The 115,343-nt window shown below is 46.1% G+C and carries 99 protein-coding genes (2 of these 99 cut by a window edge); 75 read left to right on the top strand and 24 right to left on the bottom strand.

Going from position 1 to position 115,343, the window contains the following annotated elements:
- Positions 1-482, top strand: the 3' portion of a protein-coding gene (locus KSP24_RS17560; protein WP_302054368.1) for an arsenic transporter. It extends 808 nt beyond the left edge of the window; 482 of the gene's 1,290 nt are visible here — the last part of the coding sequence; the start codon falls outside the window, past its left edge; its stop codon occupies positions 480-482.
- A 166-nt stretch (positions 483-648) separates the two neighbouring features.
- A complete protein-coding gene (locus KSP24_RS17565) occupies positions 649-1,824 on the top strand; it encodes an alanyl-tRNA editing protein (RefSeq protein WP_216976053.1) in 1,176 nt (391 codons plus the stop codon).
- 12 nt (positions 1,825-1,836) lie between these two features.
- Here KSP24_RS17565 and KSP24_RS17570 read toward each other — a convergent pair whose 3' ends face one another.
- The gene (locus KSP24_RS17570) at positions 1,837-2,538 is read right to left on the bottom strand and encodes a YoaK family protein (protein ID WP_064963612.1); all 702 of its coding nucleotides are present in this window, start codon (positions 2,536-2,538) and stop codon (positions 1,837-1,839) included.
- A 192-nt stretch (positions 2,539-2,730) separates the two neighbouring features.
- Positions 2,731-3,249, bottom strand: coding sequence for a DJ-1/PfpI family protein (locus KSP24_RS17575; RefSeq protein ID WP_064963611.1), 519 nt, complete (start codon positions 3,247-3,249; stop codon positions 2,731-2,733).
- Positions 3,250-3,398: 149 nt separating this feature from the next.
- Here KSP24_RS17575 and KSP24_RS17580 point away from each other — a divergent pair, with 149 nt between their 5' ends.
- Entirely contained in the window at positions 3,399-3,791 is a 393-nt protein-coding gene (locus tag KSP24_RS17580; RefSeq protein WP_013373187.1) for a winged helix-turn-helix transcriptional regulator, read from the top strand.
- Between the two features lie 168 nt (positions 3,792-3,959).
- Here the strand turns inward: KSP24_RS17580 and KSP24_RS17585 are convergent, their stop codons facing one another.
- Complete coding sequence (locus tag KSP24_RS17585; protein ID WP_013312049.1) at positions 3,960-4,295, bottom strand: winged helix-turn-helix transcriptional regulator; 336 nt, start codon at positions 4,293-4,295, stop codon at positions 3,960-3,962.
- A gap of 256 nt (positions 4,296-4,551) precedes the next feature.
- Here KSP24_RS17585 and KSP24_RS17590 point away from each other — a divergent pair, with 256 nt between their 5' ends.
- The 6 genes from KSP24_RS17590 to KSP24_RS17615 all read left to right on the top strand — a co-directional run bounded on the left by KSP24_RS17590 (position 4,552) and on the right by KSP24_RS17615 (position 13,674).
- Positions 4,552-5,649 (top strand): FAD-dependent monooxygenase, encoded by a 1,098-nt coding sequence (locus KSP24_RS17590; protein WP_216976055.1) that lies wholly within the window; start codon positions 4,552-4,554, stop codon positions 5,647-5,649.
- Between the two features lie 83 nt (positions 5,650-5,732).
- On the top strand, positions 5,733-6,497 hold the full coding sequence (locus KSP24_RS17595) for a GTP cyclohydrolase II (protein ID WP_040102821.1): 765 nt from the start codon (positions 5,733-5,735) through the stop codon (positions 6,495-6,497).
- Positions 6,494-7,594, top strand: a complete 1,101-nt coding sequence (gene ribD / locus KSP24_RS17600; RefSeq protein WP_216976057.1) for a bifunctional diaminohydroxyphosphoribosylaminopyrimidine deaminase/5-amino-6-(5-phosphoribosylamino)uracil reductase RibD — start codon at positions 6,494-6,496, stop codon at positions 7,592-7,594. Before KSP24_RS17595 ends, ribD begins: the two co-directional genes overlap by 4 nt.
- A 563-nt stretch (positions 7,595-8,157) precedes the next feature.
- On the top strand, positions 8,158-11,082 hold the full coding sequence (locus KSP24_RS17605; protein ID WP_216976059.1) for a glycosyl hydrolase: 2,925 nt from the start codon (positions 8,158-8,160) through the stop codon (positions 11,080-11,082).
- A gap of 40 nt (positions 11,083-11,122) precedes the next feature.
- Positions 11,123-11,752: a class I SAM-dependent methyltransferase gene (locus KSP24_RS17610; RefSeq protein WP_216976061.1), complete on the top strand. Its 630-nt coding sequence runs from the start codon at positions 11,123-11,125 to the stop codon at positions 11,750-11,752.
- Positions 11,753-12,555: 803 nt separating this feature from the next.
- The gene (locus KSP24_RS17615) at positions 12,556-13,674 is read left to right on the top strand and encodes a slipin family protein (RefSeq protein ID WP_216976063.1); all 1,119 of its coding nucleotides are present in this window, start codon (positions 12,556-12,558) and stop codon (positions 13,672-13,674) included.
- Between the two features lie 60 nt (positions 13,675-13,734).
- On the opposite strand, the gene KSP24_RS17620 is transcribed toward KSP24_RS17615, so the two are convergent.
- On the bottom strand, positions 13,735-14,148 hold the full coding sequence (locus tag KSP24_RS17620) for a chemotaxis protein CheW (RefSeq protein WP_216976065.1): 414 nt from the start codon (positions 14,146-14,148) through the stop codon (positions 13,735-13,737).
- Positions 14,149-14,423: 275 nt separating this feature from the next.
- Here KSP24_RS17620 and KSP24_RS17625 point away from each other — a divergent pair, with 275 nt between their 5' ends.
- From KSP24_RS17625 to KSP24_RS17690, 14 genes are all read left to right on the top strand, one after another.
- A complete protein-coding gene (locus tag KSP24_RS17625; protein ID WP_216976067.1) occupies positions 14,424-15,359 on the top strand; it encodes a DNA-binding transcriptional repressor DeoR in 936 nt (311 codons plus the stop codon).
- Positions 15,360-15,568: 209 nt separating this feature from the next.
- On the top strand, positions 15,569-16,231 hold the full coding sequence (deoC, locus tag KSP24_RS17630; RefSeq protein WP_216976069.1) for a deoxyribose-phosphate aldolase: 663 nt from the start codon (positions 15,569-15,571) through the stop codon (positions 16,229-16,231).
- A 30-nt stretch (positions 16,232-16,261) separates the two neighbouring features.
- Positions 16,262-16,657: a cytidine deaminase gene (locus KSP24_RS17635; protein WP_216976071.1), complete on the top strand. Its 396-nt coding sequence runs from the start codon at positions 16,262-16,264 to the stop codon at positions 16,655-16,657.
- Positions 16,658-16,732: 75 nt separating this feature from the next.
- A complete protein-coding gene (locus KSP24_RS17640; RefSeq protein WP_058831037.1) occupies positions 16,733-17,911 on the top strand; it encodes a NupC/NupG family nucleoside CNT transporter in 1,179 nt (392 codons plus the stop codon).
- 32 nt (positions 17,912-17,943) lie between these two features.
- Positions 17,944-19,125, top strand: coding sequence for a phosphopentomutase (gene deoB / locus KSP24_RS17645; RefSeq protein WP_040102827.1), 1,182 nt, complete (start codon positions 17,944-17,946; stop codon positions 19,123-19,125).
- Positions 19,126-19,217: 92 nt separating this feature from the next.
- A complete protein-coding gene (gene deoD / locus KSP24_RS17650; RefSeq protein ID WP_013373173.1) occupies positions 19,218-19,925 on the top strand; it encodes a purine-nucleoside phosphorylase in 708 nt (235 codons plus the stop codon).
- Positions 19,926-19,957: 32 nt separating this feature from the next.
- Positions 19,958-21,259: a pyrimidine-nucleoside phosphorylase gene (locus KSP24_RS17655; RefSeq protein WP_013373172.1), complete on the top strand. Its 1,302-nt coding sequence runs from the start codon at positions 19,958-19,960 to the stop codon at positions 21,257-21,259.
- Between the two features lie 154 nt (positions 21,260-21,413).
- Positions 21,414-22,463, top strand: a complete 1,050-nt coding sequence (locus tag KSP24_RS17660) for a leucine-rich repeat domain-containing protein (RefSeq protein WP_025674707.1) — start codon at positions 21,414-21,416, stop codon at positions 22,461-22,463.
- Positions 22,464-22,510: 47 nt separating this feature from the next.
- Entirely contained in the window at positions 22,511-23,008 is a 498-nt protein-coding gene (locus tag KSP24_RS17665; protein ID WP_013373170.1) for a hypothetical protein, read from the top strand.
- 116 nt (positions 23,009-23,124) lie between these two features.
- Positions 23,125-23,805 carry a hypothetical protein gene (locus KSP24_RS17670; RefSeq protein ID WP_216976072.1) on the top strand — a complete coding sequence of 227 codons (681 nt, stop codon included), beginning with the start codon at positions 23,125-23,127 and terminating at the stop codon, positions 23,803-23,805.
- 376 nt (positions 23,806-24,181) lie between these two features.
- Positions 24,182-25,246 carry a sulfate ABC transporter substrate-binding protein gene (locus KSP24_RS17675; protein ID WP_040102830.1) on the top strand — a complete coding sequence of 355 codons (1,065 nt, stop codon included), beginning with the start codon at positions 24,182-24,184 and terminating at the stop codon, positions 25,244-25,246.
- 79 nt (positions 25,247-25,325) lie between these two features.
- Complete coding sequence (cysT, locus tag KSP24_RS17680) at positions 25,326-26,159, top strand: sulfate ABC transporter permease subunit CysT (protein WP_216976074.1); 834 nt, start codon at positions 25,326-25,328, stop codon at positions 26,157-26,159.
- Positions 26,160-26,246: 87 nt separating this feature from the next.
- The gene (gene cysW / locus KSP24_RS17685) at positions 26,247-27,122 is read left to right on the top strand and encodes a sulfate ABC transporter permease subunit CysW (protein ID WP_216976076.1); all 876 of its coding nucleotides are present in this window, start codon (positions 26,247-26,249) and stop codon (positions 27,120-27,122) included.
- Positions 27,123-27,284: 162 nt separating this feature from the next.
- Entirely contained in the window at positions 27,285-28,415 is a 1,131-nt protein-coding gene (locus tag KSP24_RS17690; RefSeq protein WP_216976083.1) for an aminotransferase class V-fold PLP-dependent enzyme, read from the top strand.
- 85 nt (positions 28,416-28,500) lie between these two features.
- Here the strand turns inward: KSP24_RS17690 and phnE (KSP24_RS17695) are convergent, their stop codons facing one another.
- From phnE (KSP24_RS17695) to KSP24_RS17710, 4 genes are all read right to left on the bottom strand, one after another.
- Positions 28,501-29,298 (bottom strand): phosphonate ABC transporter, permease protein PhnE, encoded by a 798-nt coding sequence (phnE, locus tag KSP24_RS17695; protein WP_025674718.1) that lies wholly within the window; start codon positions 29,296-29,298, stop codon positions 28,501-28,503.
- Positions 29,295-30,149, bottom strand: a complete 855-nt coding sequence (gene phnE, locus KSP24_RS17700; RefSeq protein ID WP_216976085.1) for a phosphonate ABC transporter, permease protein PhnE — start codon at positions 30,147-30,149, stop codon at positions 29,295-29,297. Before phnE (KSP24_RS17700) ends, phnE (KSP24_RS17695) begins: the two co-directional genes overlap by 4 nt.
- A complete protein-coding gene (gene phnC, locus KSP24_RS17705; protein WP_029514360.1) occupies positions 30,146-30,916 on the bottom strand; it encodes a phosphonate ABC transporter ATP-binding protein in 771 nt (256 codons plus the stop codon). Before phnC ends, phnE (KSP24_RS17700) begins: the two co-directional genes overlap by 4 nt.
- Positions 30,917-31,017: 101 nt before the next feature.
- Positions 31,018-31,986, bottom strand: coding sequence for a phosphate/phosphite/phosphonate ABC transporter substrate-binding protein (locus KSP24_RS17710; RefSeq protein ID WP_044786286.1), 969 nt, complete (start codon positions 31,984-31,986; stop codon positions 31,018-31,020).
- Positions 31,987-32,240: 254 nt separating this feature from the next.
- On the opposite strand from KSP24_RS17710, the gene KSP24_RS17715 reads away from it, so the two are divergent.
- The 4 genes from KSP24_RS17715 to KSP24_RS17730 all read left to right on the top strand — a co-directional run bounded on the left by KSP24_RS17715 (position 32,241) and on the right by KSP24_RS17730 (position 38,743).
- Positions 32,241-34,142, top strand: a complete 1,902-nt coding sequence (locus tag KSP24_RS17715; RefSeq protein WP_216976087.1) for a bifunctional 2',3'-cyclic-nucleotide 2'-phosphodiesterase/3'-nucleotidase — start codon at positions 32,241-32,243, stop codon at positions 34,140-34,142.
- 252 nt (positions 34,143-34,394) lie between these two features.
- A complete protein-coding gene (locus KSP24_RS17720; RefSeq protein ID WP_013373159.1) occupies positions 34,395-35,801 on the top strand; it encodes a hypothetical protein in 1,407 nt (468 codons plus the stop codon).
- Positions 35,802-35,998: 197 nt separating this feature from the next.
- A complete protein-coding gene (thiD, locus tag KSP24_RS17725; protein ID WP_016820369.1) occupies positions 35,999-36,808 on the top strand; it encodes a bifunctional hydroxymethylpyrimidine kinase/phosphomethylpyrimidine kinase in 810 nt (269 codons plus the stop codon).
- 237 nt (positions 36,809-37,045) lie between these two features.
- A complete protein-coding gene (locus KSP24_RS17730) occupies positions 37,046-38,743 on the top strand; it encodes a M3 family oligoendopeptidase (protein WP_216976089.1) in 1,698 nt (565 codons plus the stop codon).
- Positions 38,744-38,900: 157 nt separating this feature from the next.
- Here KSP24_RS17730 and KSP24_RS17735 read toward each other — a convergent pair whose 3' ends face one another.
- Positions 38,901-39,875, bottom strand: a complete 975-nt coding sequence (locus tag KSP24_RS17735; RefSeq protein WP_013373156.1) for a ring-cleaving dioxygenase — start codon at positions 39,873-39,875, stop codon at positions 38,901-38,903.
- A 263-nt stretch (positions 39,876-40,138) separates the two neighbouring features.
- On the opposite strand from KSP24_RS17735, the gene KSP24_RS17740 reads away from it, so the two are divergent.
- Positions 40,139-40,669 carry a GNAT family N-acetyltransferase gene (locus tag KSP24_RS17740; protein WP_090738162.1) on the top strand — a complete coding sequence of 177 codons (531 nt, stop codon included), beginning with the start codon at positions 40,139-40,141 and terminating at the stop codon, positions 40,667-40,669.
- 109 nt (positions 40,670-40,778) lie between these two features.
- On the opposite strand, the gene KSP24_RS17745 is transcribed toward KSP24_RS17740, so the two are convergent.
- The 4 genes from KSP24_RS17745 to KSP24_RS17760 form a co-directional block, all read right to left on the bottom strand.
- Positions 40,779-43,322, bottom strand: coding sequence for an ABC transporter permease (locus KSP24_RS17745; RefSeq protein WP_216976091.1), 2,544 nt, complete (start codon positions 43,320-43,322; stop codon positions 40,779-40,781).
- Positions 43,319-43,996, bottom strand: a complete 678-nt coding sequence (locus KSP24_RS17750; protein WP_058711512.1) for an ABC transporter ATP-binding protein — start codon at positions 43,994-43,996, stop codon at positions 43,319-43,321. The genes KSP24_RS17745 and KSP24_RS17750 overlap by 4 nt, the downstream gene beginning before the upstream one ends.
- Before the next feature lie 107 nt (positions 43,997-44,103).
- Positions 44,104-45,024, bottom strand: a complete 921-nt coding sequence (locus KSP24_RS17755) for a sensor histidine kinase (RefSeq protein ID WP_058711511.1) — start codon at positions 45,022-45,024, stop codon at positions 44,104-44,106.
- Entirely contained in the window at positions 45,025-45,702 is a 678-nt protein-coding gene (locus KSP24_RS17760) for a response regulator transcription factor (protein WP_058711510.1), read from the bottom strand.
- 261 nt (positions 45,703-45,963) lie between these two features.
- Between KSP24_RS17760 and KSP24_RS17765 the strand changes: the two genes are divergently transcribed.
- From KSP24_RS17765 to KSP24_RS17795, 7 genes are all read left to right on the top strand, one after another.
- Positions 45,964-46,917, top strand: a complete 954-nt coding sequence (locus KSP24_RS17765; protein WP_058711509.1) for an ABC transporter permease — start codon at positions 45,964-45,966, stop codon at positions 46,915-46,917.
- Positions 46,907-47,857, top strand: coding sequence for an iron chelate uptake ABC transporter family permease subunit (locus tag KSP24_RS17770; RefSeq protein WP_017425553.1), 951 nt, complete (start codon positions 46,907-46,909; stop codon positions 47,855-47,857). Before KSP24_RS17765 ends, KSP24_RS17770 begins: the two co-directional genes overlap by 11 nt.
- Positions 47,851-48,609, top strand: coding sequence for an iron ABC transporter ATP-binding protein (locus tag KSP24_RS17775; RefSeq protein ID WP_013373133.1), 759 nt, complete (start codon positions 47,851-47,853; stop codon positions 48,607-48,609). Before KSP24_RS17770 ends, KSP24_RS17775 begins: the two co-directional genes overlap by 7 nt.
- 12 nt (positions 48,610-48,621) lie before the next feature.
- Complete coding sequence (locus KSP24_RS17780; protein ID WP_013373132.1) at positions 48,622-49,602, top strand: siderophore ABC transporter substrate-binding protein; 981 nt, start codon at positions 48,622-48,624, stop codon at positions 49,600-49,602.
- A 33-nt stretch (positions 49,603-49,635) separates the two neighbouring features.
- Positions 49,636-50,379 (top strand): alpha/beta hydrolase, encoded by a 744-nt coding sequence (locus tag KSP24_RS17785; RefSeq protein ID WP_129550003.1) that lies wholly within the window; start codon positions 49,636-49,638, stop codon positions 50,377-50,379.
- A 157-nt stretch (positions 50,380-50,536) separates the two neighbouring features.
- Complete coding sequence (locus KSP24_RS17790) at positions 50,537-51,448, top strand: aldo/keto reductase (protein WP_025674750.1); 912 nt, start codon at positions 50,537-50,539, stop codon at positions 51,446-51,448.
- Positions 51,449-51,605: 157 nt separating this feature from the next.
- A complete protein-coding gene (locus KSP24_RS17795) occupies positions 51,606-51,932 on the top strand; it encodes a thioredoxin family protein (protein WP_013373129.1) in 327 nt (108 codons plus the stop codon).
- Positions 51,933-52,059: 127 nt separating this feature from the next.
- On the opposite strand, the gene bacA is transcribed toward KSP24_RS17795, so the two are convergent.
- A complete protein-coding gene (gene bacA / locus KSP24_RS17800) occupies positions 52,060-52,857 on the bottom strand; it encodes an undecaprenyl-diphosphate phosphatase (RefSeq protein WP_013373128.1) in 798 nt (265 codons plus the stop codon).
- A gap of 128 nt (positions 52,858-52,985) precedes the next feature.
- Complete coding sequence (locus tag KSP24_RS17805; protein WP_016324731.1) at positions 52,986-54,326, bottom strand: hemolysin family protein; 1,341 nt, start codon at positions 54,324-54,326, stop codon at positions 52,986-52,988.
- A 254-nt stretch (positions 54,327-54,580) separates the two neighbouring features.
- Between KSP24_RS17805 and KSP24_RS17810 the strand changes: the two genes are divergently transcribed.
- From KSP24_RS17810 to KSP24_RS17945, 28 genes are all read left to right on the top strand, one after another.
- Complete coding sequence (locus tag KSP24_RS17810; protein WP_058711501.1) at positions 54,581-55,381, top strand: DUF1836 domain-containing protein; 801 nt, start codon at positions 54,581-54,583, stop codon at positions 55,379-55,381.
- A 205-nt stretch (positions 55,382-55,586) separates the two neighbouring features.
- Entirely contained in the window at positions 55,587-56,528 is a 942-nt protein-coding gene (locus KSP24_RS17815; protein WP_016820344.1) for a glycosyltransferase family 2 protein, read from the top strand.
- Between the two features lie 39 nt (positions 56,529-56,567).
- Positions 56,568-57,521: a glycosyltransferase family 2 protein gene (locus KSP24_RS17820; RefSeq protein WP_216976093.1), complete on the top strand. Its 954-nt coding sequence runs from the start codon at positions 56,568-56,570 to the stop codon at positions 57,519-57,521.
- A 73-nt stretch (positions 57,522-57,594) separates the two neighbouring features.
- Complete coding sequence (locus KSP24_RS17825) at positions 57,595-58,974, top strand: lipopolysaccharide biosynthesis protein (RefSeq protein WP_013373123.1); 1,380 nt, start codon at positions 57,595-57,597, stop codon at positions 58,972-58,974.
- Entirely contained in the window at positions 58,949-59,923 is a 975-nt protein-coding gene (locus KSP24_RS17830) for a polysaccharide pyruvyl transferase family protein (RefSeq protein ID WP_025674763.1), read from the top strand. Before KSP24_RS17825 ends, KSP24_RS17830 begins: the two co-directional genes overlap by 26 nt.
- Positions 59,924-60,210: 287 nt before the next feature.
- The gene (def, locus tag KSP24_RS17835; RefSeq protein WP_216976096.1) at positions 60,211-60,792 is read left to right on the top strand and encodes a peptide deformylase; all 582 of its coding nucleotides are present in this window, start codon (positions 60,211-60,213) and stop codon (positions 60,790-60,792) included.
- 125 nt (positions 60,793-60,917) lie between these two features.
- A complete protein-coding gene (locus KSP24_RS17840; RefSeq protein WP_216976098.1) occupies positions 60,918-62,708 on the top strand; it encodes a cache domain-containing sensor histidine kinase in 1,791 nt (596 codons plus the stop codon).
- Positions 62,701-64,350 carry a response regulator transcription factor gene (locus tag KSP24_RS17845; protein WP_216976100.1) on the top strand — a complete coding sequence of 550 codons (1,650 nt, stop codon included), beginning with the start codon at positions 62,701-62,703 and terminating at the stop codon, positions 64,348-64,350. Before KSP24_RS17840 ends, KSP24_RS17845 begins: the two co-directional genes overlap by 8 nt.
- 403 nt (positions 64,351-64,753) lie before the next feature.
- Entirely contained in the window at positions 64,754-66,160 is a 1,407-nt protein-coding gene (locus KSP24_RS17850) for a cytochrome ubiquinol oxidase subunit I (RefSeq protein ID WP_025674770.1), read from the top strand.
- Positions 66,147-67,160: a cytochrome d ubiquinol oxidase subunit II gene (gene cydB, locus KSP24_RS17855; protein ID WP_216976101.1), complete on the top strand. Its 1,014-nt coding sequence runs from the start codon at positions 66,147-66,149 to the stop codon at positions 67,158-67,160. Before KSP24_RS17850 ends, cydB begins: the two co-directional genes overlap by 14 nt.
- A complete protein-coding gene (gene cydD / locus KSP24_RS17860; RefSeq protein ID WP_216976103.1) occupies positions 67,160-68,914 on the top strand; it encodes a thiol reductant ABC exporter subunit CydD in 1,755 nt (584 codons plus the stop codon). Before cydB ends, cydD begins: the two co-directional genes overlap by 1 nt.
- Entirely contained in the window at positions 68,895-70,694 is a 1,800-nt protein-coding gene (gene cydC, locus KSP24_RS17865; protein ID WP_216976105.1) for a thiol reductant ABC exporter subunit CydC, read from the top strand. The genes cydD and cydC overlap by 20 nt, the downstream gene beginning before the upstream one ends.
- Before the next feature lie 144 nt (positions 70,695-70,838).
- Positions 70,839-71,255, top strand: coding sequence for a cupredoxin domain-containing protein (locus KSP24_RS17870; protein WP_013373114.1), 417 nt, complete (start codon positions 70,839-70,841; stop codon positions 71,253-71,255).
- Positions 71,256-71,636: 381 nt separating this feature from the next.
- Positions 71,637-72,650, top strand: a complete 1,014-nt coding sequence (locus tag KSP24_RS17875; protein ID WP_058711493.1) for an ABC transporter permease — start codon at positions 71,637-71,639, stop codon at positions 72,648-72,650.
- Positions 72,651-72,665: 15 nt separating this feature from the next.
- A complete protein-coding gene (locus KSP24_RS17880; protein ID WP_040102855.1) occupies positions 72,666-73,568 on the top strand; it encodes a carbohydrate ABC transporter permease in 903 nt (300 codons plus the stop codon).
- Between the two features lie 62 nt (positions 73,569-73,630).
- Positions 73,631-75,325, top strand: coding sequence for an ABC transporter substrate-binding protein (locus KSP24_RS17885; protein ID WP_216976107.1), 1,695 nt, complete (start codon positions 73,631-73,633; stop codon positions 75,323-75,325).
- A gap of 105 nt (positions 75,326-75,430) precedes the next feature.
- A complete protein-coding gene (locus tag KSP24_RS17890; RefSeq protein ID WP_216976109.1) occupies positions 75,431-77,902 on the top strand; it encodes a glycoside hydrolase family 95 protein in 2,472 nt (823 codons plus the stop codon).
- Positions 77,899-79,245 carry a GH1 family beta-glucosidase gene (locus KSP24_RS17895; RefSeq protein WP_058831074.1) on the top strand — a complete coding sequence of 449 codons (1,347 nt, stop codon included), beginning with the start codon at positions 77,899-77,901 and terminating at the stop codon, positions 79,243-79,245. Before KSP24_RS17890 ends, KSP24_RS17895 begins: the two co-directional genes overlap by 4 nt.
- A 222-nt stretch (positions 79,246-79,467) precedes the next feature.
- Positions 79,468-79,716 carry a hypothetical protein gene (locus KSP24_RS17900; RefSeq protein WP_013373107.1) on the top strand — a complete coding sequence of 83 codons (249 nt, stop codon included), beginning with the start codon at positions 79,468-79,470 and terminating at the stop codon, positions 79,714-79,716.
- A 353-nt stretch (positions 79,717-80,069) separates the two neighbouring features.
- On the top strand, positions 80,070-81,038 hold the full coding sequence (cyoA, locus tag KSP24_RS17905) for a ubiquinol oxidase subunit II (protein ID WP_064963572.1): 969 nt from the start codon (positions 80,070-80,072) through the stop codon (positions 81,036-81,038).
- Positions 81,039-81,063: 25 nt separating this feature from the next.
- Entirely contained in the window at positions 81,064-83,040 is a 1,977-nt protein-coding gene (locus tag KSP24_RS17910) for a cbb3-type cytochrome c oxidase subunit I (protein WP_013373105.1), read from the top strand.
- Positions 83,040-83,648, top strand: coding sequence for a cytochrome o ubiquinol oxidase subunit III (gene cyoC, locus KSP24_RS17915; RefSeq protein ID WP_013373104.1), 609 nt, complete (start codon positions 83,040-83,042; stop codon positions 83,646-83,648). Before KSP24_RS17910 ends, cyoC begins: the two co-directional genes overlap by 1 nt.
- Positions 83,649-83,984, top strand: coding sequence for a cytochrome o ubiquinol oxidase subunit IV (cyoD, locus tag KSP24_RS17920; RefSeq protein ID WP_013373103.1), 336 nt, complete (start codon positions 83,649-83,651; stop codon positions 83,982-83,984).
- Positions 83,985-84,161: 177 nt separating this feature from the next.
- Complete coding sequence (locus KSP24_RS17925) at positions 84,162-85,286, top strand: NADH:flavin oxidoreductase (RefSeq protein WP_216976111.1); 1,125 nt, start codon at positions 84,162-84,164, stop codon at positions 85,284-85,286.
- Positions 85,287-85,387: 101 nt separating this feature from the next.
- A complete protein-coding gene (locus KSP24_RS17930) occupies positions 85,388-85,756 on the top strand; it encodes an ArsR/SmtB family transcription factor (RefSeq protein WP_007432172.1) in 369 nt (122 codons plus the stop codon).
- A gap of 187 nt (positions 85,757-85,943) precedes the next feature.
- Entirely contained in the window at positions 85,944-88,370 is a 2,427-nt protein-coding gene (locus KSP24_RS17935; protein ID WP_216976113.1) for a heavy metal translocating P-type ATPase, read from the top strand.
- Between the two features lie 304 nt (positions 88,371-88,674).
- Positions 88,675-90,111, top strand: coding sequence for a hypothetical protein (locus tag KSP24_RS17940; protein ID WP_064963568.1), 1,437 nt, complete (start codon positions 88,675-88,677; stop codon positions 90,109-90,111).
- A gap of 305 nt (positions 90,112-90,416) precedes the next feature.
- Positions 90,417-92,399, top strand: a complete 1,983-nt coding sequence (locus KSP24_RS17945) for a heavy metal translocating P-type ATPase (protein WP_302054369.1) — start codon at positions 90,417-90,419, stop codon at positions 92,397-92,399.
- Between the two features lie 159 nt (positions 92,400-92,558).
- Here the strand turns inward: KSP24_RS17945 and KSP24_RS17950 are convergent, their stop codons facing one another.
- Positions 92,559-94,082: a DHA2 family efflux MFS transporter permease subunit gene (locus KSP24_RS17950; protein WP_216976117.1), complete on the bottom strand. Its 1,524-nt coding sequence runs from the start codon at positions 94,080-94,082 to the stop codon at positions 92,559-92,561.
- Between the two features lie 9 nt (positions 94,083-94,091).
- The gene (locus KSP24_RS17955; protein WP_013373097.1) at positions 94,092-94,727 is read right to left on the bottom strand and encodes an HlyD family secretion protein; all 636 of its coding nucleotides are present in this window, start codon (positions 94,725-94,727) and stop codon (positions 94,092-94,094) included.
- A 134-nt stretch (positions 94,728-94,861) separates the two neighbouring features.
- On the opposite strand from KSP24_RS17955, the gene KSP24_RS17960 reads away from it, so the two are divergent.
- Together KSP24_RS17960 and KSP24_RS17965 are read left to right on the top strand one after the other, a co-directional pair.
- Complete coding sequence (locus KSP24_RS17960; RefSeq protein ID WP_129549989.1) at positions 94,862-95,416, top strand: NAD(P)H-dependent oxidoreductase; 555 nt, start codon at positions 94,862-94,864, stop codon at positions 95,414-95,416.
- A gap of 10 nt (positions 95,417-95,426) precedes the next feature.
- A complete protein-coding gene (locus tag KSP24_RS17965) occupies positions 95,427-95,888 on the top strand; it encodes a hypothetical protein (protein ID WP_216976119.1) in 462 nt (153 codons plus the stop codon).
- A gap of 82 nt (positions 95,889-95,970) precedes the next feature.
- Here the strand turns inward: KSP24_RS17965 and KSP24_RS17970 are convergent, their stop codons facing one another.
- Positions 95,971-96,702: a ZIP family metal transporter gene (locus tag KSP24_RS17970; RefSeq protein WP_040102862.1), complete on the bottom strand. Its 732-nt coding sequence runs from the start codon at positions 96,700-96,702 to the stop codon at positions 95,971-95,973.
- 282 nt (positions 96,703-96,984) lie between these two features.
- Here KSP24_RS17970 and trxB point away from each other — a divergent pair, with 282 nt between their 5' ends.
- Both trxB and KSP24_RS17980 read left to right on the top strand, forming a co-directional pair.
- Positions 96,985-97,926, top strand: a complete 942-nt coding sequence (trxB, locus tag KSP24_RS17975; RefSeq protein ID WP_016820315.1) for a thioredoxin-disulfide reductase — start codon at positions 96,985-96,987, stop codon at positions 97,924-97,926.
- Positions 97,927-97,984: 58 nt separating this feature from the next.
- Complete coding sequence (locus tag KSP24_RS17980) at positions 97,985-98,215, top strand: glutaredoxin family protein (protein WP_013373091.1); 231 nt, start codon at positions 97,985-97,987, stop codon at positions 98,213-98,215.
- Positions 98,216-98,299: 84 nt separating this feature from the next.
- Here the strand turns inward: KSP24_RS17980 and KSP24_RS17985 are convergent, their stop codons facing one another.
- Positions 98,300-99,472, bottom strand: a complete 1,173-nt coding sequence (locus KSP24_RS17985; RefSeq protein WP_025674804.1) for an ROK family transcriptional regulator — start codon at positions 99,470-99,472, stop codon at positions 98,300-98,302.
- A 134-nt stretch (positions 99,473-99,606) separates the two neighbouring features.
- On the opposite strand from KSP24_RS17985, the gene xylA reads away from it, so the two are divergent.
- The gene (xylA, locus tag KSP24_RS17990) at positions 99,607-100,923 is read left to right on the top strand and encodes a xylose isomerase (protein ID WP_013373089.1); all 1,317 of its coding nucleotides are present in this window, start codon (positions 99,607-99,609) and stop codon (positions 100,921-100,923) included.
- Positions 100,924-100,979: 56 nt separating this feature from the next.
- Positions 100,980-102,503 carry a xylulokinase gene (xylB, locus tag KSP24_RS17995; protein WP_216976121.1) on the top strand — a complete coding sequence of 508 codons (1,524 nt, stop codon included), beginning with the start codon at positions 100,980-100,982 and terminating at the stop codon, positions 102,501-102,503.
- Positions 102,504-102,574: 71 nt separating this feature from the next.
- Here the strand turns inward: xylB and KSP24_RS18000 are convergent, their stop codons facing one another.
- Both KSP24_RS18000 and KSP24_RS18005 read right to left on the bottom strand, forming a co-directional pair.
- Positions 102,575-105,805: a type 2 lanthipeptide synthetase LanM family protein gene (locus tag KSP24_RS18000; RefSeq protein WP_216976123.1), complete on the bottom strand. Its 3,231-nt coding sequence runs from the start codon at positions 105,803-105,805 to the stop codon at positions 102,575-102,577.
- 107 nt (positions 105,806-105,912) lie between these two features.
- Entirely contained in the window at positions 105,913-106,134 is a 222-nt protein-coding gene (locus KSP24_RS18005) for a mersacidin family lantibiotic (protein WP_013373086.1), read from the bottom strand.
- Between the two features lie 226 nt (positions 106,135-106,360).
- Between KSP24_RS18005 and KSP24_RS18010 the strand changes: the two genes are divergently transcribed.
- Genes KSP24_RS18010 through KSP24_RS18025 form a run of 4 tightly spaced genes read left to right on the top strand, consistent with a single transcriptional unit; the run spans position 106,361 to position 110,749 of the window.
- Positions 106,361-106,603: a response regulator transcription factor gene (locus tag KSP24_RS18010; RefSeq protein ID WP_025674810.1), complete on the top strand. Its 243-nt coding sequence runs from the start codon at positions 106,361-106,363 to the stop codon at positions 106,601-106,603.
- Positions 106,604-106,619: 16 nt separating this feature from the next.
- Positions 106,620-108,749 carry a peptidase domain-containing ABC transporter gene (locus KSP24_RS18015; protein WP_267127977.1) on the top strand — a complete coding sequence of 710 codons (2,130 nt, stop codon included), beginning with the start codon at positions 106,620-106,622 and terminating at the stop codon, positions 108,747-108,749.
- A 16-nt stretch (positions 108,750-108,765) separates the two neighbouring features.
- On the top strand, positions 108,766-110,019 hold the full coding sequence (locus tag KSP24_RS18020) for a hypothetical protein (RefSeq protein ID WP_040102868.1): 1,254 nt from the start codon (positions 108,766-108,768) through the stop codon (positions 110,017-110,019).
- 13 nt (positions 110,020-110,032) lie between these two features.
- Positions 110,033-110,749, top strand: coding sequence for an ABC transporter ATP-binding protein (locus KSP24_RS18025; RefSeq protein WP_040102869.1), 717 nt, complete (start codon positions 110,033-110,035; stop codon positions 110,747-110,749).
- 141 nt (positions 110,750-110,890) lie between these two features.
- Here the strand turns inward: KSP24_RS18025 and KSP24_RS18030 are convergent, their stop codons facing one another.
- From KSP24_RS18030 to KSP24_RS18040, 3 genes are read right to left on the bottom strand one after another with little or no spacing between them, the layout of a single operon-like run.
- Positions 110,891-111,073 carry a FeoB-associated Cys-rich membrane protein gene (locus KSP24_RS18030; RefSeq protein WP_013373081.1) on the bottom strand — a complete coding sequence of 61 codons (183 nt, stop codon included), beginning with the start codon at positions 111,071-111,073 and terminating at the stop codon, positions 110,891-110,893.
- Between the two features lie 36 nt (positions 111,074-111,109).
- The gene (feoB, locus tag KSP24_RS18035) at positions 111,110-113,119 is read right to left on the bottom strand and encodes a ferrous iron transport protein B (RefSeq protein WP_216976125.1); all 2,010 of its coding nucleotides are present in this window, start codon (positions 113,117-113,119) and stop codon (positions 111,110-111,112) included.
- Positions 113,110-113,418: a FeoA family protein gene (locus KSP24_RS18040; RefSeq protein WP_238791542.1), complete on the bottom strand. Its 309-nt coding sequence runs from the start codon at positions 113,416-113,418 to the stop codon at positions 113,110-113,112. Before KSP24_RS18040 ends, feoB begins: the two co-directional genes overlap by 10 nt.
- A 217-nt stretch (positions 113,419-113,635) precedes the next feature.
- Between KSP24_RS18040 and KSP24_RS18045 the strand changes: the two genes are divergently transcribed.
- Complete coding sequence (locus KSP24_RS18045) at positions 113,636-114,763, top strand: transglutaminase domain-containing protein (RefSeq protein ID WP_025674823.1); 1,128 nt, start codon at positions 113,636-113,638, stop codon at positions 114,761-114,763.
- Positions 114,764-114,812: 49 nt separating this feature from the next.
- Positions 114,813-115,343, top strand: partial view of an MFS transporter gene (locus tag KSP24_RS18050; protein WP_216976127.1) — the 5' end (the start) only. It continues 846 nt past the right edge of the window; the window shows 531 of its 1,377 coding nt (coding positions 1-531); it begins with the start codon at positions 114,813-114,815; the stop codon falls past the right edge of the window.

Here is a 115,343-nt window from a genome sequence, read left to right on the forward strand (position 1 = left end):
TACCCATGAAAGAAGTCATCAAGGGAGCTCCATGGGCCATCGTATTTTTCTCTATCGGGATGTATGTGGTGGTGTATGGTCTGCGTAATGCCGGTTTGACGGATCTGCTGTCCCATGTGATTCAAGCGGCTGCTGATCAAGGTATGTTTGTAGCCACCATGGCCATGGGTTTTATTGCGGCGATTATCTCGTCGAGTATGAATAACTTGCCCACGGTCTTGATTGATGCACTTGCCATTAATGCCACTCATGCAACCAGTATGGTCAAAGAGGCACTGATTTATGCTAACGTCATTGGGTCGGATCTTGGACCAAAAATAACTCCAATCGGTTCATTAGCCACATTGTTGTGGCTACATGTACTTCGTTCCAAAAACGTAAAAATTTCTTGGGGCACTTATTTCAAAACAGGCATCGTCTTAACTATTCCTACACTTTTTATTACCCTGCTGGGCTTATACCTATGGTTAATCATTTCATAATAGAGCATTAAAGAATTTATATATCTATGCGAGGGGAAAGAGATCACCGATTTGTATCGCTAAAGGTTCAAGCTATTCACTACATTGATATTTAGAATGATGTGCTTGATAATAAGTGATTATCGGACGAGACAAGACAAAGATACCCAAAAGTGAGGGACCTGAAATGGCGACAAAATTATATTACACCGCTCCAAATTTGACGGAGTGGGACACTCATATTACACAGAGCATGGAAAGAGACGGGGCATTTTTTGTTATGCTTGAGGAAACGGCCTTTTATCCGCATGGCGGAGGTCAGCCGTGTGATACAGGAACGATTCAGGGCATCCGTGTATTAGATGTTGTTCTGGAGGATGGGGACATTTGGCATCAGGTAGAACGTTTGCCGAACGAGGGAAAAGTGGCCTGCCAATTGGATTGGGAGCGCAGATTTGATCATATGCAGCAGCATAGCGGACAGCATTTGCTGTCAGCGGTTTGCCTGGAGCTGTTGGGTGCGCGTACAGAAAGCTTTCATTTGGGACAAGAGTACGCCACAATTGATGTCAACTGTTCGGAAGTAACATCTGCGCAGCTATCGGCAATCGAACAGGAAGTAAATCAGCAAATCTACAATAACCGCAGCATAAAAAGCTATTTTGTAACCCATGAGCAATTGAAGGACATTCCGCTTGTGAAAATGCCTAAAGTGACGGAAAATATTCGGATTGTTGAGATCGAAGGCATTGAATATAATGCTTGCGGTGGTACACATGTGGCTCAGACCGGGGAAATTGGAATGATTAAATGCTTGAAATGGGAAAAGCAAAAAGGGATGGCGAGAATCCATTTCAAATGTGGTGCTCGCGCACTCCACGACTTTAATGATAGTGTTCGGATTTTGGACGTGTTATCTGCGAAGTTCAATACTGGGCGAAAGGATATTTTGACTCGATTCGAAAAGTGGGAGCAGGAGCATAAGCAGCTCAAGGCACAAGTAGAGCTCCTACAAGAGGAAAATGCATCGTACCAGGCGAAAGAGTTGTTGTCTGCTGTACAGGGGCATGTTCTTGCTTATGTATTTGAACAAAAATCCATTCAGGAGATGCAGCAATTGGCTGCCAAGTTGACCGCTGAGCATGATTTGCTTGTTTTATTTGCCACAACGGCCGAAAATAAAATCTTTCTGGCACATAACGGTACCCAATCTGTTAGCTGCGGAGCGTTTTTGAAAGAGAATCTGGGCGCGTTTCAGGGCAAGGGGGGCGGTAGCAACCAATCTGCTCAGGCAGCATTTTCGTCCCGCGAGAACCTCTTGAATTTCTTTGAAACGGCCCAGCGGCAGTTCATTCAGGGTTAATGTAATGGAGGATTAGTGACGAAGCGGCAGCTTCCACTTTTCCTCTTCTGTAAATAAAATGAAAGAAAAAATAAGTGCAACAACAGCGCCCCAAATGGCTTTATCCCCAATCGTCAAAGTCAGAAATCCCCCCAGCAAAGCTCCTAGCAAGAAGGCGGCCAGGATGACACCATAGCGCATCGCTCGAATGGCAGCGTTCGTATCCTTGGTCGTTATGGCGATATACATAGCCTCTGTAGCTGATCGGAGATTACCGGTACTGACCGTGGAGGTGTACGGCACATCAATGAGCTTGCGGAAGGAAGTCATTTGTACGGAAGCGACGAACGAGACGATCACCACCACTACCGTATTGGGAACTCCTTGCGGAATCAGTCCCACGATGAAAAAAATTGCTATTTCCAGTAAAAGAATAGCGCGGGTCCAGTCTGGAGTTAGACGGTGGATTGATTTTCGTTTAATCCCTTCAGCAACAAAAACGCCCAGTGAAAAGGCGATCAGGGGCGGGATATAGGATAACGCCTGAATCCAGTGCCCCTGAATGACTTTGACAGCCAGTAGCACGATATTTCCTGTCTGTGCGTTGGCGAAAACACCGCCTCTTCCAACAAAGGTATATGTGTCCAAAAAGCCCCCTACTAATGATAGTAAGGCGCCCAGTCGTAACGATTCGGACGTTACCTGATGTAAATGGATTTTGCCTTTCATAAACACGGCATATAAGCCTCCTATGCTAAACGTCGATTCTTTAAAGCTAACACGGAAATCCAGGACCATACAATTAAATTAATCACTTAAGCATGAAAATGACACAAAGAAGCCACATCAGGTCCCATACAATAGAAAGGACGTGATGCGGCTTGTTGGAGTGCTGTTTAAAGTGCCATCTGTACTTCGAGAATGTGCTTATTGCAGAGCTTGAACGAGGGCTCTACCAAACTCCTGTGCACCATCTGGACCGTCGGCTGTAATAATGTCGCTATGCGCAACGACATGCTGAGCGACATATTCGGCTTGATGCGCTTGGAGCTGGTCCTTTTGTACATCCACTGGATAGCATGTAGCTGTTCTGCCAGAGAGCAGTCCGGTTTGAGCCACGGCTACAGAGCCTGCACAGATGCCAGCCACTAAAGTCTTTTGCTCATGAGTTTGTTTCAGCAGAGCTTGGAGATCTGCATTATTCCACAGATGATCATTCGTTCCTGATCCGCCGATTACAGATACCAGATCATAGTCAGCCAGCACAGCGTCTGTAAAAACAAGATCAGCCGTCGCTTTACCATTGTAGTCACCAATAATTTCGCCTGTTTTTGTACTGGCTAGTGTCACGGTAACGCCTGCTTGTTCCAGCGCTTCTTTGGGTTTGAATAATTCATCCTCATTAAAGCGCTCTGGGGGTATAATAAAAAGAGCCTTTTTACTCATACTCTATTCCTCCTTGAATGTGTAACGTTATCTACTATTGTAGGGTGGCTTCGTCAGGCTGTGAAGAATGCACTTTCAAGTACGGAGGTTACCTGCAGGTTACTATTAATGTGCAAGATCATGATGATTTAGAAGGAGTTAATTGATATATGTCTGATACGCTGAGAGACGAAATACGGGAGAAAATTGTAAACGGAGACTACAACTGCGAAAAGGAACTAACGCTATCTGTGCTAAGCGGTAAATGGAAGGTCGTTATTTTATGGCATCTGGGTGTGGAAGGGCCGCACCGGTTCAGTGACCTGCAAAGGTTGTTTCCGAAGCTGTCGCATAAAGTGCTGACCAACCAACTGCGGGAGTTGATGGAGGACGGTATTGTGCACCGGGAAGTGTATCCCGAAGTGCCCCCAAAGGTGGAGTATTCGATGACTGCGCTGGGGATGACGATTTTACCGATTGTGGAAATGATGTATGAGTGGGGGAAAAAACGGGTGCAATCGATCCGTGAGGAAATGCAACGCAGCAGTGAGGGAAACGTTTAAATTCTGAATGCGATCTAAGAAGGACCTTTAACGCTCCGTCATATGAAAATTAGAACGCCTTGCACGATAAGTACGAATTGTACCTAGAGCAAAGGCGTTCTTTGGCATGTTAGCAGTCAGTGTCTTTTTATCATGTTAGTCTAGGAAAAATAGTAGTGCCCATATGGATCATTGCTGTTCAAGTGCTGGTAGAACCTCAATCCAGCGTGTAGCCCAAGTACCGATATGGTCAAATAAAGGAGCTAAATCGCGACCCTTATCCGTAAGGGAGTATTCAATCCGTACAGGCTTCTCAGGATAAACCATACGTTGTATGATTCCTTCCTCCTCCAGCTCTTTCAAACGGTCCGAAAGGACCTTTCCACTTAAATTAGGAATTGAATTCTCAATAGCGACGAAACGTTGCGGACCATTCGTTAGTTGAAATACGATCAACACCGTCCAACGCTTGCTCAGTAGCTCCATAGCCTTTTCAAACCGTGGGCACATCTGCGGAATGTTCATGTGATCACCTCATGCTTCTATTATTAACGATTCACTGTTAAAAGTAAATGATTTTACTTTACATAAATTTATTACTTGACGAAATGGTATGATATAAATATACTTTGTTACATAAAGTAACTTGTTAGCTTTGCTACGGAGCTTAAGATATTAATACTTAAAATTTGAACATAATTTGATATTATTAATGACGTAATTAAATGAACAGATACGAACTAATCGTTGAGGTTATGGTTTGGGCGCAGGGGGAAGTCGGATGAAGCTGGAATGTGAAGTGTGCGTAGTTGGAGGAGGCCCCGCAGGGACTTTGTTATCCTGTCTACTGGCGGAGCAGGGTGTTTCGACGATATTGATTGAGCGGCAGAGCGTGCCCGGAAAGGCTTTCCGCGGTGAAATTTTAAACGATGAGGGTCAGGAAGTGATCCAAAAGCATAAGCTGCTCGAACAAATTCATGAGGATCATATTCTCGCCTCCACAAGAATCGAATATTGGCAGCATCAGCAGCAGATCAAAACGGTCGAGCCAACTTCAATCCATGGTAATGTGGGAGTGCATATTCCACAACCTCGATTTTTGGAGGCGCTGCTCAAGCAGGCGTCCACCTACGAGTCCTTCCGTTACCTGGCAGGTACAACTGTGACTGCATTGGAAGGTGACAGCGAGCAGGGATACACGGGCTTGACCGCCCGCGATAAGAACGGTCATGAGATTACGATTCACAGTTCTTTGATTGTGGGAGCAGACGGACGATATTCGACTGTACGCAAGCTGGCGGAGATGCCTGTGACGAACATTCGCCACGGCTATGATCTGCTATGGGCTAAAATCGCGGCACCTGCCGGGTGGGAGCCCGTCACTCGTCTGGCACTGGTCAACGGAGGCCAGTTGGCTTTATTTTCACAGGCTGAGGGTTATATTCAAATTGGCTGGAATGTGGAGGAGGGGAGCTTTTCCACCCTGTTTAAGCAATCTTTTGAACCATTTATACAGCTGTTTACGGAGGCTTTTCCGGATTTGAAGCATAGTGTTCATGATCACATTCGTTCATGGAAGGACTTCGTACCGTTGGATATTTTCAGCAGCCGCAGTGACACATGGGCACAGAACGGACTGGTCCTGATTGGAGATGCGGCGCATACCATGACACCCACGGGAGCTTTTGGCTTGAACGCTGCTTTGAAGGATGCCGATGTGCTGACCAGTGAGCTTCTTCGTTTACGCCAGCAGATATATACCGCAGAAGACCTAAAGGTTTTCGAAGACGGACGACGACAGGCTGTCACCGAGCTTCAGGAGCGTCAACTGACCATGGAATCCACGTTTCATGAACATTTTTTACACATAGTTCAATGATATAACACCCTGACAACAACGATTAGCCTGAGAAATACAGGACATTTCATATATAAAGTTTATATAAAGGATGGTGCAGAAAGATGAATCAAAAAGATGTAGCTACGCTACTTAACGATAAAATTCAAACTATTCGTGGAAAGCAATCTTCGACGATTTTGGTAGGACCGATCAAGCTGCCAGTTAATTTGGAAGGGGAAACGATTGTTTTTCAATGGTATTGCTGGTTGCCTGTACGGGATGAGGAAGATCGTCAGGACTTACTGAATGCCAATGCTGAGACGATTGTGAAGCGATTGTCCACACTGAATTTGGCGGAGGGACAACAATCAAGTGTATTGGTGTACGGTGATCTCGAGCAGTCAGAAAATGCATTAGTTCGCATGCATAGTATTTGCCATACTGGAGATATTTTTGGTAGCAAGCGCTGTGACTGCGGATTTCAACTCCACCAGTCGATGAAAATGATTGTGGAACATGGAACAGGTGCATTGTTCTATCTAGCAAATCATGAAGGTCGCGGGATCGGTTTGTTTAGTAAAGCCATGGCTTATATTCTGCAAGAAGAAGGCATGGATACCGTCGAAGCCAACCATCAGTTGGGTTTTGAAGATGATACACGCAATTATGCGGATGCCATTAGTGTGCTTCAGCACTTGAGACAAAAACCAGTAACTCTGATTACAAATAACCCTAAAAAGCTGGATGCCTTGAAGAAGTCAGGTATGAATGTGGCGGGGCGTATGCCGCTCTGGGGCGATGTGTCGCAATATAATGAACGGTATTTGAATACAAAAGTAGAACGATCCGGCCATTTGCGGGATTCCGATCTCAGGGAGGTTCTATGAACACTCACGAAAAATATATGCGTCTGGCACTGGAAAATGCCAGAAGTGCCAAAGGGCAAACAGAGCCGAATCCGCTCGTTGGATCAGTCATTGTCAATAATGGCCGTATCGTTGGGATCGGCGCTCATTTGAAGCCTGGCGAGCCCCATGCCGAGGTTCATGCATTGCGTATGGCAGGGGAACATGCTCAGGGAGCGACGATCTATGTAACGCTGGAGCCATGTTCCCATCACGGCCGGACAGGCCCGTGCGCGGAAGCGATTGTGAAGGCTGGCATTCGTCGGGTGGTGATTGCAGCACTGGACCCGAACCCGCTGGTTTCCGGCAGAGGGGTACAGATTTTGAAAGATGCAGGCATTGAGGTCATTGTCGGAGTATGTGAGCAGGAATCCATCCGTATGAATGAAGTGTTCAATCAATATATCGTGAACAAGCGTCCTTTTATTACGATCAAATCGGCAGTAACGCTGGACGGTAAAATTGCAACGCGAACCTCTGAAAGCAAGTGGATCACATCTGAGGCTGCACGGGAGGATGTGCATCGTCTTCGTCACGAGCATGTAGGCATCCTGGTCGGTGTACAGACCGTGATTCATGATAATCCTCAGCTTACGACTCGTCTACCAGAAGGACGGAATCCGATTCGTATCATTCTGGATAGTAAGCTTCGTATTCCATTGGATGCTCGTGTTATTACAGATGGAGAGGCGCCTACCTGGATATTCACAGGGCGGACTTACGATAAAGGCAAGCGAAGCCAGCTGGAACAGCTTGGTGTGAAGGTATATCCGACACAGGATGAATATAGTGATCGGGTCAACCTACCGCAAATGCTGGACATTCTGGGGGCGGCGGAGGTCTCATCGGTATTCGTAGAAGGCGGGGCCGAGGTGAACGCTTCGTTCGTGCAGCAAGGATTGGCAGACAAGCTGGTGTTGTATATAGCGCCGAAGCTGGTTGGAGGGAGCTCCGCCCCGGGTTTTCTCGGGGGAGAGGGCGTGTCTGCGATGAGCGACGCGGTGGCATTGCAGGACTTGAGCGTGACGCAGGTTGGCGTGGACTGGAAAATAGAAGGGTATTTTGAGCGAGGAAAATGAGTCAATTGAGGGGGAAGAAGGCTCCGCGAAGGGGTTGATCTTCCGATCGCTACCGCTTCTCCAGATTCAATCCCTCCGCTCCGCTGCTGCCCACCGCAAAGTCACTCATTTTTCGAAATGGTGTGTGGAGCATGGGGAATGAGCATAAGAAACAAAAACTCAAAAACTCAAAAACTCAAAAACTCAAAAACTCAAAAACTCAAAAACTCAAAAACTTAGAAATTCAAAAGACTGAGAATCGAATCTGAAGGGCTAAAAGGCCTGGAGGGTTCTTTTTTTATATATTAAACGATTAGTAGGATGAATGATTAATGGGGTGAATAACTCATAAGGTGAATGTCTTATGGGGTGAAACCAGATAACATAATTACACAATACTTGGGGTTTTCGTCCTGTTTTCTTATGTATTTTTAGATACTTTCGCCTCATTTAGTTAAAATTTAGAAATGAAAGGATTGACCTGGAAATAGTGATCAAGCACAATGAAGTTGAATTCAGCTTGGAAGAAAAGGGGAAAGGCTTGCAGGGAAAGGGATAAGAGAATTTAAAGGAGGATGTTGGTTGTGAAGAAAATGATATTATGCTTGTTAAGTGCCAGTCTGATGTTTTTAGCTGCACCGGTTTCTACTAAAGCCTTTTCGGGTGAGGTCACACAAGGCACAGGCTCATATTTAACCACATTACCTGCCGGAGCAGCTACACCGCAAAACGAAATTTATAAGACAGCGAATGTAACCAGCCCAATGCCTACCAACGACTGGTGGAGCAGCTTGGCCTGGGTGCCCTACTCCGAGGCTCAATATCCGCATCCACTTGCCTTGAAAAATCAACAAAACGGTCTGCGCATCTTTAACCCAAGCGGTAAAATTACGGTCAATCCGGGATACATCGCAGGCTGGATGGATAATGTGAACGATTTTACCATCGGTCATTCTGTAAGCGCTTCATTCCCAGATGCCAAGGTGGATGGTTTCAGTGATTGGTTTGTTAAATCCTTATTTCAAAGCGGCAGCAACAAAATGAGCGCTACCTATGGACATGGCTCTCCCTATGTTTTTTTTGAATTTGGCGGCGGCAATCCGAAGCTCTCGTTCAATGAGGTGCCAGAGGTCTGGTCCGGCTCAGCTACCTCCCCAGTGCTTGGCATTACAATCAATGGCTCACACTATGGTCTGTTTGGTCCTTCCGGCAGTACCTGGTCTGGCCTTGGATCGAGTACTCTGATTAATCAATTAAACGGGAAAAGCTATTTTACAGTGGCGGCTTTGCCTGACAATACAACAGCGACCTTGGACAAATTTCAGCAATACGCCTATTCTTTTGTTACAAACTCCAAAGCAGAGTACAGCTACAACGAAGCCTCTTCCGAGGTAACGACCACCTTTACCGTTACAACAACTGCGAAGCAAGGTACACAAGCGGGCACTATTTTTGCCTTATATCCACATCAGTGGAAAAACTCATCACAGTCCCTGCTGGGTTACACGTACAATTCTGTACGCGGCCAGATGAAAACGGCGGAAGGTGCTTCTTTTCAAACAAAGATGAAATTTACAGGTGTACTCCCTTCTTTGCCCGATTTGGGATCTTATGATAAAAATAAGTTGAACAGCTATATAGACGAGGCGAAAGCGGAAGTCTACTCTGGAGACAGTGACACGTACTGGACTGGAAAACGTTTGGGCAAGCTGGCAGCGCTGGCGCCAATTGCCGACCAGGTTGGCAATACCGCAGCAGCGACCCAGTTCCGCAATGAGATCAAAAGTCGGCTGCAGGATTGGTTTAAGGCTAGTGACAGCTCAGGAAAGCTGAAAAGCTCGAATCTATTTGTGTACAACAGCAATTGGGGAACATTAATCGGTTATCCCGACAGCTTTGGCAGTGCAGTAGAATTAAATGACCATCATTTCCATTATGGATACTTTATTAAGGCTGCGGCCGAAATTGCACGGGTGGATAAGAGTTGGGCATCCAATTCACAATGGGGACAGATGGTGCAGCTGCTCATTCGCGACATTGCCAATACCGACAGATCTGATTCGAAATTTCCGTATTTACGTAATTTTGATCCCTATGCTGGTCACACCTGGGCTTCCGGTCATGCTAAATTTGGCGACGGCAACAATAATGAATCCTCCTCGGAAGCGATGAATGCTTGGGCCGGTTTGATTTTATGGGGCGAGGCGACGGGAAATACCCAAACTCGTGATCTGGGCATCTATCTATATACAACGGAAATGAATGCGATTAACGAATATTGGTTTGATGTACAAGGCACAAACACCCCTTCAGGGATGCAAAGCGCGACGGCAAGTATGATCTGGGGTGGTAAAACGGTGGGGAATGCAACATGGTGGACCAATAACCCCGCAGAGGTGCACGGTATCAACTGGCTGCCGATTACCTCGGCTTCCTTGTACCTGACACAATATCCGGAATATGCGGCTAAAAATTTTAGCAATCTGCTGCAAAAAAGCGGAGGGAATTTCAGTCCGTGGGAAGATATTGTGTATATGTACAGGGCGATTTCGGACCCGTCCGATGCCAAGGCCAAATTCAGTGCACGCGTAGCGACGATGACACCGGAAGCTGGGAATTCCAAGGCGAATGCCTACCACTGGATCTATAATTTGGATGCTGTAGGCAACATCGACCGCAGCGTCACCGCCAATTCACCTATTTCTGCCGTATTTCATAAGAACGGTGTAAAAACCTATGTGGCCTACAACTTTACAGACCAGGTCAAAACAGTAACCTTCTCAGATGGACACAGCATTACCGTGCAGCCGAACAGCTTTAATACCGGAAATGGAAACGGCGGCGGCAATCCGCAACCTGATACAGAAGCTCCATCAAGCCCGGTAAATGTGCGAGCTACGACCAAAACGGCTTCGGCGGTCACTCTGGAGTGGGAGGCAGCCACAGACAATGTTGGCGTTACGGGGTATATCGTGTATAAGGACGGGGCTCAGGCGGCAAAAATAAACGGTACTTCCGCTTCAATTACAGGACTGGTTGCAGCTACTACTTACAGCTTTACCGTTAAGGCTCAGGACGCAGCCGGTAACTTATCTGCAGCCAGTCAAGCTGTTTCGGTAACTACAGAGCCAGCATCTGGCGGCAATGAGGGAGGCGGAGAAACGGAGGATTACACTGTACGGTCCCGCTTTGTCAGCGATCATGAAGCACTGCTTCAATTTACTCCCAAAACAGCCTCCGCCTATGTTGACGTGCATTATACTTTATCAGGTGGACAACAGCTCAATTACCGGATGACCAACAACGCTGGTGTTTGGGAACAGCGGGTTACAGACCTCTCCATCGGGAAGGCCGTCAGCTATTGGTTCACCTATGAAAAGGCGGGATTGCAATATGAGACTCCTTCATTCAGTTATACCCACCAGACTGCAACTACAACAACAGGAGTTTCCGAGATTTCTGCTACCGACGCGTTGAACACCTCCCAGCCCGGGCTTGCTCCTGAATAAATAAAATTTTGGATGATATAAATATAGAGGAGATAAAGGTATGACAGAGTTTTGGGAATCCAGTTTTATAGAAAATCAAATGATGTGGGGCTTTGAACCTTCAGACTCAGCAATCCTGACAAAGGACTTTTTTCTTGCAAACAACGTTAAGGATATATTGATACCTGGTATTGGATATGGTAGAAATGCCAAGGTTTTTGTTGATAACGGAATAGATGTAACAGGTATTGAGATTTCAAAAACAGCGATTGATTTGGCGAGACAAAAAGAGCTTAATATTAGTATTTTTCATGGCTCCGTAACGGATATGCCTTTTGATAACAAGCTTTATGACGGTATATTTTGTTATGCACTTATTCATTTGTTGAATAAGCGTGAGAGAGATAAGTTTATTAGAGATTGCTATCATCAACTAAAGCCAAACGGATATATGATTTTTACTACGATTTCCAAAGAAGCTCCAATGTATGGAAAGGGAAAACAGCTAGATAAAGACTATTTCGAGATCATGGAAGGGGTGAAAATGTTTTTTTATGATTCTGACTCAATAAAACAAGAATTCGGAAAATATGGACTAATAGAAATTTCCGAAATTGTTGAGCCACATAAAAATATGGAAAGTAAACCTCCATTCAAATTTATCATGGTAAAATGTCAAAAAGAGCTATAAGGTGAATGGTAAGAGAACGACACGAGGGAAGCAGTTATGCTTCCTCCGTGTCTTTTTTTGTTTTTTATGGGGTCGTAATACTTTCGCCATGTTCGTGAATGCAAGGGTGCGTAATAATGATAAAGGCTGATGCAGGAAGATATTACCGAGGCGAGGATTTCCAATGGTCCCGCAGTGCCTGCCCTGATCGGGTCAGGTATCCTGTAAATCTGATGCATCCACCAACATTAAGGGTTCGATTCCCAATCGCCTTCCACGCGACTTCTGGTAGAGTATTCGAATGATCGAATAAAACAATGAAAAGACCCCAATAAGAGCATCCCATGTCTGGTCTTGATGACAGATACCGGGGCGACGGCTATGCGGCCAGCGGATACCGGAGAGAGCAAGCGCTGACAGGACCCGAGGCTTCGGGAATACGGATTCACAGTCGATGTTGAGCTGGTGAATTCCATCCCCGGAACACGGGAACAGGCGGCCCCTTTCTTTTTCCTTAAGCTTGGCCCCGCCCTTCATTCCGGAGGGATGCTCTGTAAGGGTCCACCCCCTGCTACAACAAATAAAAATAAATCCTCATTTTAAAAATATGTTTTGACTCAACGTGCGAATAAGCGGAGCGGTCCGTTTGAATCTGGAGAAGCGAAGCGTTCGCCTTTGTCCCTGAATTTTAACCCTATAAGGGGTTCATCAAATCCAAAAATTCAGGGGCAACAGCGATCGGAAGATCAAATGGAACGTGGAGCCGCTACACGCGGAAAATGTACATTTTTAAGTTGAGGATTTTTAACACTAGGAGTGATATGATGTTTAAGAAGATAACGATTAAATCCGATGAGCGCGGACTGCTGTTCAAAAAAGGAAGTTATCACAAGTTGCTGCACCCAGGGACTTACCTATTGAAGACATTTCAGCAGGAAGCCGTTGAAATTTTAAATGTATCCGACCCTTTTTTTGTACCAGATCACGATATTCGTTTGTTTTTGACAGATCCTCTATTGCTGGAGCAATTGACTGTCATTGATGTAGAGGACCATGAATATGTGTTGCATTATGAGGATAATCGGTTTGTAGAGCTGCTGACAGCAGGGAAATATGCATTTTGGAACATGCTCAAGGAGCATCGTTTTGTTCGTGCAGATACGCGGCAGCCTGCAATTGATAAGTCTTTGGGGCAAGCATTCTTGTCCAAGACACCGGGCTTCTGGAAAGCCCTTCAGGTGGCCAGTCATGAATTGGGATTTTTGTATTACGATAATGTGCTGCAAGGTGAACTAAAACCAGGCAAATATTATTTTTGGTTGTCCACGGTGAATACAGAGATCAAAACACTAGATATGCGACAGCAGCAGATGGACCTGATGGGACAGGAAATCATGACTGAGGACAAAATCACGCTGCGCCTTAACTTCGTCTGTCAGTACCGTATCATCGACCCGCTGCGGGCATTGGAATTTCGGGCATACGAGGAGCAAATGTACATTACGCTTCAACTGTTGTTGCGTGAATATGTAGGCACAATGAAGCTGGATGATTTGCTCAAAATGAAGCAGGAAATTGCGGAATATGTCTTGACTCGACTAAATGAACAGAGCGACGAATATGGAGTGACTTTTACGTCAGCAGGGGTGAAGGATATTATTTTGCCGGGGGATATCAAGGATATCCTGAATACGGTGCTGTTGGCAGAGAAGAAGGCGCAAGCTAACCTCATCACACGACGTGAAGAGACGGCATCCACTCGTAGTCTGCTCAATACGGCCAAGCTGATGGACGAAAACGCCACCCTTTATCGTCTCAAAGAGCTGGAATTCATGGAAAAAATCTGCGAGAAGATTGGTACGATATCGCTGACTGGTGGAAATACGCTGCTGGAGCAGCTGAACACGTTGGTTCATATGAAAGAGGGGCAAGGGCTCCAATAACGAAAAATACTCCCGAACGATGAGTGCAAGCTGGCTCAAAGTTCGGGAGTGTTTTTTATTTTAGTTCGTCTTGGTGGATGCGAGAAAAGCGTCCATATCGATCAGCGGAATGAGAGCACCCCGATGCTCCATCACAGTAGGAAACAATTCGCGTTGCCATTCTTCCTCATTGTTTTGTAGCTGACTGTCTTCAGCAGATGCCGTATCCTCTACCTGATCGACAAGCAGGGCAATCTTCGCACGACTGAGCAAAATCATTTTGTCCTCGGAGGAGTCGCTCGATGCGGGAAGAAGCAGTTTTTTGCGTAGATTAAGGATTGTAAATACATCACCACGAATGGTCACCATTCCTTCATGCCATGCTTCGGAAAAGGGGAGCGGCGTCCCTTTTTTGGCATTCATGACTTCTTCTACTTCCAGAAAGTTTAACGCGAACTTCTTGTCCGCCAGACTGCACACAATAAATTCAGACATAGCAATTCTCCTTACATATTCAGATAAGTCCATCACAAGTTGTGAACTGGCGGTAAATTGGGTTAACTATTGCGTTTTGACAGATGGAACGATAAAGTGGAGGATGCGGTAAAATGGTTTTAGTTAATCACAGAATATCACAAACGAGCAGTTAAATCTTCCAAAATAACAGCCGAACGGACAAAGCGTGGCTTCGAGTTTCCCTGCATATATAATGTTGGGGCTAAGGCTATGTCCGGTGGCACTACATTTTAAGATAAGCGGGTTGAGGTAGAATGGATCATGAAAAGCAGCGATTAAGTATCGAGGCAGCCAGATTATACTATCTGAACGACTATAGCCAGCAGGATATCGCGGTCAGACTTGGGGGTTCACGTCCTACAGTATCGCGGTTACTTCAGGCTGCCAAGGAACAGGGATACGTGCGGATCAGTATTGTGGACCCGATGGAGGATATGGACGCGCTCGGAGAGCAGGTGAAAAAGAAATACGGGCTGGATACCGTGCTGGTCTGTTATTCGCCATTAAATGAATATCAGGAGATCAAGAAGCATATTAGCAAAAAAGCAGCCGATTATTTGCATGAAACGGTACAGGATGCTGATATTATTGGAGTGACATGGGGAACAACCATGCATGCGGTGGCGCTTCATCTCCAGCAAAAGCAGGTCAAGGGAGTCGAGGTGGTTCAGCTCAAAGGAGGCGTAAGCCATTCACATGTCAACACTTATGCCGTGGAAACTGTGAATTTGTTCGCAGAAGCCTTTAACACCATCGCTCGGTATTTGCCGCTGCCCGTGATTTTCGACAGTCAAGCTGTTAAGAGAATGGTCGAGAAGGATCGGCATATCCAGCGTATCATTCAACTTGGCAAGCAGGCGAACATTGCGGTGTTTACGGTGGGTACGGTCAAGGAGGATGCGCTGCTGTTCCGATTAGGATACTTTAACCATGAAGAGCAGAAGCTGCTGCAAAAGATCGGCAAGGGCGATATTTGCTCGCGCTTTTTTGACGATGAGGGCAACATATGCAGTCAGGAAATCAACAGTCGTACCGTTGGAATTGATTTACCTGAGCTGCGAAAGAAGGAGAAGTCCATCCTTGTAGCTGGAGGTCAGCGCAAAGTAGAGGCCATTCGGGCATCACTGCGTGGCAAGTATGCGAATATCTTGGTGACGGACCAGTTTACGGCACAAGCACTTTTGCAATAGAACATGTTGGCCTCAATTCAATTAAACATGGTTACGGCGTGTGCCTACAGGGTAACATGAATTGTAGGTGAACGGCCTGTGTACAAGCGTGAACATAATTTCAAAATGTGTTTTACATATGTTCAGAGCCGTGCTATGATGATCTCATCACAGAGAAATAAACGATTCATTTTCTTCACACTATTTATTAAATGAAGGAGCTTTTAGATATGAACATTGCAGCATTAATCGACCATACATTGTTGCGTGCAGATGCGACGAAGGATGAAATTACAAAACTGACTGCTGAGGCAAAAAAATACCAGTTTGCTTCCGTGTGTGTGAATCCGGCGTGGGTAGCTTATGCAGCCGAACAGCTCGCAGGCACAGGCGTGGCTATCTGTACAGTTATCGGGTTTCCACTAGGAGCCAATACATCGGCAACGAAAGCGTTTGAAACGAAAGATGCTATTGCTAACGGTGCAACTGAAATTGATATGGTTATTAACATAGGCGCTTTGAAGGCGCGCGATGTACAGCTCGTCGAGCAGGATATCCGTGCGGTTGTGGAAGCGGCTGCGGGTAAACTGGTAAAAGTGATTATCGAAACCTGCCTGCTGACAGACGAAGAGAAGGTACTGGCGTGTGAGCTGTCCGTCAAAGCTGGAGCGAATTTTGTGAAAACTTCGACGGGTTTCTCTACAGGTGGAGCTACTGTGGAAGACGTAGCCTTGATGCGCAAAACAGTAGGACCTGATATTGGTGTTAAAGCTTCTGGTGGCGTACGTAGCCTGGAGGATGTGCAAAAATTAGTAGAAGCTGGCGCAAGTCGGATCGGTGCAAGTTCCGGTGTGAAAATCATCGAGGGCGAGCAATCTACATCTTCCTACTAAGTTTATTTTAAAGTCATGGAGGGATTCGGGATGAAGGATCAATTGATTCAGAAAGCGCTTGAGGCGCGCAAACAGGCATATGTTCCGTATTCTAATTTTCAAGTAGGTGCTGCGGTTCTCGGGAGCGATGGCACGGTATATCACGGATGCAATGTGGAAAATGCCTCCTACGGCTTATGCAACTGTGCAGAGCGGACAGCGATTTTTAAAATGGTATCCGAAGGCTGCCGAAAAATTGATTCGATTGCGGTTGCAGCTGATACGGAAGGGCCTGTGTCTCCATGTGGGGCCTGTCGTCAGGTCATTTCCGAATTTGCTCATCAAGATACCAAAATTTATCTGACAAACCTTCATGGCAATACGGAAGAGTGGACGGTGGATCAATTACTGCCGGGTGCCTTTCGACCTGCGGATCTGGGGAAATAAAAAAAAGAATGCCTCTTTGGGGCGCATTCTTTTTATGGGCAATGTAAGCGCTTAATGTAATGAGGGGGAATTGAAATGAAATATGTAATCGCTTTGGTGGGATTGCTTGTTGTATTTGCACTTACTTACGTTGCCAGCAGTGACAAGCGTAAAATCAGGTATCGTCCGCTGATAGTTATGGTTGTTCTGCAAGCAGCGCTTGCTTTCGTATTGCTGAATACAGAGATTGGTGAAATTCTAGTTAAAGGTTTTGCAAAAGGTTTTAATAGTCTGATTGGTTATGCTATGGAAGGGATTAACTTCGTTTTTGGCGGAATTGCGAATGAAGGAGCAGCACCGTTCTTTATCGGTGTACTGCTGCCAATCGTCTTCATATCCGCGCTGATTGGGATTTTACAATATGTAAAAGTGCTTCCTTTTATTATTAAATATATCGGGCTTGTCTTGAGCAAAGTAAACGGAATGGGTAAACTGGAATCCTACAACGCTGTAGCTTCGGCTATCCTGGGTCAATCCGAGGTGTTTATTTCCGTTAAGAAACAAATTGGTCTGCTGCCAAAACACCGGCTGTATACATTGTGTGCATCTGCGATGTCTACGGTGTCCATGTCGATTGTGGGAGCCTACATGCAAATGTTGAACCCCAAATATGTGGTTACCGCATTGGTGCTGAACCTGTTTGGCGGCTTTATTATCGCTTCCATTATTAATCCGTACAAGATTGAGAAGGAAGACGATTTACTGGAGGTTCAAGAGGAAGAGAAGCAGTCCTTCTTCGAAATGCTCGGGGAATATATAATGGATGGTTTCAAGGTTGCTATTACGGTAGCCGCGATGCTGATCGGTTTTGTGGCGCTGATTGCCATGGTTAACGGTATTTTCTCCTGGTTGTTTGGTATCAGCTTTCAGGCGCTGCTTGGCTATGTGTTTGCACCGTTCGCCTTTGTTATGGGGATTCCGTGGAGCGAGGCAGTGCAGGCAGGCAGCATTATGGCTACCAAGCTCGTATCCAACGAATTTGTGGCTATGCTGGATCTGACCAAGCAAACAGGCTTGTCCGAGCGTACGATCGGGATCGTATCGGTATTCCTCGTATCCTTTGCAAACTTCTCGTCCATCGGTATCATTTCCGGGGCTGTGAAGGGTCTGCATGAAAAACAGGGAAATGTAGTGGCCCGTTTTGGTCTGAAGCTGTTGTACGGGGCGACGCTGGTTAGCGTGCTGTCGGCAACGATTGCAGGGTTGTTTTTGTAAAAAAAACAGCGAGTCAGGAAAGGATTTTTATAATGTCTAAATTTAAACGGATTCACTTGGTCGTTATGGACTCGGTTGGTATCGGCGAAGCACCGGATGCTGCCCAGTTTGATGATTATGATGTAGACACACTTGGTCATATTGCACGCGAACGCGGCGGTCTGAACATGCCGAATATGGGTAAGCTCGGTCTGTCCAACATTCGTTCCATAGAAGGTGTACCAGCGGTCGATAAGCCACTCGCGTATTACACCAAAATGCAGGAAGCCTCCAATGGCAAGGATACGATGACAGGTCATTGGGAAATCATGGGCTTAAATATTGCAGTTCCTTTCCGTGTATTCCCGGATGGGTTTCCAGATGAGCTGATTCAGCGCATTGAGGAGCATACAGGCCGCAAAGTTATTGGCAACAAGCCAGCCAGCGGCACGGAAATCATTGATGAGCTGGGCGAAGAACATGTAAAAACCGGCGCACTCATCATCTATACCTCAGCGGATTCAGTACTGCAAATTGCAGCGCATGAGGAAGTTGTACCTTTGAAGGAGCTCTATGAGATCTGTGAGTTCTGCCGTAAAATCACGCTGGAAGATCCGTACATGCTGGGTCGCATTATTGCCCGTCCGTTCGTAGGTGAGGCAGGGAACTTCTCTCGTACCTCCAATCGACATGACTATGCGCTCAAGCCATTTGGTCGCACCACAATGAATGAACTGAAGGATGCAGGCCTGGATGTAATCGCCTTGGGTAAAATCTCTGACATTTATGACGGCGAGGGTGTAACGAAGGCAGTGCGCACAGTGTCCAACATGGATGGCATGGATAAGCTGGTGGCTACGCTGGACGAGGAATTCACCGGATTAAGCTTCTTGAATTTGGTGGACTTTGATGCTGTATACGGTCATCGTCGTGATCCGCAGGGATATGGTCAAGCCTTGGACGATTACGATGCCCGTCTGCCCGAGGTATTCGCCAAAATGACCGATGACGATCTGCTGATCATCACCGCAGATCATGGGAATGACCCAACCTATCGCGGAACGGATCATACCCGCGAATATGTGCCTTTGCTGGCTTATTCCCCTCGTTTTGCAGCTGGAGGCAAGGAACTGGCAGTCCGCAAGACGTTTGCGGATATTGGAGCGACAGTAGCGGATAACTTTGGTGTAAAACTGCCTGAGCATGGAACTAGCTTTTTAGCAGAACTTCAGTAATCTAGACGCTAGCAACGAAGGCAGTCAAGATTATTGGTAACGAAATGAGTAACGATATCAGCATGGACAAATGGGACGGAGGAATAAAAAACATGAGTGTACACATTGGAGCCAAACCTGGAGAGATTGCAGAAACAATTTTGCTGCCAGGAGATCCGCTACGGGCGAAATTTATCGCTGAAACATATCTGGAGGACGTGACCTGCTACAACGAGGTGCGCGGAATGCTCGGATTCACGGGAACGTACCAAGGCAAACGCCTGTCTGTACAGGGAACCGGGATGGGGCTGCCCTCCATCAGTATTTATGTCAACGAACTGATTAGCGAGTATGGGGTGAAAAACTTGTTCCGCGTGGGTACATGTGGCGGAATGAAGGAGCATGTGCACGTTCGTGACGTCATTTTGGCACAGGCATCCTGTACAGATTCCGGCATGAACCGCCATATCTTTGGCGGCTACGATTTCTCCCCGATTGCCAGCTTCCCTCTCTTGAAGGGCGCTTATGATCGCGGGGTTGCCAAAGGGTTGAACATGCATGTTGGCAACGTATTCAGTTCAGACAGCTTCTACCGTGATGACAAATCAGTGGTACAAAAATTGATGGAATACGGTGTGTTGGGTGTGGAGATGGAGACTTCGGCTTTATACACGCTGGCAGCCAAGTTTGGCGTAAACGCACTGACCATTCTGACGGTAAGTGATCACTTGCTGACAGGCGAAGAAACGACAGCAGAGGAACGGCAAACCACGTTTAAAGAAATGATGGAAGTTGCACTGGATACAGCAGTATCTCTGTAAACGATCATACGCACAGTGAGGAGAAATGACATATGAGAATGGTAGACTTGATTGAAAAAAAACGTGACGGAAAAGAACTGAGCACTGAGGAAATTAACTTTATTATCCAAGGCTATACTCAGGGTGAAATTCCTGATTATCAGGTCAGTGCATTGGCGATGTCTATTTTCTTCAAAGATATGAACGAACGGGAACGTGCTGATTTGACCATGGCAATGGTTCATTCAGGAGATACGATTGACTTGTCCGCGATTGAAGGTGTAAAGGTCGATAAGCACTCCACTGGCGGTGTGGGTGATACGACAACACTGGTACTGGCTCCGCTTGTAGCAGCCTTAGACATTCCGGTAGCGAAAATGTCAGGTCGCGGCCTCGGGCACACGGGCGGAACGATCGACAAGCTGGAGGCCATTGCAGGCTTTCACGTAGAGATCAGCAAGGATGAATTCGTAGATTTGGTGAATCGCAGCAAAATTGCGGTCGTCGGACAAAGCGGCAACCTGACACCTGCGGATAAAAAATTGTATGCTTTGCGTGATGTTACAGCAACGGTAAATTCGATTCCGTTGATTGCCAGCTCGATTATGAGTAAGAAAATCGCTGCCGGCTCTGATGCCATCGTACTGGATGTCAAGACAGGTGCGGGCGCATTCATGAAAACAGTAGAAGATGCCAAAGAACTGGCACATGCCATGGTAAGCATCGGGAACAATGTGGGTCGCAAGACCATGGCGGTTATTTCTGACATGAGTCAACCGCTGGGGCTGGCTATCGGGAACTCGCTCGAAGTTAAAGAAGCGATTGATACACTGCGCGGCGAAGGACCCAAAGATCTGGAAGAGCTGTGTATGGCTTTGGGCAGTCAGATGGTATTTTTGGCCGGAAAAGCAGACTCCCTCGAAAACGCCAAAGAGAAGCTCAAAGAGGTCATTCGTAACGGCAAAGCACTGGAGAAATTCAAAGAGTTTATTGCGAACCAAGGCGGCGACGCTTCTGTAGTGGATCATCCAGAACGCTTGCCACAAGCGCAGTATCTTATTGAAGTACCTGCAAAGCAGGACGGCGTGGTAGCTGAAATCGTGGCTGATGAAATCGGTACCGCTGCGATGCTACTGGGAGCAGGCCGTGCGACCAAAGAATCCGAGATTGATTTGGCTGTCGGCTTGATGCTGAACAAAAAAGTCGGCGATGCGGTTCAAAAAGGCGATTCGCTGGTTACAATCCATGCGAACCGTGAAGACGTGGACCAAGTAATAGAGAAAATCTACGCGAACATCCGTATTGCGGATCATGCGGAAGCCCCCGTGCTGATCTACGGAACGGTGACAGAATAATATGTAAGCTGTATTTGCGGCTTATCTAGATAGAGAGCCATCGTATGGATTCCTTTGAACAAGTTTGAAAAATATGACAGCCAGACTCATAATAGATTATGAGTTTGGCTTTTTTTTATTGTCAGGGCGCAGGGCAGCACAGAGGAGGAGAGACATGTTCCGATTATACAGCGATGTTCGTGGGACAGCTTATGAAAGACTGATTGATTATGCTATGGAACGGGCAGATACGTTTATGCTGGGTGTACATAAATGGACGACAGAAGATGAGGATGAGTTGAGCAACAAGGGAGTCCTGTTCAAGGAGTTACTACATCGATTGAATCCTTTTTTGCTGTCCACTCACTCTTATGAGGAAATGAGGGGAAAGCATTCCATTGCTTACACACCGGGAACATTTTACCGGTACCAATGCACGCCTGAGGCTGGAAAAGTATTAAAACAAGCGGCGTCCAGTCTGTTTTCCTGGGTGCATCCGAAATTACCAGAAGATTTGTGTTTCCAGAATGCCGATGGAGAGGATTGGGTCATTAACATAGCTCACGAACGAATCGGTAGATTGAACATGGATAAAGAAGATGCAGATGAATTAGAAAAGCTTATCCCCGGTGTGTTTATTCACAAACCTGAACATCATGGCAATATAGATATGTTTTTGAACGATGCTATTCGGCATCAACCGGATCGAGTGGAGCTCATGCGGTTTGGCTTGACGGAGATCCCGGAACGGATTAGAAAATTGCGTTCTCTGAAGCATTTGACTATCTTTGAACAGGATATACGAACACTACCGTCTGCATTGTTTGAATTGGAATCATTGGAGTCACTGACGATTCAAGTAGCAGATTTGGAAGAGCTACCTGCTGACATTGCCAAGTTATCCCGACTCAAAAGCCTAAGAGTCAGTTGTGGATGCTATGATCGCCCGGCACCGGACTACAAGGTGATCCCCAAGGAGGAACTGGCATTCCGAAATGTACCTCCTGCAATCGGAGAGCTGCATCAACTGGAGTATCTGGATATCTCGTATAGTGGAATCCGTACACTCCCCCCTGAGATACAAAACCTGAGGAATCTGCGTTCCTTGGACATTGTGAACGGATTGATTGAATCGGCACCCGAATTTATATATACCATGACCTGGCTGGATCGCTTTCTTATAGAAGATAAGCCGTTCCATCTGTGCAATCATGGTGACGACTGAATTCATACGACGTAGCTTCAGCATATTTTGTGTAGGAGGGATATGAAATGGTGGAAAAATGGGTTTGGATGGGTGTGGCGGGGGTGATCGTAGGTTATGTCGCTTTTGCCAATATGAGAGTCCTCCCGTCATCAACCATCACAGAAGTAAATCAGAGTCATTCGACGGTTCCGCTTAGTATACAGAGTGAGCAAGGAGAAGCAGCAAAACGCATTGTACATGATCAGGAGATGAATTTTGGAGGACAAGGACAAACAGAGTTCAGATTTGAAGAGGGGCATAAGCTGTACATCAGTATCAAGAATACAGGAAAGCAACCCGTACGATACAAGCTCAACAGTTCGAATGGATCAGACTTGCAAGGCACAACGAGCGGGTTTTCTAGCCGAACGTTACAGCCGGGAGAACGCCACGATCTGCTGTTTATCAAGCCAGAGGGGCAGAATGAAGCTGCAAATGGCTCCTTGAAAGAGCTGATTTTGAAAGTAAGTACGGACGATGGATCACGAGGAAGCGTTAAAACCTTCGCATATATTACACTGTAAGCTACTTCCAGAATGGGCACGACATGCGGTCATTAGTCTACTTATGTTACAATAGAACGGTTGAAGACTTAATGAACAGAATAGGTCAGAGTAGAAAGCAGAAAGGATGACCCGTTGTGCCCAAAAAACATGAATCCGATAATTACAAAATGTCACGGAGGCTGTCACTTACAGCCATTTTACTTACACTTACATTTGTAGCTCTTACAGGCTGCGGCCAGGATAATAATGCTGAACCGAGTGATGCTGGAAGCAGTACAAGCATGATCGAGAACAGTGCTGGAGGCAATCAGAACGGTTCAGCCCAAAGTGACAAAGCAACTAAAGAGAGCAAGAGTGCAGAAAACAGCGGTACTGATGCGCAAAAGTCAGCTCCTTCCGCCCCAGCTACTTCATCAGATACATCTTCTCCTGCAGCGCCCAATGCATCTCAAAATCCTTTTGAGGTAGCAGGTATTCAAGATCCTAAAGCGTTTTTGGACACATTCAAAGCGTTGCAGAAGGCTGTTGCCGACAATGACAAGGAAAAGGTAGCCAATTATATTTTGTACCCTCTGCGTGTCAATGATAGTGAAAAGTCGCTAACGATTCCGAACAAGAAAGATTTTCTGGCTAAATATGATCAGATCTTTACGGACGCGATTCGTGAGGCGCTAGTGAACCAAAAGACAGATGATTTGTTTGTTAATTATCAGGGAGTTATGGTGGGATCGGGTGAGCTGTGGCTGAGAAGAGCTACGGACAATCCGAAGCAATTTGGAGTTTTTTCGATTAATCTTGAAACGGTAGCCAACTAAGTCGTATTCCACGTGTACCCATGCCCTCTAGGCGGTCGGAAACGTATACAATGTTTCTGACTGTCCCCCCCTTGAAGAAAGCAAATTATTAGATCATCCCGTACAAAAAAAAGGTTTGACATCCCTCATAAACTCTCGTATTATATCCCTATAACTCATTAAACAGGTAGGAATTAAAGAATTAAAGTATGAAAGTATAACCTCGCCATTCTGGCGGAGAACCTCTAGGAACAGCAGGCAGACACTGTACACGCGACAGGTTTGACCTATCAGGGCTGCATCAGGGAATTCTCCGCCCTTTTTTTTGATTGTGTCTGTAAATAACAGGCGTAAATGAATGTGTATTTACAAATTACATAGAATGAGGGGTGTCTTGATGAAGAAGAAACACAAAATTCGGCTTATTCTCGGACTATCTTTGGTTTTAACAATGATGCTAAGTGCTTGTGGGGCAAGCAAGGAAGGGACGCAGGCGGATGGTAGCTCTGCTTCTGGCTCCAAGGAAGTGGAGTTGCTCAATGTTTCTTATGATCCGACCCGTGAGTTGTATGAAGCATATAATAAAGTGTTTGCCGCCCATTGGGAGAAGGAGAAAGGGCAGAAGGTCACGATCAAGCAATCCCACGGAGGATCTGGCAAGCAAAGCCGCTCTGTACAGGACGGACTGGATGCAGATGTGGTTACACTGGCCCTGGGCTATGATATTGATGCGTTACAGGAAAAAGGGCTTGTTAAAGAGGGATGGCAAAGTAAATATGAGCATAACAGTTCCCCGTACACATCAACCATCGTGTTATTGGTACGTAAAGGGAACCCGAAGGGGATCAAGGACTGGGACGATTTGATCCGCGGCGATGTACAGGTCATTACGCCAAATCCTAAAACCTCGGGCGGAGCCCGCTGGAACTATCTTGCAGCCTGGGCCTATGCGCTCAAAAAGAACAATAACGATGAAGCCAAAGCCCAACAGTTTGTACAGGAGCTGTATAAGCATGTGCCTGTACTGGATAGCGGAGCACGTGGAGCGACGACGACTTTCGTAGAGCGTGGAATTGGCGATGTGCTGATCGCTTGGGAAAATGAAGCACTGCTCTCTGTGAAGGAGCTAGGTGCGGATAAATTCGATATCGTATATCCATCGATCAGTATTTTGGCTGAACCTCCGGTAGCGGTAGTCGATAAGGTGGTAGATAAAAAAGGTACACGCGAGGTGGCGGACGCGTACCTGAAATATTTGTACAGTGAAGAAGGGCAGACCATTGCTGCCGAAAATTATTATCGCCCAACCTTGGAGAGTGTGACGGCAAAGTTCAAGGATCAATTTCCTAAGCTGGAGCTCGTAACCTTGAAGGATGTATTTGGGACATGGAAAGAGACACAGCAAAAGCATTTTAGTGACAAGGGTATTTTTGACCAGATTTATGTACCTGGTAGTTCATAACATAAGTGGAGTGTAAAGGCGAGTGGATCGGTAGGCGCGAGTCCCATAGTCAAAGGATACAGAGAGGGATGGACAGAACATGAGTCAAATGCAAGCCACCCGAAAACGCGTACTTCCCGGATTCGGGTTAACAATGGGTTATAGTGTACTGTATCTCAGTCTGATGGTGCTGGTGCCATTATCAGCACTGCTCCTGAATTCAACCGGGCTGACGTGGGAGAAATTTTGGGACGTGGCGACTGATGTCAGGGTGCTAGCTTCCTACAAGGTGAGCTTTTTGTGTGCCGCAGCCGCGGCGCTGATCGATCTGTTTCTCGGTTTATTGATCGCCTGGGTACTGGTGCGTTATGAATTTCCGGGGAAACGAGTTTTTGATGCGGTCATTGATCTGCCCTTTGCTTTGCCCACGGCGGTGGCAGGGGTTGCGTTGACCGCTCTATATGCACAGAACGGCTGGATCGGCTCACTATTCGAACCGCTTGGGTGGAAAATGGCATACTCACAGACGGGGATTACGCTCGCGTTGATGTTTATTGGCATTCCGTTCGTCGTACGGACAGTTCAGCCGGTGCTGGAGGAGCTGGACAAGGATGAGGAGGAGGTGGCGGCTACGCTGGGAGCGGGCAGATGGCGTACCTTCCGCAGCGTTATTGTGCCGGAACTGGTACCGCCACTGCTGACGGGTTTTGCGCTTGCCTTTGCCCGCGGCATTGGCGAGTACGGCTCTGTCGTCTTCATTTCTGGCAATATGCCGATGAAGACCGAGATTGCTCCGCTGCTCATTATGTCCAAGTTAGAGCAAAATGACTACGCAGGAGCTACGGCGGTGGCGTTGATGCTGTTGGTCATTTCATTCGTGTTGTTATTCGTGATTAACAGTTTTCAGCGCTGGTCGCGGCGCCGTGCAGTCTAATGTAATTGTCTAATGTAACTGTCTAACGTTAGCATGCAGACAGCAGAGGCCTGCGCATTAAACCCCGTGTTCAAGGAGGGATACATCATGTCACAAGCGATAACTGGGCAAAAGCTTGCTTCTGCACCAGTGCCTTCATCCGCACCGCCCAATAGGGTTACAACTGAAGCCCCTTGGGTAAAGTGGACGCTCATTGGTGCTGCTTTTTTAGCTTTGCTCTGGGTGTTGGTATTGCCGCTAATTGTCGTGCTTACCGAAGCGCTCAAGCAGGGATGGAGTGTATACGTTGAAGCGCTACGGGACCCGGATGCCATGTCTGCATTACGGTTGACGCTGCTGGTGGCAGCGATAACGGTTCCGCTGAATACGGTATTTGGTGTAGCGGCCGCCTGGCTGATCACAAAATTTCATTTTCGCGGCAAAGGTGTGCTGGTCACCTTGATTGATTTGCCCTTTGCGATCTCGCCTGTCGTCGGAGGTCTGATGTATGTATTAGTGTTTGGCGCACAGGGCTGGCTTGGGCCGTGGCTGGACGAGCATGATATTAGAATTATATTTGCTTTGCCGGGCATTATTTTGGCAACGCTGTTCATTACATTTCCTTTTGTGGCGCGCGAGCTTATTCCGCTGATGGAAGATCAGGGGCAGCAGGAGGAGGAAGCGGCGGTCACGCTGGGTGCGCGCGGCTGGCGCATTTTCTGGAAAGTGACGCTGCCGAACATCAAGTGGGGTTTGCTGTATGGCATTATTCTGTGTAATGCGAGAGCCATGGGCGAGTTTGGTGCAGTGTCCGTCGTGTCGGGACATATTCGGGGAGAGACAAATACACTTCCGCTGCATGTGGAGATTTTGTATAACGAGTATCAGTTCTCGGCATCTTTTGCAGTGGCCTCGTTGTTGTTGCTACTTGCTTTGGCAACCTTGGTGCTTAAAAGCTGGTTTGGACGCAAACGCGTGAATTAATTAATGATTGTGTATATGATCCAACAGGGCCTCTCTTTGTGTCTATCGTCTGTTAACGGCGAGAAGATGGGAAGAGAGGCCCTTGTTCTAAGGTGGCTTATATGGATAATAAAATGATCATATCAAGGCACGTTGGTGTGCCCAAGAGGAGCGAAGGGAAATATGAAACATCCGTTTCAGTCCTACCGTCAGTTGTTTCCGGTGCTGTCCTCACATATCCATGTAGGGAGCTGTTCCCAGGGGGCGATATCGAGACCGGTTTCCGCTGCCATTGAGGAATATCATCGAAGCTTGCTGCAACACGGTCTTAACGGCGACCTATCTATGGCACGTTTGGAAGAAGCCAGAGGGCATTTTGCCAAGCTCATCGGGGCGGAGCCTGACGAAATTGCGGTGATGTCCTCAGCCTCTGAGGCGATTGCTGGTGTGGCTACTGCCCTTCCTTATGTACCGGGAAAAGAAGGGATTGTGTATGCAGATACCGACTTTCCGACGGTAGGACACATCTGGCAGGCACAGGAGATGTTTCGTGATCATATTTGCTGTATCCCTTCTACGGAGGGAGAAGTAACCATAGAGCAGTATGAGGAGCATGTTACGGAGAATACTGCACTTATTATGGTGTCCCATGTGAATTATACCAACGGATTTCAGCAAGATCTCAAATCCATTGCACATATAGCTCACCGAAATCAGGCGTTACTGTTCGTGGATGCCTATCAGTCAGCAGGAATGATTCCGGTGGATGTAAAGGCGATGGGCATAGATATTCTGGTCGCGGGAGCACGCAAATATATGCTGGGGATACCGGGAGTGGCTTTTCTTTATATAAGCAAGGATCGAATAGAACGCTTCAAGCCTCGTCTTACGGGCTGGCTCGGACAGGAGCCCGCCTCCCGGTTTGATATTGCTCATCCGGTTCCGGCAGCGGGAACCCGCCGCTTTGAGACAGGATTACCTTCCTTCATTAGCATTTTTGCCGCAAATGCAGCCTTAAAGCTACTGTTGGAAATTGGGGTCATGAACATTCAGACCTATATGAATGAACTGTTGGACTTTTCTGTTGAATATGGACGAAGCAAAGGGCTACACATACGTATACCTGATCGAGGAGGCACTTTACCAAGTCTGCTCGCTGTTGAAGTAGCCGATGTGTCGGCGGTAGAGAGGCGTTTGCGGAGCCGAAATATGATTGTGTCGGCACGAAAGGATATTATTCGTGTGGCTCCGCATTTTTACAATACGGCAGAGGAAGTCCGGCGGGTCATAGATGAATTAGCTGGGAGTTGTTGAACAGCAAAAGCCTCTTCCGAGTGAATGGGAGCATAGCAGGTCCCTTTTACACCGGAGAGGCTTTTGTTGATTTAGAGACTTTTAATTACACGATCCGTTTGCGCAACCAGCCGGATACCAGATCCGTCAAAATGATCAAGACTACAATGCCGAGTAAAATGACGCCTACACGGTTCCAGTTGCGCATTTGGAGTGCAAACAGCAGCGGAGTACCAATACCACCTGCACCAACCAGACCGAGCGTGGTTGCGGACCGGATGTTAATTTCAAAACGATAGAGCGAATAGGAAAGAAACTGTGGAATCACCTGCGGCAGCACGGCGAAGAAAATGACCTGCCAACGGTTGGCACCGCACGCGATCAGAGCTTCCTGCGGCCCGTGATCCACACTTTCAATCGTTTCTGAGAAAAGCTTGGCCAGCATGCCAATGGAGTGAATGCCGAGGGCAAGCACACCTGCAAACGAGCCGGGACCTACGGCTTTAATGAATAGAATGGCGACGATCATTTCGGGAAATACCCGAATGACACTAAGTACAAACTTCCCGCTACCTGATAAGGGGCGTAGACGGCTCATATTGCTGGATGCCCAAAAGGCAAACGGCAGGCAGACAAATGCGGACACGAAGGTTCCAAGCACTGAAATAACCAGCGTATCCAGCAACCCACGCAGCAAATCCTCCCCCTCAGGGATGTAGACAAACGACCAGTCGGGATGAAGGAAACCGTCCAATATCGCGACAGAGACGCTTTTGGCCGTCCCCTGTAATCCTTCAAACTGCATCCCGCGAAAAGCCCAAATGTAAATGATAATTAGCAGAATAGCTAACGCCCAAAAGCGCAGGCGGGAGCCAATAGGTCTGCGAAGCGTAGGATCATTCATAATAACTTCCTCCGTAGCAGGTTACTGCCGTAATCAATCGCAAGGACGATGACGAGGGTCAGTAGAATAATAATGCTTGCCCGGTCATATCGGAACAGCCCAAGGGAACGGTCAAGCAGCAGACCGATGCCGCCAGCGCCAACGAGCCCCAGAACAGATGCTGCACGCACATTAACCTCAAAGGTATACAGCAAGTACGACACAAAATAAGGCAATGCCTGCGGAACCACACCAAAGGCGATAACTTGAATGCGGCTCGCGCCAACAGCAGTCATGGCCTCCAGTGGTCCGGGATCAATGGCTTCAATCGCCTCAAAGGTCAGCTTGGCTATGATCCCGAAGGAGAAGAAGAGCAGGGCAAGCATCCCTGCAAACGGTCCGATGCCGAATACAGCCACAAAGATCGAGGCAAACAGCAAATCGGGAATCGTCCGTACCAGATTCAGGATCGTGCGCATCGGCAGCGAGATCAGCTTGCGCGGCATCACATTATAGGCGCACAGCAACGCGACAGGGATTGCTAATAAGGCTCCCAGTGTCGTGCCGACAATAGCGATCTGGATCGTTTCCAGCATCGGTTTCCAGATGGTAGGCAGGTAACTCCAGTCTGGAGGAAACATTTCCTCCAGCAATTTGCCCATTTCCGGTAAGCCAACGATCAATTGGTAAGGCGTGGCATCTGTATGAATGGAGCAGGCTACCAGCACCACGATAAAAATCATCCAGGTGGCGTAACGCTTGTAGCGTCCTGGCAAAGGTGGCCCTGCGGGCGGCTTACTTGGCTGGGGCGGTCCAGCAGATGGTGACGGTTGCGTCGAAGAGAGCGGCTGGACAGTAGAGTCGGGCTTCATGATCCCACTCCCAGCAGTTCATCATGCTTGATGGCCCGGCCGTAGATCTCCGCAAAGGCTTCATCCGTAGCTTCCTCCGGTGTGCCGTCAAAGACGACCTCTCCAGCGCGTAATCCGATGATCCGTGTTGCATATTCGCGCGCCAGATCAATGAAATGCAGATTGACAATGGTCGTAATCTGCATTTCACGGTTGATTCGCTGGAGATCGTCCATCACCTGGCGGGTGGTCAGTGGATCAAGCGACGCGACAGGCTCGTCTGCCAGAATGATTTTAGCCTCCTGCGCCAGAGCACGCGCGATGGATACACGCTGCTGTTGGCCACCGGACAGCTCATCGGCTCGGCTGTAAGCTTTTTCCCGGATATTCACGCGTTCTAGCGCCGTTAGTGCCAGCTCGATATCTTCCTTCGGGAAGAGACCGAGAATGGTCCGCAGCGTCGAATGATAACCAACGCGGCCGGAAAGTACGTTGCGAAGCACCGTCGAACGCTTAACCAGATTGAAGCTTTGAAAGATCATGCCGATATCACGGCGAATACGCCGCAGCTCGCTGCTTCCGGCAGACGTAACAGACTTGCCGCCTACAACGATGTCCCCGGACGTGATGTCATGCAGTCGGTTAATGGAACGCAGCAGGGTGGACTTACCCGCACCGGATAAGCCGACAATGACGACCATTTCTCCCTCCTGAATCGTCAAATTAATATTATTCAACCCTTTGGTGCCGTTCGGGTATGTTTTCGATACGTTTCGAAATTCAATCATATGCTCCCAACTTTCTCCCCGATAGGGTGGAATGAAAACAACACCGCCATGAATACATGGACGGTGCTGCCCTGTCATTCGTAAAGCCTGTTTCGTACCTGTTACTTTACCGCTTGGCCGACAGCTTCGGCGTATTCACGCACAGAATCGAAGTTTTTATCGTCGCCCTTTTCATAACCTACATGGGTGTAAATTTCTTTAATGATTTCGCCGCCCTCAGGGTCGTTGGCAATGTCAATAAAGGCTTGGGCGATTTTGTCTCTCCATGTTTGATCCATATCGGAACGTACGCTGACGGTGTCATTTGGAATTTTAGCTGTGTAATGAATGACACGTGTTTTTTCAAATACGTCCGGGATTTCCTTCTTCACTGTGTTACGTGCATCCTGGAAAACAGCGACAGCATCAACCTGACCGTTCAGCAGCGCCAGAATAGCAGCGTCGTGGCCTTTGATCGTCACACCCTGCACATCTGTGTCCGGGTCCACGCCAGCTTTTTTCAGCTCTGCTGCGGGGTACACATAGCCTGCGGAGGAGGTTACATTTTGCCAGCCAACCTTCTTGCCTTTCAGATCAGCCAGACTTTGAATTGGAGAATCCTTTTTCACCACGATCATTGCTTTATAAAAGTTTACTTTTTCAGTCGTGTCCTTGCCTGTGGCATCTTCAATGCCATAGCGTTGAGCTTGCAGGAGCAAGTCGGCCGCTTTACGGTTATCGTGTGCCAGTACATAAGCATTAGGCGGAAGGAACCCTACATCTACCTGTTTGGAAGACATGGCTTCCACAATCGTATTGTAGTCAGGAGATACGGTTACTTTCACCGGGATTCCGAGCTTGTCCCCCAGCAGTTTTTCGAGCGGTTTAGCTTTGGCTTCGAGGGTATCTGCATTTTGAGAAGGAACGAATTGTACCTTTAACTCCTTAGGGACATAGGCTGTGCTTTCGTTTTTAGAGCCATCTGTACCCGGAGTGGAGGCGCTGTTGTTATTGTTTGCATTTGAGCCACAAGCGGCTAAACCCGCTGCCAGTGTGAAGGTCATGCACAAGGTCAGTGCTTTTTTGAACAAAATAATTTCCCCCTAAACATCGTAATAACGAAAATTTAAAAAACCTGTAAATTCAGTGACAAACCAAATCTTAACAGCTAGTCCCACAGGTAGGGTAAAAAGCACTCCTGACTTTGGTAAAAATGATGTAAAATTTATCATTTGCTAGAGGCCGTAGACTGTACTTAAACGAATTGCTTATTTTAACATTCTCTTAACAGTGCTTTGTTAGACTTATTCAAGCTCTATGACCGAAGCTGAGGGAGAGAACAAGATTGGATATTTTGGACGTTAATGATAAGACAGGGCGGGAATATGCAGGTGCTGGGAAGGTGAAATTCCGCATTATGGTTACCACCGATCTGCATGTCAGCTTGTGGAATTATGATTATTATACAGATCAGGAAACACTGCATTACGGTCTGACGCAAACCGCTAGTCTGATTCACACGGCTCGGGCAGAAGTGCCCAATCACCTGCTGCTGGATAACGGAGATGTAATTCAGGGGAATCCAATGGGAGATTACGCTGTACAGCGGCTCCAACAGGACCCAAGTGAGGTGCATCCCGCCTATAAAGCAATGAATCTGCTGGGATACGAGGCAGGCAGTATCGGTAATCATGAATTTAACTATGGGTTGGAATATTTGCAGACTTGTCTTCGAGGAGCGCAATTTCCTTACGTGAATGCCAACATATATATAGCAGGAAAGGAAGAACAAAACTACTTTACGCCTTATCTATTGCTGGATAAGACAGTAGAGGATGAAGCAGGCAACAAGCATCTGCTGAAGGTGGGTGTCATCGGCTTTGTACCTCCGCAAATTATGCAATGGGACAAGGCATGGTTGGAAGGAAAACTTATCGTCAAAGATATGCTGGAAACTGCCAGACGATTTATTCCAGAAATGCAGGCAGCGGGAGCCGATCTCATTATTGCTATGCCTCATGCAGGCTTTGAGGATATTCCCGAAACCCCGAATATGGAAAATGCGGTGCTGCATCTGAGCAGGGTGGAAGGGATCCATGCCATTGTGTTTGGTCATGCACATAAAGTATTTCCTGGCCCTTCGTTTATAGGTATGACAGGTGTTAATGCAGAGCAGGGCACCATTCATGGCATTCCAGCAGTAGAGCCGGGCTTCTGGGGAGATCATCTGGGTATCATTGATCTGGATCTGGCCCTTATTGGAGGAAAGTGGCAAGTGGCTGCATCTGCTGCCGAGGTACGCCCGGTGTATGACCCGATACGCAAGGAAGCACTCGTCCAACCAGATACTGCTATTCAGCAGGCGGTAGCAGATGAACATGCTGGAACCCTGGATTATATTCGTGCACCTGTAGGTCGAACGACGGTAGCAGTGAACAGCTTTTTTGCCCAGGTGATGGATGATGCTTCGGTTCAGCTTGTGAATGATGCACAAATTTGGTATGTGAAACAGCAGCTACAAGGGAGCGAGTATGAGGGGTTGCCCGTTCTGTCGGCAGCAGCTCCTTTTAAAACAGGGGGCAGATATGGTCCGGCGTATTATACCGATATTCCCGCAGGGACGATAGCGATCAAACATATCGCCGATCTGTACAATTTTCCGAATACGCTGCATGTCGTTCGACTGAGTGGGGCAGAAATTCGGGAATGGCTTGAGTGGTCTGCCGGTCAATTCCGGCAAATTGATCCTTCGGCAGAGGAGGAGCAAGAGCTGATTAATTCTGAGTTTCCAAGCTTTAATTTTGATATCATCGATGGCATCGAGTACCAGATTGATGTAACACAGCCAGCCAGATATGATGCTGCCGGGGAACTAAAGGACCTAGATGCGCACAGAATCATTCATATGTCTTTTGAAGGGGAACCGATGGATATGCAGCGGAGTTATCTGGTTGTTACGAATAACTATCGCGCGTTCTCCTCTGCGTTGGTTAATCCAGGTGGGGAGCGAATTGTACTGGCTTCACCGGATGAGAACCGGCATGTGCTGACTGAGTATGTGCGGCATATGAAGACGTTGACGCCAAAGGCTGACGGTCACTGGTCCCTCGCCCCATGGTCGGGTCGTCCACATGTGACGTTCCTAACCTCGCCGCAAGCAACGCATGTCGCCAATGCTTATTCTGAATTGCTTTACGAAGGGCTGACGGTAGAAGGATACGCTAAGTTTGCTCTTGATTTTCGGTGATTCTAAATCATTTTGCAAGTTGTGATCTTCTAAGTCCACAGCATCAAAATAATAGAGAAAGACTGTCTCTCAGAGGACGGTCTTTTTTCATAAAACAGATTTAAAATCGTACGAAACTCGTGATTTTGTATGTCCTGAGTCGTGTTTAAAGTTATTGACCTCTCGTATAATTAGACATATACTTTGATTAAACAAATTTTGGTTTAAAAGGTAATGAAAAAGTCACCATCATTCGTTTGAGGGGGTGTCCCTTTGGAAAAAAACACCACGATCCGCGCACAGATAGAAAAGTATATTCAAAGTGAAGGTATTTCGATGCAATGTTTTGCAGATGCTTCCAAGGTAAATCCGGGTACACTTAGCGGTATACTTAACCGAAACCCACCACGGCCTATTTCAGTTAATCAGCTTGATCTGATTACTGAGGCGATGGGATTGGAAGAAGGATCTTTGTTCGAGATGTATGTAGATGAGTGTTTTATTCATTCCTTGCCCCACTGGAGAAGGTTGCGTCCATTTCTTCTTCGTTGCTCAGAGTTGAACAAGCTGGACTGTATACGCAGTGTGCTAGGCTATTTGATGGACGATTTATCGAATATTCCGGCTATTTTTGAGACTGCAGAAGCGATGTTTGAGGATGGCCGACATGAAGCCTCCATGCTTTTGTATGATTGTGTTATTGAGAGTGAGAAGTATACCCACTCCGAACGGTTGGCGATTAGCTATTTTCGCATATTCCAGATTCAGATTAAGGATAACCAACGGAACTTGAAGGCTGCTGTACAATTCCATTTATACCGTAGTCGTCTACCGGAAATTTATGCACTGGAAGGCTTACATATGCTATCTCAAGTGTTTGCTTTAAAAATGCAATGGTCCGAGATGGAAATGTATGCGGACGAGCTAAGAGAGCTGGCGCAGGCATTGTATCGCAATCGGAACCGTTTTGGAGATGAGCACCTGGAGCTACTTAAGCCGCTCGTTTATTACTATGCTCAAGGGCATCTGCTCAAGGCCAGCTGCTATGAGTTTCAGGGTAGATATGAGGAATCCAAGCAATGGATTGAAGGTTATGCAGATTTGAGCTGGTTTGAGGGTTTGGACGAGGAAGGCTGGAAAGTAGTCAACCTGCATCGTGTATATGCACAGGGCAACCGACTTTGTATTGAAATCAAAATGGGCAACACCTCTGCAATCTATGAATATATTACTTACCTGCGCGAGCATCCGGATGAGACATTGGAAGGCTTGAATACATTGCTCGAATCAGCGAATCGGTTTGGTTATTTCGTGGATGCTGAGCTGGAGCTGTTCAGCCAGCAACTCAAGAGTTTCTGGGAGCTTGCACCGGAACAATGGGACACACATTATCGCAAGCACTTTAATGCATTTCGCTTTGCCTCCTTTTGTAAGGTGTATGCGGAATATTATTTTCGAAAAGGCGATTACCCCGAAGGGTTGGAACAAACACTACATTGCCTGCAACTGTCTGTCGATAACAGCTATACCGAGCATATCATTGGTTGTATGGCTTTATTTGAGCAGCACCGGAATTTTGCTACCCCAAGACAGCAGCAGTTGTATCAGAGTTTTTGCCTCGGCGTACGGGCAAATGAAAAAAATCATGCCTATGATCACAGTACGGGTGGGTATTTATAAGTCTAAAATTCATTCAAATTCTTCATATAACACGTACTTACGAGGATGTTCTCATTTCAAAGGGGGATATTCTCGTTTTTTAGCTGTTGCTGGTTCTTGTGACTTTTCGTATGGAAAGGACCGTTTTGCGCGTTGACAAGTTTCGCATGCAGGATTAGGATAAATGCAGCACAGAAAGTGAAGGAGAGCATGTACTAATGACGATTCCCAAAACACTAACGATAGCCGGCTCTGACACAAGCGGCGGAGCAGGTATTCAGGCGGACCTGAAAACCTTTCAGGAGCTTGGTGTATATGGCATGACTGTACTGACTACCGTAGTTGCGATGGAACCTAAAACCTGGAACCATCTTGTATATCCTGTTGCGTTGGACGTGGTTGAGGCGCAGCTGCGTACTGTATTGGAAGGTATCGGTTTTGATGCAATGAAGACCGGGATGCTGGGTTCTGTAGATATCATCGAACTGGTGGCCAGCCATTTGAAAAAGCATGATCTGAAACGGATTGTGATTGACCCAGTGATGGTCTGCAAAGGCACGGATGAAGTGCTTCAGCCGGAAAATACAGAGGCCATGCTGGAATTGTTGATTCCTGGCGCTGATCTGGTAACACCGAACTTATTCGAGGCTTCACAGCTGGCGAAGAAAGGACCGATCACGACACTGGAGCAGATGCAGGAAGCGGCTGCTATTATCCACGAGCGTGGTGCTAAGCATGTGCTGATCAAGGACCGTGGCAAAATTCGCGCAGGTAAAGCGATGGATCTACTGTATGACGGAATCACTTTTGACTGGTTTGAAGCGGATGTTGTACAAACCAACTTTACCCACGGTGCAGGCTGTACCACTTCGGCTGCGGTAACGGCTGGTTTGGCACAAGGGCTGACTGTACGTGAAGCTGTGGATCAGGCCAAGAAATTCATTACACAGGCCATTGAAGGTGGCTTCAAGCTAAATGAATTTGTCGGTCCGACCCTGCATGTGGCACATCGTTTGCAAAATCAATAAAGGTACGAAGGTCTGCGATCCTAGAGATACTTATAAATCTCCATTAGACTGGATATATATTAGATTGTTTTTTACAGTGACTTTTTGATATATAGAGTTAGATGAGGCATAAAAGCCGCAATACATGGTATTGCGGCTTTTAAGGTTGTATTATTTTGGCATTCCAGCTTCCAGTTTGGTCTAATCGTACTGTATAATAGGCATCAGATTTATTACATTAAAGGGGGAAACGGAGCAATGACATTATTCAGCGAAATGGCTTATAGCCGACCAGTGCAACCTGAAATTGAACAGCGGTTTAAAATGCTGTTGCAGCAGTTTCGTGAAGCGGACAATGTAGAACGTCAAAATGAAGTTATTCATGCGATTAACAAGCTGCGCAGTAACGTGGAAACGCAATTGCAATTGGTGGAAGTTCGGCACTCCATTGATACGGAAGATGCTTTTTACAAAGCGGAGCAAGAGTACGCTGATGATTTCATGCCGGTTATCCAAGAGTATGTAACCGATTATTACCGGGCGTTGGTGGAGTCTCCATTTAGAGCTGAGTTGGAGAGCCAATGGGGGAGCCAGCTTTTCAGTATTGCCGAGGTGGCGCTCAAGTCGTTCCACCCGGATATCATTGAGGATTTGCAGCAGGAAAATAAGTTGACTTCGGAATATGCCCAATTAATTGCCTCAGCGAAGATCCTGTTCGAGGGAGAAGAACGCACATTGTCACAGCTCCTGCCATTTGAAATGGCAACCAACCGCGAGACACGCAAACAGGCCTCCGAGGCCAAATATCAATTTATGAGTGAGCATGAGGACGAGCTGGATCGAATTTATGATGAATTGGTCAAGGTACGTACGCGCATGGCACACAAGCTGGGCTATGACAACTTTGTAGAATTGGGCTATGCCCGCTTGGGACGTACAGATTACAACGCAGAGATGGTAGCCAATTTCCGCGAGCAGGTGCTGAAGCACATCGTTCCTCTGGCAACCAAGCTGAAAGAGCGCCAACGCGAGCGGATCGGAGTAGATCAGCTCCGTTATTACGACGAGGGCTTTAACTTCTTGTCAGGCAATCCTACGCCAAAAGGTGACCCGGACTGGATTCTTCGTAATGGAGCGCGTATGTATGAAGAGCTATCACCGGAAACACATGAATTTTTCAGTTTTATGGTCGAGCGTGGACTGATGGATTTAATCAGTAAAAAAGGCAAGCAAAGCGGAGGCTACTGTACATTTTTGAGCGAATATGGCACGCCATTTATTTTCTCCAATTTTAATGGGACATCCGGTGATATCGACGTATTGACTCATGAGGCAGGTCATGCCTTCCAGGTCTATGAAAGCCGACATTTTGAAATTCCCGAGTACCACTGGCCAACCATGGAGGCGGCTGAAATTCATTCGATGAGTATGGAGTTTTTCGCATGGCCTTGGATGAAGCTGTTCTTCGAGGAAGACACGGACAAATATCACTTTGAACACCTATCTTCATCGTTGCTGTTCGTGCCTTACGGCGTAGCCGTAGACGAATTCCAGCATGCCGTATATGAACACCCGGATTGGACACCGGCCGAACGTAAAAGTGCATGGCGTTCCATTGAACGCAAGTATAAACCGCATCTGGATTATGAAGGCAACGAGTACCTCGAAAAGGGCGGATTCTGGCACAAGCAGGGACATATTTTTCAATCTCCGTTCTATTATATTGACTATACACTGGCACAATTGTGTGCATTCCAGTTTTGGAAACGCATGGGTGAAGACCGGGCAGCAGCATGGAAAGATTATTTGAAGCTGTGTCGTGCCGGAGGAAGCCGATCCTTTACCGGATTGGTTGAGCTGGCTGGATTGATCTCGCCGTTCCAAGACGGCTGCATCGCCTCTGTAATCGGAGAAATCGAAGCATGGCTGACCAGCGTGGATGATAAAAAGCTATAAGCATAGCCAAAAAGGGTATTTCACTTACCTGTCTAGCTAAAAGCTTGTAGATGAGATGCTTTTTTTAATGAAAGCAGAGCAGTTGCACGAAAAAAGCCGGGAACCCTACATGATGTAGAAGCCCCGGCTTTGTGTTTATTTTAGAGTAAATATAACTTTATTCATGTTTGGTGTTGAGTGGTTTGAGATTGGCTTCAATTGATGCACGGCGCGGCTCCAAGAATGGAGGCAGTGCCAGAGATTCGCCCAGAAACTCCAGTTCCTCGTCGGTGTCAAAGCCAGGTCCATCGGTAGCCAATTCAAACAGAATGCCGTTCGGCTCACGGAAGTACAAGGAACGGAAGTAAAAGCGATCTACAAAACCAGAGTTGGAAATTTGCAGCTGACCAATACGCTCTACCCACTGTTTGAGCTCTTCCTCGGTTTCAACACGGAAAGCGACGTGATGCACACTGCCGCGTCCTGGTCGCTCTTGTGGCAGATCGTTGCGCTCTTCCAGATGAACTTCAGTTCCTGTACCGCCTTCACCTGTTTCGTAGATAACCACATCCGGTTGTCCGGCAACAGGGGAAGGGTAGGAGCCCTTTTTGCGGAAGCCCATAACCTGTTCAAGAATAAGAATGGTATTCTCCGCTTTGGGAATGGTCAGATGAACCGGACCAAGTCCAACGATGCCGTATTCCGCAGGGACAGGGCTCTTCTCCCAAGGCGTGCCGCCGCGCATTCCGTGATCATGCTCATCTGAAACGAGGAAGAAGCGTTGTCCTTCAAAATCCTCGAACGAAAGCGCCAAGCGTCCTGCTTGATCTATAATTTCGCCATGCTTCACATCCAGCTGCTCGAAGCGGTTTTTCCAATAATTCAGAGCCTTGTCGTTCGGTACCCGTAGGGAGAGCGCCGAAATACTGTTATTCCCTGTACGCGTTTGTCCAGCATGTGGAATTTCAAAGAAAGTGACTTCCGTACCCGCGGTTCCGCGCTCATCTCCGTAAAAGAGGTGATACACACTAACATCGTCCTGGTTCACCGTTTTCTTGATCAGCCGAAGTCCTAATACCTGAGTATAAAATTCAACATTTTTAGCCGCTGCTGCTGTAATCGCCGAAACGTGATGCAATCCTAACAATTTCATGTTATTTGCCCTCCTTGGTTTTTATATGATTAGGTTTTTCAAAGTAAAATAAACCGTCGTCGTAAACTTTTCTTTATATTTATTATCTTGATATTAAGATATATTATTTTTGATTGTTTGTCAACATGAATTACGATCTTGCTACAATACAGTTTCGTAACGGACAAAAATTGAAATTCGAAATAATGCAAAAGCAGATACAATAAGGCTCAATATAGCCCAAAGTAGATAGAATGAATTTTATTATAAAAGGAGTTTACTAAATGTATACGGATAAGGATTTAACGATTAGGCCCGTTAGAGAAGAAAACCTACATGCCCTTTGGACGTTAACTTTTAAGGAAGAAGCACCGGAATGGAAGCAGTGGGATGCACCCTACTATGAACATAAGAAGCTTTCTTTTGAGGAGTATTTAAAAGAGAAGGAAAAGCGAATCGGACAAGATGACTTTTGGCTCATTGAAGTGGAAGGCAAGGTCATTGGATCCGTGAGTTACTACTGGGAGCATAAGCCGTCTCAGTGGCTTGAAATGGGGATAGGTATCTATGATTCGGGGTATTGGAGTGGTGGCTATGGTACGAGAGCACTTCGATTGTGGATCGACCATTTGTTTAATACATTGCCTCTAGTAAGAGTAGGCTTTACAACCTGGTCAGGAAACCATCGGATGATGAAGGTCGGGGAGAAGCTGGGCATGACCCTCGAAGCCAGGCTTCGCAAATGCAGATATTATAATGGAAAGTATTATGATTCGATCCGAATGGGGCTACTGCGGGAAGAGTGGGAAGTGTAGGCGTTCAGACAAAAATACCTTTCTAGGCATAAAAAGATGACCTCTGAATGGATCAGGAGTCATCTTTTTTGGCGCTCATGGGTATTTTACTTTCATATTTTAAGTGCATCTACTCTGATTCTCGAAGTCGCTCTACAATACTTTGTTTGTTGTTCATAGAATAGACTGCTACTGGAATAAGTATCCCAAGCAATAACAGTAAAGGCAATGAGGCTAGAAGTGGCCAAAGTATAAAGTGATAGCTTAAAAGCCATAGCAAGCTGCAAAACGGTTTTACAATCAAAAGAGAAAATAAGACTGCCAATAGAATAGAGGTCAGGCTGGTGGCGCAAATATAATACAGTCCTTCATAAATCAGCATTCCCCGCAGCTGCCGTTTGGTCATGCCCATGCTCTGTAGCATAGCAAATTCTTTACGTCGGGTCAGTATGCTGGTTAAAATTGCATTAATAAAGTTCAGGATACCAATCAGACCAATAATCAAGCTAAGCGTGCCACCGATCAACTCAACAGTGGTTTGCATACCTGATAAAGCGTCCCTTGATGTAATTTTGGATTCGTAGTTCATCATCGGTTCGATTGCTTCAGTGTAGCGCTTCAAAAAGCTCTGCATTGACGCTTCCTGATTTGAGGATACATTAAAGGCGTAGCTCATCACAGCAGGCTCTTTTACAAGTGATTTGTATATTTCTGCCGGGAGGTAGAAGCTATTATAGCTCGAAAGGCGATTCGAATTGGTGGATTTGATACCGACATGGCCAAGTACTGTAAACTTATGTGCTATATCCTCTGTATTCAGTGGAGCATCTGCTGTTCCTGCATAACTATGCAATGTAACGTTCTCCCCCACTTTATGATGAATGCTTTCCATGTAAGGCTTGTCGTTGTCGTTCAGTTCGACTCCCTCCAGGATATACTTACCGGAAGCTAGTTTCTTAAAATCAAGCTCACCATCAATCAATTGCAGTCGATGCAGGGGCAAATCTTCCAGCCCATACACGTCTACAAGGAAGTTGCCGTGAGCGTCAGTGTTCTGGGTATCATCCGTAATTCCCTTTGTATTCTCAGCCGTGAAAGCTGTTGGGTCACCGTACAATCGGCCGCCTTCTTCAAAGCCTGGTTGTGCCTGTACAGCCTTAATAAAACTTTCGGTGGTCCCATTTTCTTGCCCACTAAAACTGCTGGGAACCTGGAAATATTCGGCATGAGCAATGAGAAAATCGGTATCATTAAATTTGGCTAAAAATTTATCCATATCAAAGCTCCGAGATAGTGTGAAGGCAGTGTTCAGAAGGACCAAGCTTAAAGAAAGACTTATAACCACTAAAACGGTGCGTTTTTTATTACGCCCCAAATTGGAACGAGCCATGAGGTGGATTTTTGCACCTCCGGTTGATTTTTTCAGCTTACCATTGTTCTTGTTTACTCCACCTGTGTATCTGACTGCTTCTACCGGCGATACGGACGAGGCAACTCTGCCTGGCTTGAAAGTGCTGATCATTACGGTAATGAGTGCGAACAAAGCCGATCCTATAAAAATCCATGGGTTGGGGGATACCGATACCTCGGTACCGTTATATATACTCATATTTATGATAAAAGGCACGAGCGATTTACCGACAAAAAAACCTGCTATCAATCCGATCGGGATTCCTAGCGCTGATAGAATCAGTGCTTGTCTGCGAATAATCCGGCGTATCTGCTTGCGGCTTGTACCGATCGTCTTTAAGAGACCGTAAAAACGGATATCTCGCATCACTGATATTTGGAAAATATTATATATAATCAAATAACCGGTAAACATGATCAGTAACAGGGCAGAAGTTAACGCTATGATTGTCTCTGTATCTAAACTAAAATTAGTCGAGATGTATGCCCAATTTACATTATTCGCGATATAGTTCGGTGCATCTTCGTCAAGTGAATAACCGCTTTCGGTAATCACTTTATTGAGCTTTCCTCGCAAATCAAGGCTGTTGTCGAACATCATATATGCACTAATGGTTCCTGTATGGAAGTGATCTTTTTTATAGTTGCTTTGTAATTCCTTGGCATGAGCATCCACATAGGATCTGGAGGCCAATATTTGTCCTGCGCTAAACACAGGATCGCTTTTCCACCAGCCAGAGAGGACAAAATCACGCTGTACTTCTTTACCTCGTATATCAAGCTTTAGCCTCAAAGGTGCTCCAATTTTCAGTGGAACATCCAATAGCTGCAACGTCTTGGAGTCTGCAATCACTTCGTTTTTCGCCACAGGCTTGTGCCCCGCATTAAGTTCAATTAAACCGAGCTTCAACCCTACATCATCGTAATACCAGAACTCTGTGTGACGTTTTAGAAATTTATCGTTTTTAACTCCGTCGCTTAATATACGGTTATAAGCAATTTCCTTGATCAATGGATGATCCTTGACATGATTAAATTCATCATCCGTTATATATTTAAGTACGGCATGTCCATCTCCACCGGACTGTCGCATAGTTGCCCGTTGTAAGTTTTCAACAGCACCGAGCCCCAAGGTGTACAACGTTGTAAATAACAATGAAGTGAGAGATATGGCAACAATGGCAAAGAGGTTACGGGCTTTGTTTACTTTGAAGCTCTTATCTGCCAGATTACGGATCGTTTTTTTATTTCTAACCTGAATCATTTGCCTTCACCACCGACCATTTTACCGTCCTCAATCCGAATAATCCGGTCTGCCATTTGGGCAATTTCCTCGTTGTGCGTAATCATCACCATCGTTTGGCGGAACTGTTGACTGGATACTTTGATCAGCCCCATCACATCCAGACTGGTTTTACTGTCCAGGTTCCCGGTGGGTTCGTCTGCTAAAACAATTGCAGGTTTTGCTGCCAATGCTCTGGCGATAGCTACGCGCTGCTGCTGGCCCCCCGATAGATTGTTGGGCAGGTTATTCAACTTTTGGTCCAGACCCAAGGTATGTACAATTTTATCTATGTGGGTTTTGTCCGGTTCTTTACCATCCAGTTCAATCGGAAGCACAATATTTTCGTAGACATTTAAAACAGGCACTAGGTTGTAATTTTGAAATACGAAGCCAATTTTTCGTCTGCGAAATATAGTCAATTCTTCATCTTTCAATGTGAAAATATCTTTACCGTCAATCGTAACGTTTCCACTTGTCGGACGATCAAGTCCACCCAGCATATGGAGAAGGGTAGATTTGCCGCTCCCGGACGTACCGACAATGGCCACAAATTCTCCGCTTTCCACCTCCAGGTTCACTCCATCTAGGGCATGAACAGCGGTATCCCCGTTACCATAATACTTCTTCAACTCCTGAGTTTTTAACAGAGTCATTCATTTCTCCTCCATGAAAAATAGTCTGTACACCAATACTTCGCAATACAGACTTTACCATATCAATCTTTCTACAATCTTTCTGAAATCTAACAGTGTTGTAAGAATTACTTGTCTATGGGGAGAAAAATCGAGAAGGTGGAACCACGGCCTCGGCGTGACCATAGTTTGATGTATCCGCCCCCAGCCGAAACAATTTCTCTTGCTAAAAATAGTCCAATCCCGACACCTTCTTGCGAGATTACAGTTTGTGACCGATAGAAGCGCTTGAAAATCTTACTGTGTTCTTCCTCAGCAATCCCAATGCCATTATCAGTAATATCAATTCGGCAGAATAAATCATAAGCACTCACTTTAATGAATATATTCCCGCTAATTTCTGTATATTTGACGGCGTTGTCCAAAATATTATAGATCGCCTCAACCGTCCATTTTAAATCAAAACAGGCCTGGATTTCTTCTTTACTCTCCATAGTAATCGAAATCCCTTTAGCGTTTGCCTTCGGCATAATTTGTTCCAGTGCAGTAGTTAGTAGCTTCTGAACTGACTCCTGCCTTGACGACAATTTAATAATCCCTGTTTCAAGCCGTGATGTTTTTACTAAGGAATGGATCAGGAAATGAAGCTTTTCGGCTTGTGTGGATAAAGCCTTTACACAAGTGGAGCCTTCCGGTGGCAAATCATATTCATTAAGCAGTTGTGAGTAGAGGATGATGTTAGCAATAGGTGTTTTCGTTTGATGCGAGATGTCAGAAATGAGCTCGTTTATTTTATTTTTTTCTGCCAACAAATTTTTCGAGGAAACGGAGCAAATGGAAAGAAATTGCGCAAGCTTGGCCTCTACTGCTGATAAGACGGATTCGTCAAAAACACGCTCTGAAAACTCGCCACTAATTGCAGTTTCAATCATATGATCCATAGTCTTCATTGTTTTATGTACGTTCTTACGATAGAGAAGAATGGTAACCCCGGCTATGAAAAGAGCAGTAATAGCAATTCCAAAACACGCATAATTCAGGGTCGTCATTCATTTCACCGCCCAAGTGTATCCGATACCGTACACAGTCTTAATGTACTGAGGAGAGGAAGGAAGGTCCTCCAGCTTGTCACGTAGCCTTTTTATGGTGACTGACAAGGCATTTTCGCCCACATACTCAGCGCCATCTGTCCAGATGCTGTCTACCAAATGATCACGGGTAATGATCTTCCCACGATGATCAATTAAGAGGCGAAGCAATTTCTGCTCCGTTTTGCTTAGCTCCACAGGTGTACCCTTTTTAGCAAACGCCATCTTATCAAATGAAAAAGAAAAAGCATCTATCTGAATGGTTTCTGCAAGAATACGCTTGTTCTTTTTTAACTGGACGTCTACTCGTGCCCTTAATACCATCAGACTGAAGGGCTTAGTGATATAGTCATCGGCGCCCAATTCCAAACCAGTTACAATATCTGTTTCCATATCATGTGCAGTTAAAATAATGACCGGCAAAGTTGTTGTTTTACGAATATCGGTTAAAAAATCTAGTCCGTTTCCATCTGGCAAATTTAGATCAAGAATCACTAGGTCAAAAGCAGCGCTTGCCAATTGTTCTTTTGAAGTACTAAGGTCATGTGTTTGCACAAATTCGTTGTTAGGTCCTTTAAGAGCGAGAGTAATGCCATTACTCAAAGCTAAATCATCTTCAACGATTAATATGCGGTTCATCTTTTTCCTCCTATATGCTTTCACAACTAAATATAGCTGGACTCACGGGCTCTCTTTCTAGTTTACTGGATTTTGCTCGTATTTGCTCACTGGTTATCGCACGGCTGTTTGGTCATGCTTAAAACAATTCAAAGAATTTGACAGATACAATATCACTGCTATAATTTATCCTAGTTGTTTTTGATAATGATTATCATTATTGGAGGGGAGGACAGGGCCGAAGCTTGGTACGAGTTATTGGACAGGCTCCCTTAGTTAGAGATGAAATTGCGCTATTTAATATTAGCTTTTCTGGTACTGGCCTTCGCCTCGGTGTTCATCGGTGTTCATGATGTGACTCCACTTGATTTGTTCCACTTAACCAACGATCAAGCGCAGGTGCTCCTGATTAGCAGATTTCCACGTTTGATCAGCATCATTATCGCAGGGGCGAGTATGAGTATCTGCGGGCTGATTATGCAGCAGCTTACCCGGAATCGGTTTGTTTCGCCCACCACCGCAGGGACGATGGATGCGGCACGATTAGGTGTGCTGATGGCCATTATGGTGTTTGGAACGGCGGGATTTTGGACGAAGATGCTGACGGCTTTTGGATTTGCTCTAGGGGGAACGCTGATTTTCATGAAGATATTGGATAAAATCCGTTTCAAGGACCCGGTATTTATCCCGCTTGTTGGTCTGATGTTTGGGGGCATTTTAAATTCGGTGACGACTTTTTTTGCCTACAAATATAATCTGATCCAGGGCATTTCTTCGTGGATGCAGGGGGATTTTTCTCTAATCATGAGTGGCCGCTACGAGATGCTGTATCTTAGTGTTCCTTTGGTTGCGTTGGCGTACATATATGCGAATCGTTTTACAATTGCAGGTATGGGTGAGGATTTTGCAGCCAACTTGGGCGTACATTACAAGCGCACCGTCAATGTGGGTTTGGTGATCGTGGCTTTGGTGTCCTCTGTTGTCATCTTAACCGTCGGGACGATTCCCTTTTTGGGGCTGGTTGTACCCAATCTGGTCAGTATGTACATGGGGGATAATCTGAAAAAGAGCCTGGCTCATACAGCGATCTTGGGCGCCGTTTTTGTGCTGTTTTGCGATATTTTGGGACGGGTGATCATTTACCCATATGAAATTTCTGTAGGGCTTACGGTTGGTGTGATCGGGAGCGCGCTGTTCTTGTATTTGCTGCTGAGGAGAAGGGCTTATGAATCCTAAATTAAAAATCGGAATATTAGCCGCTGCCGCGCTTGTGTTGATTGCTGCTTTTGTGTTTATCGATCTTCCGCACACCTGGCATTACGCGTTGCCGCGACGATTGAAAAAGGTCGCAGCTTTCATTCTGACAGGTGGCTCCATTGCTTTTGCGACCGTTATTTTCCAGACGGTTACGAATAATAAGATTTTGACTCCGGGTATTATCGGGCTGGATTCACTGTATATGCTGATTCAGACGACGATTATTTTTGCATTTGGTTCCGTCCCATTGATTTCGACCAGCAAAGAATTAAACTTTTTGCTGTCAGTGGGGATGATGGTGTTGTTCGCGGGATTGCTATACAAGTTAATTTTCCGCAAGGATGGACGGGGTATTTATGTACTTCTGCTGATCGGTCTGGTGTTCGGGACGCTGTTTAACAGTCTGTCTACCTTTATGGAGGTACTGATTGATCCGAACGAATTTGCGAAAATTCAGGACAAGAGCTTCGCCAGCTTTAGTAATGTAAACACCGAACTGTTATGGCTTTCTGTATTCGTGCTTGTGCTCGTATTTGCTTATGCGTGGAGATTTATTAAGTACCTGGACGTGCTGTCGCTCGGACGGGAGCATGCCATTAATTTAGGCCTCCCTTACAGTTATATCATCAAAAGATTGCTGATTATTGTAGCGATTCTCATCTCCATATCTACGGCACTTGTTGGACCGATCACGTTTCTCGGATTAATTGTGGCCAATGTGGCTTATCAGGTGATGAAGACGTATCAGCACCGTTATATTATTCCGGCCTCCATCTGTGTTAGTGTCATTGCTTTGGCAGGGTGCCAACTGCTGGCGGAAAGAGTATTCGATTTATCAACAACAGTCAGCGTCATTATTAACTTTATCGGGGGGGTGTACTTCCTGTACCTTTTGCTGCGGGAGAATAAATCATGGTAGAAGTCAAAAACGTAACCAAACGCTACGGGAATAAAAATGTGGTGGAGCAGGTGTCCGTCACTATACCTAAAGGCACCATTACCTCCTTTATTGGACCTAACGGCGCTGGGAAAAGCACCCTGTTGTCGATGATCAGTCGCCTAACAGATAGTGATGAGGGAGAAATCCTCATTGACGGACAGGCCGTGAGCCTGACCAAAAGTGAGGAGCTAGCCCGGAAGATATCCATTTTAAAACAGACTAATGATGTCAACATCCGCTTAACCGTGAAGGAACTGGTCAGCTTCGGCCGTTTTCCGTATTCCAAGGGCAGATTGAACAGCGAGGATCGCAAAATGGTAGAGCAGTCTATGGCCTACATGGGACTGGAGGATATGAAGGACAAACATATTGATTTGCTCAGTGGGGGACAGCGGCAGCGGGCGTTTATTGCTATGATTCTGGCACAGGACACGGAATACATACTGCTGGATGAGCCGCTGAACAATTTGGATATGAAGCATTCGGTTCAGATTATGAAGACGCTGCGCAATTTAGTGGATGATCTGGGCAAAACGATTCTGGTGGTGCTTCACGACATTAACTTTGCTTCCTGCTATTCGGACCATATTGTCGGGATGAAGAATGGCAGATTGCTGAAACAAGGAACGGCTGACGAGATGATCGATAGTCAGGTATTAAAGGATTTGTACGATATGGATATTCCGATTCAACAGATCGGTGATCATAAAATTTGTGTGTACTTCACTTAGGGGGAATGTAAAATGAAGAAAAATTTGATGTTTTTAACACTGATGCTTGCACTGGTACTGATCGTATCGGCCTGTGGCAAAGCGGCTCCGGCAACACAGGAAGCGACTGGCGATGGCTCCTCAACTGCAACAACGGAATCCAAAACTGTATCGGTCAAACACGCACTGGATGAAAACCCGGTCCAAGTCAAAGTCAATCCGAAGAATGTCGTTGTTTTTGATTTTGGTTCATTGGATACGCTCGATAAGCTGGGCGTAGACGTTGCGGCGGTAGCGCAGCAGGATCTTCCTACGTATTTGAACAAATATAAAGATTCCAAATATGCAAGTGCGGGCACGCTGTTTGAGCCGGATTACGAGAAAATCAGTGATCTCTCTCCTGAACTGATCATCATTGGTGGCAGACAAGCTGATGCATATAAAGAGTTGAGCAAAATCGCACCTACTATTTCGATGGCTGTAGACACCAAGGATTATATCAATTCCTTTAAGAAAAACGTTGAAACGCTGGGGCAAATCTTCGACAAAGAGGAAGCTGCCAAACAGGAACTGGCTGCGATTGATAGCTCCATTAAGGCTGTACATGACAAGGCTGTAGCGAGCAAGGCTAAAGGATTGATCGTACTGACAAATGAAGGAAGCCTGAGTGCATACGGCTCACAATCCCGCTTTGGTATCATTCATGATGCTTTTGGCGTAACTCCTGTAGATCCTGGCATTAAAGTATCGACGCATGGACAAAAGGTTTCTTTTGAATATGTACAGCAAAAAAATCCAGATTATATTTTTGTCGTTGACCGTGGGGCTGTGGTGGTCGAGGAAGGCAAGGAACAGGTTACAGGTAAACAAACCATTGAGAATGAACTGGTGAAGAAAACGAATGCTTATAAAAACGGTCATATTGTATACCTGGATCCTAACTACTGGTACCTGTCAGGTAATGGTCTGGAATCCGTATCTGAAATGATCAAGGAAATAGATGCTGCACTGTAATGCATACATTCACATCATGGGGGACTATGTAGGATGAAGGGTCATGTAGATGAAATTTCATTAGATGGGTATCTTGTGCACATCTATACACCTCCCGTATCTGTGAATCATAATGAGCTGTATCCTGTGCTGTATGTACAGGATGGCAGCTCTTTATTTCTAAGCGGGTTGGATGAGCTGGAAAGAGGTTTTTCTACGGGAGAGCTGCCCCGTGTAATGCTGGTGGGCATTCAGCCTGTGAATCGGCTGGACGATTATACGCCTTGGGAGGCAGTTGCTTTAGTAGAGGGAAGACCTGCTTTTGGCGGTGAAGGAGATGCGTATCTGGCGTTTGTGGTTACAAAAGTAATGCCATACGTCGAGGCAAAATATCCAGTGCAAACTGGGCTAGAGCATACTGGGATGATTGGTGCTTCGTTGGGTGGACTGATTTCCATGTATGCAGCCTTCCGTTATCAGCATATATTTGGACGTATTGGTTCGATCTCGGGTTCGTATTGGTTTCCCGGTATGATCAATTATATGCAATCTGCATCATTTGCCACTGTAATGGCTGGGACACACCGTATATATATATCTGTTGGGACCCGTGAAGGTGAAGGGAAGACGAATGTACAAAAAGATATGGTTCCGTTGACCCTCCAGGCATACGAGGTGCTGCTGACACAGGGATTGGATGCCAAAGAAGTGCTGCTTGAGCTGGATCAAGATGCGGTACATCGTGTGGATTGTTTTCAGCGTCAGTTTCCTAAGGCCATACAGTGGCTGTTCGGATAGCATAAAATGGAATACAGATTTCATACAACAACTTCAACGGATTGGAGAGCGTGGAGTCTCTATGTCCTTGGGGTTGTTTTTTTTGTATGTATTTTTCGTATAATAGAGAAATGTTAAAATTTTAAGTTATGCGTCATGGAAGTGAGGGGGGACAACAATGAAGAAAAACCGCCTGGGATCTTCGGATTTGCTGGTAGGTGAGATTGGCTTGGGATGTATGTCGGTCGGTACGGAGGAGCAGCAAGCCGTTTACTTGATTCATGAAGCGTTAGACAGGGGTGTAAATCTGTTGGATACGGCCGATTTGTACCAGCATGGGCGCAATGAAGAAATTGTAGGGTCAGCAATCCGTGGACGGCGGCAGGATGTCATCCTGGCGACCAAGGTCGGCAATCGGCGTATACCAGGGCAGGAGGGATGGGAATGGGACCCGTCCAAGAAATATATCCTGTCCGCCGTTAAAGAGAGTCTGCGCCGCCTGGGAACGGACTATATCGACCTGTATCAGCTGCACGGAGGGACGATTGACGATCCGATCGATGAAACCATTGAGGCTTTCGAGCAACTGCAGCAGGAGGGTGTCATCCGCTACTATGGTATTTCCTCCATTCGCCCGCATGTCATCCGTGAATATGTGGAACGCTCGAATATCGTTAGTGTTATGAATCAGTATAGTTTACTAGACCGGCGTGCAGAGGAAGAAGTATTGTCTTTGCTGCAGGAGCGGGGAATTAGCGTGATTGCACGTGGACCCGTGGCGAGCGGTGTATTGGCTGACAAGGGGGAAGAAAAGGCGGCCAAGGGATACCTAGACTACGAAGAGGCAGAGCTACTGGACGTGCGCAAGCAATTAAAGGCATTTGCAGGACCGGAGCGTAGTATGGAGCAGACGGCAATCCGTTATAGCCTGTCCCATACGGCTGTCGCGGCTGTGATTCCGGGTGCAAGCTCTTTGGGACAATTGGAGCATAATATTTCTGCAGCAGATATTGCACCGCTAACTGAGCACGAGCGAGAGACGCTACAGCAAATCAGTCGAGCCAATCGTTATGACGCGCAATACCGCTGACCCGAGCCATAGTAGGATAAGTGAAGTATACGCTCGAACATGTACTCATTCCAGTTGCAATATATACAAGAATCATTACAATATAGGAATAAGCCTGATTTATCATTCATATGTGAATGTGAAGATATTATCAGTTCACTCTAGGAGGGACCAATAAATGGAACGCATCGAATCTGAGCAGCAATATCAGGATTTAATTAATGGTGACGGTCTAACTGTCGTGAAATTTGATACCAGCTGGTGTCCAGATTGCAAGACGCTGGATAAATTTATGGACGGCATTATGAAGGAGAACGCGGATAAGCGTTTCTTTGCGCTGGATGCCGAGAAGTTTCAGCCGATTGCTGAACAAAATCAAGTACGCGGCATTCCGAGCCTGCTCGTGTTCCGAAATGGGGAGAAAATTGCTCATTTGCACAGCAAATACGCCAAAACGCCAGCTCAAGTTTCGGAATATCTGACTACGCTGGAATCCAAACAGTAATCAGTACGCATGGTAGATCTAGATCAGGATGATCTATTGAAGCCCGCGAAATAGCAAAAGGGATATCCAAGGCTGACCTTAAGGCCACTTGGATATCCCTTTTTGGTTGTAGGATACCAAACAATGATTACAAAATAATGAAAAAGAACACAGCTGCCAGCACGAAACGATAGATGGCAAACGTAGTCAAGCTCAAGCGTTTGAGCAGACCGAGGAACGTTTTGATTGCCAGCATACCGACGATAAATGCAGTAATAAAGCCGGCTGCGAACACCGGGAAATCACTCATAGACAGATGATCCATACTTTTAATCATATCAATCCCTGATGCACCCAGCATGACCGGAACAGATACGAGGAATGTAAATTCTGCGGCTGCCGTATGGCTTACACGTGCGAATAGGCCCCCAGACATAGTTGAGCCTGAACGAGAGAAGCCTGGCCACAGAGCTAGGACTTGGAACACACCGATGGTAAAGGCTTGTTTGTACGTGATCTCATCCAACGTATGTGATCTAATAGGCGGATGGAATTTTTCAGCCGCGATCATGAGCAAGCCCCCGATGACCAAACTGTACAAAACCGTTTCAGGACCAAACAAGTATTGCTTGATTACATCACGGAACAGTACACCAATTAATCCCGCAGGGATCATGGCTAAAATAATATGTAACAGGTTTAGACGTGGCTGGGATGAGATTTTGCGTCTGAAATCAAACAGGCTGAGGAATCTGCGCCAGTATAATACAACGACCGCCATTACAGCACCTAATTGTACGATAACCTCAAATGTTTTGACCGTATCATTCTCGGTGTTCAACCCTAGAAGATCAGCCGTAAGGATCATGTGACCCGTCGAAGAGACCGGCAAAAACTCTGTCAGCCCTTCAATAATTCCCATAATAATAGATGATAAAATATCCAATTTACTAGCTCCTCCTTACACGCATGTAGGGCAAACAACCTGAGTCGTTTGCCCTAAAAATATGTCATTTCAGTAGGAGTGAACGCAAGTGCCAAGTGCAGTATGCTGGTCGCTCAGATCACAAAGGTTCACTCCTGGGAAGAAGTGTCCGATTCCGACTCCATTTCCGAGGTCGGGGATTTGTGGTGTAAAATAATTTCCACCCGACGAATACGATTTTTACCCATTTCACGAATGATAAATTTCACATCATCTTCTATGAATTCCTTGCCCTGTCTCGGTTCCGGAACCCGGCTATACACCCACCCTCCGACAGTATCCACGTCTTCATCGTCCAATGCCAAGCCCGTCAGATCACTCAGATCGGAAAGCATCACTTTACCATCCATCAAATAACTGTTCTCCGTCAGTTTCTCGATTTCCTTCCGTTCATCCTTATCAAATTCGTCCCGGATTTCGCCGACAATCTCCTCCAAAATGTCCTCAATGGTAATCAAACCAGAGGTTCCACCATATTCATCGACCAGGAGAGCGATATGAACCTGCTCCTTCTGCATACGTTTCAGCAGCGTGTTGACGGGGATAACTTCCGGAACGGTCAAGATCGGTTGAATCAAGCTATCGAAAACAAGCTCGGGATTGCGATCATACTCAAGGAATAGCTGCTTGGTATTAATCATACCAATGATCTGATCCTTGCTGTCTGTCGCTACCGGAAAACGGGTATACTGTTCTTCGTGAATAGTCTGCATGTTTTCTTTGAGCGAGCGATTCGTAAACAAGCATACCATATCTGTACGTGGCACCATAATTTCTTTGGCAACGGTCTCGTCAAAAGCGAAGATACGATTCACGTAGCCATATTCGGTGTTATTGATCTTACCACTTTCCACGCTTTCGGACAAAATGATCTGAATTTCTTCCTGAGAGTGCGCTTCTTCATGCTCACTAGCCGGTTGAAGACCAAACAGACGAACCAGGCGATTGGCCGAGCCGTTAAGGAGCCAGATAAACGGATACATAATCCGGTTAAACCACACGATGACTGGAGAGGTTAACAAGCTGACAGCTTCCGCTTTGCGGATCGCCAATGTTTTGGGAGCCAGTTCGCCGATCACCACGTGCAGGTAAGTTACAATGACAAATGAAATAATAAAGGCCAGGATATGTGAAAACTCCCCATTGATGTTGAGCTGTTGAAAGAGAGGCTCCAGCAGTTTGACTACAGTCGGTTCACCGAGCCAACCGAGTCCTAACGCTGTAATCGTAATACCAAGCTGACAGGCGGACAGGTAGCCGTCCAGATTATTGACGACTTTTTGTAGCGCCAGTGCGTTTTTACGGTTCTCCACGACCAGCTGATCTACCCGGCTGGAACGGATTTTAATAATCGCAAACTCGGTAGCCACGAAGAAAGCACTAAATAAAATCAACACCGCAAACAAAAATAGACTGACACCTATACCCATATAATTTTCACTCATCCCTTTTTCGTTCAATTTTTTAAGAAACTCTATTTTGAGTTCACTTGAACTTATTTTAAGAACTTAAAAGAAAATATACAAGGTTCATATGGAATCGTAGCAGGTCACCTACCTCTAATTTACACGAAAAATAAGGCATAATAGAACCCGCACGGCTCATTGCTTCACTTTACAAGCCTAGTTTAAGGGCGTATGATGAGTTCGAATGAACTTGAAATGTAACAAAGGGAGGAAAGCAGATGGAGTCTTTTACCCTCACTCGCCGTGATATGGCCCATTTGCTGCTGGCCATGGAAGGTCGCAGCGATTTGCAGCCTTTGGCTGTTCTCCAAGACGCTTGGAGGCGCACTCATAGCCATCTTGCCCGTTCCGGTAGCACCATGCCGACATTTCTATATACCGAAGTGACGCCTGTACTGGATAAAATCATCAAGGGCAAGCACAGCGCAGCCTTTTCGCTGCAGGAAATTGTTTCTCTAGGCCAACTGGTGGAATATAGCCATGTCTCACTCGCCTCTATGCAAAATTGGGTCAAACGTGATTTTAAGGAGTTTCTCGGCGCTCCGAAGATCGGCAAAAAATACTCAGTCAACCAGGCAGCCATATTGCTTATCGTGGAAGATTTAAAATCATGTCTTGATTTTGAATCCATCCGTCAGCTATTTCATATCCTGTTCCAACAGCCTGAAGATGATACGGATGATCTGATTCAGCCGGTCGATTTGTACGCTGCATACTCAACTTTATTTGAAGAACTGGATGCGAACGGAGACCAACTGCTTGATGTGACAGGAGCAGGGTATGCCAAAGACAACGGAAATTCTGCTACAGGACAGAAGCGGCAGGAAGCTGCGACAGAAGAACTGCTGGTACAGGCTGCAGATCAATATACTTGTCGTTTACAGCACTTGACCCCCAACCAGTGTGAAGCAGTGCGTAATACTTTGCTGGTGGCAGCGGTATCGGTGCAAAATAGTTATTTTTTGTCGATGGCGCGTCGGTATGTGAATGCGACATTATTTTTGGATTTTCAAGGGTAGATCAGGATTGGCGCAAGAGGCCGATCCTATTTTTTTTGCTCTTTATTGAGGATTGTCTACCCTTTTGGAGACTGAAAAAGTATACAAAAGAGGTATATACACTCAAACGCTGTCAAAGATACAATAAACATATATAATCCAGCAATTGGAAAAACTTTGAATATCTCTTCCAAAGCATCTGGATACACACACAGGAGGTAATGGCATGTCCGATGTCTCCATCATCATTTGTACCCGCAACCGGATCGAAGACCTGACACGCTGTATACAATCTATTGCTGCACAGCAGCAATTGGAGCATACAGCTGTAGAACTGCTGATTGTTGATGACGGCGATATTTCCGACCAACAGATTGAACAGTACCGTCACATGGTATCCGGATTGCCTCAAGGTGTTCTCAAATATTATAAAAAAAGTCGTCCCGGCGTTTGGTTATCCCGCTATGAGGCCTTGTCTCTCGTGCGGTATGATATTGTGCTGTATTTTGACGATGATGCCGAACTGGACGATAAACTCTATATCCGGCGCTTGCTCGATACCTACGAACAGGATGAAACGATTGTAGGTGTTGGAGGGATTGCAAAGGGACTACATTCAAGCCGGGCAGGAAAGCTGCTTGGCGTTTTGACTTTTCAGATGTCTTCTTCCCTTGGCAAGCTCTCACCCAGTAGTCTGGCAGGTTCTTTGCTGCGTTGGAGCGAAGCAACCGAGACTTTTGACACTGAATTTTTCCATGGCTGCAATATGTCATTTCGGAGGGATGCGCTTCGGGACATGAAGCCGTATCCGTGGATGACCAGCTATGCGGTGGCTGACGACTTGTACATGTGCCAGTTAGCGAGCCGTTACGGCAAACTGGTGATTAATCCTGACTTAAAAATCATCCATCATGAATCTCCAAGCTCGCGCGATAAGGCGGGCAAAGTAGCCAAGGCGACAGCAATTAACCACTATTATTTTCTTGCCCTGAAAAAGGCGGGATTTATCCAGTATGGAGCTCTTTTATGGACTTTAACCTACTTGATGCTCAAAGAAACGCTGCGCCGTAATTTTAACGCAGCAGATGGATACAAGCAGGGGGTGTTGTTCATTCTGAACCCGCGTAAGCAAAAATATAACGAATATTTAGGCCCGGCGGTTCAGTAATCTGCTTTATACACATTGACAGGATAAAGGGGGAGTATGATGTTAAGCTTGTCCATTGCTCTGTGCACCCGCAATCGGGTTGACGATCTGACCCGATGCATCAATTCAATTGCCATGGGGGGAGCACCAGAGGCATGTGAAACCGAGCTGTGGATTATTGATGACGGAAAACTGCCAAAGCATGTGCTGGAACGTTATGAGCGTCAGTTGGGCAGAGCGGGAATTGCCTACCGATATCATCGTAAGGAGCAGCCCGGACTATGGTTATCACGTGTAAAGACGGTGGAGCTTGCGCAAGGTGACATCATTTTGTTCCTTGACGATGATGTTGAGCTGCCAAGCAACTACTTGAATGAGTTAATGCGCACCTATGAGGTGTATCCGCAGGCAGCTGGTGTTGGCGGCATAGCACAGGGAATGAGTAACAGTTTCATGGGTACGATTCGCTGCTTGCTTTCGTTCCAGCAATCCTTGTCCAAAGGAAGATTGTCCCTCAGCGGTCAGTCCGGCTCGATGTACAACTGGCATAAGGCCAAGAAGACGTTTAAGACCCAGTTTTTTCATGGTTGTAATATGTCATTTCGCCGTGATGCGATTCTAAGTCTGGAGCCGGTACCTTGGTTGCAAAGCTATAGCGTCGGCGAGGATTTATTGCTTTCCCGTATCGCCATGAAAAGCGGTCCATTGTATATTAATCCGGCGCTTACGCTGCTTCATCACGAATCGCCGTCCTCGCGCGACAATATGGAACAGGTTACTTATATGCGGGTGATGAATCATATTCATCTACTACGTGACGAGGGGTCTGGGCCGATCGGTTATGCAGCACTATATTGGACGACGTTGTATCAGATTTTGAGGGAAAGACCCAAAAAAAATCATAAAGCCATTCAAGGCTATAGAAGAGCACTGAAAGAAATTTTCTCAAGTACGAAGGAGCCTGTTAGCGGAGGACAGTTGTCTAAGCGCAATTCCAAAAAAACGGTGGGCTGATGGAAGTGCGTCAAAAGACGCGATGTGAGCATAGAGACGAGAGGCTTAATAAGGAACAGGAGTTGGACGTAACATGAGCACATGGACAGCAGCAAGGAAAGTATTCACGGGTGACAGTCTCGCCAAAACGATCATGCGCACAAGCTTTAATAATTTTTTTGTGCTAATCGTCACGACCCTGACTTCCATCCTGACCGCACGTATGCTCGGAGTAGAGGGGAAAGGTGAACTGGCGGCTGTTCTGTTCTGGCCTACGCTGATCGGCAGTGTATTGAGCTTCGGCTTGCCAACATCGTTAATTTATAACCTCAAGAAGAAAACAGGCACGACGGAAGAACTGCTGGCGTTGTCGCTCTGGATTCAGTTGCCTGCCAGTCTGTTGGCGGGAGCGGTGGCCTGGATATGTATGCCGTTGTGGCTGAATGGCTATGGTGCAGACATCATCCAACTGTCGCAGATTTATTGTGCGGCAGCAGTACCGCTAGCGGTACTTACAGCACTCACGACGGCATTATCGCAAGGACTGGATCGATTTAGCGTATATAACGGCCTGTTGTTTTACTATCCGTTACTGAATTTCATCGGTCTAGTGACCCTGTGGCTGATGGGCTTACTCAATGTGCAACTGGCGGGGGCAGTGAATTTTGCTGCGAGTTTCCTTGCGCTCATGTGGGCGTTCCTCCGTTTGCGCAAGCATATGAATTTGCGCGCATTTCGTCCGTTGACCAGCCGCCAAGTGCTGCGCCCTTATTATAGCTATGGAGCGCGGGTGTACGGGATGGAGTTGATGGGGACGCTGTCCACACAAACGGACAAAATCGTAATTGTGGCGCTGCTGTCACCCAAAGCGTTCGGTCTGTACTCTGTTGTCTACGCCTTGTCCCGTGTGTTCAATGTGGTGCAAAATGCCGTCACTAATGTAACCTTCCCGAAGGTGACAGGGATGGAACACAGCAAAATTGTCGAAACGGTGGGTCGTGCTTTTCGCATCTCTATGGCTGCGATGCTAATCGTCATTGTACCGGCTCTCTTCATTGGACGATACATGCTGGGATTGCTGTACGGTCCCGCTTTTCTGGAAGCATCGCTAACGTTCTACCTGCTGTCATTGGAATGTATTATTGGTGGTGGCTCATGGATTTTGGCTTCGGCCTTTAACGCACTCGGTCGTCCGGGACTGGTACTGTTCCGGCAAATTGTAGCCTATGCGATCACCGTCGGTCTGTTTTTTATTTGTACACCGATCTTCGGTCTGGACGGCATTGCTATTGCTCTGCTTGTAGGTGCTTGTGTACGGTTGGCGTTCTCGCTGTTCTCGTTCCCCATGTTTTTCAATGTTCCGCTATCCCGGATCATTTTTGATAAAAGTGATATTACATTTGTCTTACAGACTATACAAAAGAAGCGCAGGAAGGGAGAACTGAAAGATGCCGAATTCGCATCCCATGGCTAAACTGAAAAATAAGCTAAGCGTCATTCTCGACGTAGTCCCTCAAGGTTCGAATATTATTTATGTTGATTATCCCGTCTATAATAACGGTGGGGATGTACTGATCATGAAAGGCACCGAAGCGTTCTATAAGGATAATGATATTCGTGTCCGTGCCCGTTATAGCGCCATGGATATTCCCGATCAGCTTCATATTCCGGGCGACTGGATTATCGTATGCCACGGTGGTGGCAACTTTGGCGACTTATATTCAAATCACCAAAATTTGCGAGAACGCATCGTTCGTGATTTCCCTAACCACCGAATTGTTATCATGCCGCAGACGATCCACTTCCAGTCTGAACAGAAGGCTAATGAGGTGGCTGCCCTGTTTAATGCTCACCCCGATCTACATATGTTTGTGCGGGATACACGCTCTTATCAGTGGGCTAAGGATAAGCTGAACCAGTGCAACATCACATTATGTCCTGATATGGCGCACCAGCTTTGGCCATTAAAGCCAACTACGGAAACCGTTAAGGATGTACTGTACTTCCTGCGTACGGATATTGAAACGGTGGGGGGGCAAAAGAAATTCGATGACGAGGCTGATGCCTCTCACCGTCTGGACTGGGATACTTTATTCACTCCGCTGGAAGTGAAGGGGATCGTCTATTTCCAAAAGTTTTACCGTCTGAATAAGAAAATTGGTGGCCCGTTGCCTACCCGTACATTCTGGTACAAGTACACCGACCATCTTATGAACAAGGCGGTTACGCTGTTCAGTTCTTATCGCGAGGTTCGCACTTCACGGCTGCACGGTCACATTCTGGCCTGCCTGCTTGATATGCCGCATGTTGTCATTGACAATTCTTACGGCAAGAATTCGCAATATTATAATACCTGGACACAGCCGAATCCGAAGGCAAAGCTGTTCAGTGAAACACCTGAAGCATTAGAGCAGCCGTCTTAATCGTAAGAAAAGCTAGTTAAAGACCTCCTGAACACTTCATTGGTTTAGGAGGTTTTTGGTTCAGTACTACAAAGAGCATAAGTATAATTTAATTAGATAAACAATTAACGCAATGAATATTTAAATGACTTAATCTATAAGAGAGGATATTTTCGCTCTATTTTGACAATTCATTTCATGAATAGATATAATTTATGGGATAAAACTTGCAGAAAAGCGCGGAATTCTCCAGCTTTTGCTGTACATCACATGATCGTATATTTATTTAAATGAATCGAGGCTGACGAATGAGCAATCAATCGATGGACATGCTTCTCACGAAGGATATCGTGCGTGAAGGGGAACCGACTTTGCGCAAAAAGGTTGATCCGGTATGTCTGCCGCTGTCTGAAGAGGATCTTCAACAGATGCAATGGATGCTGGATTATCTGAAAAATAGCCAAAATGAAGAGCTGGCCACCCGCTATGAGCTGCGCCCGGGTGTAGGACTATCCGCCAACCAGGTTGGGTTAAATAAAAGAATGTGTGCTATTTATTATGAAGACGGAGACCAAACGGTAGAATATGCCCTGTTTAATCCGAAGCTGGTCAGCCACTCTACATCCATGATTTATTTGGAACAGGGGGAGGGATGCTTGTCTGTAGATCGGTATATACCCGGATATGTACCGCGTTACGAGAAGATTCGCATCAAGGCCAATTTGCCGGACGGAACTCAGGAGCTGTTAACGTTTAAGGGTTATGCAGCGATTGTTGTACAGCATGAAATGGACCATCTGGATGGCATTATGTTCTATGACCGTATCAACCCGGAAGATCCGCATAAGCTGCCACAGGGAGTGCATATCGAACCTTTTGTACGTAAATAGTTCGTGATCTGTAAAGTGTGGTGACTCCGTTCACCACCTTTTTATTTGGCAAGAAAATATGGATATAAATGTTGTGAAGCTTTAAACTGAAAACATGTAAGCGCTTATTTCGCGGGAGGGATGGCATGTATCGTGGAGTCCGGCATCTGATGAATAATATGCGTATGCGGAATAAGCTGCTCTTCTCCTACGTACTGATTGTCATGATCCCAGTACTGGTAGTGGGCGGCTGCGTTACTTTTTATTTGCGAGAGCAGGCACTGGACAGTGCGATTGCCCAGACGGTAAATAATGTGGAAAAGATTAAGAGCCAGACAGCAAATTTACTACGTGTGCCAACAGATATTTCAAATGGGCTGATGTTCGATAAAAGGCTAAAGGAGATGGCGAACCGTCGTTATCCCGGCATGGTGGAGCTCATGAATGCGTACCATCAATACAAGGATTTTAATGAGTACACCCAGCAATATAGAGAGGTTGCTACTATCCGGTTCTATTCTTACAATCCGACGTTGGTCAACAATCTGGAGTTTATTCCTGTGGACTCTAACATTGAGCGGCAGCCGTGGTTCCAGGAGGCTTTGAAGGGGACGGCGATTAACTGGTTTTACATTCAGGATAAGGAGGATAACCCGGTTAATCGCCTCAGCCTGGTACGGCAAATTCCTTTTCCCGAATACAATTCCAAGGGAGTTCTGATGATTGCACTGAGTCAGACCGAGTTGAATCATATGCTGAGCAAGGAGCCCTTTGAAACCTTGATTGCGGATCGTAACGGAATTGTGGTCGCAGCTACCCATCCGCAGTCAGTAGGTCGGACGTTGACGGATTTACATTTAGGCTTTGATGTCCAGCGTGCAGGTAAGGGGATATATGAAGCAAAAATTAACGGAACGCCCTCGAACATTATTGTGGATGAGCTGCTGCCAACCTCAAGTGTGAGCGGATTGACGATTATTTCGGTGTTTTCAACGGAACATATCGTGCAGGGGGCGAACCGGGTCAGCCTGATTGGTGCATTATGTGTACTAGCGGTACTCATCATGGCGCTGGTTCTGATTACCATCATTTCCTGGCTTATTACCAAACGGCTTCAGCGGCTGAGCTATGAGCTGGGTCAGGTAGCGGCGGGTGATTTTCATGTGGTATCAAGTGTGGAGGGAAGGGACGAGATCGGTGATTTATCCCGCCGTTTCAACTATATGGTGAGTAGTATCCGCCAGCTTATGGCACAGGTCTATGAGACGAGTGAGCATAATAATAAGCTTGAATTGGCACAAAAGGATATCAAGCTAAAAATGATGGCAAGCCAAATTAATCCGCATTTTCTGTTTAACGCCTTAGAATCCATTCGAATGAAAGCACACCTGAATGGGGAAGCGGAGATAGCAACGACGGTTCGTTTGCTTGGCAGGCTGATGCGCAGGAATCTGGAGATTGGCAGTGGTAAAACAACCGTATTACAGGAGCTGGATATGGTGCGATCCTATTTGCAAATTCAGCAGTTCAGGTTTGGAAATCGTTTGGTCTATGAAGTGAATTTGGAAGAAAGCGCGAAGGACATGTCGATTCCTCCCTTAATCATACAACCGTTAGTGGAAAATGCAGTCATTCATGGCCTAGAAAATAAGGAAGAACCAGTTACCGTAAAGGTAGATATCACAATAGAACAAAGAGAGCTGCACATTAAAGTGGCTGATGATGGAATTGGCATGGAGGAAGAGCAACTGACCCGTCTGTTGGATCGGATCACGGGTACGGAGGAGCCGGAAGGGAGCAGTATTGGTCTACGCAATGTTCATCAACGTCTGACATTGATGTATGGTGAACGTTATGGTCTGCATATTGAAAGCGCATTACAGGTAGGAACAACCGTATACTTTTCCATACCAAGGGAGGAAGCGTCGAATGTATAAAGCGATGATTGTAGATGATGAGCCTGCGATTCGTGAAGGACTGTCTTCCATTATTGACTGGGGAGATTGTGGCTTTCGCATCGTCGATACGGCTGAGAACGGACGCGAGGCTTTGGAAAAGTTCGGAGAGCATCGACCGGAACTGGTCATTGTAGATATTCGTATGCCTGGGATGAGTGGGTTGGAGGTTATACAAAGCATACGCCAAATGAATGGGGAGCCGTATCACTTTCTCATTTTAAGCGGATATGCAGACTTTAATTATGCTAGGCAAGCCATGGGATTCGGGGTGGATGGTTATTTATTGAAGCCCGTTGATGAGGAAGAAATGACGCTGGAGCTAAAGCGAGTACGGCAAAGCATTGAAAACGAAAAGGGAGATGGAAAGTGGGGGAGTCCGTCTTCGCATGAGCGCGATTGGATCGAAGCATTGCTGTTTCCGGTTCATGGAGAACATGCTCGTAATGCTGTAGAACCCAGCCATCGTGCATCCAAGCAGGCTGAACACCAAAACGGCGGTGGAAAACACGGACAACAGCCAGCGTTACCAGCCTTGGACTGGAGTAGCTATCAGGTGGTTTTGCTGGATTTGCGTATACCTGACTGGGATCGGCAAGCCCGGCAGCTGGCAGCAAAGCAGCGGCTGGCCGAATTGTGTCGTGAGCAGGGTAGAGGCATTGTGTTTGAGGCTGGAATATATACGGGCCTATTGCTTCCCGCCATGTTAAAAACGGAAAAAGATGCTGTTCAGTTGTTGGCTGCATGGCGACAGGAGCTAAAACCGTGGGTAAATGAAATCTATGGGGCTGCCGGCGCTCCGGTAGACATTCTTAAGGAGATCCCCAAATCTTTTGAGCAGGCGTTACGATTATTGGAGCGTACGTTTTTGTTCCGGGCAGAAAGAGTCATGCTTCCCGGAGACCTACATGAATGGGAGACAGTCCCTGCTCACATGAATGAAGCGTCTGATAGAGCCCCAGATGCCCCCATGCGTTATGCAGAAAAGCTGTACTATGCGCTGGATATGGCTAATGGTAAAGCGGCGACCCGTGTCATTAAGGACATGGAAGTCCAATTTCCCCAGATTTATCGTACAGAATCTGCAATCAAGGCGGCATTCGCTCAGACATTCACACTTGCACTGAACAAGTATGCAGCTGGACAGGAACACAGCCGGACCGTGCTGGAGGAGCATTCCAACTTAATTACCAATGTATATGCCTATTCAACATTGGGCGAGCTGGTGGATCACTCGCTCGAACATGTGTTGCAGTGGATTGGCCAGACTGATACGGGTGGCAAGGAGATCATCATGAAGCAAATGATTGACTTTATACATGGTCATTATGATGAAAATTTGCGACTGGAGTTACTGGCAGATATGTTCAATTACAATAGTGGGTATTTGGGCAAACTGTTCAAAAGTCATACAGGCGAGGCCTTTAATGCCTACCTGGATAAGGTAAGGATTGAGCGAGCAAGGGAATTGCTTGCACAGGGGATTAAGGTACACCAAGTGGCGGGCCGCGTGGGGTATGCGAATGCAGATTATTTTCATAGTAAATTTAAAAAGTATGTTGGAATGTCACCTTCCTCTTACCGTAATCAGGTCCAAAAGAACGGAGGAACAGATGGCTGTTGATCGATTCCCTAGGTTTAACGTTATGAAGTCTCTCTTGCAGATGTCGGAGGTATCCCCTCCGAATGAAGAGAGGCTCTTTTTATATATATTGAAAAAAGACAGATCAATAGAAAATGTCACATTGATTATGGAATTTAGGGCATTTTCGTAGAAAAGCCATCGTTATGACACAACTTTGACACGATGTTCACATTTTTGATTCAATTTCATTTAAATTTATTCTATATAATGGGGATAATCTGAAGCCCGGTTATGGCAACCATGGCAAGTTAGCTGAGTGAGTCATTTCCTAAAAAAGTGGCGGTTTCATATGTAATAGTGTGAATATAATCACAAATACAAAAGACTTCAGATCACAAACATTAAATCATTGTTAGGGGAAGTACAGGGGAGGAGCATCATCATGGACGTATTGGATTTGGCACGGTTGCAGTTTGCAACCACTACGATTCTTCATTTTGTTTATGTGCCAATCTCCATTGGATTGTCATTGTTGGTGGCAATTATGGAGACTATGTATGTTATCAAGAAAAAGGATTTGTACAAAAAAATGGCTCAATTCTGGGGGACATTTCTGCTGATTAACTTTGCGCTAGGGGTAGTCACCGGGATTTTGCAGGAGTTCCAGTTCGGAATGAATTGGTCGGACTTTTCCCGTTTTGTCGGTGATGTATTTGGTACGCCGCTAGCCATTGAAGCATTGCTCGCATTTTTCCTGGAATCGACCTTTATCGGTCTATGGGTATTCGGTTGGGAAAGATTATCCAAAACTGTCCATTTAATTTGCATGTGGCTAGTAGCGATCGGTACGATGCTCTCGGCTTTGTGGATTTTGGCTGCCAATTCATTCATGCAACGTCCTGTAGGATATGGGGTTGTAAATGGCCGGGCAGAAATGCAGGATTTTGCTGCCTTGTTAACGAACGAGCAGCTTTTGTGGGAGTATCCTCACACCATTTTTGCTGCCATTGCAACCGGTGCTTTCCTCGTAGCAGGTATTAGTGCTTGGAAGCTAATGCATAAAAAGAATATGGACTTTTTTAAACCTTCTTTTAAATTGAGCATTATTGTTGCATTAATCTGTGCCATTGCTATTCCTTTGTTTGGTCATGGACAGGCTCAATATTTGATCAAAACACAGCCCATGAAGATGGCAGCCAGTGAAGCTCTGTGGGGAGACAGCGGCGATCCGGCGCCTTGGACGGTTATTGCAAATATTGATCCTGATAAGCAGGAAAATACCTTTGAGATTAAGGTTCCGTTTGCACTGAGCTTTCTGTCGTATAGCAAGTTTTCTGGCTCTGTGCCTGGTATGAAGGAACTTCAAGCACAGTATGAAAAGACCTACGGTCCAGGTGATTATATTCCGCCTGTCCGTACGACCTTCTGGAGCTTCCGCATTATGATTGCGGCAGGATGTGCCATGATTGCACTTGCTCTGTACGGAGCTTACCTGAGTTTTCGACAAAAATTGGAGGGCTCACATCGTTGGTTCTTCCGCCTTATGCTGTGGGGGATATCGCTCCCGTTCATTGGGAATACAGCAGGCTGGATCATGACAGAAATGGGACGTCAGCCGTGGACTGTGTTTGGCTTGCTTCAAACGAAAGATTCTGTTTCACCTACCGTTGTAGCAGGAGAAGTGCTGTTCTCCCTGATTGCATTTACGACGCTGTATCTCATTTTAACGGGTGTGCTGGCATTCCTGTTTGCTCGCACCGCTCGTAAAGGCCCAGATATTGAGCCGCATCAGCATACAGTCATTCATGATCCATTTGCTCAAGGAGGTGACAGCATTGTCGTTAAATGATTTATGGTTCTTATTGATCGCAGTGTTGTTTACAGGCTTCTTTTTTCTAGAGGGCTTTGATTTTGGCGTGGGGATGGCAACAGGATTAGTGCCGCGTAATGACCAACAAAAACGTTTGATGATCAATACGATTGGTCCATTCTGGGATGCCAACGAAGTGTGGCTGATTACAGCAGCAGGTGCGATGTTTGCCGCTTTCCCGCATTTTTATGCAACGATGTTCAGCGGATATTATCTGGTATTTGTGTTTATTTTGCTAGGTTTGATCTTGCGAGGAGTCTCCTTTGAGTTCCGTGGCAAGGCCGAAGGAAAAGGGTGGACAGGAACGTGGGATACTTGCATTCTGATTGGCAGCTTCCTGCCGCCGATGCTGTTTGGTATGGCCTTTGCGGCTTTGGTGAAAGGTGTACCTATTCAGCAAAACATGGATTTGAAAGTCGGATTTTTGGATGTGTTCAATGGATACACCGTATGGATTGGACTGACAGTGGTCGGAATGTGCCTCATGCACGGGCTGACGTTCATTTCTCTGCGGACGATTGGTGAAGTCAGAGATCGTGCTCGTGTGATCGCGTCCAAATTTCTTCCGGTGCTGGGAATTCTACTTGCTGGTATGGTGGTATGGAGTTATTTTGCAACGGATTTATTTGCACGTCGCGGTCCCTTTATGTATGTTGCGGTTGCGGTGGGAATTCTCGCCTATGTGCTGACATGGTATTTCCTGAGGCAGCGCCGCGAAGGGTGGGCTTTCGGGATGACAGGTGTCATCATTTTGCTAAGCTTCGTTTCGTTATTTGTTGGCTTGTTCCCAAGATTTATGGTGAGCTCGATCAACAGTGCTTTTGATTTGACGATATATAATGCAAGCTCCAGTCATTACACACTGAAAGCCATGACGATTGTTGCAGCAACGCTTTTACCCTTTGTGTTGGCTTATCAGGCGTGGAGCTATTTTGTTTTCCATAAGCGTCTCAGTGAGAAGGATCATCTGGAATACTAATGGATAAAGCCTGGTTTGAATTAAAGGGCATTCGGCCAGTAATGCTGCTGCTGGCCGCCCTTTCCCTGCTCCAGGGAGCAGCGGTAATTGCACAAGCCATCTTTTTGGCAAAGGCTGTAACGGTTTTGTTTAATAAAAATCCGCTGGTAATGGCTTGGCCATCGCTGGCGTTGTTTTTCGCGGCTTTTGCAGTGAGGCATACGATGATCTGGCTGCAACGCCGGACAGCCGGTCGTTTCGCCGAAGCAGCAGGCGCTTCCTTAAGGGAGCGTCTGCTTGCGCGTTTGTTCGAGCGGGGTCCGAGTTTTGCCGCGCAGGAAGGAAGCGGCAAGTTGGTGACGCTAGCGCTGGATGGTGTGGATCGGTTTCGCAATTATTTGGAAATATCCATTCCTCGTATAATAGACATGATGGCTGTAACCTTACTGGTGCTTGTGTATGTTTTCACATTAGATATGATATCAGGTGTGATTTTGACGACTACGATGCCGATTTTGGTGGGCTTCTTTATTTTACTCGGCTTGGCGGCGCGAAAGCAGGCAGACAAGCAGTGGCGTTCCTATCGTCTATTATCACATCACTTCACGGATTCGCTGCGTGGCCTACAGACACTAAGGTTTTTGGGACGCAGTCGGGCGCATGGGGAAACCGTAGGGAAGGTCAGCGACCAATACCGTACGGCAACGATGCGTACGCTGCGGGTAGCGTTTCTTTCATCATTTGCCCTCGATTTTTTCAGTATGCTGTCGGTCGCTTTTGTAGCAGTAGGCTTGGGGCTGCGTCTGATTAGTGGTTCGGTGGGACTGGAGGCAGCGCTTGCGGTGCTTATTCTGGCACCGGAATATTTTATGCCTATACGCCAGTTGGGATCAGACTATCACGCCTCATTGGACGGTAAGGAGGCTTGGGGAGCGATACGCTCCATTCTCGTTGCAGAGGATGAAACGATAGAGCCGAATACAGCTAATGATAAAGGATTAGACATCACGGGGCAGGACATCCTCAAGCTGTCCGATGTGTGTTTTCTTAATGAAGACGGCTCCGCCCGGCTTGAACATGTGTCTGCAAGTGTTGAACCGCACATGAACATGATCGGCATCGTCGGAGCGAGCGGTGCAGGCAAAACGACATTGCTTAGTCTGCTTGGCTGCTTTACTGACCCCACTTCAGGTGAGCTGATCCTTAATGGATGCCGATTATCTGTGGATACCAAAGCTGAATGGCAACGGCATATTGCCTATATTCCACAGCATCCTTACTTGTTTAGCGCTACTTTGGCAGATAATATTCGCTTTTATGAACCGGGAGCATCCAACCAGCAGGTAGAGTGGGCGATTGACGCGGTTGGACTGCGTGAACTGGTGAATGGCCTTCCGGGTGGATTGAATGAGCCTATTGGGGAAGCAGGTCGGACATTGAGTGGAGGGCAGGCGCAACGGGTTGCCTTGGCGCGGGCTTTGCTTAGTAACCGTCCGATCATTTTATTGGATGAGCCTACGGCACATTTGGATATTGAGACAGAATGGGAGTTAAAACAGACCATTTTGTCCGTATTGAAACACAAAAGAATGTTTCTCGCCACCCATCGGCTGCATTGGATGCCGGATATGGATTGTGTCTGGATGATGAATCAAGGTCGTCTGGAAGAGGTAGGTTCCCATCAGCAACTAGTTGCCCAAAAGGGAGAATATTACCGATTGCTGACGGGAATGTCGGAAGGAGGGGACGGACGATATGAGAGCAACGGACAATAGTAGCCAAGGCTGGTTTTTGCCTTATCTGAAACACTATTTTTGGGCCTTTCTGGCAGCAGCTCTTTTGGGAGCGCTGTCCATTGGGTGTGCAGGCGCGCTGCTCTTTACGTCCGGCCATCTGATTACTCGTTCGGCCTTAAAGCCTGAGAATATATTAATGGTGTATGTGCCAATTGTGCTTGTGCGAACGTTTGGTTTTAGTAAAGCCGTCATTCAGTATCTGGAACGCTTGGTAGGCCATGATGCTGCGCTGCGCCTTGTGTCTCGTATGCGGGTACGCTTGTATCGGGCAGTGGAACCGCAGGCGCTGATGATTCGCAGCAAATTTCGTACAGGGGACCTATTGGGATTGCTGGCGGAGGATATTGAGCAGCTTCAAAATATCTATCTGAAGCTGGTTCTGCCTGCGTTATCGGCTTTGCTGATTTATGCAGCAGGCATCTTGGCGCTTGGCTGGATGGACGGAACATTTGCCTTGCTGATGGCGCTATATGGGGGATTTTTGCTGTTCATCGCCCCGGCTATCTCACTTTGGACCTCACTCGCCAAACGGCGTACGTTCAAGCAGGAACGGAGTAAGGCCTATCAGGAACTGACGGATGCTTTGTTCGGCATGAGTGATCTGGTGCTGAGTGGGCGGACTGGGCATTTCCTTAACACCTTTACACAACGGCACAAGAGGGCTGCCATGGTGGAAAATTCACTTCGTCGGAACGAGTGGCGTTCTCATTGGATCGCACAATGCCTTGTAGGCGGCGGAATTGTAATTATGACTGTGTGGGCCGGAGGGCTGGTAGCACAGAATCGCATTGAAGCCACATGGCTGGCATCCTTTGCTCTAGTAACTTTTCCGTTGCTGGATGCCTTCGTTCGCGCTGGAGAAGCGGTGGTTCATGCGCCGGAGTATCAGGATTCACTTCGACGGCTAAAGGATTCCGAGAAAGATACATCTGCACTTGCAGCACGATCAGATGCAGGACAACCAGCAGCAGACGATGCAGCAGATACTAAAGAAGAACAGGCTACCGCTCAGCGATTAAGCCACGGGGGAGACCTACTGCTGAACAACGTAAGCTTCCGCTATGCGGCAACGCAGGAATGGAGTGTGCATAATATCTCCCTACACGTACCCCAGGGGGGGAAGGTTGCATTGCTTGGCCGCAGTGGTGCGGGCAAGTCTACGCTGCTGAATCTGATTCAGGGAGCATTGCAACCTGATGAAGGGAGCGTCACTGTCGCAGGCGTGCCCGTATTTACAGGTGGAGCATACTCCAGTCTGTTTGCGGTGCTAAACCAGCAACCGTATTTATTCGATACGACGGTAGCGAACAATATTCGTTTAGGGCGACCCGACGCCACGCTCGATGAGGTTCGTGCAGTGACGGAGCAGGTAGGGCTTGGAGCCCTGATTGATTCTTTACCAGAGGGTTACGATACAAGAATGCAGGAGACGGGCCTTCGCTTTTCCGGTGGAGAAAGGCAGCGCATTGCACTGGCGCGGATTTTGCTGCAAAACCATCCGATTGTTTTGCTGGATGAGCCGACAGTGGGGCTTGATCCACTGACGGAGCATGAACTTATGCAGACGATGTTTCGCGTACTGGAAGGCAAAACATTGATCTGGATCACTCATCATCTCACGGGGATGAAGCATATGGACGAGGTGATCTTTATGGAACAAGGCACTATCTCCATGCGAGGCAGTCATGATGAGCTTTGGCGCGATCATGCCCGGTACCGTAATCTGTATAAGCTGGATCATCCGGGTCTGGAAAAATAGTGATGATCACCGTGTCGGATAATATGATTCATCTGCTAGAAGCTTTGAAACAAGGTATTTAAAATTTCGATTAACTTTTATATACTGGTTAGAGTTGATGCGTCACATGCTCTTGTAGACATTCAACTGGAGGGGGCTGAAAAAATGAAAACACTCATCTCTAAACATTGGCATTTAATGCTGATTGGTTTTGTAGCCCTGATCATGGGCGGGTTTGTCTTGTTTTATTTTCAGGGGAGCGTGTCGTCGTTTCCGGCCGTTCAACCTAAACAAGCTCAGGAAGAACCAGATGAAGCCAAATACGAGATTGTGACAGTAGGTGTAAAAGGGGACGGTTTCTATCCTAAAAATATTGAAGTGAAAGCCGGCGTTCCAACCAAGATCAATTTCAAGAAAATGACGTCTTTTACTTGCATTGATGAAGTACAGTCGTTGAAGATCGGAATGGACGTTTACCTGGATCACGAGAATAATTATTTTACCGTCCAGGACTTGAAACCGGGCATATATGAGTATAATTGTGGCATGTACATGTACTACGGGACGATCACAGTAAAATAAATCAAAAAAAGCTTTCTGGCACATTGATGCCAGAAAGCTTTTTTTCTTTTAACTAGGTGAATTGGGACAGTATGTGTATATATATCATCATCCAGCTGTGGTGCAATATGCACTATCCTTTACCTCTGATCAGCTTACATTAGCTGATCTTTTGTTTTTTCTTCTCTCAGGGAATTTACATGAGAACGGAGCAGGCGGAATGGTGCTGGACAAGCAACAGCGATGGGAAACACCATCCGCATGCGTAGTGGCTTCAATGTAAATCTTAATCCACTCCCCATATATCTAATTTTGAACTGATTTTTCTCCTAATTCGTCGGGTACCCGCTTCTGAGCCAGCAAAGTATGATAATAGTATCTAGAGATGAGGAGGAGCTTGTTATGGGATCTTCAACTGAAACCGCTTCCAGCGCTGATACTGCGATTCCTGAATCCAATCGGGGAAGACCGCGTAAGGCTCGCGGATCGAAGCCCGAACGCGGTGAAAAAGGCCTGTGGAACAGCGTGAAACAGCAAAAGTATCTTTACTTTATGTCCATTCCTTTCGTCATATGGGTGTTTGTTTTCAGTTATTTTCCACTATGGGGCTGGACAATGGCGTTTCAAAATTATAAACCAGCCAAATCGTTTTGGGATCAAAAGTGGGTAGGGTTGGACAACTTTATTGAGCTTTTTCAGGATGAACGTTTTTATCTGGTATTACGCAATACGCTGGCGATGAGCCTGATGGGTATTGTTTTTGGTTTTGTTGTACCTATCTTTTTTGCAATTCTGTTAAATGAGTTGCGTGGTATGCTGTTCAAGCGAGTTGTGCAGACAGTATCCTACCTCCCGCATTTTGTATCATGGGTAGTTGTGGCCGGATTGGTGACGAAAATGCTGTCCATTGACGGAGGGATTGTTAACGATATATTGGTAGCGCTTCATATTGTGGATGAACCGATTCAGTTCATGGCCAAGGGGAGTTGGTTTTGGTACATTGTAACCGCTTCCGACATATGGAAAGAGACGGGTTGGAATACGATTATTTATTTAGCCGCCATCACAGGAATTGACCAGGAACAGTATGAAGCTTCGCGTGTGGATGGGGCCAGTCGCTGGAGACAGATGTGGCATATTACACTGCCGGGTATCCGCTCGACTATCGCCATTCTGTTTATTATGGCGATTGGGCATCTGGTCAGCAATGGTTTTGAAAAGCAGTTCTTACTTGGCAACAGTCTCGTAACGGATTATTCGGAAGTGCTGGATTTGTATGCACTGAATTACGGGATTAATTTGGGCCGCTTCTCTTACGGGACGGCAATAGGCATTTTCAACTCAATGGTTAGCATTCTATTGTTGTTTACAGCGAACGGTATATTCAAAAAACTGACCAAAGAAAGCATCATGTAGGGAGGGAGAAGCGAAATGACGAATAAGGCATTTAACGCTACACGGTCAGAAAAGCTGTTTGACTTGTTCAACTATGTTCTCATGGCTCTGATCGTGGTGTTGACGCTGTACCCGTTTCTGAACGTACTGGCAATTTCCCTGAACAATTCGACGGATACGGTGCGTGGCGGTATTTATATATGGCCGCGCCAGTTTACACTTGAAAATTACAAAACGATTTTCCAATACGATGGCCTGCTTCGGGGTCTGCAGGTATCCATTTTACGTACAGTGGTTGGAACGCTGCTGGGACTCATCTGTGCTTCTATGCTTGCATTTACGCTGAGTCGGGTCGATTTCCGCGCGCGCAAGTTCATATCCACGTTTCTGGCGCTGACGATGTATTTTTCCGGCGGGATGGTGCCTGTGTTTATTTTGATGCGTGATTTGCATTTGCTGGGCTCGTTCTGGGTGTATATTTTTCCGGGGCTGATCAGCGCATTTAACGTTTTTGTCATTCGTTCCTTTATGGATGGTTTGCCATATGCGTTACAGGAGTCTGCAAAGCTGGATGGAGCAAATGACTTTACAATATATTGGAAGGTTATTCTACCGCTGTGCAAGCCTGTACTGGCGACAATTGCTCTTTTTTTAGCGGTAAATCAATGGAACGCATGGTTTGATACGTACTTGTACAACGGAACCGCCGCACAATGGACAACGCTGCAATTTGAGCTGATGAAGATACTGCAAAGTACGCAGCAAGGCGGCGCCAATATGGCGAATAACAACGATATGGCTAAGCAAATGGCTCAAATTTCGCCAGAGTCGATTAAAATGGCAATCACGATTACCGTCACGCTTCCTATTTTGCTCGTATATCCATTCCTACAAAAGTATTTTGTAGGCGGTATGACACTGGGAGCTGTTAAATCATAACAATCAAATCGTTACAGTCCATTCACAACGGTAAAATCCTACAAATGCAGGAGGTCTTGAACATGAAAAAACACTGGTCCAGATTTGCATTGATTCCCTTGCTCGCCGTATCTCTTGCAGCACTCGCAGGTTGCGGTGGAAGCGATAAAGCAGCAAAGGAAGGCTCATCCAGCGGCACAGATCCGATTACGTTTAGCTTCTTCGGAGCAGATACAAGCCCGCAATGGAATGGAATGAAAGATGAAATAGGCAAGGAAATCACCAAGAAAACAGGTGTAACCTTGAATGCGGAATTTGATGTCAGCGGCGGAGGTGGAGATGACCGAATTGCTTTGATGGCAGCAAGTGGAGAATACCCAGACCTGGTCTCTCCTAAAGCAAATATTAACAAGCTTGTGGATGCGGGGGCCATGATTGATCTGACCGATCTGATTAACGATCACGCGCCTAACCTCAAAAAGCTCTACGGTCCCTATATGGATCGGCTGAAATACAGCAATAAAGATCAAGCTATCTATGTTATTCCTACGTATGCAGGTGTTGGACAGGAGAGTTTTGATGCGACGGGAGGATTTGAAATTCAGCATAAGGTGCTTAAGGAGCTGGGATATCCCAAGGTAAGAACCTTACAGGATTTTGAAAACGTACTCAAAACCTACGCCGCCAAGCATCCGACGATCAATGGCAAAAAAACGATCCCTCTCACGCTGGATGCGGACGACTGGAGAATTATGATTACCGTAACGAACCCTGCCTTCCAGACGACTGGAGCACCAGATGATGGTGAATATTTTATTGATCCCAAAACATTTGAAGCCAAGCTTCATTATAAACGTCCGGAAGAAAAGGAATATTTCCGTTGGTTGAACCACATGTACAATGAAGGGCTGCTCGATAAAGATTCGTTTGTACAAAAAAGTGACCAATACAAATCCAAAATTGCCAGCGGCCGTGTCTTGGGTCTGATCGACCAGGAGTGGGGTTATCAGGATGCCGAAAATGCATTAAAAGCGTCAGGTAAGTCTGATGCCAGCTATGCACATTTTCCAGTTACACTTTCGGAGGAATATAAGGATCGTTCCTTTCAGGATACAGGCTTTGCGTCCGGTTATGGTGTAGGAATTACGGAAAGTTGCAAGGACCCGGTGCGGGCTATTAAATTCCTGGATTATTTAGCTTCTGATGAAGGACAGGTGCTTGTGAACTGGGGAATCGAAGGTAAGCACTATGAAATCAAAGATGGCAAACGCGTCATTCCTGCCGATGTATTGGATCAAAAAACGAACAATACAACCAGTTTCAATAAATCCACTGGAATAGACTTGTACACATTAATGAGCGGACACTATGGTGACGGAGTGAAAGACCCTACGGGGAACTACTACACTGCCAAATTCCCGGAACAAATTATCGCAGCTTATTCGAAGCCGGAGAAAGAATCACTTAAAGCGTATGGCGTAAAAACGTGGAAGGAACTGTTTCCAGACAAAGAAGAATTTGATGTGAAGCCTTGGGGCGCGGCCTATAACATAACGACAGACAATGAATCCAACTATAACGTTACATTCAAAAAAACGACAGACATTATCCGCAAACGGATACCGGAAGCGATATTAGCACCAGCTTCCAATTTTGATACGATATACGACAACATGATTAAAGAACTGGATGCCGCCGGAGCTGTCCAAATGGAACAGCAATATACGCAACTGGTGAAGGACAGAGTGGAGTTATGGAGTGGGAAAGCGTCTAAATAGCAAGTCCATTTATCCAAACTTTGAAATCTCGGAGTGACAGAGCGCATGCGCCATGGGCAACACGGGAGCAGCGCTTTGTCTGACCCTGATGAGGGAGGGTTTGACGTGACGAAAAGCGAAAGGCCACAGTCCCTGCGGTTATGGTATCGCCAGCCTGCTGAGGTATGGGAGGAAGCATTGCCAGTCGGTAATGGACGGCTGGGAGCTATGGTATTTGGCGGAATCAGGGAGGAGCATTTGCAATTAAACGAGGATACGCTCTGGTCCGGATTCCCCAGGGATGGCGTTCAGTATGATGCATTGCGATATTTAGAGCCTGCCAGAAAGCTGATTGCAGATGGAAAATACAAAGAAGCCGAACAACTAATTACTTCAAACATGCTGGGCCGCGATACAGAAGCCTACCAGCCTTTGGGAGATTTGTGGATTACGCAGGAGAACCTAGGGGAGATTGCGCATTATGAACGGGAACTGGATATGCAGACCGGAACGGCAACGGTCACTTTTCAGAGTGATGGAGTCCGCTATACTCGTGAAGTTATCGCCAGTGCACCCGATGGAGTCATTATGGTGTCACTGACTGCGAGTAAGGTCGGAAAAATCCATGCATCTGTGCGCATCACTACCCCCCATCATTGTGAGGATGAAGTTGGAGAGGATACACTTGAGAATTCCTCCAAATGGGCTAGCGATGACGATCCATCCGAGGAACCGACCAGGGACTTTATTACGTTGACTGGACGAGCGCCCAGTCATGTGGAATCTAATTATCACGGCGATCATCCACAGTCTGTCGTTTACGAAAATGATTTGGGTATGGCTTTTGCAGTTCAGGCGAGGGTTATTCCCGAGGGAGGAACCTTGACGACTGGAGATGACGGAGCATTGATCATCTCGGACGCGGATAAAATCACGGTATATTTGGCAGCAGCTACCGGATTTCGGGGATTCCAGGCTATGCCGAATAGTGATGCAACGGAGTCAGTAGAAGCATGCAAAGTCACTCTAGACGGAGCGATTTCGCTGGGAAGTGAGCAGGTGCGGCAACGCCATGAGCAGGATCACCGGAAGCTGTTTGACCGTGTTGCATTGGAACTGGGAGGTGACACACTAGCTGACGAGTCCGCTCTGCCGACCGATCTGCGATTAGAACGTTACCAGAAAGGTCAGGCAGACCTTGGGCTGGAAGTGCTGTTATTTCAGTATGGACGCTATTTGCTTATGGGCAGTTCGCGTCCGGGCAGTCAGCCCGCCAATCTGCAGGGCATCTGGAATGACCGGGTACAGCCGCCTTGGAACAGTAACTATACAACCAATATTAATACACAGATGAACTATTGGCCCGCAGAGGTGTGTAATCTTGCCGAGTGCCATGAGCCATTACTGCACATGATTGGAGAAGTCAGCCGTACGGGGCGCAGGGTTGCTTCCATCAATTATGGAGCTCAAGGATGGACAGCACACCACAATATAGATGTGTGGAGAAACGCCGGACCGTCAGGTGGCCATGCCAGTTGGGCATTTTGGCCGCTTGGGGGTGTATGGCTGACTGCTCACCTATGGGAACGTTATCTGTTCACCTTGGATACAACCTATTTGGCAGAACAGGCTTATCCGCTTATGAAGGGGGCGGCAGCCTTTTGCCTGGACTGGCTCGTGGAGGGCCCGGCTGGTCGGCTCGTAACGTCTCCATCCACATCACCTGAAAATAAATTCATCACGCCCGAAGGCGAGGATGGCAGTATATCCATGGGCTCCACGATGGACATGACGCTGATTCGGGAGCTATTAAGCAACTGTATTCAAGCCGCAGACCTGCTGGAATTAGACGATGAATTCCGCAAGCGCTGCGAAGAGACACGGGAACGATTGGTCCCCTATCAAATCGGCCGTCACGGTCAGTTACAAGAATGGTTGGTCGATTTTGAGGAAGCGGAGCCTGGGCATCGACATGTTTCGCATCTTTATGGGGTTTATCCCGGCCGACAGATCCATATCCGCGATACTCCGGAGCTGGCTGAGGCGGCCCGCATATCGTTACGCCGCCGGCTCGATCATGGTGGCGGGCATACCGGGTGGAGCTGTGCCTGGTTGATTAACCTGTACGCCCGGCTGGAAGATGGCGACACTGCGCATCGGTATGTTCGCACGTTGCTGTCGCGATCGACCTACCCTAATTTATTTGACGCTCACCCGCCTTTTCAGATCGACGGTAACTTTGGTGCGACGGCAGGCATCGCAGAAATGCTGCTGCAAAGCCGCCCGGGTGAGCTGACGCTATTGCCTGCCCTGCCATCGGCATGGCGGGAGGGAAGGGTCAGCGGCTTGAAAGGGCGTGGCGGGATTACGGTCACCATGGAGTGGTCCGGTTCGCGGCTCGTCCGTGCGGAGCTTACCGCATCTGTCCAGACGGGAAGCTGCACGATTCGCAGTGCACACCCGTTTAGCGCAGATGCTCGTCAGGCTCAGCCTGATTCCAAGTACGGAGGATTTATTTTGTCATGGATTTTTACCAAAAAGCAGGAAAAAACGAATGAATATACAATTATAATTGAGGGAGAGGGAGAGACACAATGACTATTTTTCAATTTCCGCAGGACTTTATGTGGGGTACCGCAACAGCCGCCTACCAAATCGAGGGGGCTTATCAGGAGGATGGGAGAGGGTTGTCGATCTGGGATACTTTTGCCCATACGCCTGGTAAAGTGTTTAACGGGGATAACGGCAATGTAGCTTGTGATAGCTATCATCGTTACGAAGAAGATATCCGTCTCATGAAGGAACTGGGCATTCGTACATATCGGTTCTCGGTGTCCTGGCCGCGTATATTCCCGAATGGTGACGGTGAAGTCAATCAAGAAGGATTGAACTATTATCATCGCGTTGTTGATTTGTTGAACGACAACGGGATTGAACCGTTTTGTACACTGTATCACTGGGATCTGCCACAGGCGCTACAGGATGCGGGAGGATGGGGAAATCGTCGTACAATTCAGGCATTTGTCCAGTTTGCAGAAACGATGTTCCGCGAGTTTCACGGTAAGATACACCATTGGCTCACATTCAATGAACCTTGGTGCATCGCCTTTTTATCCAATATGTTAGGAGTTCATGCTCCGGGTCTGACGAATCTCCAGACAGCGATTGATGTAGGACATCATCTGCTGGTCGCGCATGGCCTATCTGTACGCCGATTCCGCGAGCTAGGCACCAGTGGCCAGATCGGTATCGCTCCCAATGTCTCCTGGGCTGTTCCTTACAGCACCTCTGAGGAAGATAAAGCGGCTTGTGCGCGCACGATTTCTCTGCATAGTGACTGGTTTCTCCAGCCTATTTATCAAGGCTCGTATCCTCAGTTTTTGGTAGACTGGTTTGCGGAGCAGGGAGCCACCGTACCTATACAAGATGGAGATATGGACATTATCGGTGAACCTATTGATATGATCGGTATCAATTATTATAGTATGTCGGTTAATCGCTTTAATCCGGAAGCAGGATTTCTTCAATCCGAAGAAATCAATATGGGACTACCTGTAACAGATATCGGCTGGCCGGTGGAGTCACGTGGGCTGTATGAGGTACTACATTATTTGCAAAAATACGGTAACATCGATATATACATCACAGAGAACGGGGCTTGTATCAATGATGAAGTCGTAAACGGAAAGGTGCAGGATGACCGTCGAATTTCGTACATGCAGCAGCATTTGGTACAGGTACACCGGGCGATTCATGACGGCCTTCATGTTAAAGGGTATATGGCCTGGTCACTTATGGACAATTTTGAGTGGGCAGAGGGATATAATATGAGATTTGGCATGATTCATGTCGATTTTCGCACACAGGTCCGCACCCCCAAGGAAAGTTACTATTGGTATCGAAATGTAGTAAGTAATAACTGGCTGGAGACTAGACGTTAAATCAAGAGAAATGTTATGAAAATCAAGCAGATATAGGCCTTGTTTCTGCTCCCTTTTGTTTAAATAGGAGGTCCTCTGGGGTAATAATAGCCAAGATGAATTACAGATGGTTCTAGTATGTAGAGACCGGCAGGAATAATAAAATAAAAAATGTGCATACTGAAAAAAATACCTGGCGAGGGGCACTTTTTAAACTATTTTAAACTAGAGGGAGTGGAGGGTATGGCTTCGAATTTTAGAAAATCAGGATCAAGTGATAACCAAATGAGCCGCACGGTATCTGTTATTTCTTTGATCGCTTGCATTGTAGGTATTATTCTTATTTTGCTTGATATAGGGAATTTAACCGATCGTAATATCTATTTAATGACAGGCATTGGCGCCTTTGCTGCCGGAATTTTCATTTTTCTAATCGGGAAATCATTTGTCATTGCCCGTAAGAAGGAAGACCAAGAGAACGGGCATCGTTAATACAATTGAAAAAATGATGTAAAACTGATAATGAAAACAACAGCGCGGGGCTTCGAGCAGTGTAGCATGATAACTGTAAGGAGTCCCGATTTTTGCTTTAGTATAGCTTTTTTAAGATACTTCAAGATGCATAATTAACGTTTTTATATGTCATTTTTGAATTAAAAAGAAATTTTGAATTTGCAAGAGAAATTTTATTTTTAGAGAGGTTTTTCACAAAAATCGGACAAATAATCGACAATTCTGTTAACAATAAAAAAAGTGGCCGCTTTTCTGCTATCTTATATAAGGGCAAGATTACAGGAGTTCGTTAAGTTTTGAGTAATTTACTATTTTAAGGAGAGGGGAACAACATGAACAAAAAACCAAAAGCGATTATTGCGTTGGTTTTGACCGTGCTCACGGTAGCATTGCTCATCTGGACGTGTTTTTATGCTGGCGGAAAATACGTTGTTTTCGATCCGAAAGGACCAATTGGGCAAGCACAAAAAGAGCTGATCATTCTTACAACTGCATTGTCTGCGCTTATAATTGTACCGGTTATGATTTTGACCTTCTTCATCGTTTGGCGGTATCGCGATACCCCAACAAACAAGGTGAAGTATCAACCTCACTGGGATGACAGCAAAAAGCTGGAAACCACATGGTGGGCTATTCCGATTATCGTTATCCTTATTATTGCGGTCATCACTGCGAGATATACCTACTTGCTGGAGCCTTCCAAGCCGTTGGCAAGTGAGCAAAAGCCAGTAACAATTCAAGTAACTTCACTGGACTGGAAATGGCTCTTCATGTACCCAGAGGAAGGTATAGCTACAGTTAACCAAGTTCACATTCCTAAAGGTGTTCCAGTCCGTTTTGAACTGACTGCTGACGCCCCGATGAACTCGTTCTGGATTCCGCAATTGGGCGGTCAAATCTACACTATGTCAGGCATGGCCATGAAACTGCATTTGCAGGCCGATCACGAAGGAACTTACTTTGGCTCGGGTGCAAACTTTAGCGGTGAGCATTTTGGACAAATGCGTTTTGATGTAGAAGTCCAGTCGGATGAAGAGTATAAAAACTGGGTCGCTGACATCAAGAAGCAGTCTAAGCCGCTGACGAAAGACGGCTATTTGGCGCTTGCAAAACCAGGTTTGTCCCAGCCTGATGAATATTCTTCGATTCCAGACGGCTTGTTCAAAGAGATTGTTAACAAGTATGTAGTGGAAGGTGCTCCTAACCCCCATGCTGGACATGGCGGAGCTACATCCACAGAAGATTCATCCAATTCCGGCACAGAAGATCATGCTGGAATGGACATGAGCGGACACAATTAAATGATTATAGGGAAGGAGGCCCCCAATGCTTGACAAAATAAAAGAGTTTGCATCCACTTTCTTCGTTACTGGAGACCCGATGATCTATGGAGCGGACGTTTCCATCGCATTAGCAACGATCGGGATCGTGTTTGTGCTCACTTATTTCAAAAAATGGGGCTGGCTTTGGAAAAACTGGTTGACTACGGTTGACCATAAAAAAGTCGGTATTATGTATATTCTTGCGGCCATCTTGATGTTATTCCGCGGAGGCGTGGATGCATTATTGATGCGTATTCAACTTGCTACACCGGATGTGACACTCCTACATCCTGAGCATTACAACCAGATTTTCACAACTCACGGCACAATCATGATCTTGTTTATGGCAATGCCGTTGATGTTTGGTTTGTTTAACATCGCCGTACCCCTTCAAATTGGTGCGCGCGACGTTGCGTTTCCTTTCCTGAACGCATTGAGCTTCTGGCTTTTCTTTATGGGTGCGATGTTGTTCAACTTGTCCTTCGTTATCGGCGGTTCGCCAGATGCAGGCTGGTTGAGTTATCCACCGCTCTCAGAACTGCAATTTAGTCCTGGCGTCGGTCAGAACTTCTATATCTGGGGTATTCAGATTTCTGGTATAGGTTCATTGGCTACAGGGATCAACTTTATTGTTACCATTATTAAAATGCGCGCACCTGGTATGACTTGGATGAAAATGCCTGTCTTTACGTGGTCCGTATTTTCATCATGTGTTATTATCATTTTCGCGTTCCCGATTCTGACGGTTACTTTAGCATTGCTATTCCTTGACCGCTTCGGAGGAGGGCACTTCTTTACCCTTGATTTCGGCGGTAACCCGATGATGTATATCAACTTGATCTGGATGTGGGGTCACCCTGAGGTATACATCGTAGTATTGCCAGCCTTCGGTATTTATTCCGAGGTTATCAGCGTATTCTCCAAAAAGAAATTGTTTGGTTACAAATCCATGGTTTACGCAATGTTCATTATTGCGATCCTGTCCTTCTTCACGTGGGCGCATCACTTCTTCACGATGGGATCAGGCGCAGATGTTAATGCATTCTTTGCGATTTCGACGATGGTTATCGCAATACCGACAGGGGTTAAAGTATTTAACTGGCTGTTCACGATGTACCGGGGTAAACTCGAATTTAAAACTCCGATGATGTGGTCTATTGCATTTATTCCGAACTTCCTGATTGCAGGTTTGACGGGCGTCATGTTGTCTGTAGCGCCTGCGGACTTCCAGTTCCATAACAGTTACTTCCTGATCGCTCACTTTCACTCCGCTCTGATTGGTGGGGTAGTGTTCGGTTACTTGGCAGGTCTGTACTACTGGTGGCCTAAGATGTTCGGTTTCACATTGCCTGAAACGCCTGGTAAATGGGCTTTCTGGTTCTGGAATATCGGTTTCTATGTATGTTTCATTCCGCAATATTCCCTCGGTCTGATGGGGATGACACGTCGTCTGAGCACTTACGGCTGGGATACTGGCTGGCAGCCGCTTAACATGGTGTCAACCGTTGGGGCATTCCTGATGGGGATTGGTTTCTTGTTCCAGGTTCTTCAAATTCTTCTGGGTATCAAAAATTACCGCAAGCTGAAGGATACAACTGGCGACCCTTGGGGCGGTCACACGTTGGAATGGTCCATTCCTTCACCTGCACCGGAATACAATTTTGCTACCATTCCGCAAGTAGAAGAACGCGATGACTGGTGGGCAGAAAAAGATAAACGTGCAAAAGGTATTTTCAGAAAGCAACCGCCAATTGAAGCGATTCATATGCCGAAAAACTCGGCGATTCCATTCATTATGTCGGTATTCTTTTTCATTGCAGGTTTCGGGTTCGTATTTGGATGGTCGTTCTTCTATATTCCAGGGCTGATCGGCGTGGCAATTTGTATGATTTGCCGTTCGTTCTTCTCCTATGATGGCGACTACTATATCCCTGCGGATGAAGTAAAACGCACGGAAGCGGCAATAAGGGGGTCTGTATAATGGCACAAGCTGCAGCACATCACAGCCATGATCATGACCACGGGCATCACGATCCGCAAGAATTGAAGATGCTTGGTTTTTGGATCTTCCTCGTAACGGACGTAATCCTGTTCAGTACCTTGTTCGCAACCTTCGTTGTCCTTCGGAACAACACAGCCGGAGGACCAGGTGGCGCAGAGCTGTTTAACATGACGGGCGTTATTATTGAAACGTTCCTCTTGCTCACAAGCAGCTTCACAAGTGGTCTGGCTGTGTTGGCTATGAACAAAGGAAGCATGAAGGGATTAATCAGCTGGTTAATCGTGACAGCGATCCTGGGTCTTGGTTTTATCGGTTTTGAAGTTTACGAGTTTGTTGAGATGGTACATGAAGGTGCCAACTTTGGAACCAGTGCGTTCTTGTCGGCATTCTTCACATTGGTCGGAACACACGGACTTCACGTTTCGTTAGGTCTGGTTTGGATGATTGGACTTATGTTCCAGTTGAAAAAACGCGGACTTACTCCAGAGACGAAGGGCAAAGTTTCGGCATTGAGCTTGTACTGGCACTTTTTGGACGCTGTCTGGATCTTCTTGCTGACAGTTGTCTATTTGATGGGGGTGATGTAGATGGCACAGCATCAATCAGGAGCGGGTTCGCATGGTCATGATGATTCTCACGGTTCAGTGAAATCCTATGTTATCGGGTTTATTCTGTCCATCGTACTGACCATCATTCCTCTCTTCGTGGTTATGAATCATATGTTGAGCCGCACTTCGACCATGGTTGTTATTTTAGCCGCGGCAGTGCTGCAATTTCTGGTTCAGCTTTTCTTCTTCATGCACATCCGTGAAAGCAATGGACCACGTTGGAATGTTATGACTTTGATCTTTGGTGTTGTAATCCTGTTGACTGTCGTTGGCGGTTCTGTATGGATTATGGAATACAACATGGTAGCACACTAATAAGTCACACTAATTTAGATAAGAGGAAGCGGCTCTATGCCGCTTCCTCTTTTTTTGTAAAGGACCTGCTGGAATTTAAACTGTGGCTTCTTGAACTCAAGTTTGCACGCGTGTAAAATGGAATTGTATAACAGAAGAGTGAAAAAGATAATACTAATGGAGAGTGAGGAAAACGTCATGAACACCGAAATATTGTTTAAACCTTTTAAGATAGGTAACTTATCGCTTCCCAATCGGATGGTTATGGCTCCCATGACACGAAATTTTTCTCCCCAAGGTATTCCAGGACCTGAGGTTGCCGCGTATTATCGTCGCCGTACAGAAAATGCTGTTGGATTGATTATTACAGAGGGAACAGCTATCAATCATCCCGCCGCTGTGGAGCACACAGGCATCCCTAACTTTTATGGTGAGGGATTGAAAGGATGGGCCAAGGTAGTAGAGGAGGTTCATGCGGCCGGCGGCAAAATTATACCGCAGCTCTGGCATGTGGGTACAGCCCGGAAAATAGGTGCGGATAACCAACCGAATCCCGAGGCATTGCCTGTCGGTCCTTCAGGTATTTCCCCCGCAGGTGAAAAGGTAGTTGAGCCATTGACGGAGGCGGAAATTGCGGATATCATTGCAGCCTTTGCTCAGGCCGCTGCCGATGCCAAGCGGGTGGGGTTTGACGGCATTGAGCTTCATGGAGCACATGGCTATTTAATAGATCAATTTTTCTGGGACAAAACCAATAAGCGTACCGATCAATATGGAGGCGATTTGGTTCAGCGTACCCGGTTTGCGGTCGAGGTCATTGAGGCTTGTCGCCGTGCAGTAGGCCCGGATTTTCCAATTGTACTGCGATTCTCCCAGTGGAAGATGTACCATTATGGAGAAAAGCTGGCACAGACACCACAGGAACTTGAACAGTTTCTTGCCCCATTGGTACAAGCTGGGGTGGATGTATTCCATTGCTCAAGCCGCCGTTTCTGGGAGCCAGAATTCGAAGGGTCAGATCTAAACCTGGCAGCATGGACCCAAAAGATAACAGGCAAGCCAGTGATTACGGTGGGGTCAATTGGTTTGGAGAAGGCCTTTTTGAGTGATTTGGAAAAAAACAATGATCGTCAGACTGATCAATCGAGTAGTGTAGAGGCCAGATTAGAACAACTCGTGGAGCTAGTAGAACGAGAGGAAGTTGATCTGGTTGCAGTTGGACGTGCATTGCTGGTTGATCCGGCATTTGCAGTAAAATTACGTGATCAACAGATAAAAGAAATAATTCCTTACAATGATGAAGTATTAAAAACGTTGAATTAGGAAAATTTCGGTTACAGGGCAAGCTGTAATATAAGCTATTCGTAAATTCTACGAATTTGCTATAATAGGAGCATCAAGTCGAAATACACGGGGTGAAAAGGATGAATTCTGAAACGGAAGCTTTGGATTGTGAGCCGGCTTGTCACGGTTCAGATCAGGAAATTGAGCGTATAAAATCTTCCCTAGTTGAGGATTCCATCGCATACAAAATGTCGGAGCTGTTTAAAGCGCTAGGTGACCCGACACGGATCAAGCTGATTTATGCCCTGGCTCAAAAGGAACTGTGTGTTCATGATTTAACACAGGTGTTGAACATGGGCCAATCTGCAGTATCCCACCAGCTTCGTTATTTGCGCAACCTGCGTATTGTCAAACGACGCAAGGAAGGCAAGACAGTGTTTTATTCACTGGATGATAATCATGTGGAGCAGATTTTTTTGCAAACCCATCAGCACATATCACATCAATGATTTTTGACAAACCAACAGCAGGGCGCCAAGCAATTGGCGCTCTTTTGGTGTTTGTCCATTGAAGTCGATTTTTTTTCGTTAAAAAGGGCTATGATCATTGACTTTTGCCCCTAAACCTGAATATAATGACCTTAACAAATAATATATGAACAGTTGCTCATATATAGCTAATTGGAGGCCAATTATTATGGATGCTCTAAAAAGAAATGAACGGCATGAATGGGTTTTGGAAGGTCTAGATTGCGCCAACTGTGCTCTAAAGATTGAAAATGGAGTCAGTAAAATAGAAGGGGTCCTTGATTGCTCGGTCAATTTTGTAACAAAAACGTTGACGATGACCACAACTTCGGATCAAAAAGAAGAGGTTTTTCGCCAAACGGAACGGAAGGTCCACAGACTTGAGCCTCATGTTCGGATGGTTGCCAAAAGTGCGGGTGGACGCTTGCGCGAAGACAGTCGAAGTGGCGCTGGTGCAGTAGAGGCAAGCTGCACAGAGGATTGCGCATGCGGTCATGAGCATGATGGTGAAGGACATAATCACAATGATGGAAAGCATGCTGCTCACAGTCATGGTGGTCATAGCCATGAAGCACATGGCGCACACGATGGGCACGACCACGGTAATCATGCACACATGCACCACAATCACCATGCAGTGCACGATCATGGTGAAGCTACCCATGCTCATTCACATTCACATTCGCATGATGATAGTCATGCCGGGCATACGCATGATCATGGTACGGACGGTATGCGCCGCATGATTGCACGTCTGTCCATAGGAGCGGTTATTGCGGCTGTTGCCTGGTGGTTACCTGTCGAAGGTGTGGGCAAGCTGGCTCTATTTTTAGTGGCATATATCATCGTTGGCGGTGATGTTGTCTTGCAGGCTGCACGCAGCTTGGTGCGTGGAATGGCCTTTGATGAGTATTTCTTGATGACGCTGGCTACGGTGGGCGCATTTGCTATTGGGGAATACCCCGAAGGCGTAGCTGTCATGTTCTTTTATCAAATCGGAGAGCTATTCCAAGGCATTGCAGTTAACCGTTCACGTAAGTCCATCAGCGATCTGATGGATATCAGACCAGACTATGCCAACCTGAAGACGGCTGAATCCGTACGAAGGGTGTCTCCAGAAGAGGTCCGTATTGGAGATTTGATAGTGATCAAGCCGGGTGAGAAGATCCCGCTGGACGGTAAGGTTGTAGAAGGCAAGTCGCATGTCGATACCTCGGCGTTGACCGGTGAATCTGTGCCTCGTACCGTTGAGCCGGGAAGCAGTGTGATGAGTGGATTTGTGAATACGAACGGACTTCTGACGGTAGAGGTCAGCAAAGAATTTGGTGAATCTGCGGTCTCTAAAATTTTGGAACTGGTGCAAAATGCGAGTGCCAAAAAAGCGCCGACTGAAAAGTTTATCACGAAATTTTCCAGATATTATACTCCTGTAGTGGTTATTGTAGCGTTATTGCTTGCGGTTGTTCCTCCGCTTGTTGTGCCAGGTGCACAGTTTGCAGATTGGATATATCGTGCGCTTGTTTTCCTCGTTATTTCTTGTCCGTGTGCGCTGGTGGTGTCCATTCCACTGGGCTTCTTTGGCGGAATCGGGGCAGCCTCCCGTTCAGGTGTGCTGATCAAGGGCGGTAATTATCTTGAAGCCCTGAATCATGTGAAATATGCTGTTTTTGATAAAACAGGTACGCTCACCAAAGGTGTTTTCCACGTGACAGGGATTTATCCTGCCGAAGCTTTTACGAAGGAAAGTCTGCTGGAGACTGCTGCATTGGCTGAGATGCACTCCACGCATCCTATCGCAGCTTCTCTGCGTGAAGCTTATGGCAATGAACTTCAAACGGAGCGAGTGCAGCAATATAGCGAAATATCCGGTCACGGGATTCAGGCTCAGATCGATGGGCGCTTGGTATTGGCCGGAAACGCTAAGCTGATGGAGCGGGAGCATATTGCTTTTAATGTGGCGCAGCAAGCAGGACCACTGGATGTAGGAACGGTCGTACATGTGGCTGTAGACGGAACGTATGCCGGGTGCATTCTAATATCGGATGAGGTTAAGGAGGACGCGGCCAAGACGATTGCTTCGCTGAAAAAGCTGGGGGTGGTAAAAACCATCATGCTAACAGGTGACAATCGGACAGTTGCCGAAGCTGTAGGACGTCAGTTAGGCCTGGATGAAGTACGGGCAGAACTGTTGCCTCAGCATAAAGCCGAAGCCATTGAGCAGTTGTCTGCAAGTAAAAGAACGAGCGATAAAATCTTGTTTGTAGGCGATGGAATTAATGATACACCTGTACTTGCTTTGGCAGATGTTGGTGTAGCGATGGGTGGTTTGGGCTCAGACGCTGCAATTGAAGCAGCAGATATCGTAATCATGAACGACGAGCCTTCAAGGCTGGTGACGGCGATTCATATTGCTCAACGCACACGCCGTATCGTATGGCAAAACATTATATTTGCGCTAGGTGTCAAAGTAGTATTTCTCTCATTGGGCGCGTTTGGTATTGCTACCATGTGGGAGGCTGTATTTTCCGATGTTGGTGTAACACTGCTAGCTGTATTAAATGTGATGCGTGTGCTGAAGGTTGGTATTGACAAATAAAAAGGGAACCCCCCGTTAACATTGGATGTAGGCATCCTACGAAAACAGGGGGTGTTTCTTTATAGCTGCCTTTTTTGTGCAGACATGTGCTTTCCGCAGTATAGATCTATTTTTCTCATATATAGTAGTTGTGCAGAGATGTATAAATGTGGGGAGGGCCTAATACGTTTAAGGTAGGGACTTAATAAGTAAGGCCCACGTAACATTCGGTTGCTCAGCAATGAGTAAGCGTTTTCTTTATTTGGAGGGGTACTCGAATTCGTGTGTGCCAACTTGCTGACGAAAGAAAGGATGGATTAATAGCATGGAGGCTAAACTGATGCATGTATTCGCAGAGCTGTTGGGTGGCATAAACAGCAGGGATTGCAACGTTCCAGAGCCAGGTAAGGAGTCTGCTGCACGGAGATTGGCTATGGAGACGCTCAGAGCAGGAAGCCATCAAGTATCTGCTGCACAGGAGGAAGATCCATTGGGCTGGCTGGTTGGTTTAGCCGAGCAGGGTGCAATCAGTCGAGCGGAGGCATTGCTGGCTACAAACCCGGAATTACTTGGAGAATCGATGCTGAATAACGGCAATGATACAGAGCAAGCCATGGACACACTACTAAAATGGAGCGATGAATACAGCGACACCTCCATACGGCTTTATGCTGATGCTCCTGCAAGTATGAGTCGTAAAAGTACAGGAATACGCGATCTTGACGGTTATAGCCTTCTGCATGGTCCATTGTCACTGGCATCCGGCCGCGTGAGGGAATTATGCTATGCCTATTTGGACGCGGCAGAGTCTGGACAAAAGATTCATGCCCTTGCCGGGGAGCCCGATCCCATCCTTGTCCCCGGTTCCCGTGCATCCGAGACGTACACAACATTTAATAAAGCATCTGGTTTGCCTGGATTGTGTGAGCACCTGTCCCGACGAATCATTGGCCTGCTGGAAACAGAGTACGAAGGCTTGTTTGAGTTGCTGGACGGATTGCCGTTGACTATAGCTTTGACTGAGCAGAACAATGCAGTGGGCATTGGAAGCCTGCAAGATATGCAGTTGGAGGCCCTACTGCGTGCAGCGTTGCGAAGCATGCGACAGGGAGGAGAACCACGGCTGGAGATTATGGTGCGCAATCCTACTGACGTAAACCAGTTCCAGACCATCCGAGACTGGATTGACGGCGTTGCCGAGCAAACGTTATGTGGCCGCCTGCGGTGCGTTCCATATCGGGTAGGTGTACTTTTGACGGTTGATACAAGTTTGGTGCTTAATGCAGGTCAAATAGGGGATGAGCAATCCGCACAGTCGGAGAAGTCGGACAACGCCGATAACATGTCCGAAGTGAGCGCACGACAGACCAAGCAGGCGGCTCAAGCCGCAGATTTGGCACGCTTTGCCGATACGGTCATTTTAGAAGTTTTACCAGCTCCATCTGCTGGTATCAGAGCTGGGGATCCGTTAATTCCATCTGTTGCTGATGGGCATGAGAATGCTAATGATACGATAAAACGCATAATGGAAGCTGTTCGGCGTGTAAAGCCTGAGATTCCTATATGGGTGGCGATAGATAAAATTCACCATTTCCTAGATGGGAATTGGATCTGGGAGAACGAGCTAACGGGGGTCATTTGCTCAGACCCAGCAGTTCCTACTGTACGTCTTGCGGCTGCGCGTTGGAGGCTGCAACAGCAAGCCAATCGGCAACACACATCAGAAACTGCACACACCCATGCGTGGAAGTTTCCACTTTAGCCTGAAGAATTTATGTGATAGAACGCTTTGAAATATGGAGGATACCTGCGTTGTTTACGCGGGTATCTTTTTTATTTAGGCTATTAGCAGTTTACAAGCGGAAAAGAAAGGGTATATAATAAAACAAAAGTTTCTCTAAGCCAAAATAATTGTATAGATGCAAAAATGATTATCATTCTCATTGCCAAACATGCTGCTTCGGGCTTCCCGAAGCAGCATGTGCTATTTTAGGGCACTTAACAATGGATATCATTCTCAATGAAATGCAAGTACAAGGAACAAAAAATGGAAAGGAACGTGACATGATGCAAGCAGTTCAACGACTACAAGATACATTGTCTCCCTCTAACCGAGCACTTTCAAAAAACAGTGGCAGCGGACGCCCCGGTCCAAATCGCAAGCCGCAATTTCAGCTCAAAAGCATGCTGAAAAATAAGGAGATGCAGGCTGCTCTAGGCAGTGGAATACTAATGCTGATGGCATGGGGGGTTTCACATTGGTGGCAATGGCTATCCGTCATTCTCTATGTGGTGTCTTATGCCCTTGGAGGCTGGTCCAAAGCCAGAGAAGGGATTGAAACCCTGATCCGAGAACATGATCTGGATGTTAATTTACTCATGATCGCTGCGTCTTTAGGAGCTGCGGCCATTGGCTACTGGAATGAAGGAGCCATGCTGATTTTTATTTTTGCACTCAGCGGTGCGCTGGAGAGCTATACCACGGAGCGTAGTAGTAAGGATATTTCCGAGCTTATGGCGCTGAAGCCGGAAACGGCTTTGCGTTTGTCTCACGAGGGAACAGAAACGGTTGGCATTGAGCAGCTGTTGCCAGGCGACCTGCTGCTGGTTAAGCCCGGCGAACTAATTCCGGCGGACGGTCGAGTCTCTAAAGGTGTGTCGGCAGTGAATCAGGCATCCATTACCGGGGAATCTGTTCCGGTAAACAAGATGGCAGGTGACGAAGTATATGCAGGCACCATCAATGGAGAAGGCGTGCTATATGTAGAGGTCAGCCAATCCTCAGAAGATACTTTATTTTCAAAAATTATTCGTATGGTAGAAGAGGCCCGGACTGAAGTTCCCGATTCCCAGCGGTTTATTAAAACATTCGAATCGGTATACGCCCGAATTGTTGTTGCCGTCACGTTGATCGTCATTGTAGGTGCGCCCATTGTATTGGGCTGGACCTGGGCAGCGGCGTTTTACAAGGCGATGGTGTTCCTTGTCGTGGCCTCACCTTGTGCGCTGGTTTCATCCATTATGCCGGTAATGCTATCCGCTATTTCCAACCGTGCTCGGCGGGGCATCTTGTTCAAAGGTGGCGCGCATGTGGAGAATATGGCACTGACATCTGTCGTTGCTTTTGACAAAACGGGCACGTTAACGAAGGGGTCACCTGTGGTCACGGATTGGATTATCGCCCCAGATTACGATGCTGATGAGCTATTGCACATTGTCGCGACAATCGAAAGCTATTCCTTACATCCGCTGGCACGAGCGATTGTAGCCAAAGCCGAAGCTGAATTGGAACAGAGAGAGCTACTCACAGCCGAGCAAGTGCAGGCTCTTACCGGATGGGGAATGGAAGGCATCATAGGTGGGGTGAAATGGAAAATCGGTCGCACGAATGTACTGGATGAACCTGGCCTTCTGGCTGGACCAGAGTGGGTGGAGAGTCGGGCCCGACTGGAAGCCGAGGGCAAAACCGTATCCATCATTCTTGCGGATGATCGGATTGCCGGGATGCTGGCGCTGCGTGACGAGCTGCGTCCACAGGCACAAGAGTCCGTGAAACGTCTGCAAGCACAGGGTATCCGGGTCGTCATGCTGACTGGAGACCGACCGGAAACGGCTGCCGTGATCGCGGCGCAGGCTGGAGTCGACGCCGTATATGCTGGCTTAATGCCGGAGGACAAAGTCAGTCATATTCGCATGCTGCGAGAGCAATACGGGCATGTCGTTATGGTCGGCGACGGTGTGAACGACGCTCCGGCTTTGACCGCAGCAACCGTAGGACTGGGCATGGGGATGCATGGCAGCGGAGCAGCACTGGAGGTTGCAGATGTGGTGCTAATGAACGACGGAATCGAGGAGATTGCTCCGACGATAGCACTGGCGCGCAAGGCGCAGCGAGTGGTCAAACAAAATATGATCTTCGCGGTAAGTGTCATTGTGCTGCTGGTGATCAGTAACTTTGTGCAAGATATAGCCCTGCCTTTTGGGGTCATTGGACATGAAGGCAGCACACTCCTTGTCATTTTGAACGGCCTGCGTTTATTGCGCTCATAAGACCATAATCCAATTCACAAATCACAAGATTACAAACAAGAAGGAGCATTCAACCCTCTTACATCCAAGGGGGATGAATGCTCCTTCTTTGGCAGTATCAGTCTATTTTGTATGCAAAGCAGGTTCATCTCATATCTTTAATTTGCGACTGCTGTACACCTATCTATGACGTGGTGTAGATCGCCGCAAGAACAGGGAAAACAATAATCCCGCCAGTGCAATCCCGGTTGCAATGATGAAGGCATCATTAATGCCATGGATCGTCGATTCTGTAACAGCGCTTCGGTATACCTGTTGTAGCGCGAGTGCAGAGCCGCTTTCCGTAGAAATACCCGCCGATTGTGCAAGGGTTTGTCCCAGTTGCGATACGCCTTCCGTTACAGAAGCATTCGCTGTGGTAGCGACATTCGCATAATCTGCCATATGAACTGTAGTCCGGCTACTCATTACTGTAATAAGCCAAGCGGTACCAATAGATCCAGCGATTTGCCGTACTGTATTGGACATGGCAGTACCATGGCTGCCGAGATGGGCAGGTAGCTGGTTTAGCCCTTCCGTCTGGACGGACATCATCAGCAATGACATTCCGAAGCTGCGAATCGTATAGATGATCATAATATGTCCGTAGGTGGTGGCATCGGTCAGCAGACTGAATTCCCATGTCGTGACTGCTGTAATGATCAGTCCAATGATCGCCAATGGCCTTGCGCCTATACGGTCAAATACTGCCCCTGATATCGGTGACATCACACCCATCAGCAGTGCACCCGGCAACAGCAGCAGACCGGATTGCAGCGGTGTAAAGCCGCGTATATTTTGCAAATAGATCGGCAGTAGCAGCATCCCGCCGAACATGGTCATATTGACGGTAGCCCCAACCAGCGTAGATACCGTAAAAATATCGTATTTAAATACACGGAACTCCAGCATAGGCTGCAACATATTTAGCTCGCGTACGACGAAAAATACAATAAACACGATCCCGAAAGCGAGCGAGAGTATGACCGTATTGCTACTCCAGCCTTTGTCTCCAGCCGAACTAAAGCCATACAACAGGAAGCCAAACCCAAGGGTGGAGAAGATGGTTCCCAACAGGTCAAAGTTCGGTTTCGTTAGCTTGGATACATTTTTGAGCCAGCGTATGGCAAACAGAATATCAATGACCGCCAGCGGAATAACGAGTAAAAATAGTAGCCGCCAGCTGTAATGCTCCACAATGTAGCCGGATAAAGTCGGTCCAATCGCCGGGGCAAACATCATGGCGATTCCCATAGTACCCATGGCAGCGCCCCGTTTTTCTGGAGGAAACACAGTCAGGAACACGTTCATGACCACAGGCATGATGATGCCTGCTCCGCTGGCCTGGATAACACGTCCAACCAGCATAGGCGCAAAGCCGGTACTGGCAGCACAGACGACAGACCCGGCAGTAAATAACCCCATCGCGGAGATGAACAGTGCACGTGTTCCGAATGACTCAATCAGAAAAGCAGTGATAGGAATCAAAATTCCGTTTGTCAGCATATATCCAGTGGATAACCATTGAACGGTTGTGGCAGATACATTGAAGTCATTCATCAAGTGTGGAATAGCCACGTTAAGCAGCGTTTGATTCAAAATCGAAATGAAGGCGCCTAGCAGTAGCACGGACAGAATGCGTCCGACGGACATTTTTTGATCCATGACAGCCTCCTACTTGTGGACTCTGATCGTTGCACTCATTCCCGGGATAATACCTAGGCCTTTGTAACCTTGAATGGAAATGTTGACAGGCACGACCTGCGTCACCTTGGTATAGTTGGCAGTGGTATTGGAAGTGGGCAGCAGTGAAAAGGTGGATGCGGTTGCCAGACCGATCTTTTCGAGTTTACCAGTCAGGGATGTATCTGGGTAAGCATCAATATACACATCTACGGTCTGGCCTACTTGGAGATCCTGCACAGCCGTTTCGTCTATATTGGCAGTAATCCAAAGATTGTTCAGATCAAATGCTTTCGCTAAAGGTGTGCCCGCCCCGACAACTGAGTTGTTGACTGCAGTTTGCTGTACGATGGTACCGTCAGTCGGGATCGTAACGCTGATCCGGCTTCCGCCTCCCTCTACACTACCAAGCGAGCTGCCAGCGGTGTACGTTTTACCAACTTCAGCGTTCCAGCCCGTGAGCTTTCCTCCGCTTGGAGAGGCAACAGTAACTGCTTGTCCGCTCACCTGTGCATTGTCGGTTTTTATGTAGTTGGCAGATTGATTGTAGTAATAGGCGGCGGCTCCACCTCCTGCCAGAATTATAATAATTACTAGCAGATTAACTAATATGGCGCGCGAATTCATATTGTGCATGCCTCCTTAGTGTTTTTGGATGTTCAAAGTATGCGTCAAACGATTCATAATATTCAGATGGATTCTGGGAAAGGTTAAGAGCGTATGCAAAAGGATGATCTTGCTGATAAAGGATGATGCGCATAATGACGACCAGAATCATGATTGTATATGACAGTGAAAATGGACATACCGAACGTCTCGCTCGCTCAATCGCAGAAGGAGCACGCCTGAATCACACAGAAGTGCTGCTAAAACATGTGAATGAGGCTGATGTGAATGAGCTAGTAAGCGTGGATGCGATTATATGGGGGTGCCCGGGTCATTTTGGTACTATCAGCAGCGGTCTGAAGAGCTGGATTGACAAGCTCGGATATTTGTGGGCGCAGGGCAAGCTGGTGGACAAAATCGGTGCAGTATTTTGCACAACTGCTACCGTTCATGGTGGATTGGAATCAACGCTTTTGAATTTGATTACTCCTATGCTTCATCAAGGCATGATTATTGTAGGCCTGCCCGCTAGCATCACGGAAAATGCGCTCTACGGCTCCTATTACGGTGTAGGGGTAACATGTCCGGTGGAGACAGACCCCGATGGACCGCCCAACCTTCCAACGGGCGATGATCTTGCGTTAGGTCGCTCTTTGGGCAAACGGGTTGCTGAGATGGCGGGACGGTACCGTAGCGCTGAAAGAGAATAGGAGGCCGCCGATGACCATTGCTTTTATCGCAGTAGCTGTGGTTGCCTTGATCTTTTTGCTGGTATTTAACACAAAGATGACGCGCAAGTCCTCGACCAAGAATCGCCCCAGCCAAGAGGAATCCCGGCAAAGAAGTAAACGTCCTTATCCTGTGCAAGTGGAACCCAAGGCGCATGAATTAGCGGAACATAACGGAGAGATGCCGCCTAAGGATTCCGAAGTTGAAGAACATCGTGCCAAGGAGCATCAGAAGTTGCCTGATATCCAAACGGATATGAAGGTGGAAAAAGATCGCAAGAACATAGAAGGTGCTTACGGGGATCAGGATTATCGTGCAGCTTTGCGTGGTTTTGCTGGAAAGGACGGAGAAAAGGATGGAGGTTCCCCAAGATCCAATGGGAAGAAAGGGACTTCCAAAAGTAAGGACGAACAGTACCGTGAAGCACTGCGTTCCATGAACCAAAAAAAATGAGGTCCCATCATTTGAACATGGCAAAAAGGCTGCTTTTCTGTCTGAATTACAGGCAGAAAAGCAGCCTTTTTGTGCTGCGCGGCTATAGCCATTCGGTTAGCCCGATCATCGTAATCAAGCCAAGAATAAAAGAGAATGTCGCGATCCGCTGGTTACCGTCCCCGTGACTTTCGGGAATCAGTTCCTTGTAGACAATAAACATCATAGCCCCGGCGGCAAAAGCAAGGCCATACGGCACCAGTCCGTTCACCCAACTGCTTAAATAAAAGCCGATTAGACTGGTGATGATTTCCACAGCTCCCGTTAGGGTAGCAATGCCCAATGCCTTGAAACGACCGATGTTTTGATTCACAAGGAATAACGCTACAATAAAGCCTTCAGGGGCATTTTGCAGACCGATAGAGAAGGCAATGAGATTGCCTAGATTCTGAGTCTCACTCGCGTAGCTGACCCCAACAGAGAGCCCTTCCGGCAAGTTGTGCAACGTAATAGCTGCAATAATGAGAAAAGATTTGGACTCCAATTGAAAAGTCTTGGAATCCGGGTCCTCCAAATCGGCATGGGGGATATACATTTCCATCACCAGTAATACGAGGCAACCAAGCAAAATTCCCGCAGTCAACACGAACCAATTGGAATGATGGATCGCTTCTGGAATCAGGTTATACACGGATGCAGAGGTCATAATTCCTGCGGCATAAGCCAGCAGAACATCGCGAAGCCGATGCGTGATATTACGCATAAACAATATAGGTACGGCGCCGAGTCCGGTGGACAGGGCAGAAATTAAGCTACCTACGAAAACGTCATTCATAATCGGGATAATCCCTCCATACCTCATTTATCTTTAAACTTCGCTTCATGAAAACTTCATTTGACTGTTTACAGCTCTTTCCGCATAATGAAATTAGGATTTAGAATCAGTCTAAGTCATAAGAAGCTACAAAACAAGTGATTCGTTTTTTACAATATCCGGGTGTCCACTTTTTGGGATGAGCTTCTGTCAGCACTACTTTTAGAGTATATGCAGTAGCCCAGCGCCCGGTACCGAAAACTCGCTATATAATACTTATGATATTTTAGGAGGAACCAAGATATGTACAAGTCCATTATTATAGGTACCGGCCCTGCCGGTTTGACCGCCGCTATTTACCTCGCACGTGCTAATATGAACCCGCTGGTAATCGAGGGACCACAGCCAGGTGGACAATTAACCACGACTACAGAAGTTGAGAATTTTCCAGGCTTTCCTGAAGGAATCATGGGACCTGATTTGATGGATAATATGCGTAAGCAAGCGGAGCGTTTTGGCGCTGAATTCCGCACAGGCTGGGTGAACAAGGTAGACACAACTGCTCGTCCATTTACACTGGATGTAGAAGGTTTGGGTGAACTGGTTACCGATACGCTGATTATTTCCACAGGGGCGACTGCCAAATACCTGGGGATACCCGGTGAACAAGATAATATCGGACGCGGCGTGAGCACTTGCGCTACCTGTGACGGGTTCTTCTTCCGCGGCAAAGAAATCGTTGTTATCGGCGGTGGGGACTCTGCACTGGAAGAAGCTAATTTCCTGACTCGCTTTGCTTCCAAAGTAACGTTGGTACATCGTCGTGAAGAATTGAGAGCTTCTAAAATTATGCAGGATCGTGCTCGTGCGAACAGCAAAATTGAATGGGCGCTCAATCGTACTCCTGTCGAAGTAGTTGCAGACGAAAACGGAGTAACTGGCTTGAAAGTGCTAAACAACGCAACAGGTGAAGAGGAAATCATTACAGTGAGCGGCGTATTCGTGGCAATTGGCCATCATCCGAATACAGGCTTCCTCGAAGGACAAATTACAACGGATGCGAACGGTTATATCGTCGTCAATCCGGGTACCTCCGAAACAAACGTGCCTGGCGTATTCGCTTGTGGCGACGTACAGGATACACGCTACAGACAAGCGATTACCGCAGCAGGTAGTGGTTGTATGGCTGCTATGGACAGCGAGAAATACATCGAAAGTCTGGAGCACAGCGCACTGGCCCTGTAATGATATTTGGAAGTATGAATAAATATAATGTAACAAAATAAATGATGAGGTGATATTCATGGAAAAAGCAATAGTTTACACATCTACAAACTGTCCGCATTGCCGTCAAGTAAAAAGCTACCTGGCTGAAAAAGGTGTCGAATACGAAGAACGCAACATTGAAACCAATGAAGCTTTTGCGCAAGAGGTTTGGGATATGGGCATTCGCGCTGTTCCATTGACTTTGATCGGAGAAGAACGTATTTCCGGTATGAACAAAACCAAGTTTGAAAAAGTGTTGAACGCTTAATCCAACCTTATAGCAGACAACGGATTTTGCAAAATCCTAAGCAAAAAAAGCGTACAGGAACCTGAGTGTTCCTGTACGCTTTTTTTATAAAGATACACGTACACGCCCGAGAAAAGGAGCTGTTGCCGCATAGGCGGCACCTAGCATCGTCGAACGGCTGCCAAGCGTGGAGAAACGAATCTGTAGTTGCCGGCGGTGATAGGGCAGGGCACGTTCGTCAATCACTTTACGCATACTTTGCTCCAACCAAGGTCTGGCTTCCGCGAGTGGACCGCCAATGATAAGCATGCCAGGGTTGAGGCTGTTCACAATGTTGGTAATACCCACACCCAAATATCGCCCGATTTCACCAAGGACGCTTAATGTACTCACATCACCTTGCTGGGCAAACGGTAATAATCCCGCTGTATTATGTGCGGGCAGCTTCAAGGTGGATGCTACATACGCCTTCTCCGAAGCATACAGCTCCCAGCAGCCTCGGCTGCCGCAGGAGCAGAGGCGCCCATTCCAGTCAATGGACATATGCCCGCTCTCGCCCGCGTATCCCCAAGCCCCTTGATACGGCTTGCCATCAATGATAATTCCGGCCCCGATCCCGGAGCCTGCACTGATGTAGACCAGATCCCGCACCAGTTGCCGATGATCGGCGTCCATACCATAGTACAATTCGCCTTGTGCACCGACGTTGGCCTCATTATCCACCACTATGGGAAGACCCAGCTCTGTCTCCAGCTGCTGCCGTAGCGGAACCTCTTCCCAGCCCAGATTGGGTGCGAATAAAACATTTCCGGTTTCATCCACCATCCCTGGTACCCCCAACCCAATGCCGACAATACCGTGAGGGGAGGGAGGGGTGACCTGCATGAGCTTCTGAACGAGCTTACGGATTTGTTCGATGACAAAGTCAGGATCATGCTGGGTTAGAGAAAGGGTAAGCTCTGTTTCAATGGTACCTGCCAGATCGGTCAGAGCGCCCTTGATGTACTGTACACTAACCTCGATACCAAGTACAAAGCCTGCACGGCTGTTGAACAGCAGCATTAAAGGTTTGCGCCCACCGCTGGATTCTCCTAATCCTGTCTCATACACCAATCCATCGGTGATAAGCTCTGCAACCAGGTTGGACACGGTGGCCTTGTTTAATCCGGTTTGACTGGATAACTGTGCCCGGGATAGAGGGGCATGAAGGCGGATGCGCTCCAATACAATGGATTTATTCAGCTTTTTGACAAGCGCCTGATCGCCAGTAACATTCATGGTTATTTCCCTTCCTGTTGATGTAATTCCCATTATTATATCATAAAAATAAACTTAGTTTAAGCAATAGACAAAGTTTCTTGGCTGTGCTAGAATCATTTTTGTAAACGTTTACTACAAAGGAGGAACTTATAATGGCTTATTTCGAACAAGTATCCAAAATTAACTTTGAGGGCAAGCAATCCGATAATCCTTTTGCGTTCAAATTTTATAATCCTCAGGAAATAGTAGCGGGAAAAACCATGGAGGAGCATTTGCGTTTTAGTATGGCCTATTGGCATACGCTGGTTGCAGGCGGCTCTGATCCTTTTGGAGTAGAGACTGCGGAACGCCCATGGTCCAAGTTTACCGGACTTGATTTGGCGAAGGCACGTGTGGAAGCTGCCTTTGAGCTGCTGGATAAACTGAATTTACCTTATTTCGCCTTCCACGATGTGGATATTGCTCCTGAAGGCGCGTCACTGAAGGAATTTTACAGCAATCTGGATACCATCGTGGATCTGATTGAGGAGCACATGAAGGCTACGGGGAAAAAGCTGCTGTGGAACACGGCGAACATGTTTAGCCATCCACGTTATTTGCATGGAGCTGCGACGACTTGCAATGCAGATGTATACGCACACGCAGCTGCTCAAATTAAAAAAGGACTGGAAGTGGGCAAACGTTTGGGCGCAGATAACTACGTATTCTGGGGAGGCCGTGAAGGCTATGAAACACTGCTGAATACAGATTTGAAGTTGGAACAGGACAATCTGGGACGGATGTTCCATATGGCCGTGGACTACGCGCGTGAAATCGGCTTTGACGCTCAATTCCTGATTGAGCCAAAACCGAAGGAGCCAACCAAGCATCAGTATGATTTTGATGCGGCGACGACGATTGCCTTCCTGCAAAAATATGATCTGGATCAGCATTTCAAGCTTAATCTGGAAGCTAACCATGCCACTTTGGCGGGTCATACTTTTGATCATGAAGTACGTGTAGCACGGGTTAACGGCATGTTGGGTTCTCTGGATGCCAACCAAGGTGATTTGCTGCTGGGCTGGGATACGGACGAATTCCCGGTTGATCTGTATGATGCCACACTAACCATGTATGAAGTACTGCAAAATGAAGGATTAGGCCGTGGCGGTATCAACTTTGATGCCAAGGTGCGCAGAGCATCGTTTGAGCCAGAAGATTTGTTCCTCGCGCACATCGCAGGTATGGATACGTATGCGAAAGGGTTGAAGGTAGCCGCCAAACTGATCGAGGATCGTGTGTTTGAGGACTTTATTGAGAAGCGGTACAGCAGCTTTAAAGAAGGCATTGGAGCAGACATTGTATCTGGAAAAGCAACGCTTGCTTCCCTGGCTGAATATGCTCTGGCGAACGAAGCACCACGCAAAAACGTGTCCGGTCGTCAGGAATATCTGAAAGCAACATTGAATCAATACATTTTGGCTGATTAATGCCGGAATTTATATATGAATAAGGGCCGTACGATCACAGGGAAGGAGGAACTCCAATGCAGGAGAAGTTAAAACAGGAGCTGGAGCGCTATGTCATCGGCGTGGATTTGGGTACCAGTGCGGTCAAAACGGTGCTGGTCAACCGTAAGGGGCAGGTGGCTTATGAAACCTCTCAGTCATATCCTCTTCATCAGCCGAAAGCAGGGTATAGCGAACAGCAGCCTGAAGACTGGGTGCGTGGGACGTTAGCATCGTTGAAAGAGCTTGTAGAGAAGGCCGGAATCGCCGGAACAGATGCTGTGGACGGCATCAGCTTTTCGGGGCAGATGCACGGGCTTGTGCTGACTGACAAGGAAGGCCAAGTACTTCGTCCAGCTATTCTATGGAATGACACGCGCACAACGGCACAATGCCGCCGTATTGAAGAACAGCTCGGGCCAGCGCTGCTAAGTATCGCGCGCAACCGCGCGCTGGAAGGCTTCACGCTACCCAAGCTACTGTGGGTGCAGGAGCATGAGCCAGACGTGCTGGCTCGTGCGGCCCATTTTATGCTGCCCAAAGATTATGTGCGCTACTGTCTCACAGGAGAGTTGGCGATGGAGTATTCGGATGCGGCAGGCACGCTGCTGCTAGACATCGCGAACAAGCAGTGGAGCGAAGAGATCGCAGCTGCGTTTGATCTGCCGTTGTCGCTGTTCCCGCCGCTGGTGGAATCCTTTGACCAGACGGGTACACTATTGCCGGAGATTGCGGAGCAGAGCGGGCTTTCGTCTGAAACCAAGGTCTATGCAGGTGGAGCAGACAACGCATGTGGCGCGATTGGTGCCGGCATTTTGAGCGAAGGCCGCACCTTGTGCAGTATCGGCACCTCAGGAGTTGTGCTTTCCTATGAGGAACGCAAGGATATCGACGTTCAGGGACGGGCACATTTTTTTAATCATAGTGAGCAGGATGCTTATTATATCATGGGGGTTACACTCGCGGCCGGATATAGCTTGACCTGGTTTAAGGATACCTTTGCGCCGGAACATTCTTTTGACGCACTGTTGGAGGATGTAAACTCGATCGAGCCGGGCAGCCGAGGGCTGTTGTTCACGCCTTATATCGTGGGCGAACGTACCCCTCATCCGGATGCAGCTATTCGAGGCAGCTTTATCGGGATGGATGCAGGGCATAAGCTTCCGCATTTTACACGAGCAGTGCTGGAGGGAATTACGTTTTCGCTCAAGGAATCCATTGATATTCTCAGAGGCACGGGCAAAACGGTGAATGAAGTGATTTCCATTGGCGGCGGTGCGCGTAATGAGGCATGGCTGCAAATGCAGGCCGATATTTTTAACGCGGATATCGTCAAGCTGGAAAGTGAGCAGGGTCCTGCCTTGGGAGCGGCTATGCTGGCTGCTTATGGTAGCGGGTGGTTTGAATCGCTGCAAGCGTGCGCTGAAGCTTTTCTGCGTGAAGCAGCAAGATATACGCCAAATCCGGAACGTGTGGCACAGTATGAAGGTTTATATGAGCTATACCGTGAAGTTTATCTACACACACGGGAGCTAAGTGAGCAATTGGCGGTCTATCGCTGAATAGACTTTACGTTAATAAAAGCCATAATAAGGGTTGCCTGATGAGGCACCTTTATTATGGCTTTTGAATTTTAAGGACGTTTAGTGCAAGAGGACTCCTTATAAAGTGGCTCCTGTAGTGAGAGGATACTTGGTAAGGAAGTTAACGAGTGGAGACGCATGAATTGATAACCTATTCCAGACAAACCTAGCCACAACCCCTGGGAATCTAACGCAGTGGGCAGGCCAGTCTTAAATTTACTATGCTCGAAAAAATAATTTAATGCAATGTTGCCTTGTTTCTTTGCCTCCGCAACCCACTCTGGACGGTTAAGAGCTTGTCCAGCTAAAATTAATAACTCAATATTTCCGAGACTTCCATGACAAATGCAGTGACTTTTATTAAATCCGTATTTTAAAGTTGTATTAACTGCTATTTCGATATTTTGGACGATATCAGGTATTAAACTTGATTTTAAATAAGGCATACATAAGGTTAATCCTATGCCAATTCCACTAGCCCCATGACACCAATTAGCCAGATCATGATTCTCCTTAATATCTTGATCAATCCAGTTAAAATAGTTTGGAGAATAGGATTCTGTTAAGTGAGCAAATGCTTTCTCGGCAGTAGCATAGTAGCAATTATTTTTAGTAACTGCTGCAAGACGAAACAAAGCTGAAGCAATACCAGTACTACCGTGGCCAAAGCCTACGTAGGGGGTTGAAGATACACTAGATGTCCATGAAATCATCTCATTATTTTTTTCTCCATGTTTTAACAAGTGCTCTCCATATTGAGTTGCTACCTCTAGAGTCTTAACCGATTTTGTAAGACTATATTCATTTAAAAGAACGTGAATAACTCCAGCCGAACCTCCTAAGAGATCGAAGAAAGTATCCTCGTCTATGCTATCTTCCAAATTACTTATAATGTCCAATTTCCGCTTGCTCCAAGCATAGTTAAAACCTAATAAACTCTCAAAATGAGAGAGAGTATATAAGAGAGAAGCTTGGCCATAAAAGGCTGATGGGAATTTTAGGTGTACAGGTATTTTACTTAGCGTTGTTTCAAGTGCAGCTAGAGCTATGTTGGTGTACTTCTCCTCTTTTGAGATTTTTCCGAGATATGCTAGAAATAATGCAATGCCTGCCGTACCATCATATAATCCAGGGCTTAAGGCAGACAAATAAAGTTGTCCGCGATAATTTAGATTCATTCCAATCCAAGTTACATACCTTTTGCTTTGGCTAAACACTGATTTTTCAATTAACTCATCGCCAAGGATTTTTGCTGTCTCAAGAAAGTTTTCAGAGTGTAATGGTTTTGGACTGTAACCGCTTGTCATTACTTTTTCATTTTGAGAGGGAGCATGTACTTTATGTACATGTTTTCCTAATGATGAGCCTGCTATGGAAGAAGAGATCCAATCGCTGTATAAAGAAATACTGTCAGTACTTAAGGATCTCAATCTATCTTCTACTATTGACATGCTTGTTCGGGTAAACACATCTTTTATACATCTGCCATAACTATCCCAAAGGTCAAGTGAATTAGGAGTACCAGTGAAATATGGAATATCTCCTGCTCGTAAATCTTGCAGTTCTGAAGAAATAATCCGATCATCCAGCCAAGAAAACCAAATCCGATCAAGTAGATTCTCTTGATTTAGAGCATCGCGACCATAATCAGGATGTCGAGATTCGAGAAGGAAATTTGTATAAAATTGTGTTGATCGCAATACGATACGAACTGGCGTATTATTAAAACTAAAGAGAGGACTTGTTGGGACTAGTAAATCCATTTTGTATTGAAGAAGCATGGAACATAATGATTGGAAACCATTTATAATTTCAGCAGTGTAGTCACCTGCATTTTTAAATTCTCCTTCCAATGAAGGGCGATTGTTACCAGTTGAAGTGGACTGAGACTTTCTAATGTATCTCATATTATCAGTATTTACATCTACTAAACTCAACACCGGGTAGGGTGTCATTTGCCGTTCTCCATTTACACCACTCAATTCAAGTCCAAATCCTTTATCATCTTGATGAAACAAGATAGGGAGGAGTGAAGTGCCTAATGGAGAATTACGGATTTTAAACTGAGCTTCTATATCTGCGGAATCGGGGACATTATGATATACCTGGTTGTGAAAGAGGGTTTCCAAATCAATCAGCATTGGATGCTCCCCGAAAGCAATTAAATTTTCAAAATGAAAATCGGTCCCATCCAGTACATATATAATGGCTAAAAGCGCTCCTAAACGTGTATAAAAACATTGAATTTCTTCTTCAGTTTTGCAAGGTTTTGCTTCGATAAATTTTTCATAACCATAACCGTCTAATGCGATAACAGAATTTCTTTGGAGAAAAGGAGAAAACCCTTTATCATTAAACCATTGAATTAATTCTTGAAAATGGAGAGAGATATCTAATGGCTTTGGCTTATACATAAACGATTGCCCGTTTGCAAGATATAACCGCATTACTGTGCGACCTTGTTGATGAGAATCACCGAACCCAGCATCAATACGTATAAGTTCTGATGAATGTAAAGAAAATGTATCGATAATCATAGATCTGTTTAGGAGATAACGGTCTAACGTCTCTTTTGTTACATTTACAAAAAGCATAGTTCTTTCAGCTAAAGTCCGGGCAATAACTGCATACTCAGAAAAAAATGATACAAGTTGTTTATGTCCTACAAATTTTTTCTCAATGAAAGAGATAAATCGTTCCTCCGGAGTTAGCCCTTCTAATTCTCCCAAAGCTTTAGCTATATTTAGTTCTAAGACAAATGATCGACCAGCGATTTGGGTCAATTGAAAAGATAATGTATGCAAGACCGAATTTATCGTACTCTCATGTAGAATAAAATCCTGAGCATTATCTATATTGCATAAGTGCTGTTTTAATTGATTTCTGGACCAAATAATAAATGGACGAACAAGAATATCCATTGTTCGAGACTCATTTTGCAAAACTGGTTGATTTTCATTCATTTTTAGAGCCTCTTCCAAAACTTGAAACCAATCTGCTTGATACTCTTTAATAACCGTTAAATAGTTCTCATCCCATTTAAGATTTTCCGTAGATTGAATCAAGGCTCCAAATATTTCTTCATTCATACTTAAAGCTTTAAATCGAGCTTCCTTTTTGGATTCTGTACTAATAAGAGCAAATTTAAACCATTCGTCAATCAGTTCTGTCGTCTTCTCTTTATCTTGTTTCCAATTTTTATAATTAAAATCTTGAAAGGCTTGATCAAAAAGGTTCTTACGTTCTTGTAAAAAGAGAGCACGCATGATCTGCTCTTTCATAAATACCCCGTCCTCGTTTATATGAAGTTAAAAAACTCAATTTTAGGAAATAAAATAACTCAGGTATACGCCAATTAAGGCGTATACCTGAGTGGCATTCACTTATTTTATCCGGCATGCCCTGGAAAACAAACTAGTACTGTGACACCAATAACAGTAACAGTAATAGTTGGAGTAGAATCTGGTTGCACTCCTAAACCGCCATGTACACGAGAAAGCTCGTCAGCGCTCAACTCGACCAAAGCGTCGCCTGCAGGATGCTCAATCCCTTCTCCAGCTACACGAAGCTTTGGATTTTTCCATGCTTGGATCATTTCTTCTTTTGTCATTATTCTTTACTCCTCTCGGGAATGTAGTGATATAAGACAAACCTAATGATAATCATATTCCCTAAAAATTTGCACTTCATAAAAGTGCATTTTAATGTAAAAACCTATAAAAATTCAAAAAAAAACGATTTTATTTTTAATTTTACAAATATATTCATTGAATATGTATTGAATTTCTTCCTTAATTATGAAAAAATATTCATAAAAGACATAGGGGGAGTGAAAATTGAGAGAAAATCAAAATTTGTCTCCAAAAGAACAAAAAGTTGCAATTTGTATAGCTCAAGGATACAAAGACAGCGAAATCTCCCGGAATTTATCTATCAGTATGAGACGTACTGCCGAAATTGTGGCTTCAATTAAAGAGAAATGGAATATAAAAACAAGAGTTGAGATTGGTATATTCGCTTATCATTACGGCTTAGTTTTTTTGACAGAAGGTATGGAGGTGCATTCCTCTGAATTTTAATAAGAAAGTACCTTTTATTGAACAGATGGAACATAGTGAATGTGGATTAGCCAGCTTGGCTATGATTTTGGGTTTTTATGGACATAATATTTCTTTAACAGAGTTAAGAAATCAGGTTGGTGCAGTACGCGCAGGTATATCTATGCAACAACTTCAAGAAATAGGAAGTACATATCATTTAAAATCACGAGGATATCGGGCAACTGCATCTCAATTAAATGAGCTAATCGCTCCTCTGATTTTGTTATGGGATAACCAGCATTTTGTGGTTCTTGAGAAAATAAAAAAGAAAAAGGTAATAATCCTTGATCCGGCTTTTGGAAGACTCATTCTTCCTCTCAAAGAATTCACAGAGAAGTATTCGGGTTTTGCACTTTCTTTAATCCCGTTAAAGGATTTTCGGAGTAAAAGAAAAAGGCCAAAATGGATGTTCTATATCAAATTAGCCTTTAAGAGTAGGAAACTTCTTATTTCTGTATTTTTGGTCTCAATACTTCTTCAAGGATTAGGTGTTTTAATACCTAAGATCACCCAATTCTCTGTTGACAACTTACTAGAATCCAAAAATAATTCTTTTCTGGTCCCATTGGGGTGGGCTATTTTTACAATATTTCTATTTTCACAGTTATTCCAATTTTTAAGGGGTTACATGATTGCCAAGTTACAATCCCAAATGGATACTTCTATGATGACACAATTTATCGCTAAGCTTTTCAAACTTCCTTTTGAGTTCTTTGAAAATCGAAAAGGAGGAGAATTGGTATTTAGAGCTAACTCTAATGTAACAATTAGAAGGGTATTATCTAATCGAGTTATAACTATTTTTATTGACGGGCTTTTACTTATAACTTATGCAGCTTTAATGATTAATCTACTATGGCAAATTGGATTATTAGTTACAATTATAGGTTTTCTATTGTTACTTATTACCGTTTTAAGTTCTTTTACTACTCACCGTTTATCTCGAAAGGAGACTTCGAGCCAGGCTGAGATGCATGGTTTTTTATCAGAACATATACATGGAATTACAGACATAAAAGTTTTAGGGTTCGAGAGTAGAGTATTTAAGAAGTGGGAGGAGCTTTTTAAAAAACAACTAACTAATACGGAAAAACGTGTCATTTGGAATGCATCACTTGATTCCATGACAGTTAGCATCCAGTTTATTTTTCCCCTACTAATTCTATGGATTGGATTCCATTATGTGCTTGAGGGATGGATAACTTTCGGGGGACTCCTGGGCTTACAAACATTGTCAACTGCTTTTATGGTACCGCTTGTTTCCTTAGGATCGACTCTTAGTGAACTTGTCACTGTGGGCACATATATTCAACGAATTCAAGATGTTATTGAAAATGTAGAGGAGCCTTCAGGTAACCATAAACCGAACCATACTTTTAAAGGATATATTAAGTTTAAAGATGTTTCCTTTAATTATCATCGATTTGGAAAATATGTTTTAAAAAATATTAATCTTGAAATATTCCCAGGTGAAAAGGTTGCAATTGTGGGTGCATCAGGCTCAGGTAAAAGTACTTTGGCGAAGTTAATACTAGGACTTTATAAGGCCTCAATAGGAGAAGTCAGCGTCGATAATATCCCGCTGGATCAATGGCATTTGAGAGAGTTTCGTCAAAAAATAGGTGTTATTCTACAAGAGACAAAATTATTCAATGTTTCTATATTGGATAACATCGCCATGGACAATGGAGATTGTACCATAGATATGGTAGTTCGGGCAGCAAAGCAAGCCGATATTCACCGTTTTATTATGAGTCTCCCTTTAGGCTATCAAACTGTTGTTTCCGAGAACGGATTAAACTTTTCAGGGGGACAACGGCAACGTATTTTATTGGCGCGTGCTTTTTTGGCAGAACCTCAAATTCTCCTTTTAGATGAGGCAACAAGTTCGCTTGATAGTGTTTCAGAGCAATTGATAACAGATTTCTTACAAGAAAGACATTGTACACAGATCATTATTGCTCATCGTCTTAGTACAGTCCAACGAGCTGATAGAATAATTGTGCTTGATCAAGGGGAAATAATAGAACAAGGAAATCATCAGGAATTGATCGGTTTAAAAGGTAAATATTTTGATTTGTATAATTTGAAGAAAACTGATTTTCAGGTTGAGCCAGTTTTGTGACTTGGAGACGAGAAAAATGACAAGTATAAAGTTATGTGAAATATTGTATCTAAAGCAACTCAGAAAGCTAACTAAAATGGAGGCTGCTTTATTCATTTTTTTATTAATTTTAATTCCCAATGGATTAGCTAATGCTACCTTAAGGTTAAACAGCTTGGGTATTAAAGCAATGATGTGGGCTATCATATATGGAATCATTGGTTTTTTGATTCAATTTGGTATAAGTATATCGATTTCTAAAATGGAGGAAGTACGTTTTTTGTGGTCTATAGGAAAGGGAAATTGGTTTTTAACCCAATATACTATTGTAAAGAAAATTCCTTTTCTAATATTACTTTTATGGATCGTAGTTGGCCAGATCTTATGGGATGTTCATCATAATTACATTTTTAGTATGGTTTCAGGATTGATCTTAGGTGTGCTTTTAGCAGAGATATTTTGGTATATAACGTTATTTAGAAAGTTCTCTGGCTATGCAATAAGCTTTTTCTTTCTATCACTGGTTGTAGTCTATTTCATATTGCCAATGTCTCTGTCAGTACGTATTTTGACTTGGATTTTGTTATGTATAAGCATGGGATATATAACTCTCTATTTTGCACAACGCTCTTGGTCTGTTTTTTTACAGTATCATGGTTCAAAAAAAGTTTTGGGACGACGTGGATGGCTATCTCAATGTCCACTCCTAAAAAAGGAATTGTTATTTATTATTAGGCCAGTTAACCTGTTTTCTTTTTTTATTTTAGCTTTGGGAATTGAAGTTTTAAACTCTTATATTATTAGAGAAAGCCCGTTTATTCTTTCAATCAGTAGCGCGATATTATCATGGTTTGCTGTTGATATCTGGGCTGTCAAGAGTCTTGTTATAGAGGAAAAAGGACTACTAATATATAAAGCAACGTTATTTGCCTGGAAGAAGATGCTGCGCACTAAATGGTTAATTTTATGTGTTTTAAACATAGGAATTATTTTTATGCATCAGTGGTTTTGGGGGATTTATTTACAGATTAGTCCAGTGATTTTATCAATCCAAACTATATGGAGTATATTCCTCTCAACTACTTTAATTAGTTTGGGCATGCCTTTGGGTTACAAATTTTTATCCATAGACTATTTAGGAAATTACCGTATCAAGTTTCTTGGGAGCTGGGTCATAGCAATGAGCATGCTATTACTATTGTATCTTCATCAATTTCATAAAGTATTATTTGTAGCTATATCAGTTATGATCTATACAAGATTTATACTTTTTTATAAAAAGGTATCTTAGGAGTGAGTCAACGATGACCCAAGAACATAAATCATCATTTTTACAACTGGATCAAGTTTCTTTCAGTTACGGCTCCAGAGAAATTATACATGGATTAAATTGGGATGTCCCAGACCACCAAATTACTGTGTTGCTAGGTCCTAATGGAGCGGGTAAATCAACTTTATTAAGTTTAATTGCTGGTCTCCATCAGGTACAAAAAGGTACAATTCGCTTCAATCAAACCATAATTGATTTTGAAAATCAAAACTATAAATCAATGGTAGGATATCTACAAGAATTCCCTTTTTATTATCCTGCACTTTCTGTATCAGAAATGATGCGACTTATTGGGGGGTTACGACAGGTACCGAAGGACCAACTCGAAATGCGCATCGCTAAATGGCTGGACAGATTCAAATTAGAAGATTATCAAAATATAAAAATGGAAGAGTTATCACAAGGAACTAAAAAGAGAGTTGCATTAGCTTCAATGCTCTTACATGAACCTAGAATTCTTATATTAGATGAACCGACTAACGGATTAGATCCTGATCAAGTGATGATTGTTAGAAGTACACTACGGGAGTATCTAACAGAAGGCAGAGTTATATTGTTATCTACTCATATTATAGGATTAGCTGAGAAATTAGCAGACCAGGTTGCCATTCTTCGAAACGGTCGGATAACATATTCAGGAAGATCTACAATTGACCTTGAACGCCTATATATAGCACATCAACATGACTAGCTTATTAGTACCCCTGATTAAAATGTTTTCAAGGAATAGAGTAACAATGAAAAAACTTGGCTAACAGTGCTCCCTGTAATGTATTTAGAGAGCAGTCGCCAAGTTTTTTCTTGCTATCCGTCCATTGTGAGATGACTATGGTTAACCTTTGTGAGCTGCCGTTGTTTTTCTGGTATCCTCATTCACTGAGCTCACGGCACAGCCTGGGCATGACTTGCTCGATGAACAGCCAGCACAGGCGCCTTGGCGGCTTTTTCGCAAAAATCTTACCAGCACCCATGCACTGTAACCGAGGATCACCAATAAAATAATGATATTGACCATGGAATCCACTTCCTTTTATATACTCTAGGGTCTGACTTAACCCCAACCTAATAATCTGCCACACTGATAGATCAAGACGGCGATGATATATGCCACGGTCAAAGGATAGATCACAGAAAATGCGGTCCAGCGCCAGGAGAGTGTCTCCTTGCGAATAACCGCTACCGTAGCCAGACACGGCACATACAACAGAATGAACACCATAAAGCTAAATGAGGCAAGCGATGTAAAAGCATGACTGACTTGCAGTTCCAATCCCTGCATATCGGGAACATGATAAATGATATTCATCGTTGAGACGATAACCTCTTTGGCCATAAAGCCTGTAAGCAGAGACGCGCCTGCTTGCCAGGTGCCAAAACCAAGAGGGGCCAATAGAGGTGCAAACCATCCTCCAATCGTAGCGAGCAGGCTGTCATCCATTTCTACGCCAAAGCCCTGCGGACCGAAATTGGACAAGAGCCAGATGCCTACAGAGCCTGCAAGAATAATCGTTCCGGCTTTACGGACGAAGCCTTTGACCTTCTCCCATGTGCTGCGAAATAATGTAAGAGCCTGCGGCACCCGATAGGGAGGGAGCTCTACGATAAAGAGGGAGGGCTCACCTGATAAAATAGATACTTTGGAAAAAATTTTGGCAAGTATAAGCGATACCGTGATCCCTAACACATACATCAGCATGATAATGCTCGCCGCATGTGACGGGAAAAACACACCTGCAAACAACGCATAGACTGGCAAGCGGGCCGAGCATGACATAAAGGGTACCAGCAACGTTGTAATGAGGCGTTCTCTTGGTTGTTCAATGGTGCGTGCTGCCATAATAGCTGGCACATTACAGCCAAATCCGATGATGAAGGGAATGAAGCTTTTTCCGTTCAAGCCCACGGCTTGCATCAAGCGATCCATGAGTATCGTGACCCGTGCCATATACCCGGAGTCTTCGATTACCGAGATAATCAGAAATAAAATAGCAATTTGAGGCAGAAAAACAAGCACACCCCCGACCCCAGCCACGATGCCGTCCACGACTAGACTTTGCGTAAAAGCGGACGCGTCCAAGTGAACGAGTAATTCAGTAATCCAGCTGCTGAGTGTCCCTGAAAAAAATTCATCCAGCATATCTGAAAGAATGGTACCCGTCCAATCGAAGGTAAACTTAAAGGTAGCGTACATTAACAGTAAAAAGATCGGAATCCCCAAGTACCGATGAGTTAGCAGTGCATCCAGTTTATCAGTCAGGCTGTGCGGTCTGAGTTTGGATGTGTCAACTGCCTTGGTGCATAGCTCAGCAATCCATGCTGTTCTTACAGAACGAATATGTTGAGCAGGGGTGCTGGCATACCCTTCCCTGAGAAGCTCTTCCTCGCAGCGCTGGATGCGTGCAGTTACTTGTTCACGCAGTGTCTCATTCGTCATCCATTCCATGACGACCGGATTGTTTTCCAGACATTGCAGTGCAGCCCAGCGGAGCTGAGGCACAGATGTATGCGGCAGCAAGTTGCAAATATCCGAAATAGCAGCTTCGACAGCAGGACCGTAATCCAGTTGAAAAGCATTGGATGTATGTCTGACCTCTCGAAGGGAAGCAAGCATTTGCTTACTTCCACTACCTGTACGTGCCACCATCGGAATAATGGGAACGTTCAATTGATCAGCCAACAGTTCCTTGTTCACCCGAAGACCGGTGGCATCGGCTACATCGGTCATGTTTAAGCCAAGTACAAGCGGACGGCCGTATTCCAATAATTGTACGGTCAGATATAGATTGCGCTGGAGCTGGGAAGCATCCACGATGTTAATTAGCGCCGCAGGCGGTTCTTCCAGCAAATAACGGGTTGCGACGCCTTCATCCAGCGACAGAGGGAGTAAAGAGTAGGCACCCGGCAAATCCACCAATACGGCAGACTTGTCACGCAGGATTCCTGTTTTCTTTTCCACAGTGACGCCAGACCAGTTTCCTACTTCTGCATACGTACGAGTCAACTTGTTGAATAATGAGGTTTTTCCTGTATTGGGATTACCGAAAAGAGCGATCATGTCCATGTCGGAACGACCTCCAGTTGCTTCACTTGATTTTGGCGGAGGCCGACTAACTGGCCGTTGCATTCAATGACGATCGGGCCGCCCAATAAACTGATCTTTTTTAAGCGTATAATGGAGCCTTCGTTGATGCCCATGTCTGTTAAACGGCGGCGCAATGAGGGGTGAAGAGGGGCAAGAGATTGCAAACGCACAGTCTGACCTAATGGTGTACGAAGGAGTGAGATACATTCTGCCATGGTGCTCAGCCTTTCTGATCTAGAATGAGAATCAATATCATTTACTTCCGATGCCAGTACCATATCATGAGGAGTACTAGATTGCTGTGATAAAATTCTCTGCGAACGACATGTTTATGTATAGCCCTCTCTGTTATATAACAGATTAAGGTGTCGCAACCTGCCTTTAAATGCACTCATACCCGCCTGCAACCGACAAAACTAGAGCGTTTGGGGCAACTGTTTTTATGGTAAGATAGAGCTGTTTACAACTATGCTAAGAAGGGCAGGAACGCTCTGTATGAACAGAAAAATCGGGGTTAGGCTTGTAAAATGTCTGGTTGCAGGTGCAGCGCTGGCTGTGTTGCTGCCGCAGGCTGTAGAGTGGGGCAACAATGTGTATGCGGCGTCGGTCAAGCCGACTCCCTCCGTATCATCGCAGCAGCTTCAAAACAAGCTTTTACAGGCAATGGCTACGCGGAGTGAAACGCTGACCTTTACATATCAAGGGCGAGTGAACGGTCTCAAGCAGCAGTTACAGACAGCCATCCAACAGGCGATGGAGAGCGATCCGTATGTGAATTATACGATCAAAAGCTACGCATTCAGCTATACAGGCACAACCACCTCCGCCCAGGTTACGATTCGTTTAAGCTACCGGGAAACGAAGGAACAGACGGCATATGTGGATAGCACAGTGCAAGCTGTGCTGGGGGATATCATTACGAAGGGAATGACGGATCATGAAAAGGTGAAGGCCATCCATGATTGGATCGTCGTTCGCCTGAAGTATGATGAAGCACAGCAAAAGTACACAGCCTATGATGGTCTGAAAACGGGAAGCACGGTCTGCCAGGGTTATTCGCTGTTGGCTTATAAAATGCTCGAACGAGCAGGGATTACAAATCGGATTGTGGAAGGTAGAGCAGGAGGGCAGTTGCATGCATGGAATCTTGTTTTATTAGATGGCCGATGGTATCACATGGATACGACGTGGGATGACCCTACCCCCGATCGCGCGAACGAGGTAAGCACTTCATATTATCTGCTGACGGATTCAGAAATGCGACGGGATCACTCGTGGGTGAAACAGTACCCTCAGGCGAACACATCGTACCGCGAAACGTTATCGGCATTGATAGCTGCCGGAGGAGCAAAGGCTGCCGTGTATCAAAAACTGTACAATAACCTGGAATATCCATTGCAAGACGGCAAGGGACTGGTTAAATCATCAGCTGACATCAAGGAACAGGTTCGGAAGATGATAACTAAGGGAGAAACGTCACTTACTTTTGGCTATCAAGGGACGGAACGAAGTCTTAAGGAGGATTTACAGTCCTTGTATCAACTCGACTTGAAATCCATTTCCTATCAGATTACGGATCTCGGAAGTACCGGCAATCTTCGGGTAACCCTGAAATGGACTTAATTATTCGGCTGTAAAAAAGCCACCTTATCAAAGGAGTATTCTAATTTATATGCACAAGCGTTCCTTTACCTATTTGCTTGGCACGCAGACGATGTCCAATGCGGCCGACATTCTTTACATTATGGCACTTGTGTCTTTGGTCTTTCATGAAACAGACTCGATCTTCTCTTCGGTGCTCGTTCCGTTGCTGCGGATGGGGGCGCAGATGATCAGCGGCTTTTTAGCACCGCTCATTTTGGCCCGATTCCAGCTTCCTTTTATTTTATTCGTTTCCCAGTTTGGACAACTGGCTTTCTTCGCTATTCTGCTGGGACACTTATGGTCAGCGGGCACAGAGCCCGTATGGGTAATTGTGTTCGCGTTGGTGGCAGCCATGTCCTTTCTGGACGGCTGGACTACACCTGCGCGCAATGCACTGATTCCCCGCCTTGCTTCTGGGGAAGGACTCATGCGGGCAAACAGTCTGGTATCGGTCAGTGATCAGACGGTGCAATTAGCAGGGTGGGGGCTTAGTGGTGTGCTCGTAGCTATGCTGGGCTCGGAAAAAACATTGCTGGTGGCTGGCGGTCTGTATTTGATA

This window comes from Paenibacillus sp. AK121, assembly GCF_019042715.1.
GTDB lineage: Bacteria > Bacillota > Bacilli > Paenibacillales > Paenibacillaceae > Paenibacillus > Paenibacillus polymyxa_C.

Excerpts from the sequence above, each read along its gene's own strand:
- KSP24_RS17755 (WP_058711511.1), bottom strand. The coding sequence starts at position 45,024 with ATGACGACCCTGAATTATGCGTGTTTTGGAATTGCTATTACTGCTCTT.
- KSP24_RS17985 (WP_025674804.1), bottom strand. The coding sequence starts at position 99,472 with ATGAATGTTACTGGCGATCAGGCGCTTGTCAAAAAGCTGAATAAATCC.
- KSP24_RS17585 (WP_013312049.1), bottom strand. The coding sequence starts at position 4,295 with ATGAACATTCCGCAGATGTGCCCACGGTTTGAAAAGGCTATGGAGCTA.
- KSP24_RS17640 (WP_058831037.1), top strand. The coding sequence starts at position 16,733 with ATGAAATATGTAATCGCTTTGGTGGGATTGCTTGTTGTATTTGCACTT.
- KSP24_RS17955 (WP_013373097.1), bottom strand. The coding sequence starts at position 94,727 with ATGAATTCGCGCGCCATATTAGTTAATCTGCTAGTAATTATTATAATT.
- cydD (WP_216976103.1), top strand. The coding sequence starts at position 67,160 with ATGGATAAAGCCTGGTTTGAATTAAAGGGCATTCGGCCAGTAATGCTG.
- KSP24_RS17810 (WP_058711501.1), top strand. The coding sequence starts at position 54,581 with ATGGAGTCTTTTACCCTCACTCGCCGTGATATGGCCCATTTGCTGCTG.
- KSP24_RS17840 (WP_216976098.1), top strand. The coding sequence starts at position 60,918 with ATGTATCGTGGAGTCCGGCATCTGATGAATAATATGCGTATGCGGAAT.
- KSP24_RS17830 (WP_025674763.1), top strand. The coding sequence starts at position 58,949 with ATGCCGAATTCGCATCCCATGGCTAAACTGAAAAATAAGCTAAGCGTC.
- KSP24_RS17565 (WP_216976053.1), top strand. The coding sequence starts at position 649 with ATGGCGACAAAATTATATTACACCGCTCCAAATTTGACGGAGTGGGAC.
- trxB (WP_016820315.1), top strand. The coding sequence starts at position 96,985 with ATGTACAAGTCCATTATTATAGGTACCGGCCCTGCCGGTTTGACCGCC.
- KSP24_RS17740 (WP_090738162.1), top strand. The coding sequence starts at position 40,139 with ATGTATACGGATAAGGATTTAACGATTAGGCCCGTTAGAGAAGAAAAC.
- cyoD (WP_013373103.1), top strand. The coding sequence starts at position 83,649 with ATGGCACAGCATCAATCAGGAGCGGGTTCGCATGGTCATGATGATTCT.
- KSP24_RS18005 (WP_013373086.1), bottom strand. The coding sequence starts at position 106,134 with ATGACAAAAGAAGAAATGATCCAAGCATGGAAAAATCCAAAGCTTCGT.
- phnE (WP_025674718.1), bottom strand. The coding sequence starts at position 29,298 with ATGAATGATCCTACGCTTCGCAGACCTATTGGCTCCCGCCTGCGCTTT.
- KSP24_RS17775 (WP_013373133.1), top strand. The coding sequence starts at position 47,851 with ATGGTAGAAGTCAAAAACGTAACCAAACGCTACGGGAATAAAAATGTG.
- KSP24_RS17750 (WP_058711512.1), bottom strand. The coding sequence starts at position 43,996 with ATGACTCTGTTAAAAACTCAGGAGTTGAAGAAGTATTATGGTAACGGG.
- cyoA (WP_064963572.1), top strand. The coding sequence starts at position 80,070 with ATGAACAAAAAACCAAAAGCGATTATTGCGTTGGTTTTGACCGTGCTC.
- KSP24_RS17885 (WP_216976107.1), top strand. The coding sequence starts at position 73,631 with ATGAAAAAACACTGGTCCAGATTTGCATTGATTCCCTTGCTCGCCGTA.
- KSP24_RS17730 (WP_216976089.1), top strand. The coding sequence starts at position 37,046 with ATGACATTATTCAGCGAAATGGCTTATAGCCGACCAGTGCAACCTGAA.
- KSP24_RS18045 (WP_025674823.1), top strand. The coding sequence starts at position 113,636 with ATGAACAGAAAAATCGGGGTTAGGCTTGTAAAATGTCTGGTTGCAGGT.
- KSP24_RS17820 (WP_216976093.1), top strand. The coding sequence starts at position 56,568 with ATGTTAAGCTTGTCCATTGCTCTGTGCACCCGCAATCGGGTTGACGAT.
- xylB (WP_216976121.1), top strand. The coding sequence starts at position 100,980 with ATGCAGGAGAAGTTAAAACAGGAGCTGGAGCGCTATGTCATCGGCGTG.
- KSP24_RS17815 (WP_016820344.1), top strand. The coding sequence starts at position 55,587 with ATGTCCGATGTCTCCATCATCATTTGTACCCGCAACCGGATCGAAGAC.
- KSP24_RS18025 (WP_040102869.1), top strand. The coding sequence starts at position 110,033 with ATGACCCAAGAACATAAATCATCATTTTTACAACTGGATCAAGTTTCT.
- KSP24_RS17575 (WP_064963611.1), bottom strand. The coding sequence starts at position 3,249 with ATGAGTAAAAAGGCTCTTTTTATTATACCCCCAGAGCGCTTTAATGAG.
- KSP24_RS17930 (WP_007432172.1), top strand. The coding sequence starts at position 85,388 with ATGAATTCTGAAACGGAAGCTTTGGATTGTGAGCCGGCTTGTCACGGT.
- KSP24_RS17615 (WP_216976063.1), top strand. The coding sequence starts at position 12,556 with ATGTTTAAGAAGATAACGATTAAATCCGATGAGCGCGGACTGCTGTTC.
- KSP24_RS17665 (WP_013373170.1), top strand. The coding sequence starts at position 22,511 with ATGGTGGAAAAATGGGTTTGGATGGGTGTGGCGGGGGTGATCGTAGGT.
- KSP24_RS17960 (WP_129549989.1), top strand. The coding sequence starts at position 94,862 with ATGACGACCAGAATCATGATTGTATATGACAGTGAAAATGGACATACC.
- KSP24_RS17850 (WP_025674770.1), top strand. The coding sequence starts at position 64,754 with ATGGACGTATTGGATTTGGCACGGTTGCAGTTTGCAACCACTACGATT.
- thiD (WP_016820369.1), top strand. The coding sequence starts at position 35,999 with ATGACGATTCCCAAAACACTAACGATAGCCGGCTCTGACACAAGCGGC.
- def (WP_216976096.1), top strand. The coding sequence starts at position 60,211 with ATGAGCAATCAATCGATGGACATGCTTCTCACGAAGGATATCGTGCGT.
- xylA (WP_013373089.1), top strand. The coding sequence starts at position 99,607 with ATGGCTTATTTCGAACAAGTATCCAAAATTAACTTTGAGGGCAAGCAA.
- KSP24_RS17925 (WP_216976111.1), top strand. The coding sequence starts at position 84,162 with ATGAACACCGAAATATTGTTTAAACCTTTTAAGATAGGTAACTTATCG.
- KSP24_RS17795 (WP_013373129.1), top strand. The coding sequence starts at position 51,606 with ATGGAACGCATCGAATCTGAGCAGCAATATCAGGATTTAATTAATGGT.
- KSP24_RS18040 (WP_238791542.1), bottom strand. The coding sequence starts at position 113,418 with ATGGTACTGGCATCGGAAGTAAATGATATTGATTCTCATTCTAGATCA.
- KSP24_RS17655 (WP_013373172.1), top strand. The coding sequence starts at position 19,958 with ATGAGAATGGTAGACTTGATTGAAAAAAAACGTGACGGAAAAGAACTG.
- deoC (WP_216976069.1), top strand. The coding sequence starts at position 15,569 with ATGAACATTGCAGCATTAATCGACCATACATTGTTGCGTGCAGATGCG.
- KSP24_RS17790 (WP_025674750.1), top strand. The coding sequence starts at position 50,537 with ATGAAGAAAAACCGCCTGGGATCTTCGGATTTGCTGGTAGGTGAGATT.
- KSP24_RS17620 (WP_216976065.1), bottom strand. The coding sequence starts at position 14,148 with ATGTCTGAATTTATTGTGTGCAGTCTGGCGGACAAGAAGTTCGCGTTA.
- KSP24_RS17785 (WP_129550003.1), top strand. The coding sequence starts at position 49,636 with ATGAAGGGTCATGTAGATGAAATTTCATTAGATGGGTATCTTGTGCAC.
- cyoC (WP_013373104.1), top strand. The coding sequence starts at position 83,040 with ATGGCACAAGCTGCAGCACATCACAGCCATGATCATGACCACGGGCAT.
- phnC (WP_029514360.1), bottom strand. The coding sequence starts at position 30,916 with ATGATTGAATTTCGAAACGTATCGAAAACATACCCGAACGGCACCAAA.
- KSP24_RS17895 (WP_058831074.1), top strand. The coding sequence starts at position 77,899 with ATGACTATTTTTCAATTTCCGCAGGACTTTATGTGGGGTACCGCAACA.
- KSP24_RS17595 (WP_040102821.1), top strand. The coding sequence starts at position 5,733 with ATGAATCAAAAAGATGTAGCTACGCTACTTAACGATAAAATTCAAACT.
- KSP24_RS17935 (WP_216976113.1), top strand. The coding sequence starts at position 85,944 with ATGGATGCTCTAAAAAGAAATGAACGGCATGAATGGGTTTTGGAAGGT.
- KSP24_RS17770 (WP_017425553.1), top strand. The coding sequence starts at position 46,907 with ATGAATCCTAAATTAAAAATCGGAATATTAGCCGCTGCCGCGCTTGTG.
- phnE (WP_216976085.1), bottom strand. The coding sequence starts at position 30,149 with ATGAAGCCCGACTCTACTGTCCAGCCGCTCTCTTCGACGCAACCGTCA.
- KSP24_RS17875 (WP_058711493.1), top strand. The coding sequence starts at position 71,637 with ATGGGATCTTCAACTGAAACCGCTTCCAGCGCTGATACTGCGATTCCT.
- KSP24_RS17970 (WP_040102862.1), bottom strand. The coding sequence starts at position 96,702 with ATGAATGACGTTTTCGTAGGTAGCTTAATTTCTGCCCTGTCCACCGGA.
- KSP24_RS17940 (WP_064963568.1), top strand. The coding sequence starts at position 88,675 with ATGGAGGCTAAACTGATGCATGTATTCGCAGAGCTGTTGGGTGGCATA.
- feoB (WP_216976125.1), bottom strand. The coding sequence starts at position 113,119 with ATGGACATGATCGCTCTTTTCGGTAATCCCAATACAGGAAAAACCTCA.
- KSP24_RS17910 (WP_013373105.1), top strand. The coding sequence starts at position 81,064 with ATGCTTGACAAAATAAAAGAGTTTGCATCCACTTTCTTCGTTACTGGA.
- KSP24_RS17845 (WP_216976100.1), top strand. The coding sequence starts at position 62,701 with ATGTATAAAGCGATGATTGTAGATGATGAGCCTGCGATTCGTGAAGGA.
- KSP24_RS18000 (WP_216976123.1), bottom strand. The coding sequence starts at position 105,805 with ATGAAAGAGCAGATCATGCGTGCTCTCTTTTTACAAGAACGTAAGAAC.
- KSP24_RS18030 (WP_013373081.1), bottom strand. The coding sequence starts at position 111,073 with ATGGTCAATATCATTATTTTATTGGTGATCCTCGGTTACAGTGCATGG.
- deoB (WP_040102827.1), top strand. The coding sequence starts at position 17,944 with ATGTCTAAATTTAAACGGATTCACTTGGTCGTTATGGACTCGGTTGGT.
- KSP24_RS17590 (WP_216976055.1), top strand. The coding sequence starts at position 4,552 with ATGAAGCTGGAATGTGAAGTGTGCGTAGTTGGAGGAGGCCCCGCAGGG.
- cysT (WP_216976074.1), top strand. The coding sequence starts at position 25,326 with ATGAGTCAAATGCAAGCCACCCGAAAACGCGTACTTCCCGGATTCGGG.
- KSP24_RS17825 (WP_013373123.1), top strand. The coding sequence starts at position 57,595 with ATGAGCACATGGACAGCAGCAAGGAAAGTATTCACGGGTGACAGTCTC.
- KSP24_RS17965 (WP_216976119.1), top strand. The coding sequence starts at position 95,427 with ATGACCATTGCTTTTATCGCAGTAGCTGTGGTTGCCTTGATCTTTTTG.
- deoD (WP_013373173.1), top strand. The coding sequence starts at position 19,218 with ATGAGTGTACACATTGGAGCCAAACCTGGAGAGATTGCAGAAACAATT.
- KSP24_RS17690 (WP_216976083.1), top strand. The coding sequence starts at position 27,285 with ATGAAACATCCGTTTCAGTCCTACCGTCAGTTGTTTCCGGTGCTGTCC.
- KSP24_RS17760 (WP_058711510.1), bottom strand. The coding sequence starts at position 45,702 with ATGAACCGCATATTAATCGTTGAAGATGATTTAGCTTTGAGTAATGGC.
- KSP24_RS17980 (WP_013373091.1), top strand. The coding sequence starts at position 97,985 with ATGGAAAAAGCAATAGTTTACACATCTACAAACTGTCCGCATTGCCGT.
- KSP24_RS18020 (WP_040102868.1), top strand. The coding sequence starts at position 108,766 with ATGACAAGTATAAAGTTATGTGAAATATTGTATCTAAAGCAACTCAGA.
- KSP24_RS17625 (WP_216976067.1), top strand. The coding sequence starts at position 14,424 with ATGGATCATGAAAAGCAGCGATTAAGTATCGAGGCAGCCAGATTATAC.
- KSP24_RS17880 (WP_040102855.1), top strand. The coding sequence starts at position 72,666 with ATGACGAATAAGGCATTTAACGCTACACGGTCAGAAAAGCTGTTTGAC.
- KSP24_RS17780 (WP_013373132.1), top strand. The coding sequence starts at position 48,622 with ATGAAGAAAAATTTGATGTTTTTAACACTGATGCTTGCACTGGTACTG.
- KSP24_RS17580 (WP_013373187.1), top strand. The coding sequence starts at position 3,399 with ATGTCTGATACGCTGAGAGACGAAATACGGGAGAAAATTGTAAACGGA.
- KSP24_RS17735 (WP_013373156.1), bottom strand. The coding sequence starts at position 39,875 with ATGAAATTGTTAGGATTGCATCACGTTTCGGCGATTACAGCAGCAGCG.
- cysW (WP_216976076.1), top strand. The coding sequence starts at position 26,247 with ATGTCACAAGCGATAACTGGGCAAAAGCTTGCTTCTGCACCAGTGCCT.
- KSP24_RS17745 (WP_216976091.1), bottom strand. The coding sequence starts at position 43,322 with ATGATTCAGGTTAGAAATAAAAAAACGATCCGTAATCTGGCAGATAAG.
- KSP24_RS17660 (WP_025674707.1), top strand. The coding sequence starts at position 21,414 with ATGTTCCGATTATACAGCGATGTTCGTGGGACAGCTTATGAAAGACTG.
- cydC (WP_216976105.1), top strand. The coding sequence starts at position 68,895 with ATGAGAGCAACGGACAATAGTAGCCAAGGCTGGTTTTTGCCTTATCTG.
- KSP24_RS17765 (WP_058711509.1), top strand. The coding sequence starts at position 45,964 with ATGAAATTGCGCTATTTAATATTAGCTTTTCTGGTACTGGCCTTCGCC.
- KSP24_RS17675 (WP_040102830.1), top strand. The coding sequence starts at position 24,182 with ATGAAGAAGAAACACAAAATTCGGCTTATTCTCGGACTATCTTTGGTT.
- KSP24_RS17900 (WP_013373107.1), top strand. The coding sequence starts at position 79,468 with ATGGCTTCGAATTTTAGAAAATCAGGATCAAGTGATAACCAAATGAGC.
- KSP24_RS17950 (WP_216976117.1), bottom strand. The coding sequence starts at position 94,082 with ATGGATCAAAAAATGTCCGTCGGACGCATTCTGTCCGTGCTACTGCTA.
- KSP24_RS17870 (WP_013373114.1), top strand. The coding sequence starts at position 70,839 with ATGAAAACACTCATCTCTAAACATTGGCATTTAATGCTGATTGGTTTT.
- KSP24_RS17610 (WP_216976061.1), top strand. The coding sequence starts at position 11,123 with ATGACAGAGTTTTGGGAATCCAGTTTTATAGAAAATCAAATGATGTGG.
- KSP24_RS17805 (WP_016324731.1), bottom strand. The coding sequence starts at position 54,326 with ATGGGTATAGGTGTCAGTCTATTTTTGTTTGCGGTGTTGATTTTATTT.
- ribD (WP_216976057.1), top strand. The coding sequence starts at position 6,494 with ATGAACACTCACGAAAAATATATGCGTCTGGCACTGGAAAATGCCAGA.
- KSP24_RS17635 (WP_216976071.1), top strand. The coding sequence starts at position 16,262 with ATGAAGGATCAATTGATTCAGAAAGCGCTTGAGGCGCGCAAACAGGCA.
- KSP24_RS17945 (WP_302054369.1), top strand. The coding sequence starts at position 90,417 with ATGCAAGCAGTTCAACGACTACAAGATACATTGTCTCCCTCTAACCGA.